This window comes from Pseudoclavibacter helvolus (genome assembly GCF_049707175.1).
In the GTDB taxonomy this organism is placed as follows: Bacteria; Actinomycetota; Actinomycetes; order Actinomycetales; family Microbacteriaceae; genus Pseudoclavibacter; species Pseudoclavibacter helvolus_A.
On sequence record NZ_JBNAFM010000012.1, the window covers coordinates 1 to 110,365 of the forward strand.

General features: G+C 67.2%; 111 protein-coding genes (1 of these 111 cut by a window edge). 64 read left to right on the forward strand and 47 right to left on the reverse strand.

Translation table 11 applies throughout. The annotated features are described in order from the left end of the window. Positions 1 to 2,951 precede the first annotated feature (2,951 nt). Positions 2,952 to 3,875 (forward strand): ParA family protein, encoded by a 924-nt coding sequence (locus ACPYN9_RS10795; protein WP_424466460.1) that lies wholly within the window; start codon positions 2,952 to 2,954, stop codon positions 3,873 to 3,875. A 117-nt stretch (positions 3,876 to 3,992) separates the two neighbouring features. Here ACPYN9_RS10795 and ACPYN9_RS10800 read toward each other — a convergent pair whose 3' ends face one another. Then, positions 3,993 to 4,400, reverse strand: a complete 408-nt coding sequence (locus tag ACPYN9_RS10800; RefSeq protein WP_424466659.1) for a hypothetical protein — start codon at positions 4,398 to 4,400, stop codon at positions 3,993 to 3,995. A gap of 19 nt (positions 4,401 to 4,419) precedes the next feature. Between ACPYN9_RS10800 and ACPYN9_RS10805 the strand changes: the two genes are divergently transcribed. Then, positions 4,420 to 5,364, forward strand: a complete 945-nt coding sequence (locus ACPYN9_RS10805; protein WP_424466653.1) for a ParB/RepB/Spo0J family partition protein — start codon at positions 4,420 to 4,422, stop codon at positions 5,362 to 5,364. Between the two features lie 215 nt (positions 5,365 to 5,579). Here ACPYN9_RS10805 and ACPYN9_RS10810 read toward each other — a convergent pair whose 3' ends face one another. The 7 genes from ACPYN9_RS10810 to ACPYN9_RS10840 form a co-directional block, all read right to left on the reverse strand. After that, complete coding sequence (locus ACPYN9_RS10810) at positions 5,580 to 6,542, reverse strand: D-alanine--D-alanine ligase family protein (protein WP_424466462.1); 963 nt, start codon at positions 6,540 to 6,542, stop codon at positions 5,580 to 5,582. A gap of 35 nt (positions 6,543 to 6,577) precedes the next feature. Beyond that, the gene (locus tag ACPYN9_RS10815; RefSeq protein ID WP_424466464.1) at positions 6,578 to 7,900 is read right to left on the reverse strand and encodes a PLP-dependent aminotransferase family protein; all 1,323 of its coding nucleotides are present in this window, start codon (positions 7,898 to 7,900) and stop codon (positions 6,578 to 6,580) included. A 105-nt stretch (positions 7,901 to 8,005) separates the two neighbouring features. After that, positions 8,006 to 8,491, reverse strand: a complete 486-nt coding sequence (ybaK, locus tag ACPYN9_RS10820) for a Cys-tRNA(Pro) deacylase (protein ID WP_424466466.1) — start codon at positions 8,489 to 8,491, stop codon at positions 8,006 to 8,008. Between the two features lie 23 nt (positions 8,492 to 8,514). Then, positions 8,515 to 8,838, reverse strand: coding sequence for a thioredoxin (gene trxA, locus ACPYN9_RS10825; RefSeq protein WP_104285239.1), 324 nt, complete (start codon positions 8,836 to 8,838; stop codon positions 8,515 to 8,517). 104 nt (positions 8,839 to 8,942) lie between these two features. Then, complete coding sequence (trxB, locus tag ACPYN9_RS10830) at positions 8,943 to 9,935, reverse strand: thioredoxin-disulfide reductase (RefSeq protein ID WP_424466468.1); 993 nt, start codon at positions 9,933 to 9,935, stop codon at positions 8,943 to 8,945. Positions 9,936 to 10,007: 72 nt separating this feature from the next. Beyond that, entirely contained in the window at positions 10,008 to 12,092 is a 2,085-nt protein-coding gene (gene murJ, locus ACPYN9_RS10835; protein WP_424466470.1) for a murein biosynthesis integral membrane protein MurJ, read from the reverse strand. A gap of 2 nt (positions 12,093 to 12,094) precedes the next feature. Then, positions 12,095 to 14,506, reverse strand: a complete 2,412-nt coding sequence (locus tag ACPYN9_RS10840) for a DUF6049 family protein (protein WP_424466472.1) — start codon at positions 14,504 to 14,506, stop codon at positions 12,095 to 12,097. Between the two features lie 92 nt (positions 14,507 to 14,598). Here ACPYN9_RS10840 and ACPYN9_RS10845 point away from each other — a divergent pair, with 92 nt between their 5' ends. Next, complete coding sequence (locus ACPYN9_RS10845; protein ID WP_424466474.1) at positions 14,599 to 16,029, forward strand: CCA tRNA nucleotidyltransferase; 1,431 nt, start codon at positions 14,599 to 14,601, stop codon at positions 16,027 to 16,029. Positions 16,030 to 16,098: 69 nt separating this feature from the next. On the opposite strand, the gene ACPYN9_RS10850 is transcribed toward ACPYN9_RS10845, so the two are convergent. Continuing rightward, positions 16,099 to 17,487, reverse strand: a complete 1,389-nt coding sequence (locus ACPYN9_RS10850; RefSeq protein ID WP_424466475.1) for a hypothetical protein — start codon at positions 17,485 to 17,487, stop codon at positions 16,099 to 16,101. A gap of 229 nt (positions 17,488 to 17,716) precedes the next feature. Between ACPYN9_RS10850 and rpsF the strand changes: the two genes are divergently transcribed. The 10 genes from rpsF (at position 17,717) to nhaA (ending at position 26,638) form a co-directional block, all read left to right on the forward strand. After that, entirely contained in the window at positions 17,717 to 18,106 is a 390-nt protein-coding gene (gene rpsF / locus ACPYN9_RS10855; protein WP_104285243.1) for a 30S ribosomal protein S6, read from the forward strand. A gap of 2 nt (positions 18,107 to 18,108) precedes the next feature. Further along, positions 18,109 to 18,690, forward strand: a complete 582-nt coding sequence (locus tag ACPYN9_RS10860) for a single-stranded DNA-binding protein (protein ID WP_424466477.1) — start codon at positions 18,109 to 18,111, stop codon at positions 18,688 to 18,690. Between the two features lie 38 nt (positions 18,691 to 18,728). Continuing rightward, positions 18,729 to 18,989: a 30S ribosomal protein S18 gene (rpsR, locus tag ACPYN9_RS10865; protein WP_068482210.1), complete on the forward strand. Its 261-nt coding sequence runs from the start codon at positions 18,729 to 18,731 to the stop codon at positions 18,987 to 18,989. Positions 18,990 to 19,001: 12 nt separating this feature from the next. Beyond that, entirely contained in the window at positions 19,002 to 19,454 is a 453-nt protein-coding gene (rplI, locus tag ACPYN9_RS10870; protein WP_424466480.1) for a 50S ribosomal protein L9, read from the forward strand. Between the two features lie 199 nt (positions 19,455 to 19,653). After that, the gene (gene mptB, locus ACPYN9_RS10875; RefSeq protein ID WP_424466482.1) at positions 19,654 to 21,222 is read left to right on the forward strand and encodes a polyprenol phosphomannose-dependent alpha 1,6 mannosyltransferase MptB; all 1,569 of its coding nucleotides are present in this window, start codon (positions 19,654 to 19,656) and stop codon (positions 21,220 to 21,222) included. A 357-nt stretch (positions 21,223 to 21,579) separates the two neighbouring features. After that, a complete protein-coding gene (dnaB, locus tag ACPYN9_RS10880; protein WP_424466483.1) occupies positions 21,580 to 22,965 on the forward strand; it encodes a replicative DNA helicase in 1,386 nt (461 codons plus the stop codon). Between the two features lie 152 nt (positions 22,966 to 23,117). After that, positions 23,118 to 23,360 carry a hypothetical protein gene (locus ACPYN9_RS10885; RefSeq protein ID WP_424466485.1) on the forward strand — a complete coding sequence of 81 codons (243 nt, stop codon included), beginning with the start codon at positions 23,118 to 23,120 and terminating at the stop codon, positions 23,358 to 23,360. Positions 23,361 to 23,413: 53 nt separating this feature from the next. Continuing rightward, on the forward strand, positions 23,414 to 23,893 hold the full coding sequence (locus tag ACPYN9_RS10890; protein WP_424466487.1) for a cupin domain-containing protein: 480 nt from the start codon (positions 23,414 to 23,416) through the stop codon (positions 23,891 to 23,893). Between the two features lie 10 nt (positions 23,894 to 23,903). Further along, positions 23,904 to 24,662 carry an alpha/beta hydrolase family protein gene (locus ACPYN9_RS10895; protein WP_424466489.1) on the forward strand — a complete coding sequence of 253 codons (759 nt, stop codon included), beginning with the start codon at positions 23,904 to 23,906 and terminating at the stop codon, positions 24,660 to 24,662. A 134-nt stretch (positions 24,663 to 24,796) separates the two neighbouring features. Next, a complete protein-coding gene (nhaA, locus tag ACPYN9_RS10900) occupies positions 24,797 to 26,638 on the forward strand; it encodes a Na+/H+ antiporter NhaA (protein ID WP_424466491.1) in 1,842 nt (613 codons plus the stop codon). 159 nt (positions 26,639 to 26,797) lie between these two features. Here the strand turns inward: nhaA and ACPYN9_RS10905 are convergent, their stop codons facing one another. Further along, positions 26,798 to 28,504, reverse strand: a complete 1,707-nt coding sequence (locus ACPYN9_RS10905; RefSeq protein ID WP_424466493.1) for an FAD-dependent oxidoreductase — start codon at positions 28,502 to 28,504, stop codon at positions 26,798 to 26,800. Between the two features lie 83 nt (positions 28,505 to 28,587). Between ACPYN9_RS10905 and ACPYN9_RS10910 the strand changes: the two genes are divergently transcribed. Next, positions 28,588 to 29,196 carry a YdeI/OmpD-associated family protein gene (locus ACPYN9_RS10910; RefSeq protein WP_424466495.1) on the forward strand — a complete coding sequence of 203 codons (609 nt, stop codon included), beginning with the start codon at positions 28,588 to 28,590 and terminating at the stop codon, positions 29,194 to 29,196. A 123-nt stretch (positions 29,197 to 29,319) separates the two neighbouring features. Here ACPYN9_RS10910 and ACPYN9_RS10915 read toward each other — a convergent pair whose 3' ends face one another. Both ACPYN9_RS10915 and ACPYN9_RS10920 read right to left on the reverse strand, forming a co-directional pair. Beyond that, positions 29,320 to 31,137, reverse strand: a complete 1,818-nt coding sequence (locus tag ACPYN9_RS10915) for an ABC1 kinase family protein (RefSeq protein ID WP_424466654.1) — start codon at positions 31,135 to 31,137, stop codon at positions 29,320 to 29,322. A gap of 47 nt (positions 31,138 to 31,184) precedes the next feature. Next, positions 31,185 to 31,724: a PadR family transcriptional regulator gene (locus ACPYN9_RS10920; RefSeq protein WP_424466496.1), complete on the reverse strand. Its 540-nt coding sequence runs from the start codon at positions 31,722 to 31,724 to the stop codon at positions 31,185 to 31,187. Positions 31,725 to 31,914: 190 nt separating this feature from the next. Here ACPYN9_RS10920 and ACPYN9_RS10925 point away from each other — a divergent pair, with 190 nt between their 5' ends. The 5 genes from ACPYN9_RS10925 (at position 31,915) to ACPYN9_RS10945 (ending at position 34,473) form a co-directional block, all read left to right on the forward strand. Continuing rightward, the gene (locus ACPYN9_RS10925) at positions 31,915 to 32,289 is read left to right on the forward strand and encodes a PadR family transcriptional regulator (RefSeq protein WP_424466497.1); all 375 of its coding nucleotides are present in this window, start codon (positions 31,915 to 31,917) and stop codon (positions 32,287 to 32,289) included. A 1-nt stretch (position 32,290) separates the two neighbouring features. Continuing rightward, complete coding sequence (locus tag ACPYN9_RS10930) at positions 32,291 to 32,653, forward strand: DUF1048 domain-containing protein (protein ID WP_424466499.1); 363 nt, start codon at positions 32,291 to 32,293, stop codon at positions 32,651 to 32,653. 2 nt (positions 32,654 to 32,655) lie between these two features. Continuing rightward, complete coding sequence (locus ACPYN9_RS10935) at positions 32,656 to 33,435, forward strand: ABC transporter ATP-binding protein (protein WP_424466500.1); 780 nt, start codon at positions 32,656 to 32,658, stop codon at positions 33,433 to 33,435. Continuing rightward, complete coding sequence (locus ACPYN9_RS10940) at positions 33,432 to 34,193, forward strand: ABC transporter permease (RefSeq protein ID WP_424466502.1); 762 nt, start codon at positions 33,432 to 33,434, stop codon at positions 34,191 to 34,193. The genes ACPYN9_RS10935 and ACPYN9_RS10940 overlap by 4 nt, the downstream gene beginning before the upstream one ends. 82 nt (positions 34,194 to 34,275) lie before the next feature. After that, positions 34,276 to 34,473, forward strand: coding sequence for a hypothetical protein (locus ACPYN9_RS10945; protein ID WP_424466504.1), 198 nt, complete (start codon positions 34,276 to 34,278; stop codon positions 34,471 to 34,473). 35 nt (positions 34,474 to 34,508) lie between these two features. Here ACPYN9_RS10945 and ACPYN9_RS10950 read toward each other — a convergent pair whose 3' ends face one another. Continuing rightward, positions 34,509 to 35,126 (reverse strand): TetR/AcrR family transcriptional regulator, encoded by a 618-nt coding sequence (locus ACPYN9_RS10950; RefSeq protein ID WP_424466506.1) that lies wholly within the window; start codon positions 35,124 to 35,126, stop codon positions 34,509 to 34,511. Positions 35,127 to 35,182: 56 nt separating this feature from the next. Here ACPYN9_RS10950 and ACPYN9_RS10955 point away from each other — a divergent pair, with 56 nt between their 5' ends. Beyond that, a complete protein-coding gene (locus tag ACPYN9_RS10955) occupies positions 35,183 to 35,908 on the forward strand; it encodes a CPBP family intramembrane glutamic endopeptidase (RefSeq protein ID WP_424466508.1) in 726 nt (241 codons plus the stop codon). 6 nt (positions 35,909 to 35,914) lie between these two features. On the opposite strand, the gene ACPYN9_RS10960 is transcribed toward ACPYN9_RS10955, so the two are convergent. After that, positions 35,915 to 36,631, reverse strand: coding sequence for a DUF1345 domain-containing protein (locus tag ACPYN9_RS10960; protein WP_424466510.1), 717 nt, complete (start codon positions 36,629 to 36,631; stop codon positions 35,915 to 35,917). Between the two features lie 204 nt (positions 36,632 to 36,835). Between ACPYN9_RS10960 and ACPYN9_RS10965 the strand changes: the two genes are divergently transcribed. Then, entirely contained in the window at positions 36,836 to 37,648 is an 813-nt protein-coding gene (locus tag ACPYN9_RS10965; protein WP_424466512.1) for a tyrosine-protein phosphatase, read from the forward strand. Here the strand turns inward: ACPYN9_RS10965 and ACPYN9_RS10970 are convergent. Beyond that, entirely contained in the window at positions 37,589 to 38,575 is a 987-nt protein-coding gene (locus ACPYN9_RS10970) for an EamA family transporter (protein ID WP_424466514.1), read from the reverse strand. The two genes, ACPYN9_RS10965 and ACPYN9_RS10970, sit on opposite strands and share 60 nt — an antisense overlap. Positions 38,576 to 38,696: 121 nt before the next feature. Here ACPYN9_RS10970 and ACPYN9_RS10975 point away from each other — a divergent pair, with 121 nt between their 5' ends. Continuing rightward, positions 38,697 to 39,590 carry a LysR substrate-binding domain-containing protein gene (locus ACPYN9_RS10975; protein WP_424466515.1) on the forward strand — a complete coding sequence of 298 codons (894 nt, stop codon included), beginning with the start codon at positions 38,697 to 38,699 and terminating at the stop codon, positions 39,588 to 39,590. Positions 39,591 to 39,774: 184 nt separating this feature from the next. Further along, entirely contained in the window at positions 39,775 to 40,446 is a 672-nt protein-coding gene (locus tag ACPYN9_RS10980; protein WP_424466516.1) for a DUF998 domain-containing protein, read from the forward strand. Here ACPYN9_RS10980 and ACPYN9_RS10985 read toward each other — a convergent pair. From ACPYN9_RS10985 to ACPYN9_RS10995, 3 genes are read right to left on the reverse strand one after another with little or no spacing between them, the layout of a single operon-like run. Next, complete coding sequence (locus tag ACPYN9_RS10985; RefSeq protein ID WP_424466518.1) at positions 40,409 to 41,044, reverse strand: endonuclease III domain-containing protein; 636 nt, start codon at positions 41,042 to 41,044, stop codon at positions 40,409 to 40,411. The two genes, ACPYN9_RS10980 and ACPYN9_RS10985, sit on opposite strands and share 38 nt — an antisense overlap. Before the next feature lie 6 nt (positions 41,045 to 41,050). Then, positions 41,051 to 41,653: a response regulator gene (locus ACPYN9_RS10990; RefSeq protein ID WP_424466519.1), complete on the reverse strand. Its 603-nt coding sequence runs from the start codon at positions 41,651 to 41,653 to the stop codon at positions 41,051 to 41,053. Further along, complete coding sequence (locus ACPYN9_RS10995) at positions 41,650 to 42,888, reverse strand: sensor histidine kinase (RefSeq protein ID WP_424466521.1); 1,239 nt, start codon at positions 42,886 to 42,888, stop codon at positions 41,650 to 41,652. The genes ACPYN9_RS10990 and ACPYN9_RS10995 overlap by 4 nt, the downstream gene beginning before the upstream one ends. Positions 42,889 to 43,079: 191 nt before the next feature. Here ACPYN9_RS10995 and ACPYN9_RS11000 point away from each other — a divergent pair, with 191 nt between their 5' ends. Continuing rightward, the gene (locus ACPYN9_RS11000; protein ID WP_424466523.1) at positions 43,080 to 43,574 is read left to right on the forward strand and encodes a small multidrug efflux protein; all 495 of its coding nucleotides are present in this window, start codon (positions 43,080 to 43,082) and stop codon (positions 43,572 to 43,574) included. 31 nt (positions 43,575 to 43,605) lie between these two features. Here ACPYN9_RS11000 and ACPYN9_RS11005 read toward each other — a convergent pair whose 3' ends face one another. Further along, positions 43,606 to 44,367: a formylglycine-generating enzyme family protein gene (locus ACPYN9_RS11005; RefSeq protein WP_424466524.1), complete on the reverse strand. Its 762-nt coding sequence runs from the start codon at positions 44,365 to 44,367 to the stop codon at positions 43,606 to 43,608. A gap of 64 nt (positions 44,368 to 44,431) precedes the next feature. On the opposite strand from ACPYN9_RS11005, the gene ACPYN9_RS11010 reads away from it, so the two are divergent. Next, complete coding sequence (locus ACPYN9_RS11010) at positions 44,432 to 45,307, forward strand: alpha/beta fold hydrolase (protein ID WP_424466526.1); 876 nt, start codon at positions 44,432 to 44,434, stop codon at positions 45,305 to 45,307. 4 nt (positions 45,308 to 45,311) lie between these two features. Here ACPYN9_RS11010 and ACPYN9_RS11015 read toward each other — a convergent pair whose 3' ends face one another. After that, positions 45,312 to 46,232, reverse strand: a complete 921-nt coding sequence (locus ACPYN9_RS11015; protein ID WP_424466528.1) for a LysR family transcriptional regulator — start codon at positions 46,230 to 46,232, stop codon at positions 45,312 to 45,314. Positions 46,233 to 46,468: 236 nt separating this feature from the next. Between ACPYN9_RS11015 and ACPYN9_RS11020 the strand changes: the two genes are divergently transcribed. The 5 genes from ACPYN9_RS11020 to ACPYN9_RS11040 all read left to right on the forward strand — a co-directional run bounded on the left by ACPYN9_RS11020 (position 46,469) and on the right by ACPYN9_RS11040 (position 50,839). Continuing rightward, positions 46,469 to 47,581: a PrpF domain-containing protein gene (locus ACPYN9_RS11020; protein WP_424466530.1), complete on the forward strand. Its 1,113-nt coding sequence runs from the start codon at positions 46,469 to 46,471 to the stop codon at positions 47,579 to 47,581. A gap of 66 nt (positions 47,582 to 47,647) precedes the next feature. After that, complete coding sequence (locus tag ACPYN9_RS11025) at positions 47,648 to 49,006, forward strand: SLC13 family permease (protein WP_424466532.1); 1,359 nt, start codon at positions 47,648 to 47,650, stop codon at positions 49,004 to 49,006. A gap of 301 nt (positions 49,007 to 49,307) precedes the next feature. Continuing rightward, complete coding sequence (locus ACPYN9_RS11030; RefSeq protein ID WP_424466655.1) at positions 49,308 to 49,601, forward strand: sigma factor; 294 nt, start codon at positions 49,308 to 49,310, stop codon at positions 49,599 to 49,601. A 175-nt stretch (positions 49,602 to 49,776) separates the two neighbouring features. Further along, the gene (locus ACPYN9_RS11035) at positions 49,777 to 50,430 is read left to right on the forward strand and encodes a hypothetical protein (protein WP_424466533.1); all 654 of its coding nucleotides are present in this window, start codon (positions 49,777 to 49,779) and stop codon (positions 50,428 to 50,430) included. Positions 50,431 to 50,437: 7 nt separating this feature from the next. Then, entirely contained in the window at positions 50,438 to 50,839 is a 402-nt protein-coding gene (locus ACPYN9_RS11040) for a hypothetical protein (protein WP_424466535.1), read from the forward strand. Between the two features lie 19 nt (positions 50,840 to 50,858). Here ACPYN9_RS11040 and purB read toward each other — a convergent pair whose 3' ends face one another. After that, positions 50,859 to 52,241, reverse strand: a complete 1,383-nt coding sequence (gene purB / locus ACPYN9_RS11045) for an adenylosuccinate lyase (protein ID WP_424466537.1) — start codon at positions 52,239 to 52,241, stop codon at positions 50,859 to 50,861. Continuing rightward, positions 52,238 to 52,792, reverse strand: coding sequence for a low molecular weight protein-tyrosine-phosphatase (locus tag ACPYN9_RS11050; RefSeq protein ID WP_424466539.1), 555 nt, complete (start codon positions 52,790 to 52,792; stop codon positions 52,238 to 52,240). Before ACPYN9_RS11050 ends, purB begins: the two co-directional genes overlap by 4 nt. Before the next feature lie 202 nt (positions 52,793 to 52,994). On the opposite strand from ACPYN9_RS11050, the gene ACPYN9_RS11055 reads away from it, so the two are divergent. Next, positions 52,995 to 53,348, forward strand: coding sequence for a hypothetical protein (locus ACPYN9_RS11055; protein ID WP_424466541.1), 354 nt, complete (start codon positions 52,995 to 52,997; stop codon positions 53,346 to 53,348). Then, complete coding sequence (locus ACPYN9_RS11060) at positions 53,345 to 54,790, forward strand: alpha/beta fold hydrolase (RefSeq protein ID WP_424466543.1); 1,446 nt, start codon at positions 53,345 to 53,347, stop codon at positions 54,788 to 54,790. The genes ACPYN9_RS11055 and ACPYN9_RS11060 overlap by 4 nt, the downstream gene beginning before the upstream one ends. A gap of 9 nt (positions 54,791 to 54,799) precedes the next feature. Here the strand turns inward: ACPYN9_RS11060 and ACPYN9_RS11065 are convergent, their stop codons facing one another. After that, positions 54,800 to 55,219 carry a phage holin family protein gene (locus ACPYN9_RS11065; protein WP_424466545.1) on the reverse strand — a complete coding sequence of 140 codons (420 nt, stop codon included), beginning with the start codon at positions 55,217 to 55,219 and terminating at the stop codon, positions 54,800 to 54,802. Between the two features lie 144 nt (positions 55,220 to 55,363). Between ACPYN9_RS11065 and ACPYN9_RS11070 the strand changes: the two genes are divergently transcribed. From ACPYN9_RS11070 to ACPYN9_RS11110, 9 genes are all read left to right on the forward strand, one after another. After that, positions 55,364 to 56,494, forward strand: a complete 1,131-nt coding sequence (locus tag ACPYN9_RS11070; protein WP_424466547.1) for a thiamine pyrophosphate-dependent dehydrogenase E1 component subunit alpha — start codon at positions 55,364 to 55,366, stop codon at positions 56,492 to 56,494. Next, positions 56,491 to 57,543 (forward strand): alpha-ketoacid dehydrogenase subunit beta, encoded by a 1,053-nt coding sequence (locus ACPYN9_RS11075; protein WP_424466549.1) that lies wholly within the window; start codon positions 56,491 to 56,493, stop codon positions 57,541 to 57,543. The genes ACPYN9_RS11070 and ACPYN9_RS11075 overlap by 4 nt, the downstream gene beginning before the upstream one ends. Before the next feature lie 34 nt (positions 57,544 to 57,577). Continuing rightward, complete coding sequence (locus ACPYN9_RS11080) at positions 57,578 to 59,011, forward strand: dihydrolipoamide acetyltransferase family protein (protein ID WP_424466551.1); 1,434 nt, start codon at positions 57,578 to 57,580, stop codon at positions 59,009 to 59,011. Positions 59,012 to 59,140: 129 nt separating this feature from the next. After that, positions 59,141 to 60,256, forward strand: coding sequence for a metal ABC transporter substrate-binding protein (locus ACPYN9_RS11085; RefSeq protein WP_424466553.1), 1,116 nt, complete (start codon positions 59,141 to 59,143; stop codon positions 60,254 to 60,256). Further along, the gene (locus ACPYN9_RS11090; RefSeq protein ID WP_424466555.1) at positions 60,253 to 61,062 is read left to right on the forward strand and encodes a metal ABC transporter ATP-binding protein; all 810 of its coding nucleotides are present in this window, start codon (positions 60,253 to 60,255) and stop codon (positions 61,060 to 61,062) included. Before ACPYN9_RS11085 ends, ACPYN9_RS11090 begins: the two co-directional genes overlap by 4 nt. Beyond that, complete coding sequence (locus ACPYN9_RS11095; protein ID WP_424466557.1) at positions 61,059 to 61,991, forward strand: metal ABC transporter permease; 933 nt, start codon at positions 61,059 to 61,061, stop codon at positions 61,989 to 61,991. The genes ACPYN9_RS11090 and ACPYN9_RS11095 overlap by 4 nt, the downstream gene beginning before the upstream one ends. Before the next feature lie 2 nt (positions 61,992 to 61,993). Next, a complete protein-coding gene (locus tag ACPYN9_RS11100; protein WP_424466559.1) occupies positions 61,994 to 62,830 on the forward strand; it encodes a metal ABC transporter permease in 837 nt (278 codons plus the stop codon). 1 nt (position 62,831) lies between these two features. After that, on the forward strand, positions 62,832 to 63,290 hold the full coding sequence (locus ACPYN9_RS11105) for a Fur family transcriptional regulator (RefSeq protein WP_424466561.1): 459 nt from the start codon (positions 62,832 to 62,834) through the stop codon (positions 63,288 to 63,290). A gap of 46 nt (positions 63,291 to 63,336) precedes the next feature. Further along, complete coding sequence (locus ACPYN9_RS11110) at positions 63,337 to 63,594, forward strand: hypothetical protein (RefSeq protein ID WP_424466563.1); 258 nt, start codon at positions 63,337 to 63,339, stop codon at positions 63,592 to 63,594. Here ACPYN9_RS11110 and ACPYN9_RS11115 read toward each other — a convergent pair. Further along, positions 63,563 to 64,387, reverse strand: coding sequence for a nitrilase-related carbon-nitrogen hydrolase (locus ACPYN9_RS11115; RefSeq protein WP_424466565.1), 825 nt, complete (start codon positions 64,385 to 64,387; stop codon positions 63,563 to 63,565). The genes ACPYN9_RS11110 and ACPYN9_RS11115 overlap by 32 nt on opposite strands. Positions 64,388 to 64,543: 156 nt before the next feature. Between ACPYN9_RS11115 and ACPYN9_RS11120 the strand changes: the two genes are divergently transcribed. From ACPYN9_RS11120 to ACPYN9_RS11140, 5 genes are read left to right on the forward strand one after another with little or no spacing between them, the layout of a single operon-like run. After that, entirely contained in the window at positions 64,544 to 64,717 is a 174-nt protein-coding gene (locus ACPYN9_RS11120; protein WP_424466567.1) for a hypothetical protein, read from the forward strand. Further along, positions 64,714 to 66,207: a purine-cytosine permease family protein gene (locus ACPYN9_RS11125; protein WP_424466569.1), complete on the forward strand. Its 1,494-nt coding sequence runs from the start codon at positions 64,714 to 64,716 to the stop codon at positions 66,205 to 66,207. Before ACPYN9_RS11120 ends, ACPYN9_RS11125 begins: the two co-directional genes overlap by 4 nt. After that, positions 66,204 to 67,301 (forward strand): alcohol dehydrogenase catalytic domain-containing protein, encoded by a 1,098-nt coding sequence (locus ACPYN9_RS11130; RefSeq protein ID WP_424466571.1) that lies wholly within the window; start codon positions 66,204 to 66,206, stop codon positions 67,299 to 67,301. The genes ACPYN9_RS11125 and ACPYN9_RS11130 overlap by 4 nt, the downstream gene beginning before the upstream one ends. A 50-nt stretch (positions 67,302 to 67,351) precedes the next feature. Continuing rightward, the gene (locus ACPYN9_RS11135; protein ID WP_424466573.1) at positions 67,352 to 68,005 is read left to right on the forward strand and encodes a TetR/AcrR family transcriptional regulator C-terminal domain-containing protein; all 654 of its coding nucleotides are present in this window, start codon (positions 67,352 to 67,354) and stop codon (positions 68,003 to 68,005) included. Then, the gene (locus ACPYN9_RS11140) at positions 67,998 to 68,831 is read left to right on the forward strand and encodes an SDR family NAD(P)-dependent oxidoreductase (protein ID WP_424466575.1); all 834 of its coding nucleotides are present in this window, start codon (positions 67,998 to 68,000) and stop codon (positions 68,829 to 68,831) included. Before ACPYN9_RS11135 ends, ACPYN9_RS11140 begins: the two co-directional genes overlap by 8 nt. A 22-nt stretch (positions 68,832 to 68,853) precedes the next feature. Here ACPYN9_RS11140 and murQ read toward each other — a convergent pair whose 3' ends face one another. Then, entirely contained in the window at positions 68,854 to 69,774 is a 921-nt protein-coding gene (gene murQ, locus ACPYN9_RS11145) for an N-acetylmuramic acid 6-phosphate etherase (RefSeq protein ID WP_424466656.1), read from the reverse strand. 138 nt (positions 69,775 to 69,912) lie between these two features. On the opposite strand from murQ, the gene ACPYN9_RS11150 reads away from it, so the two are divergent. Both ACPYN9_RS11150 and ACPYN9_RS11155 read left to right on the forward strand, forming a co-directional pair. Then, the gene (locus ACPYN9_RS11150; protein ID WP_424466577.1) at positions 69,913 to 70,794 is read left to right on the forward strand and encodes a MurR/RpiR family transcriptional regulator; all 882 of its coding nucleotides are present in this window, start codon (positions 69,913 to 69,915) and stop codon (positions 70,792 to 70,794) included. Positions 70,795 to 70,934: 140 nt separating this feature from the next. Beyond that, on the forward strand, positions 70,935 to 72,950 hold the full coding sequence (locus ACPYN9_RS11155) for a glucose PTS transporter subunit IIA (protein ID WP_424466578.1): 2,016 nt from the start codon (positions 70,935 to 70,937) through the stop codon (positions 72,948 to 72,950). An 18-nt stretch (positions 72,951 to 72,968) separates the two neighbouring features. Here ACPYN9_RS11155 and ACPYN9_RS11160 read toward each other — a convergent pair whose 3' ends face one another. Together ACPYN9_RS11160 and ACPYN9_RS11165 are read right to left on the reverse strand one after the other, a co-directional pair. Next, positions 72,969 to 73,292: a DMT family transporter gene (locus ACPYN9_RS11160; protein ID WP_424466580.1), complete on the reverse strand. Its 324-nt coding sequence runs from the start codon at positions 73,290 to 73,292 to the stop codon at positions 72,969 to 72,971. Then, a complete protein-coding gene (locus ACPYN9_RS11165; protein WP_424466582.1) occupies positions 73,292 to 73,678 on the reverse strand; it encodes a DMT family transporter in 387 nt (128 codons plus the stop codon). Before ACPYN9_RS11165 ends, ACPYN9_RS11160 begins: the two co-directional genes overlap by 1 nt. 138 nt (positions 73,679 to 73,816) lie before the next feature. Here ACPYN9_RS11165 and ACPYN9_RS11170 point away from each other — a divergent pair, with 138 nt between their 5' ends. Then, on the forward strand, positions 73,817 to 74,089 hold the full coding sequence (locus ACPYN9_RS11170) for a hypothetical protein (RefSeq protein ID WP_424466584.1): 273 nt from the start codon (positions 73,817 to 73,819) through the stop codon (positions 74,087 to 74,089). A 4-nt stretch (positions 74,090 to 74,093) separates the two neighbouring features. Here ACPYN9_RS11170 and ACPYN9_RS11175 read toward each other — a convergent pair whose 3' ends face one another. The 3 genes from ACPYN9_RS11175 to ACPYN9_RS11185 are packed head-to-tail and all read right to left on the reverse strand — an operon-like array spanning position 74,094 to position 76,083. After that, positions 74,094 to 74,795 (reverse strand): alpha/beta fold hydrolase, encoded by a 702-nt coding sequence (locus tag ACPYN9_RS11175; RefSeq protein WP_424466586.1) that lies wholly within the window; start codon positions 74,793 to 74,795, stop codon positions 74,094 to 74,096. A 52-nt stretch (positions 74,796 to 74,847) separates the two neighbouring features. Further along, positions 74,848 to 75,147: a hypothetical protein gene (locus ACPYN9_RS11180; protein WP_424466588.1), complete on the reverse strand. Its 300-nt coding sequence runs from the start codon at positions 75,145 to 75,147 to the stop codon at positions 74,848 to 74,850. A gap of 39 nt (positions 75,148 to 75,186) precedes the next feature. Then, positions 75,187 to 76,083, reverse strand: a complete 897-nt coding sequence (locus ACPYN9_RS11185; protein ID WP_424466590.1) for a helix-turn-helix transcriptional regulator — start codon at positions 76,081 to 76,083, stop codon at positions 75,187 to 75,189. Positions 76,084 to 76,185: 102 nt separating this feature from the next. Between ACPYN9_RS11185 and ACPYN9_RS11190 the strand changes: the two genes are divergently transcribed. After that, entirely contained in the window at positions 76,186 to 77,163 is a 978-nt protein-coding gene (locus tag ACPYN9_RS11190) for an aldo/keto reductase (RefSeq protein ID WP_424466591.1), read from the forward strand. Between the two features lie 115 nt (positions 77,164 to 77,278). Here ACPYN9_RS11190 and ACPYN9_RS11195 read toward each other — a convergent pair whose 3' ends face one another. The 3 genes from ACPYN9_RS11195 to ACPYN9_RS11205 form a co-directional block, all read right to left on the reverse strand. Continuing rightward, complete coding sequence (locus ACPYN9_RS11195) at positions 77,279 to 77,632, reverse strand: DUF2834 domain-containing protein (protein ID WP_424466593.1); 354 nt, start codon at positions 77,630 to 77,632, stop codon at positions 77,279 to 77,281. Between the two features lie 320 nt (positions 77,633 to 77,952). Then, positions 77,953 to 82,557 (reverse strand): hypothetical protein, encoded by a 4,605-nt coding sequence (locus tag ACPYN9_RS11200; RefSeq protein ID WP_424466595.1) that lies wholly within the window; start codon positions 82,555 to 82,557, stop codon positions 77,953 to 77,955. Positions 82,558 to 82,858: 301 nt separating this feature from the next. Further along, positions 82,859 to 84,355: a dicarboxylate/amino acid:cation symporter gene (locus tag ACPYN9_RS11205; protein ID WP_424466596.1), complete on the reverse strand. Its 1,497-nt coding sequence runs from the start codon at positions 84,353 to 84,355 to the stop codon at positions 82,859 to 82,861. 274 nt (positions 84,356 to 84,629) lie between these two features. Here ACPYN9_RS11205 and ACPYN9_RS11210 point away from each other — a divergent pair, with 274 nt between their 5' ends. Continuing rightward, positions 84,630 to 86,249: a DHA2 family efflux MFS transporter permease subunit gene (locus ACPYN9_RS11210; protein WP_424466598.1), complete on the forward strand. Its 1,620-nt coding sequence runs from the start codon at positions 84,630 to 84,632 to the stop codon at positions 86,247 to 86,249. On the opposite strand, the gene trmB is transcribed toward ACPYN9_RS11210, so the two are convergent. Further along, complete coding sequence (trmB, locus tag ACPYN9_RS11215; protein ID WP_424466601.1) at positions 86,227 to 86,967, reverse strand: tRNA (guanosine(46)-N7)-methyltransferase TrmB; 741 nt, start codon at positions 86,965 to 86,967, stop codon at positions 86,227 to 86,229. The genes ACPYN9_RS11210 and trmB overlap by 23 nt on opposite strands. Before the next feature lie 127 nt (positions 86,968 to 87,094). Between trmB and ACPYN9_RS11220 the strand changes: the two genes are divergently transcribed. Further along, positions 87,095 to 87,481, forward strand: a complete 387-nt coding sequence (locus tag ACPYN9_RS11220; RefSeq protein WP_424466603.1) for a hypothetical protein — start codon at positions 87,095 to 87,097, stop codon at positions 87,479 to 87,481. Positions 87,482 to 87,511: 30 nt separating this feature from the next. Here the strand turns inward: ACPYN9_RS11220 and ACPYN9_RS11225 are convergent, their stop codons facing one another. The 5 genes from ACPYN9_RS11225 to ACPYN9_RS11245 all read right to left on the reverse strand — a co-directional run bounded on the left by ACPYN9_RS11225 (position 87,512) and on the right by ACPYN9_RS11245 (position 92,553). Beyond that, a complete protein-coding gene (locus ACPYN9_RS11225) occupies positions 87,512 to 88,006 on the reverse strand; it encodes a MarR family winged helix-turn-helix transcriptional regulator (RefSeq protein WP_424466605.1) in 495 nt (164 codons plus the stop codon). A 138-nt stretch (positions 88,007 to 88,144) separates the two neighbouring features. Further along, a complete protein-coding gene (locus ACPYN9_RS11230) occupies positions 88,145 to 88,864 on the reverse strand; it encodes a response regulator (RefSeq protein ID WP_424466607.1) in 720 nt (239 codons plus the stop codon). Further along, complete coding sequence (locus tag ACPYN9_RS11235) at positions 88,861 to 90,210, reverse strand: sensor histidine kinase (protein WP_424466609.1); 1,350 nt, start codon at positions 90,208 to 90,210, stop codon at positions 88,861 to 88,863. Before ACPYN9_RS11235 ends, ACPYN9_RS11230 begins: the two co-directional genes overlap by 4 nt. A gap of 64 nt (positions 90,211 to 90,274) precedes the next feature. Beyond that, positions 90,275 to 91,741, reverse strand: coding sequence for a protein adenylyltransferase SelO (locus ACPYN9_RS11240; protein WP_424466611.1), 1,467 nt, complete (start codon positions 91,739 to 91,741; stop codon positions 90,275 to 90,277). A 59-nt stretch (positions 91,742 to 91,800) separates the two neighbouring features. Then, positions 91,801 to 92,553 (reverse strand): hypothetical protein, encoded by a 753-nt coding sequence (locus tag ACPYN9_RS11245; protein ID WP_424466613.1) that lies wholly within the window; start codon positions 92,551 to 92,553, stop codon positions 91,801 to 91,803. A gap of 155 nt (positions 92,554 to 92,708) precedes the next feature. On the opposite strand from ACPYN9_RS11245, the gene ACPYN9_RS11250 reads away from it, so the two are divergent. After that, positions 92,709 to 93,053 carry a hypothetical protein gene (locus ACPYN9_RS11250; protein ID WP_424466615.1) on the forward strand — a complete coding sequence of 115 codons (345 nt, stop codon included), beginning with the start codon at positions 92,709 to 92,711 and terminating at the stop codon, positions 93,051 to 93,053. A gap of 34 nt (positions 93,054 to 93,087) precedes the next feature. Here ACPYN9_RS11250 and ACPYN9_RS11255 read toward each other — a convergent pair whose 3' ends face one another. The 5 genes from ACPYN9_RS11255 to ACPYN9_RS11275 are packed head-to-tail and all read right to left on the reverse strand — an operon-like array spanning position 93,088 to position 96,741. Then, complete coding sequence (locus ACPYN9_RS11255) at positions 93,088 to 94,161, reverse strand: SIS domain-containing protein (protein ID WP_424466617.1); 1,074 nt, start codon at positions 94,159 to 94,161, stop codon at positions 93,088 to 93,090. A gap of 31 nt (positions 94,162 to 94,192) precedes the next feature. Continuing rightward, positions 94,193 to 95,077, reverse strand: a complete 885-nt coding sequence (locus ACPYN9_RS11260; RefSeq protein ID WP_424466618.1) for a PTS system mannose/fructose/sorbose family transporter subunit IID — start codon at positions 95,075 to 95,077, stop codon at positions 94,193 to 94,195. Next, entirely contained in the window at positions 95,067 to 95,846 is a 780-nt protein-coding gene (locus tag ACPYN9_RS11265) for a PTS mannose/fructose/sorbose/N-acetylgalactosamine transporter subunit IIC (RefSeq protein WP_424466620.1), read from the reverse strand. The genes ACPYN9_RS11260 and ACPYN9_RS11265 overlap by 11 nt, the downstream gene beginning before the upstream one ends. Next, positions 95,843 to 96,325, reverse strand: coding sequence for a PTS sugar transporter subunit IIB (locus ACPYN9_RS11270; RefSeq protein WP_424466622.1), 483 nt, complete (start codon positions 96,323 to 96,325; stop codon positions 95,843 to 95,845). The genes ACPYN9_RS11265 and ACPYN9_RS11270 overlap by 4 nt, the downstream gene beginning before the upstream one ends. Then, a complete protein-coding gene (locus tag ACPYN9_RS11275) occupies positions 96,325 to 96,741 on the reverse strand; it encodes a PTS sugar transporter subunit IIA (RefSeq protein ID WP_424466624.1) in 417 nt (138 codons plus the stop codon). The genes ACPYN9_RS11270 and ACPYN9_RS11275 overlap by 1 nt, the downstream gene beginning before the upstream one ends. 140 nt (positions 96,742 to 96,881) lie before the next feature. On the opposite strand from ACPYN9_RS11275, the gene ACPYN9_RS11280 reads away from it, so the two are divergent. Next, positions 96,882 to 97,670, forward strand: coding sequence for a GntR family transcriptional regulator (locus tag ACPYN9_RS11280; RefSeq protein WP_424466625.1), 789 nt, complete (start codon positions 96,882 to 96,884; stop codon positions 97,668 to 97,670). A 114-nt stretch (positions 97,671 to 97,784) separates the two neighbouring features. Further along, the gene (locus ACPYN9_RS11285) at positions 97,785 to 98,513 is read left to right on the forward strand and encodes a DUF554 domain-containing protein (protein ID WP_424466626.1); all 729 of its coding nucleotides are present in this window, start codon (positions 97,785 to 97,787) and stop codon (positions 98,511 to 98,513) included. Positions 98,514 to 98,518: 5 nt separating this feature from the next. Here the strand turns inward: ACPYN9_RS11285 and ACPYN9_RS11290 are convergent, their stop codons facing one another. Continuing rightward, positions 98,519 to 99,871, reverse strand: coding sequence for a carboxylesterase family protein (locus ACPYN9_RS11290; protein WP_424466627.1), 1,353 nt, complete (start codon positions 99,869 to 99,871; stop codon positions 98,519 to 98,521). Between the two features lie 195 nt (positions 99,872 to 100,066). Here ACPYN9_RS11290 and rpmB point away from each other — a divergent pair, with 195 nt between their 5' ends. From rpmB to ACPYN9_RS11320, 6 genes are all read left to right on the forward strand, one after another. Continuing rightward, positions 100,067 to 100,303: a 50S ribosomal protein L28 gene (gene rpmB / locus ACPYN9_RS11295; RefSeq protein ID WP_068483927.1), complete on the forward strand. Its 237-nt coding sequence runs from the start codon at positions 100,067 to 100,069 to the stop codon at positions 100,301 to 100,303. After that, positions 100,303 to 100,473: a 50S ribosomal protein L33 gene (gene rpmG / locus ACPYN9_RS11300; protein ID WP_068483925.1), complete on the forward strand. Its 171-nt coding sequence runs from the start codon at positions 100,303 to 100,305 to the stop codon at positions 100,471 to 100,473. The genes rpmB and rpmG overlap by 1 nt, the downstream gene beginning before the upstream one ends. A gap of 2 nt (positions 100,474 to 100,475) precedes the next feature. Next, a complete protein-coding gene (gene rpsN, locus ACPYN9_RS11305) occupies positions 100,476 to 100,781 on the forward strand; it encodes a 30S ribosomal protein S14 (RefSeq protein ID WP_068483923.1) in 306 nt (101 codons plus the stop codon). Between the two features lie 165 nt (positions 100,782 to 100,946). Next, positions 100,947 to 101,570 carry a hypothetical protein gene (locus ACPYN9_RS11310; protein ID WP_424466628.1) on the forward strand — a complete coding sequence of 208 codons (624 nt, stop codon included), beginning with the start codon at positions 100,947 to 100,949 and terminating at the stop codon, positions 101,568 to 101,570. Then, positions 101,570 to 101,806, forward strand: a complete 237-nt coding sequence (locus ACPYN9_RS11315) for a helix-turn-helix domain-containing protein (protein ID WP_424466629.1) — start codon at positions 101,570 to 101,572, stop codon at positions 101,804 to 101,806. Before ACPYN9_RS11310 ends, ACPYN9_RS11315 begins: the two co-directional genes overlap by 1 nt. Before the next feature lie 60 nt (positions 101,807 to 101,866). After that, complete coding sequence (locus ACPYN9_RS11320) at positions 101,867 to 103,585, forward strand: AMP-binding protein (RefSeq protein ID WP_424466630.1); 1,719 nt, start codon at positions 101,867 to 101,869, stop codon at positions 103,583 to 103,585. Positions 103,586 to 103,655: 70 nt separating this feature from the next. On the opposite strand, the gene ACPYN9_RS11325 is transcribed toward ACPYN9_RS11320, so the two are convergent. Both ACPYN9_RS11325 and ACPYN9_RS11330 read right to left on the reverse strand, forming a co-directional pair. After that, positions 103,656 to 104,678, reverse strand: a complete 1,023-nt coding sequence (locus tag ACPYN9_RS11325; protein ID WP_424466631.1) for a CNNM domain-containing protein — start codon at positions 104,676 to 104,678, stop codon at positions 103,656 to 103,658. Next, the gene (locus ACPYN9_RS11330; protein WP_424466632.1) at positions 104,675 to 106,114 is read right to left on the reverse strand and encodes a hemolysin family protein; all 1,440 of its coding nucleotides are present in this window, start codon (positions 106,112 to 106,114) and stop codon (positions 104,675 to 104,677) included. Before ACPYN9_RS11330 ends, ACPYN9_RS11325 begins: the two co-directional genes overlap by 4 nt. Positions 106,115 to 106,437: 323 nt before the next feature. On the opposite strand from ACPYN9_RS11330, the gene ACPYN9_RS11335 reads away from it, so the two are divergent. The 3 genes from ACPYN9_RS11335 to ACPYN9_RS11345 form a co-directional block, all read left to right on the forward strand. Further along, positions 106,438 to 106,725, forward strand: coding sequence for an HU family DNA-binding protein (locus tag ACPYN9_RS11335; protein ID WP_068483913.1), 288 nt, complete (start codon positions 106,438 to 106,440; stop codon positions 106,723 to 106,725). Between the two features lie 216 nt (positions 106,726 to 106,941). After that, entirely contained in the window at positions 106,942 to 109,113 is a 2,172-nt protein-coding gene (locus ACPYN9_RS11340) for a cytochrome c oxidase assembly protein (RefSeq protein ID WP_424466633.1), read from the forward strand. After that, positions 109,110 to 110,365, forward strand: partial view of an ATP-dependent DNA helicase gene (locus ACPYN9_RS11345; RefSeq protein WP_424466634.1) — the 5' portion only. Its footprint extends 31 nt past the window's final position; only the first 1,256 of its 1,287 coding nucleotides appear in the window; it begins with the start codon at positions 109,110 to 109,112; the stop codon falls past the right edge of the window. The genes ACPYN9_RS11340 and ACPYN9_RS11345 overlap by 4 nt, the downstream gene beginning before the upstream one ends.

Sequence of the window (110,365 nt, forward strand, 5' to 3'; positions counted from 1 at the left end):
CCACAGACCCCACACCGGGATCGGCGGCCAACGCCCCTCAGACCGTGTTCACAACCTCACGGGTCAATACAGCTAGATATCGAAATTGAATGCGCGTATTGGTTGCCCGGACCGACTGAGGTTCCACGTGAAACACCATCGATTCGCACCCGCCTTTGAGTAAACGCGATTGTCGCGCTGTGTGACTCGGTGCCGAGGGCCATGCGAGGAACCTCATTCAGGGCCACTAGGTAGGCCCTGATCGGATCGGTCGCAGCTACGACGAGTCGAGTGTGCAGCGCCTGGTGGAGTTCCCAGTGCTGGTTACTCGTTCAGCGGGTGATGCCGGACGCTGCGGCGCGAGCAAGACCGCGATCGATTCTCACCGACGACTAAGCAAGCATTGAACCTCTTCGAGACGCTGAGAGCGGAGGCCAAGCGGCTGCGATCTTGCGTGCTTGATACTCCGGCTCCGAAGTTCGTTGGCGTCACGAAATCGGCTTGTGCCCTGGGTGTGACCGCTCATCTCCCGCTACGCGTCTCGATGTTCTGAAGAACTGTGTTGCCTGGCGGTCGGTCTTTCCTGCGACCGTGTCTCGTTTCGCTGTGCACATAACCTAGTGCCCGTCGTTGCTTCTACTGCAGTGAGCTGATGGCTGTTGCGTCCAGCAATTGGTACTAGGTGCGACGGGTGCGCGTCGAGGGTCGAAGGACCGCAACTGAGTTGTCGTGCTCCGTCTTGATAGCCGTCGCTGTCTCTGTCGCTGCTGCTGTTGCCGCTGCTACCGCTGCTGCTGCTGCTGCTGCCGCTGCCGTCATGGTCGTGGTGGGAGTGCGCCCGCGGAATCGGTTGGTTCGTGCGGCCGAGGACCCGAGGCGTCCATATGCGCGGGCCGCTCCGTTGGAGGTGCAGGTGCTGTCGCGGAACTTGCAGGTGAGGTGAAACGGACGATCCTCAGCCCGGGCCTGGTGCGGCAATTAGATTAGAGTCGGCCTCGATTCTCGTTATGTTCGCGCGAAGTCGAATCGTCCGAGGTCGTTGTTTCACGTGAAACGAGACAGCTGATGACGACGTGCACCGACGCTGGGCGCATGACGACCTGAGTCGCGCCTGTACAAACCGAACGTGTCATCTTGTGCTTTCCGAATGCATTCGAACCGGGCTAATCGACAGGCTTCCAGGCCGCGCCCCCCAGGTACTCGAGACAAGAAACGGGTTGATGCTGTACGGAGTTGCGAGCAGCAAGACGCCTGGGGCTGGGGCGGGGGTAGGGACTGGGACAGAGAGAAGGGGTGGGACTGGAACTGGGACTGAGGCCGGGACTGGGACTGAGGCCGGGACTGGGACTGAGGCCGGGACTGGGACTGGGACTGGGACCGAGGACTGGGACTGGGGTCGAGACTGGAGTCGGGGCCGGGATAGGGGTTGGGACTCAGACAGGGACTGGGGTGGGACAGAGTCGGGGCTCCGGGAGCGTGGCGGGGGTTGTGGTCGTTGTCGACTGTTTCTGAGCTCTCGACTATGTCGAGACACCCGTACCCGTACCTGTGGCTCGGGGCGTGATCCTCGATGGTGCCTCTGGCTGTGCAAAGAGTGTCCTTTCATGAGTGATTGCCATCGGGAACTATCCCGACTACTCCCTCATGTGGGGTGACGGTGACGGTGACGGTGACGTCATCGTGCGATTCACGTGCCTGTGAAGGCTTCATGAGTGCGTGGTGATCCCTGCGATCGTGATGGACTGAGCGGGCGCGTCCGCGTGCATCCGTGTGTGCGTGTGTCTGGGTGTGCGAGTGCGTGTGTGTGCGGTTCTGGCAGAGCGTGAGTGTCCGGATGCGAACAGAGCGGCGGGGCGGGGCATTGAGGCGTCAAGAACGGAACGCGGCGGACATACTCATGTTGCGGCGCCGCTAATAGCAACGGACTCAACGATGCGAGTCCTGGGCGCAGGACGATGTGTGCGGGCAGCTGATGTAGGTGAGAGGTCCTCGCGGATGCCGAGGATCGGTCTCAGTAGTAAAGCGACGTCCTCTCCTCGGTGACCATCTGGTACGGAGCCACGTGGTGTTGAGCCACTTGGTGCGGAGACCGCATCTGTTGTCGCGGCCCCGGACTCGAGGATCTCCTTTTCGCAATGGAGGCAGCAGCGTTTCACGTGCAACTCCACGCGTGGGTGTGCGTGCGTGTGTGCGTGCGTGTGTGCGGGCAAGGCTCGGCTCCGTGGCGAGTGGGCGGCGTTCACCGTTCGCTCGCAGACGACTTGACCGGCAACGCCGCGGGACCTAGGAACGCCGCGGGGCCTAGGAACACCGGGGCCCAGGACCCGACCCCTGGGCGTGGATGATGTACGCCGACGAGGTGCGGTATCGGTGTACCCGCGCGAGCTGGCCGGCCGCACGACTGGAGGCATCCGCGATGGCGCCTTGGGACGAGAAGCTCGTGGCCTCGTGAGGTCTTACGGGTCGGTGACCAGACTGTAGCTGAGCCCTTGCTTCTCTTCACACCGCGAATTTTCCGCGGAGCGAGGGGAACGAACTCCTGCACCAGGAACCGATCGATCGTCAGTAGCCCGATCTACGCTCTTGAGCACAACCAAAAGCTGCACCCCGCTACCCGGTGGTGGTTTCACGTGAAACGTATAGCCCTTCATGCGTGATGGCGACCTCGTGCATGGACGCACTAAAACTGCGACAGTCCTCCCATCGGGCTCTGACACGCGTGTCCCCACGCGGCCACGTTTGCTGAAGCAGTACCCAATACCCATGCCTGTACCTCTTGCATGGCAATCCAGGGAAGAGCTGTAGTGCAGTAGCGCTAGACCAAACCCTGTGGCTGAGGTTGAGACCTGACACACGTTTCACGTGAAACGGCGCCACCGGAGCACACTGGCGATTCCACAACTCTGAGCGTCACCGCGTTTCCCGCTAGGAAGTGGGGCACAATTGAGACGTCTACTTGAGGGAGAGCATTCTTGAACGCTTCATCTGCCGGCGACGCCGCGACGCCATCAGCGTCTGGGCTCGACGATTCACCGCTCGCGACAGCACTGTCCGAGCTGAACCAGCGGAGGAAGAGACTGGGCAAGAAGGACGTTCCCCTCCCCAACCACACCCGCATCTTCACCATCTCCAATCAGAAGGGTGGGGTCGGCAAAACGACCACCGCTGTGAACCTCGCCGCAGCACTCGCAACGCTGGGTGCGCGCGTCCTGGTCATCGACTTGGACCCCCAAGGGAACGCCTCGACGGCTCTCGGCATCGAGCACCGGGGCAACACCGCAGGCACCTATGAAGCTCTGCTCGACGGCGAGCCCCTGAGTGAACTGATGCAGCAGTGCCCCGACATCGACACGCTGTGGTGCGTCCCAGCCACGCTCGACCTCGCGGGTGCCGAGATTGAACTCGTGAACCTCGACAAGCGGGACTACCGTCTCAGGCAAGCCATTGCGTCGCTCCTCGACGAAACAACCGGCACAGACGACGAACTTCACTACATCTTCATCGACTGCCCACCCTCCCTCGGGCTGCTCACCATCAACGCCTTCGTGGCCGCCCGGGAAGTCCTCATCCCCATCCAGTGCGAGTACTACGCGCTCGAAGGCCTCGGTCAGCTCATCTCGAACCTGAACCTCCTATCGCAGGACCTGAACCCACAGCTCCGGCTCACGACGATCCTGCTGACCATGTACGACGGACGCACGAACCTGTCCCAAGAAGTTGCCGCCGATGTCCGCGAGCACTTCCCCCAGGAGACGCTGAAGGTCGCGATACCGCGCACCGTCCGAATCTCCGAAGCCCCCAGTTTCGGCAAGACCATCATTTCGCACGAACCAACCTCGACCGGCGCGATCGCGTACCTCGAAGCGGCCGTCGAAATCGCCCAGCGAGGAGCATAAAACCATGGCAACCAAGAAACGCACCGGACTGGGACGAGGCATCGGAGCTCTCATCCCGACCTCCGACAGAGGCGCATCACGCCCATCAGACGTCTTCTTCGACAGCGAGACTCCCGCCTACCCCACGACTGCATCGGTCAACACCAATGCAAGGTCGAACGACGAAGCTGCCACCGACGCCGCGCCAGCCGCGAAGCCCCGCAGCACGGCGGCGGCATCAGAAACGAAGCCTGTGGCCGCGCCCGCAACACGCGCGAAGACCACGAGCGCACGAGCCACGGAAAGCAAGGCAACGGGCGCAACCAAGGCAACCGGGACCACCGGGGCCACGGGGACAAAGACGCCAGCAAGTGCCGCAAAAGCAGGAGCTGCGAAGACCACCGCGAGGAAGTCCCCGGCAACCAAGACGGCGAGCTCGTCTGCGACAGCAACAAAGAGCAGGGCCACAGCCGCCAAATCCGTTGCTGCCACCGCCACGGAGGCATCCGAGTCGACTGAATCGAAGAACATCGATTCAACGAGCACGGTCGAGGACACTCCTGAGCTGAGCGCAGCGACGCCGGACACCGGAAACACCGATGCAGCCGACGCTGCACGTGACGCTGCAGTCGACGGTGTCGTCGAATCGAACGCCGATGGACTCATCGAGATCCCCGGCGCCACGCTCCGCGCTCTCGACCCGAGCCGCATCGTGCCCAACGCGCACCAGCCCCGAACGGAATTCGACGAGGATGCGCTGCAGGAGCTCATCATCTCCGTTCGCGAGTTCGGTGTGCTGCAGCCGATCGTCGTTCGCCCGATCCCGTCCGATCACCCGCTGCGCGACGAGGCCGACTTCGAGCTCATCATGGGTGAGCGCCGCCTCCGGGCGACGAAGGCTGCCGGCCTGCCCAGCATCCCTGCCGTCATCCGGAACACGGAAGACGACGTCATGCTTCGTGACGCACTTCTCGAGAACCTGCACCGCAGTCAGCTCAACCCCCTGGAAGAGGCCTCGGCGTACCAGCAGCTGCTCAACGACTTCGGCATCACGCAGGAGGTGCTCGCCGAACGCATCGGCCGGTCCCGCCCGCAGATCAGCAACACCCTGCGCCTCCTGCGCCTCCCGCTCGAGGTTCAGCGTCGTGTCGCCGCCGGCGTCCTCTCCGCCGGCCACGCCCGCGCGATCCTCAGCGCCGGCGAGCCAGCCGCCATGCAGCAGCTCGCCGACAAGATCGTGAACGAAGACCTCAGCGTGCGCTCGGCAGAGGCCGCTGCTGCCAAGGCGAGCAGTGCCAAGGCAGACACGCAGGCCCCCGTCCACAAGGAACCACGCAGCGGTCTCACCGGCTACCTCGACGAGATCGGCGAGCAGCTCGGAGATCGCCTCAACACCCGCGTGAAGGTCACCCTGCGGCGCACCAAGGGCCAGATTGTCGTCGACTTCGCGTCGATCGCCGACCTGAACCGCATCCTCGAAGAGCTCGGCGAATCCGCGCCGGGCAAGTAACAGCGCGTCCATCTCACCGAGGCGCGGGCGTGCCCCGCCTCGGTGAGGGCCTGACGGCTTGAGGACTTCAGTCAGGCCACGCCCCTTTGCGGCCCTCAGCCTCTCAGCCCCTCAGATACGCCCCAGATGCCCGCAGATACGCCCGAAGCGGGTGGATGCGCCACTCGGCGCATCCACCCGCTTCGTCGTGCAGCGCTCGGTTAGCTGCGCGGTTGCTACTCCAGCGGCCCACGCGCTGCGGCGGCCGCCGCGAGCTGCGCGTAGATGGCACTGAGCTCGGAGTCGTCGGCTTCGATGCCGAGCGGCACGATTGACGTCTCCGTGAGGCCCGGGATCGGGTCGACTTCCAGGAACCACACGACCCCGGCATCGTCGATGATGAAGTCGGCGCGAGCGATGTCGGACAGTCCGATCGTGGCGACCGCACGCAGCGCCGCCTCGCTGACCCGCTCAGCCTCGTCGTCCGAGAGGCGCGCCGGAGCGTAGTACGTCGTCTCCCCGGCGTTGTAGCGGGCCTCGTAGTCGTACACGCCGTTGTTGGCCACCACCTCGACTGCGGGGAGCGCGAGCGGCTCGCCGTCAAGGTCGAGCACACCGACCATCACCTCGCGTCCTTCGACACGCTTCTCGATGATGACGGTGTCGTCGTACGTGAACGCCGTCACGAGTGCCTGGGGGAGCTCCTCGAACGTGGACACCGAAGAGACTCCCTGCGCAGAGCCACCCTCGACGGGCTTGACCACCGCGGGCAGCTCGATCCCGCGCGCGATGAGCCGCATGACCGCATCAGCCCCGAGTTCGCGGAACGTGCTGTTCTCCAGCACGATCGAGGGGGGAGTCGACAGGCCGGCACGCTTCGCGAGCGCCTTCGCGGTCGCTTTGTTCCACGCGAGGCGCGCCGAGGTGGGGCGAGAGCCGACGTAGGGGAAACGCGCCGCTCGCAACAGCGAGTACAGGGCACCGTTCTCGCCGCTCGACCCGTGGAGCAGCGGCCAGACGACGTCAGGCTTCGCTTCCTCCAGGTAGCCAAGCAGAGACGCGTCGGGCTCGCGGATCGTGACGTCGGCGCCCGCGCGGCTCAGCGCATCCGCAACCCGCCTGCCGGATCGCAGCGACACGTCTCGCTCGTGCGAGATGCCGCCGGAGAGGATGACGACGTGCAGGCCCTCGATGCTCAATGGGGTTCCCTTCGTAGGAGAGTCAGGTGCCGCGGTCAGGAGATGTTCGGCGGGGGCATGTTGACGCGGTCCTCGTCTGGACCCCGCCGAGCGGAGGTACCGAACGTCTCGACGAGGTCCAGCTCGCCGTTGATGACGTTCGCGAGGCGTCGCACGCCGAGCTTGATGCGCTCCGGCGTCGGGTAGCAGAACGAGAGCCGCATTTCGTGCCGGCCGCGTCCGTCGGCGAAGAACGCGGTGCCTGGCGTGTAGGCGACGAGCTCCTTTACGGCGCGCGGCAGCATCTGCTTCGAGTCGAGCTGCTCGGTGAGGCGCACCCACACGAAGAAGCCGCCGTCGGGCTTCGTCCAGCTGAGCTGCGGGAGGTGCTCGTGCAGGGCCTGGTCCATGGCGTCCCGACGCTCGCGGTACACGGCGCGGTAGCCCTCGATCTGCTGCTGCCAGTCGCTCTGCCGCAGGTATTCGGTGACCACCCACTGGTTAAACGTCGACGGCGACAAAATCGACGACTCGACGGCCAAGATGAGCTTCTCGCGGATCGCGTGCGGCGCGAGCGCCCACCCCACCCGGAGGCCGGGAGAGAGGATCTTGGAGAACGACCCGAGGTAGATGACGTTGTCGGCGTCCATGGATCGCAGCGCCGGGAGTCCGGGCTTGTCGAAGTACAGGAGCCCGTACGGGTTGTCTTCGAGGATCAGGATGTGCTCGCGCTTGCAGATCTCGAGCACCCGGATGCGCCGATCGAGGCTCATCGTCACGCCGGCGGGGTTGTTGTAGTTGGCGACCGTGTACAGGAACTTGATGGTCCTGCCCTCGGCGCGGAGCCGCGTGATCGTTTCCTCGAGGGCCTCCGGAATGAGGCCGTCGTCGTCGAGGGCGACGTGCGCGACGTCAGCCTGGTACGACTTGAACGTGCCGAGCGCGCCGACGTAGCTGGGCGCTTCGGCGAGCACCACGTCGCCCGGGTTCAGGAACAGCTTCGAGACGAGGTCGAGTGCGTGCTGCGACCCAGTGGTGGTGACGACGTCATCCGCCGACGCGTCGTCGATGCCCTCGAGGCTCATGACCTGCAGGATCTGCTCGCGCACCTCGGGGATGCCCTGCCCGCCGCCGTACTGCAGCGCCTGCGAGCCGTGCTCGCGCATCATGGTCGTGAAGGCGGAGTGGATGAGCTCCTCGGGCAGCGCCTGCACGAACGGCATGCCGCCGGCGAGGGAGACGACCTCAGGGCGGGAGGCGACGGCGAAGAGGGCTCGGACCTCGCTGGCGGCCAGACCGGCGGTGCGGTCGGCGTAGCTGGTGTACCACGGGTCAAGGTTTCGGCCTGTCTGCGGGCCGACGTCTCCTGGATGCGTCACGGGGTTCCTTCGCGAGAGTCGAAATCCCAGGATACGCCCGAGCGACGCGTCCCTTCGCGAACCGCATGCAGGAAGTGGACTGCTCGGTGCTCGGAGGAGGTCCGGTCAGCCGCGCGCGATCGGCGCCCGTGATCCGCCCGTGGCGACGAGAAGGGCGTCGGGTGCCACCTCGATGTCGAGTCCGCGTCGGCCGCCGGAGACGTAGATCGTGGGATGCGCGAACGCCGACTCGTCGAGGTACGTGGGCAGGCGCATCCGCTGCCCGAACGGGCTGATGCCGCCCCGCACATACCCTGTCTTCTTTTCGGCGAGGGCCGTGTCGGCGAGGGCGGCACGCTTGCACCCCGCTGCGTGGGCGAGCGCACGCAGGTCAAGGGAGCCGCTCACGGGGACCACGGCGACGGCGAGCTGCCTCTCGTCGAGCTGCACGACGAGCGTCTTGAAGACGCGCGTCTCATCGACGCCGAGCTTCTCGGCCGCTTCGGCGCCGAACGCAGAGACGCCGGGGTCGTGCACGTAGCTGTGAACCACGTGCTCGACCCCGGCTGCGTCGAGCGCTTTCGTCGCGGGCGTGATGGGTGCCCTCGCCATAGTTGCTTGACCTGACCTGCGACCTAGCCCAGGTAGTCGGCGAACTGCTTCTCGAGGGCCGCACGCGGGTAAGCGCCGACGACCTCCTTGACGACCTCGCCGTTTGAGAACAGCTTGAGGGCGGGGATGCTCGTGATGCGGAACTTCATGGCCAGGTCGGGCTCGTCATCGACGTTGACCTTGACGATGGAGAGGTTCTCGTGTGCTTCGCTCATCTGGTCGAGCACGGGCGCGACCTGACGGCATGGGCCGCACCAGGGGGCCCAGAAGTCGACGATGACGGGACCCTGGGCGTCTGCCACGATCTGGTCGAAGTTCGCCGTGGTGGCGACGATCGGTTCTGACATTGGTACCTCCGTTGGAGTTGTCGTGCTTCGTGGTGAATGGTGTTCGGTGCCGAGTGCCCGCCCGGATTGAGCGGATGCGCCCTGAGGCGCGGTGGGTCGGCCCGCTAGACGATGACGGTTTCGTTCTCGGTCACCGCGGCGGCGGCCTGGTCTTCGGACTCCTCCGCGATCGGCTCTGGGAGCGAGGCGAGGTACGCCTCGGCGTCGAGCGCAGCGACCGTGCCGGAGCCGGCGGCCGTGATGGCCTGACGGTAGTGCGGGTCGATAACATCGCCAGCAGCGAAGACGCCCGGGATGCTCGTGCGCGAGGAGCGCCCGTCGACCCAGATGGTGCCCTCTTCGGTGATGTCGAGGACGTCCTTGAAGAGGTCGATGCGCGGGTCGTTGCCAATCGCGACGAACACGCCGGTGACTGGCAGTTCGGAGCGCTCGTCGGTCTGCGTGTTGAGGACGCTGGCGGACTCGACGCTCGACTCGCCCGCGATGTCCTCGATACGCGAGTTGAGCATCCACTCAATCTTCGGGTTCTGCTCGGCGCGCTCGCGCATGATCACCGACGCGCGGAGGTTCTCGGAGCGGTGGATGATCGTGACCTTGCTCGCGAAGCGCGTCAGGAACGTCGCCTCTTCCATGGCCGAGTCGCCGCCGCCGACGACGGCGATGTGCTGGTCCTTGAAGAACGCGCCGTCGCAGGTGGCGCACCAGGAGACGCCACGGCCGGAGAGGCGCGTCTCCGCGTCGAGGCCGAGCTTCCGGTACGCGGAGCCCGTCGAGATGATGACGGTGCGCGCCTCGAAGTCGCCGCTGTACGACGTGGTGACCTTTTTGACGTCGCCGTCGAGGTCGACGGCGGTGACGTCGTCGTAGACGAGCTCGGCGCCGAAGCGCTCAGCCTGCGCCTGCATGCGCTCCATGAGGTCTGGGCCCAGGATGCCCTCGGGGAAGCCGGGGAAGTTCTCGACGTCGGTGGTGTTCATGAGCTCGCCGCCGACCTCGACACTCGAGGTGATGACTACGGGCTTCAGGCCGGCACGGGCTGCGTAGATCGCAGCCGTGTAGCCGGCAGGGCCGGAGCCGATGATGATGACGTTCCGCATGGGTCCTCCACACTTCTCGCAAGTCGCGGGAATCGCGGCTCGACATACAGGCAAACGCGTTGAGACTAGCGACTATTCCTTCGGACGAGGTGGTGAACCGCGCCCGTCGCCCGCATCGGTGTCGCCGCGGGCTTCGCGCGCGCGGCGCGCCTCCTCTTCACGGCGGGCGGCCAGCTCGATCACAGCTCGACGCTCTTCTTCGCGTCGCTCGCGGCGCGTGCGCGGAGGCTCCTGGCGTCCGACCTTCGGGATCTCGGTGGTCCGGGAATGCATGGGCAGGATGATGCCGGCGGTCGAGAGGTCCTCGGTTGCGCCGCCGAAGGCCCAGGATGCGGCGTTGACGCGCTCCTCGCGGAGCTCCTGCTCTTCGGTGTGGCGCCGCTCCTCGGCGGCGGGGTCCAGCTCCGCGTCCTCCGATGCGAGGTTCCAGGGGGTGGGTGCCGAGTCGTTGTCGGTGATCGTGACGGTGTCGGGGAAGGTCGCGAGGATGTCGTCGTCGAGTGCGTCCTCATCGCGGCGCGCAGCATCCGACGGGCCCGGGGTCTTGATGCCGAAGCGGGCGAGCACCGGACCGGCGAAGCCGCGGAACTCGGGCGACTTGAGCAGCCAGAGGAGCGGGAAGTAGAACAGCGCCATCACTCCGGCACCGATCGCACACGAGATGAGGGCCGGCAGCACGCCGGATCGCGGGAACCCGTCGTAGTCGAAGGTGCCGAGCAGGAACATGACGATCAGGGCCGGGATGGATGCGGCGACAGCCGCGATCGTGAAGCGGATGTACGAGCGCGAGATGTTCGCGAAGTCGAGCTGCCCCATCCGTCGCCGGAGGATGAACAACAGGATCGCGAGGCGCAGCGTCGACATGATCGACTGCATGAGCGCGAGCCCGACGACGATCAGCTCGAAGGGACCGATCGCGGCGAGGGCCATGCCGAAGATGTGCAGGGGGGCCGTAAAGAGGAAGACGTAGAACACGGTCTTCGTGTCTTCCAGTGCATAGAACGCGCGCTGCACGAGGAAGAGTCCGCTGAACGGGATGAGCCCGACGAGGAACGCGACGAGCGTCAGCGCGATGGAGTTGATGCCGGCGTCGGTCGACGCGAAGATGCGGGCGAACGGGACGGAGACGATGGCCAGCCCGAACCCCGAGAAGACAAGGAACATGCCGATGAGGCGTGACCCCTCGGAGAGGTCCTTGATGAAGTCCTTCGGCCTCCCGTCGCTGATCGCCGCGCTCATCCGGGTGAAGAACGCCGTGGCGATGGAGACGGCGATGACGGCGTGCGGGAGGGCGAAGATGAGGAATGCGTTCTGCATCGCGGCGATCGAGGCCGCACGGCCGAACGCGACGTTCGCGACGATCGTCTCGATGAGACCCGCGATCTGCATGATCACGAGCATCCCGAGCGTCCAGCCAGCGAGCTTGCCGACCTGGCCGAGGCCAGTGCCGCGGAACTGGAAGTCGAGGCCGAAGCGCAGGCCGGCCCGACGCCAGAAGAACAGCAGCACGATGGTCTGCATGGCGACGCCGAGCGTCGCGGTGCCGCCGAGCATCGCGATCATCGACGGGTCCCAGGAGGCGATGTCTCGATCCTGGCCGGTCGGGTCGGCCCCGAAGACCGCGCTGAAGAACACCAGGCCGGCGATACCGACGACGTTGTTGATGACCGGCGCCCACGCGAACGGCCCGAAAAGGCCGCGGGCGTTGAGGATCTCACCGAGCACGGCGTACATGCCGTAGAAGAAGATCTGCGGCATGCACCAGTAGGCGAACGCCACGAGCAGACCGAGCTGCTCCGAGCTCAAGCTCGCGCCATAGAGTGCGCCGATGATGGGGGCGCCGACCGTCGCGAGGATGGTGAGGCCGCCGAGCAGCACCATGGCGAGTGTGACGAGCCGGTTGACGTACAGCTGCCCGCCATCCTCGTGTCTCGCGGCCTTCACGACCTGCGGCACGATGACGGCGTTGAGCAGCCCGACCGAGATGATCGAGTAGATATTGCTCGGCAGCTGGTTGGCGCCGGCGAACGCGTCGGCGGAGACGCCGATGACGCCGATGGTCTGCGCGATGACGATGGCCTTCACGAAGCCCAGCACGCGCGACACCATGGTGCCGGATGCCAGGAGCGCGCTCGCCCGAGCGATGCCCTGAGCCATGCCTACTCCTTGGTGCTCTCGGTCGAGTCGACGGCGTCGACAGTGTCCGCGTCGGTGTCGGTGTCGGTGCCGTTGGTGTCCGTGCTCGTGTCCACCTCGGCTGTGTCACCGGATGCGTCGTCGAGCGTCGCACGACGGCGACGGATCGTGCGCACAAGGCCCGCGATGAACAGGACGGCGAGGCCGATGCTCGCGATCAGGATCGCGATGCTCTCCCACTCGGCCCGCACATCCAGCCGGATCTGCTTCGTCGAGGCGAGCGGCTCGCCCTCTGGCGTCATGACGTTGACGGTGACGTAGGTCGTGCCGTTCGCGATCGCCGTGATGGGGATGCCCACCCGAGCCATCGAGATCGGCTCGATCGCGAGCGCCACGGCGTCCCCGGTCTCTACGGCTCCCGTGGTCGGACGGAGCTCGACGAGCACCGTGACCTTGCGTCCCTCGACCGCGTTGGAGACGAACAGCGGCAGTTCGGTGTCGCGGCCGACGATGAGGGCCTCGGTCGTGTCGCCGAGCTGCACGGAGGACTCCGTGAAGGTCACATAGTCGCGGAGGCCGGCGGCCGCGACCTGCGCGTCTGCGGGCGACGTCGCCCACCCGGTCGCCAGTGCGCCAATCCCGGCCGTGCGCACTGGGTCGCTGTAGTCGAGCGGATCGTCGAAGATGGTCGAGATGGTCTGCGCTCGCTCGATCGTCTGCATGACGCTTGTCATCCTGTTGAACGCATCGGTGCCGACGCTGCCATCGATGAGCGAGGCCTCCCGTCGAGCGGTGTCGCCGTCGCCGGGGAAGGTGAGTGGTGTTGTGGATGCCCAGCTCAACTGGTCGAGGAAGCCCAGGGTCTGCGCAAGTCGCTCGCCGTCGAACTCGTCACGCGTCACCGTGCCCACCAGGGTGCGCGGCTCGTAGGGCAGCTCCCTGGTCACGACGGCCAGCAGCGTCGCGATGCGGGTTGCCGCTTCGTTCCACTCCTGGTCGGTCGTCGCGTGCACGGCGTCATCGATGGCGTCGTCGAGGGTCTTCTCGGCGATAACGGCGTTCCACCCCGCAACGGTCGCCTGCGCGCTCTCGGTGAAGTCGGCATCTGCGCTGATTCCGGCGTTTGTGTCGTCCAGGATGATTGTCTCCCCGCCCCAGCCGCGGAAGCGGTCGAGGTCTGTCGACTGCACGGTGCCCGCCTGCGGCCAGACCACCCCGCTCATCGTGTACGGGAAGCTGACGAGGCTCTCGGTCGTGGGCAGCGGCGGCGCCGTCGGCTCGGGCTCCTCCGTCGTCGTCGGGGTCGCGGTCGGGTCTTCGGACGAGGATGCGTCGGGTGCCTGGTCGCCGGTTTCGGTGTCGGGCTGGCCGTCCTCGGCAGGTGGGGTCGTCGTCGCGTCGGCAGTCTCAGTAGGCGTCGGCGTAGGCGAAGCGGTGTTTGTCGGGTCGGCGAAGTTGGCCGGGTCGATGTCGAAGTCGAAGTCGCTGATTTCGAGAGGCTGCTGCGCGCCCCACTGGGATTGCAGCGTGAGGCTCGCATCCGCGAACGGAAGCTCGAAGGTCTGGTTGTCGAGCGCGGTGAGCCGATCGAGCCAGCTGAGGGCCGACTCGGGTGCCGCAGAACCGAGGATTCGGATGGAGACGAGGATGCGCGGGTCGATGGCGACGGTTGCGTTCGGGCTCGCCTCGACGGCCGCCAGGATCTCGTTGAGCCTGCCGCCTGGTGCGGTCTCCTCGGCAAGCTTCTGGCTGCTGAGGAGCGGCTCATTGGCATCGACGAAGAGGCCCGACGTCACGGGGACGACGGTCGAGACGAGCGTCGGCTCGGCCGCCGCTGCCCCGTTGAGCACGATCGTCGACCGTGCCTGGGCCAGCGTCGTCTCATCGCTCGAGAGCGTCGCGGCCATGGCGCGAGGCCCGAAGTCGTCGGTCGCCTCGAAGGGGAGGCCTTCGGCCGGAACCGACACGCTTGTGGTCGCCGTCTCGCCGGGGGCGATAGCGGCCGACGCGAGACTCGCGACGACGTCGAGGCGCTCGACCGCAGCCTCGTTGCTCGAGGAGCTCCACGCATCCAGCGCGAACCTCGTGTCGATGGTCGACGCGCCGACCGCGAGCTCGAGCTGCGCCGGCACGAGCTCCGCTTCGGTCTTGTTGACGATCACGAGCTCGACGACCAGTGCTCCGCCCGGCTGGACGAGGCCTCCGTCGGCCGGTGCCGCGTAGATCGAGACCTGGCCGTCGGGAGCGTCAGAGATGGCCTGCGGCTGCTGGCTCGAGGCCCCGATCGTCACCGGGCTCGGCTGGCTCGAGGGTGCTGCTGACGCGCCACCGGTCACCCCGAGCGCCAGCAGCGACGCCAGGAGCGTCGCAGGGACAACCCGGCGTGCAACAGCACGCAGGAACCGTGGCACAGCTGCGCGCGGTGCGTGGTCCATGACCTCCATAGTAAGTACGGACGGGGAGGTGGGGAGCTGAACGCGCCCTCGGGGGCCCGCCGAGCATGCGCGGTGCCTCGTAGAATGAGCGGATGCAAAACGTGCAGTCCGCAATGGAACGCCTTCGTGGACTCGCGACCGCGTCCCCCGTCGCCGAGCTCGCCGCAGCCTTCGAGGCCGCAGGCTTCGAGCTCGCCCTCGTGGGCGGGCCGGTCCGCGATGCGTTCCTCGGCAGAGATGTCACCGACCTCGACTTCACGACGAACGCGCGTCCGGAGGAGATCCTGCGCATCGTCGCCCCCATCGCAGACGCGCACTGGGACATCGGCCGTGAGTTCGGCACGATCGGCGCCAGGTTCTCGGGGGAGACGGTCGAGATCACGACCTACCGCGCCGACAGCTACGACGGCACCTCCCGAAAGCCCGTGGTCGCCTTCGGCGACACGATCGAGGGAGACCTGCACCGCCGCGACTTCACCGTCAACGCATTGGCCCTGCAGCTGCCGGGCCTGAAGCTCGTCGATCCCTCCGATGGCATGAAGGACCTCATCGAGGGCACGCTGCGCACCCCCATCGAGGCCTCGGTCTCATTTGGGGACGACCCGCTCCGCATGCTCAGGGCTGTGCGCTTCACCTCGCAGCTTGGCTTCCAGCTCGACCGGGACTCCTTCGACGCCATCATCGAGCTCAGACGCCGTCTGCTCGACATCTCGGCCGAACGCGTGCGCGACGAGCTCGTGAAGCTGCTCAAGACCGACACGCCGCGCGATGGGCTCGAGCTGTTCGTCGAGACGGGCCTCGCCGAGCTTGTGCTCCCTGAGCTCCCGGCGCTGCAGCTCGAACGCGACGACGCGCACCGGCACAAAGACGTCTACGAGCACTCGATCACGGTGCTCGAGCAGGCCATCGGCATCGAGCGCGAGCGAAACCCGGGCGCCGACTCCGACCTCGTCCTGCGCCTCGCCGCCCTCCTCCACGACATCGGGAAGCCCAAGACCCGCCGCTTCGGAGAGGGCCGCAAGGTCACCTTCTACAACCACGACGTCGTCGGCGCGAAGCTCGCGCGCAAGCGCCTCTCCGCGCTGCGCTTCGACAACGACACGATCAAATCGGTTTCGCGCCTGGTCGAGCTGCACATGCGGGTCTTCAATTACGAAGGCGCCGGGTGGACCGACTCGGCGGTGCGCCGCTTTGCGCGCGACGCCGGCCCCGAACTGCAGCGGCTCCTCATCCTCATCCGCGCCGACATCACCACGCGCAACCAGCGCAAGTCAGACCGGCTGCTGTTCGCGATCGACGATCTCGAGCGGCGCATCCTCGAACTGCAGGAGAAAGAGGAACTCGACTCCGTCCGCCCGAGCCTCGACGGCGAGCAGATCATGGCGATCCTCGAGATCGCCCCCGGTCCGCTCGTCGGCAAGGCCTACAAACACCTGCTCGAGGTGCGCCTCGACGAGGGACCGCTCGAGCACGACGACGCGAAGCAGCGGCTCCTCGAATGGTGGGAGACGAACCGCCCGTAGCGGCACGGGCATCCATGCACACGAAAACGGCCCCCTCCGAAGAGGGGGCCGTTTCGTGTTGACGCCTGACTACTCCGCCATCGCGTACTGCGAAAGGTTGGAGTCGTAGCACGAGACGTAGCTGGAGCTGCTGGCCTCGACGATGACCGTGCCGTTGACCGTGAGCGTGCAGGACAGCTCGGACGTGTCGCTGTAGTCGCTGTGGCTGGCCGAGACGGAAGCCAGCGTGCCGTCGTAGCCGTACGAGGACTCGTACTTCATCGTCACGCTCTCCGACCACGGAACGGCCGTTGCCAGCGCTTCGGTGTCAACCTGGACGCGATCCGAGCCAGCAAGGTCGTTTTCGTAGCTGTACGTGATGTCGACCGGCGAAGTGCCGGTGCTGGTGATGGTCAGCTCAACCTCAAGCTCACCAGTCGACTCTTCAGACAGCTCGTCGATCTGGGTGGTCGCTTCGTTGCTGATGTCCTGAGCGATGCCCGCGGAGGTTCCGAGCGTGATGGCCCACCCGCCGAGGAGCGCAATGGCACCGAGCACCACGCCGATGATCGCCAGGAGCTTCTTCGTGTTGAAGCGCTTGACGACCAGGCCAGCAATGCCCAGGCCGATGGCGGCGAGCGCGAAGAGGATCGCAAAGAAGTAGCCAACGAAGGGAATGAGGCAGATCAGGAGCGCGACGGCTCCCACGATCGTGGCGATGAGGCCGAGGACGTTGAAGCCGCCCTGGCCCTTCGGCGCGTAGTTGCCGTACTGCTGCTGGCCGCCGCCTGCGCCACCCGCGACGCCATAGCCGGGGGCCGATCCATAGCCGGGAGCCGCGTTCGGGTCCTGCGGAGCCGAGCCGTGCGCGCTCGGGGCGGATGCGCCGTACGCGTTCGGCTCCTGGGGGGCCGAACCGTAGGCGTTCTGCGCCGGGGCGCCGTAGGCGTCGGGCGCAGGTGCGGAGCCGTAGGAGTTGGAGTTTGCGTCGCTGCCGTAGTTTCCGGCCGCGGAGTAGTCGGGCGTGCTGCCGTAGCTCGGGGCCGAGTAGTCGGTGCCCGACGCGGAAGGCGCCGTGTACGAGGTGTCACCCGAGTAGGAGCTCGCGCTCGGCGCCGAGTAGGAGGAGTCGCTCGACGAACCGTAGCCCGGCGTCGAGTACCCCGAGTTCGAGGACGACGCGCTTGGCACGCTGGAGCCGGAGTACGAGGACTGGCTGCCCTGGTAGCCAGACGCCGAGCCGGGAGCCTCGTAGGAGCCGCCAGGCGCGGTGTAGTTGCTCGGCGACTGGTAGTTGTCACCACTCGAGCCATAGCTGCTGCCCACGCCGTATCCACCCTGCTGGCCGCTCGCAGGCTGGTCGCCGAACGAGGCCTGCGGTGCCTGTGGTGCGGCAGGGTCGCCGTTCTGCTGTGCTGGGTTCTGCGGCACTGGTGCGTTCGGGTCGCGCTCGCCCGAGCCGCCTGTTGGATCGCTCATGATTCCCCTAGGTAGTGGTGCGTTTCAGCGGACCACTGGGGGCCGCCTGTTGTGCTGGAACGAGCATATTCGCTTGCGAGTAGGGGAGTTCTTCTAATTGGCTGGCATTTAGGAGCCGGAAGCGACTATGATGGCGAGGTTGTCTGTGCGATCAACTGCACAAGACACGCGCAATAACCCTCCTGCTGCAGATCGTCTGCAGCCGTTCTAGACCGAAGGAGGTGGGTTTATCGTGCATCAGTATGAGTTGATGGTGATCCTCGATCCAGAGATCGACGAGCGCACCGTAGCTCCGAGCCTCGATAAGTTCCTCAACGTCATTCGCAACGACGGTGGAACCATCGAGAAGACCGACATCTGGGGCCGTCGTCGCCTCGCCTACGAGATCAACAAGAAGAGCGAAGGCATCTACGCCGTCGTTGACTTCACGTCGACCTCGGCAACGGCGAACGAGCTCGACCGCCAGCTGAACCTGTCCGAAGCTGTCATGCGCACCAAGGTGCTCCGCGCAGAAGAGGCCATCGCTCGCGTCGCCTCCGAGGCGAAGCGCGACGAGGCTCGCAAGGCTGCCAAGGCCGCTGCTGCTGCAGCGAAGCCCGCGGCGACCACCGAGGCTTAGTCATGGCCGGCGACACGATCATCACCGTGGTGGGCAACCTCACGGCTGACCCCGAACTCCGCTACACGCAGAACGGGCTCGCAGTCGCGAACTTCACCATCGCATCCACCCCCCGCGTGTTCGACCGTCAGGCGAACGAGTGGAAGGACGGCGAGGCACTCTTCCTTCGGGCGAGCGTCTGGCGTGAATTCGCAGAGCATGTCGCCTCGAGTCTCTCCAAGGGCTCGCGAGTCATCGCGCAGGGTCGCCTCAAGCAGCGCTCCTACGAGACGAAGGAAGGCGAAAAGCGCACTTCCATCGAGCTCGAGATCGAAGAGATCGGGCCAAGCCTCCGCTACGCCACGGCTCAGCTCACCCGAACCTCCTCCGGCGGCGCCGGCGGACAGCAGGGTGGCGGTCAGGGCGGCTTCGGCGGTGGCCAGCAGCGCTCCTTCGGTGGCAACAGCGGTGGAAACGCCGGTGGGCGCCAGTCCGCTCCCGCGGACGAGCCGTGGGGACAGCCCGCGGGCCAGTCACGCGACAACGGCGCATCCGGCTGGGCGACGCCCGGCGCATCGAACGATTTTGACGAGCCCCCCTTCTAAAGGGCGCTCGCAAGCACACTCAACGAAAGAAGATCCCAATGGCTGGAAAGTCAAGCGGCGACCGCCGCAAGGGTGTACGCGGGAAGGGCGGCAAGCCCGCCGCTCCCGCGAAGCAGATCCGGGTCGGAGTCATCGACTACAAGGATGTCAACACCCTCCGCAAGTTCATCTCGGAGCGCGGAAAGATTCGCGCACGTCGCATCACCGGCGTCTCCGTCCAGGAGCAGCGCCTCATCGCACGTGCAGTCAAGAACGCACGTGAGATGGCGCTCCTGCCCTACGCCGGCTCTGGCCGCTAAGGAGTAGTCGACATGGCAAAGGTAATTCTTACGCACGAGGTCTCCGGCCTCGGTGCAGCCGGTGACGTCATCGAGGTCAAGAACGGGTACGCCCGCAACTACCTCGTCCCCAAGGGCTACGCAGTCAGCTGGTCCCGTGGCAGCGAGAAGCAGGTCGAGCAGATCCGTTCCGCTCGCGCCGCACGCGAACTCGCAACCCTCGAAGAGGCGAAGGCGCTCAAGGACAAGATCGAGTCCGCCCTCGTCAAGCTCTACGTGAAGTCGGGCGCAGAAGGCCGCCTCTTCGGCTCCGTTCGCGGCGCCGACGTCGCGACCGCCGTCGAAGCAGCTGGCCTCGGTCAGATCGACAAGCGCAAGGTCGAGTTCCCGAACCCGATCAAGAACACGGGCAACCACGAGGCGACCGTTCGCCTCCGTGAGGACCTCGTTGCGACCGTCAAGCTCCAGGTCATCGCGCAGCGATAACCAGCGGTTCCACTGGAACGGCCCCGGACACCACCGTGTCCGGGGCCGTTCTCGGTTCCGGAGCGCTCCCGGGTTCCCGGACGTCCGCGCCCCCGCCACAGGGCGGGTTCACGGCACTCACGGGCGTATCTGCGATCTGAGGCTATAAGGTCAGCGGAGGCCAGCATCCAGCCCACCCTCCCCTGATTGATTTCCGAACATGCCTCACCAATCTCATCGATCGACGATCGTGCGCGAGCCACGTCGATTTCCGGTGACGGTGAGCCCGACGATCCTTGGCCTCATCGGGTCGATCTGCATCCTGATCGGGTCGTTCGGTGCCGGGTGGATCGGCGATGGGCTTGGCCTGCGCGAGTGGTTCCCCATCGCGTTCTTCCGAAGCTCGCCGGACCTGACGCGACTCTGCACCATGCTGCTCATCGTCGGCGGCTTCCTGATGGTGATCGCCTGGTTGCGCTTCAGGTCGAGCGTTCGCGACACGGATGCCTCCCTGCGGCAGGTGCTCACAACCTCCGTCATCTGGGCTGTCCCGCTGCTCGTCTGCATTCCCGTCTTCAGCCGCGACATGTTCTCGTACGTGGCGGTGGGGCGCCTGATGGCGGCCGGTATCGACCCGTATCAGCACGGCGTCAACGAGCTCGCCGGCTGGTACTCGCTCGGCGTCGACCCCTTCTGGTCGAGCACGGAATCGCCGTACGGCCCCCTCTTCATCGCCGTCGCAGGCATCTTCTCGTGGCTCGGGGCCGAGATCCCCGAATACGCACTGTTCCTCAACCGCATCGCAGCGACCGCCGGCGCGGTGCTCATGGTCGTCGCGTTCCTCAAGATCGCGGCGCTCCGCGGACGCAACCGCGCCTTTGTCGCGTGGATGATCGCGGCGAACCCGCTCACGCTGCTGCTCTTCATCGCCTCGGGTCACAACGACGGTCTCATGCTCGCGGGCATGGGCTTCGGGCTCCTCGCGGCGCTCAAGGGTCACAGGCTTGTCGCGGTCATCTGGATCGCACTCGCGATTGCAATCAAGCCGATCGCGCTCATCGCCCTACCGATCGTGGCGCTCATCGGTCGTCCCAGCACGCTCCCCGTGTGGGACAGGGTGAAGAGCTGGGCTCTGCACGGCGCCGTCGCGATCGGCCTCGTGGGGGCTCTCGGCCTCGCCCTGGGTCTGGGGTTCGGGTGGGTCACGGCGCTCACCGTGCCGGGCGCGATTCAGCACTGGTACTCACCATTGACGCTCATGGTCGGCACCGTGCGCGGTCTGGCTGAACTGGTCACGCTCGACCCGTTTGTGTTCGAGGTCATCCTCAAGGTCATCGCCTTCTCGGTGGCGGGTCTCGTTGCCTCCTGGCTCGTGCTCACGAAGCGGCCCATCGACCCCTTGCTGCGCCTCGTGCTGTGCACGGCCGCGATCGTGGCTGCATCGACGGCGATCCATCCCTGGTACGTGATGTGGATCCTCCCGTTCGCGGCCGTCGCCGGGCCGTGGCGCAGGGGGCAGGAGCACCTCGCCGTGCTCGCGACGATCTTCTTCACCACGGTGACGCTCGCCGAGCCGACCGACTCGTTCTTCGAAGGCCCATACACGCGACTCGTCGTCGCGGCGATCACCGTGCTCTTCGCGCTGTCGGTGCTGGTGTGGTGGTGGCGGTCGAACAACGTCTCGGGACGCGCTGTGCTCATCGCGGTTCCGTTCGGACAGAAGCTGGTCGACAGGCTCAGCGCCCGGCGGCAACGGAAACTCGAGCAGCGGGCAGGCACCGCGCGGTAACCGCGGTTCCACACCCCAGCCTGTGGAAAACGCCCGGATAACCCTGGTTTGCATGGGGTCTGTGGCAGATGTTATGCACAGTGAGCGTGCAGACATTCAACCTTCAACAGATGCTTCACACCACTTGTGCACAGGGTGAATCGCACTAGAAAAGCCAGGTCAGAGGTGGTTTCCAGCGACCGCCCTACCAACTGGTCACCACGTTCTCCACACAGTTTCCACAAGTGGCACGGCGCGTCTCCACAGTTTCACACAGACTTATCCACAGGCGCGCCGATTTGGGTTCGCTCGGCGGGTGGGCGTGGGACTACTGTTGGGAAATCTCTCGCCAGCGTTCGAGCCAAGTCAGGAGCTCCCGTGTCCATCGCGCATCTCGGTTCGGCTTCCCAGGGCGAACGCGAATCGCACGACGGGGTCCGCACTCCTCCGCACGATCTGCTCGCTGAGCAGTCCGCACTCGGCGGCATGCTGTTGTCGAAGGATGCGGTTGCCGACGTCGTCGAGGCCGTCCGAGGCATCGACTTCTACGTGCCCAAGCACGAGATCATCTTCGACGCCGTCCACGCGCTCTACGCGGCGGGCGAGCCGACCGACGTCATCACCGTCACCGACCACCTCACGAAGTCGGGTGAGCTGTCGCGGGCCGGCGGTGCCGAGTACCTGCACACGCTGGCAGGCATTGTGCCGACCGCGGCCAACGCCGGTTACTACGCGGCGATCGTCTCCGAGCGTGCGGTGCTGCGCCGCCTCGTCGAGGCCGGCACACGCATCGTGCAGATGGGGTACCTCGCCGAGGGGGAGGTCGTCGACCTCGTCAACCAGGCGCAGGCCGAGATCTACGGTGTTACGGGAGCGGTCGAGAAGGAAGACTACGTCGTCCTCGCCGAGGCCATCCTCGAGGCGCAGAACGACATCGACGCCGCCCAGAACAAGTCGGGGGGCATGACGGGCGTCCCCACCGGGTTCGCTGATCTCGACCGCATCACCAACGGCTTCCACGGCGGCCAGCTCATCATCGTCGCCGCGCGACCCGGTCTCGGCAAGTCGACCGTGGCCCTCGACTTCGCGCGCTCCGCATCCATCACCCACGGGAAGCCTTCGATCTTCTTCAGCCTCGAAATGGGCAAGAGCGAGATCGCCATGCGCCTCATCTCCGCCGAGGCCAGCGTGCGCCTGCAGCACATGCGCGCGGGAGGCCTCACGCAAGAGGACCTCACCCAGATCGCGCGCACCCAGGGCGACATCTCCGACGCGCCGTTGTACATCGACGACAGCCCGAACATGACGCTCGTCGAGATCCGCGCCAAGTGCCGCAGGCTGAAGCAGAAGGTTGGGCTCAACCTCGTCGTTATCGACTACCTGCAGCTCATGACTAGCGGCAAGCGCGTCGAGAGCCGCCAGCAAGAAGTCTCCGAGTTCTCGCGTGCGCTCAAGCTGCTCGCGAAGGAGCTCGACGTGCCCGTCATCGCCCTGTCGCAGCTGAACCGTGGTCCGGAGCAGCGTGCCGACAAGCGACCCGCGGCGAGCGACCTCCGTGAGTCCGGCTCGCTCGAGCAGGACGCCGACATGATCATCCTGCTGCACCGTGAGGGCGCGTACGACCGAGAGAGCCCGCGAGGCGGCGAGGCCGACTTCATCCTCGCGAAGCACCGCAACGGACCGACCGACACCATCACCGTCACCTTCCAGGGGCACTTCTCGCGCTTCATGGACATGGCCCCGGGCTACGCCACGGGCCAGTAGGCGGATGCGCCGCGCCCGCGCCCGCGCCGCGAGCGAGTCGGGTTCATCCCTGCGGCTCTCGAGTTCAGTCTCACGGCCGAAGCGCCGCGGCTCCTGCGCGTCGTACCTTGAATGCAGCACCTCCTCCCGGTGACACAGACAAGGGGCACATCATGAACGCAGACGCCACGCAGCCGGCCAGCACGAAGCAGCAGCGGTCGGTACGCATCCTCACCATCGCCATGAGCGTGCTGCTGCTCGCAGTCCTCGTCATGCTGGTTGCCGGCGTCATGGCCAGCTCTGCGCCCATGATCATCGCCGGCAGCACCGGTTGCGCCGCGATCGCCACGGCCTGGACGACGGGCGTCCTCGCGATTCGCCAGCAGGCCAGCAAGGAGCGCGATGGCGGTCGCTGAGCCCGCGCAGCATCTGCCAGACTGAGCGCACCGACCCGAACTGGAGGAACCCAATGGCGAGTTCTGAAGAGATCATCCTGGGCGATCTGCCCGCAGGTATCGTCCGAGCAGACGAGGCCGTGGCCGGCCGTGTATGGAACGTGCTCGGCCACACCTACATCACGAAGGCCGAGAGCGCCTCGACCTACTCCTGGCTCTCACTCGACCCGGCCGGAACCGGGGTGCCGCCGCACGTGCACCCCACCCAGGACGAGTTCATTTACGTGTTCGAGGGGGTCTACACCCTGTACCTCGACGGTCAGTGGACCACGGCCGGTCCGGGCGACCTCGTGCAGATGCCGAAGGGTATTCCGCACGCCTACTACAACAAGCAGGACGAGGCGGCGAAGTCGCTCTTCTGGGTGAGCCCAGGCGGCAAGCTGGCCAACCTCTTCAGCCTGCTGCACAACGTCACCGACCCGGCCGAGGTCGTGCGTCTCTCGGCCCTGAACGGCGTCGACTTCCTGCCAGAGGGTGCCGTCGAAGGCGCGTGAGGCGACGCACGTGACGGATGCGGGCACGCCGGGCATGCCGGGCATGCCGACCGCGAGGCGCGAGAGTTACGGCTCGGACGCAGACCAGCACCTGACGTTCTGGGCGCCTCCCGGGCCCGTGCGCGGGCTCACGGTGCTCATCCACGGTGGGTACTGGCGGTCGCAGTTCACCGCCGAGCTCATGCTGCCCCTGGTGCCGGAGTTCACCCGACGCGGCTGGGCCGTGGCGAATCTCGAGTACCGGCGGGGCGACGATGGATGGTCGGCGACGCGCGAGGACCTCTCACGCGGCCTCTCGATGGCGCGCGGCGAGGCGTCCCAGTTGATGCCGGATGCGCGACTCGTGATCGTCGGGCACTCGGTCGGCGGGCAGCTCGCGCTGCTCGGCGGGGAGCCAGGCGACGCGGTTGTCGCGCTTGCGCCGGTCACTGACCTCGCGCGCGGCTACGAGGAGGGCAACGGGGACGGAGCAGTCGCGGAGTTTTTCCGCGCGGCACCCGCCCAAGCCCCAGAGGTCTACGCGTCGGCGTCACCCATCGAGCACTTGCCTCTGCGGGCGCGAGCGCTGCTTGTGCACGGCGCCGACGATGCCCGGGTGCCCGTCGAGCACACCCGGGCCTACGTGGCAGCCGCCAGGAACGCGGGCGCCGATGTCGAGCTCATCGAGCCCGCGAGCCTGGAACACCGCGCAGCAATCGCGCCCGATGCGCCGCACTGGCCAGACGTGCACGCCTGGCTCGACGCCTTCGCATCCGCTCGCCACAGCTGAGGCGGTCGACCTGGACGCAAGGAGGGATTGACAGGGCCTGCCTCACGACCCCGCGCGTCGCCGCCGGGACGTATGCTTTCCATCCGGCGCGAGCGGTCTGAGCACAGACCCCCGCCGACGTGGAGGGGGAGCTATTGGGCACGCAGAAACAGGATTGGGTGCGGCTCGTCGCAGACCGACTGCGCACCGAATCGGGCAGTGCTCTGCTACTCGTGGGCGTCGCGGTCTTCGCGCTGCTCTGGGCGAACTCGCCCTGGTCTGAGTCGTACGTGCATCTGTGGGAGACGCACGCCGCCGTCGGCATAGGTGACTTCAAGATCGACATGAGCCTGCACCACTGGGTGAACGACGGCTTCATGGTCATCTTCTTCTTCCTCATCGGGCTCGAGGTCAGGCAGGAACTCGCCGTCGGCTCGCTCCGCGACCGCCGTCAGGCGCTGGTGCCGATCGTCGCCGGTGTCGCGGGCGTCGTGCTGCCCGCCCTCATCTACCTCGCCATCGCCGGCCGTGCTGCCCCCGAGGCGTGGGGTGCTGTCATCGGCACTGACACCGCGTTCCTCCTCGGTGCGCTTGCGCTCGTCGGCCCCAGGATGTCGAGCCAGCTGCGCGTGTTCCTGCTGACCCTCACGGTCGTCGACGACTTCCTCGCTGTCTCGATCATCGGCATCGTCTACACCGAGTCTGTGCAGTGGATGCCGCTCGGCATCGCCGTCGTGTGCCTCGTGCTGCTGTTCCTCCTCGCCCGCGCCAACGAATGGCGAAGCACCCCCTACCTCGCGGTCATCGTCGTGCTGTGGGCTGCAACCCTGGCCTCGGGCGTGCATCCGTCGCTCGCGGGCATGGCAGCCGGCCTCCTCATTCCGGCCTCCGACCCCGAACGCGAGGATGTCGTGCGGGCAAAGAGACTCTTCCGCGACTTCACGCAGTCGCCCCGCGCCGACGCCGCCAGGAACGTGCGCCTCGGGCTCGCCAAGTCGATCTCTGTCAACGAGCGACTCCACGAGGTGCTGCTCAGCCCGGTCGCGCTGTTCATCGTGCCGATCTTCGCACTCGCCAACGCGGGCGTGGACCTGCGAGGCGGGATGCTCGGCGACGCGCTCACCTCGCCGGTCACGTGGGGTGTCGTTGCCGGACTCGTCCTCGGTAAGTTCGGGGGCATCGCGCTCGGCAGCTGGATCGCGGTTCGCGCCGGCCTCGGCTCGCTCCCGCAGGGTGTCGGCATGGGCAGCGTCTTCGGCGGCGCCGCGCTCAGCGGCATCGGCTTCACGATGTCGCTGCTCATCATCTCCCTGGCACTCGAGGGCGATGTCGCCGGCCAAGCCATCGTCGGCGTCTTCATCGCCATGGTGCTCTCGTGGGTCATCGGCTGGCTCACGTTCACCTTCGCGCGCGTGAAGCTGAACGAGACGAGTGCCGACCTTCCGACGACCCTCTCGCGCCCCGTCGACCCCGAGCGCGACCACATGCTCGGAGACCCGGACGCGCAGGTCACGATCGTCGAATACCTCGACTTCGAATGCCCCTTCTGCGCGCGCGCCACAGGCATGTGGCAGGACCTCGGCGAGCACTTCAAAGACGGGGGTGCGCGCTACGTCGTGCGCCACCTGCCCCTCGAGGACTACCACCCGCACGCCTTCCAAGCGGCGATCGCCGCCGAGGCCGCCGCCAACCAGGGCAAGTTCTGGGAGATGCACAACCTGCTCTTCGCCAACCAGGAACGTCTCGACGCGCAATACCTGCGCGGCTACGCCGAGGAACTCGGGCTCGACCTCGACCGTTTCGACGCCGACATGCTCGACGAGGCGCTGCCGCAGCGCATCCGCGACGACATGCAGAGCGCCCTCGACAGCGGTGCGCGCGGAACTCCGACGTTCTTCCTCGGCGAGACTCGACACAGTGGGGCGCACGACGCACGCACGCTCATCGCGACGATCGAGGCGCAGCGCAAGGAAGCCGCGATCCGCCGCCGCTCCTGACTCCCGGGCACCGTGCATCCACACGGGAAACGCACCTTCGTTCGCGAACGAAGGTGCGTTTCCCGTATGCCTGTGAGTGGTGAGCGGGGATGACTTGGGCGCGTAGCGATGACAGAGGCGAGCGGGGCCAGTGGGGCGAGCGGGGCGAGCCCGGTCTGGCTAGTTTGCGACGAACTCCTGTGCGCGCAAGGCGGCGAGGTGCGCGTGGATAAGCGGGAGCGAGGATGCGCCCTCGCCGCTTGCCGACGCGACGCGCTTCATCGAGCCTGACCTGACGTCGCCCGCGACGAAGACACCGGGGAGGGTCGTCTCGAGGTCCGCTGGAGGCATGCCATCCGTCCACGATTCCTTGGGAACGTCGCGGCCGGTGAGCACGAACCCGGCCTTGTCGAGCGCGATGCCCTCCGGCAGCCACGAGCAGTCGGGCTGAGCGCCGAGCATGCAGAAGAGCCCGCCGATCTCGAAGCGATGCTCCTCACCGGTCGTGCGGTCGCGGACCGACACCCACTCGAGGGCGGCCTGGCCACCGCCGTCCGCGATCTCGCTGTTTCCGGCCACCGACACGTTGGGCGTCGAGTCGAGCTCGCGGATCAGGTATTCGGACATCGACTCGCTCAGAGAGGCACGACGGATGAGGATGGTCACGTGTCTCGCGAACTTCGCGAGGTGCACGGCCGCCTGGCCGGCGGAGTTGCCGCCGCCGACGACGATGACGTCCTTGTCCTGCATCTCACGGGCCATGGAGGTCGCCGCGCCGTAGTAGACGCCGGCGCCCGTGTGCTCGTCGACCGAGTCGATGCCGAGGCGGCGGTACGCGACGCCCGTCGCGATGAGCACGGTCCGCGCGCGGAGCTCCGCGTCTCCGACCCGGACGCGGTAGCTGGGGACCCCGTCGAGGGTGCAGGGCTCGAGCGCGCTCACCGAGCGTCCCGTGTAGAACTTGGCACCGAAGCGTCCAGCCTGGATGCGTGAGCGCTGCGCGAGGCGCATGCCCGAAATGCCGCGCGGGAAGCCGAGGTAATTGCGGATCATGGAGCTCGACCCGGCCTGCCCGCCGATCGCATCCTGCTCGATGACCGAGGTGCTGAGCCCTTCCGAGGCGGCGTAGACGGCGGCGGCGAGGCCCGCTGGGCCGGCGCCGATGACCAGGACGTCGGAGACCTCTCCGTCGGGAACCGTGTCGAAGCGGGTTGAGATCAGCTCGTTGAGGCCGCTGGCCGTCGCCGCCGGGAAGTACGTGCCGTCGTACGATCGCGCGAGCGGTAGCGCGACGGGCTCCGTGGCTTCCGCGGTGGCGGCCGTGATGAGCGCCGCCCCCTCCGTGCTGTCGGGGGTGAGGATGCGGTTAGGGAACCCGAGGCGCTCGAGGAGGTCGCGGATGCGGCCGGCTTCCCGGTCGTGGGGCTCTGCGATGACATCGATGACGCTGACGGTGGGGCGGGCGACCGACCAGCCCCACTCCGAGAGTAGCTCGGTGACGATCGTGTGGAACTCCTCGTCGCGCTGGCCCATGGGGATTCCCGTGAAGGTGTCGATGTCGCGGCGGATGGTCGCCTCGCGGAGGTCGTCGAGGGAGGCCGCGTAGGTGCGGCCGGGCAGTGCAAGGACGAGGCGCCGTGCCGTCGGCGAGATCGACTGCGTGCGGCGCAGGAAGGTGGGGCCCGGTGTCTCGCCGACGACGACGTCGGAGACCACCATCGCGATCGCGGCGCCGTTCGAGGCGAGCCGCGCGAGCTCATCCAGTGCGCGCTGCGCATCGTTCGCCGTGACGATCGTGTAGTCGCGGTCGTATCTGGCACGGAACTCGGCTTCGATCTGCGCGAGGCGTTCATCTGCCGCGATGAGGATGATGGGCTGGTCGGTCATGAAATCAGGGTACTGACGGAGGCGCGTGATCGTGTGCGTTAACGGAATGCTCGTTCACTCGGACTCGGGCGTACCCTGTTCGTATGGCTGAGCAGAGAAGCGTCGAGGCCGCCGAGAGCGAGGTTCCCGACACGAGTGCCGTGCGCTTCTCGGGCGCGGTCATGGGCGTGCCGGTAGTCGGCGATGTGGACGGCGCTGAGCGACGGATCGTGCGACTCCCAGATGATGCGAGCCGGATGCTGCCCTCGCGCGGGCAGGTGGCGGTCGTCGGCTCGATTCGTGTCGGTTCGGACGGCGAACCGCTTCCCATCGAGGCAGTCATCGAGCCGGACGGGCTCCGAGGGCATTGGCTCGACGTCGGTGCCGTACTTGGGGCTCACGCGGAGATTGGCGAACACGTCGGCGTCGAGCTGCGACCGCGAGGCGACTGGCCCGAGCCGGAGGTGCCGGCGGACTTCGCCGCTGCGCTCGCGGATGCGCCCGAATCCGCGGAGACCTGGCGCGACATCACGCCGATGGCGCGGTGGGAGTGGGTGCGCTGGATCAACGCCACGCGCGTTGTGAAAACACGCGAGCGCCGCATCGAGGTGGGGCTCTCGAAGCTCGAGGCGGGTAAGCGTCGCCCTTGCTGCTTCGACCTCTCGTCGTGCACCGATCCGGAGCTCTCAAAGAGCGGCAAGCTCGCCGTCTGAGGCCTGTACCCGGCGTCTCGCGATGGGTTCCTCATCTCGGGATGGCTTGCAACCCATCCGGAGATGAGAAAGCCATCCCGAAACGGGTGTGGTCGAGCCGAGGTGACGTGCGCCCGCTCGGCCTTAGCGTCGCCGCCTGCCGAACGCGACGCTCACCGCGTGGAGGAGCGGGACGGCCGAGACGCTCATGAGCACGATGCCGAGCGGCGCGAGCTGGGGCAGCAGCAGCACCCCGGCGATGAGCAGTGCGGCGAACACGACCGCGGAGACGACACCGCGCAGCATCCGCTCAAGCGAGCGCATGTGGCGGTCGACGCTCGGCGTCTGCACCTTCAGCTGGCCTGCCTCGAGGCGCGTCGTGAGCGCATCCAGTCGACCCGGCAGCGTCACCGCGGTCGCGAGCGCCGAGACGGCCTGCTTCGCGACAGCCTGGATGGTGTTGCCACCTTCGTCGCGTGTGAGGGTGCGCGCGAACGGGTCGACCGCCTCCCACATATTGAAGTCCTTGTCGAGCGCCGAGGTAACGCCCGAGACGAGGGAGATGGCGCGGATGATGAGGAGGAAGTTCTCGGGGAGCTGGAACGGCATCTCCCGGATCGTGTCTCGGAAGCGGTCGGCGAAGTCGCCGAGCTCGGCGGGGTCGACGCGCTGCAGCTCGGCCACACCCATGCCGCCGAAGCGTCCGAAGAGCTCCGTCATGGCCTGCTCGAGCTCCATGGTGTCGCCGGCGGGCAGGAGCACGCCGACGCTGCGCATCGACTTCACGAGCCCCGGCCCGTCGCGCGACACGATCGCGAAGATGAGTTGTCGCAGGCTGGCGCGGAGGGTGTCGGAGATGACGCCCATCATGCCGAAGTCGATGTAGGTCAGCTCCCACGTGACGGGCGACGGCTGTGCGGTGCCGGCGTCGTCGTCAGCGCCGGTCAGCGCCGGAAGCCTCGGGGTCTCGAGCGGGGTCACGAAGATGTTTCCCGGATGCGGGTCCGCGTGGAAGAAGCCGGCGACGAACAGCTGCTGGAACGTCGCCCTCGCCAGCTCGTTGGCGACTTCGACGGGGTCGATGCCGGCGGCGCGAAGTGCGTCGACGTCGGTGATCTTGATGGCCGTGACATCGGAGAGAGTCAGGATGCGCGAGGCGGTGCGCTCCCAGACAACCTGCGCGGCGCCGACGCGAGGGTCAGTCTCGAAGTCGGCCGCGAAGCGCTCCGCGCTCGACCCCTCGTGGATGTAATCGATCTCCTCGAGGCTCGTCGCCGCGAACTCCTCGACGAGCGCAGGCGCATCGGCTCGCTTTGAGACCAGCTCGACGCGCTTGAGCAGCTGCCCGACCCGACGCAGCGCCCGCAGGTCGGTCGCGACGAGGTCCTCGATGCCCGGTCGCTGCACCTTCACAACAACGCGCGTGTACCCCGTCTCCTCCGCGAGGGCGGGGGTGAGTGTTGCACGGTGCGCCTGCCCGAACGAGGCCGCCGCGATGGGGGTCTCGTCGAAGCTGGCATAGGCCTGCCCGAGGGGCATCCCGAGCTCTGCCTCGGCCTGCGCGCGGATCGCGGGGAAGGCCACCGCGGGGACCTCATCCTGCAGCCCCTCGAGCTCAGCGGTGATCTCGGGCGGAAGCACATCCAGCCTCGACGAGAGAAACTGCCCGACCTTGATCATGAGCCCGCCGAGCTCCACCGCGAGGGCGTGGAAGCGTCGAGCGAGCCGCTGCATGCGGGCCGTGCGTCCCCGCTCCGAGAGCTTGCCGAGGCGGATGCGCGGCAGGAAGATCTCGAACCACCAGATCTGCACCATGGCTCGCTGCGCGAACCACACAATCCTGCGATACCTGGCACGACCATCCGCGGTGCTCGGCGCCTCGGCTTTGGTCGGGCGGCCGCTGACGCTCGCTGCCGCGGCGCGGAGCGAGGCTGCCGTCGTTACGGGTGCTGCCGCCGACATCTCCGCAGCGGCCCGCTCGTCGGTCAGGCCAGGGCCATCCGTCACGCTCAGTCCTCGGCGAGGATCGAGTACAGCTTGCGCCGCGTCTCGTCGAGCAGTGCCGCTGCGCGTTCGGCCTGGTCTGGAGTCGCGCTGCTCTGCACCTGCACAACTGCCTGCGCGAGCCGAGCGCCAGCCTTCGGCAGGGTCGCGGCACGCTCCGCACGGCGAGCGGCGGGCGACTCCCAGGGGAGGTCACCTGCCGAGGCGTCGACCGCAACGGCACGTCCTTCTTCGGTGAGGGCGTAGACCTTGCGCTCGCCGGAGACCTCCGGAACGACCAGGCCCTCGTCGGAGAGCAGCTGGAGCGTGGGGTAGACCGAACCGGGGCTCGGCTTCCAGGCCCCGCTCGTGCGAGCCTCGATGGCCTGGATGAGTTGGTAGCCGTGCTGCGGGCCCTCGAGCAGGGCGACGAGAAGTGCGGTTCGCACATCACCGCGGCCGGCGCGAGCCGCCGTCGGGCGTGACGCGAAGCTCTCGCGGATCTCATCGACGGCTTCGCGGAGGCCGAAGCCGAGTCCGCCGGGGGTGTGGTGCTGGGTGACCATGAGCATTCCTTTCAAAGGGGGACTGCCGATACCTGACGACACCCGACGATACATCGGTGAATGTCGCCGAAGCTGAGGATTTCTGCTGGCCTGGACGTAGGCTTCACGCACGGTTCTTGCTGTTGCTAAGTACCGGTACTCAGTGTTACTTTCTACTGGTAGTCATCGTTACTGAGTAGAGAGGGTGACCATGGGCAAACAGGCAACCGAGATGCTCAAAGGCACGCTCGAGGGCATCGTGCTCGCGATTCTCGCCAAACGCTCCGCGTACGGGTACGAGATCACGACCTGGCTCCGCGAGCAGGGCTTCGCCGACATCGCCGAGGGCACGGTCTATGCGCTCCTCGTGCGCATCGAGCAGAAGGGACTCGTCGACGTCGAGAAAGTCCCCTCCGAGAAGGGGCCGCCTCGAAAGGTCTACACGATCAACGCAGATGGCAGCGAGTATCTCGCCGAGTTCTGGCGCACCTGGGGGTTCCTCGCCGAACGCCTCGAGCAGCTCCGCGGCGCCACCGCCACCGGAGCATCCGCCGACACCGGCACAGCCAATGAAAGGGAAAACTGACATGACCGCCAAGTGGATCGAGGCCCTCACGGGCTCGCTCGAAGAGAAGAAGCAGTACAAGGAGGCGCAGGCTCGCCTCGACGCGCTGCCGGAACCGTACGCGAACGTCGCGAAAGCCATCCAGCGATACCTCATGTACTACAGCGGCATGACCGACGGCGGGCTCATGGTGCGGATGAACGTCGACCTCGCCGACCTCTGGGAGCGCGCGGCCGCCGACGGCACGCCCGTCCACGACATCGTCGGCAGCGACCCGGTCGACTTCGCCGAGACGTTCGGCCAGTCGTACGCAGGTAAGCAGTGGATCGACAAGGAACGCGCTCGTCTGGTGAAGGCCGTCGAGGACGCGGAGCGAGAGCAGTAGCCATGCCCGTCCAACCCGCCATCGTCGTCGATGGCATCACCAAGTCGTACGGCGACCTCGCCGTGCTGACCGGTGTCGACTTCGCGGTCGAGCGGGGGAGCATCTTCGCCCTCCTCGGCTCGAACGGCGCGGGCAAGACCACCCTGGTGCGCATCCTCTCGACCCTCCTGCGTGCCGACGGCGGCTCGGCATCCGTCGACGGCTTCAACGTCGTCACGCAGGGCGCACGCGTTCGGGCGGCCATCAGTCTCACCGGCCAGTTCGCGGCGGTGGATGAGGTGCTCACGGGACGCGAGAATCTCGCGCTGGTTGCGCGCCTGCGGCATGTCGGACGACCCAACGAGGTCGCGGATGCGCTGCTCGAGCGGTTCTCGCTCGCCGAGGCAGGTGGGCGGAGGGCCGGTACCTACTCGGGCGGCATGCGCCGCCGCCTCGACATCGCGATGAGCCTCATCGGCGACCCGTCGATCGTCTTCCTCGACGAGCCAACGACGGGCCTCGACCCGCAGGCTCGGCTCGACGTGTGGGCGGCAGTCCGCGAACTCGCCGCCTCGGGCACCACCGTGCTGCTCACGACCCAGTACCTCGACGAGGCGGAGCAGCTCGCCGACCACATCGCGATCCTCCACGAGGGCCGCATCATCGCGAACGGCACGCTCGCCGAGCTCAAGCGGCTGCTGCCGCCCGCGAAGGTCGAGTACGTCGAGAAGCAGCCGACGCTCGAGGAGATCTTCCTCACGGTTGTCGGCGACCAAAACCCGGAACGGAAGCTCGCATCATGACCACGCACTTCCTCGGCGACACCGCCGTGCTCACGGGGCGCTCGCTGCGCCACGTGCTGCGAAGCCCCGACACGATCGTGACGACGGCGGTCATGCCGATCGCCTTCCTGCTCATGTTCGTCTACGTCTTCGGTGGGGCCATCGACATCGGTGCCGGCGCGTACGTCGACTACCTGCTGCCCGGCATCCTGCTCATCACGGTCGCGTCCGGCGTCGCCTACACGGCGTACCGGCTCTTCCTCGACCTCAAGGGCGGCATCTTTGAGCGGTTCCAGTCGATGCCCATCGCGCGGTCGTCGGCGCTGTGGGCACACGTGCTCACCTCGCTCGTCGCAAACCTGGTCTCGGTGGCGGTCGTCGTCGGCGTCGCCTTCCTCATGGGCTTCAGGTCGAGCGCCGGTGTGCTCGAGTGGCTTGGCGTCGCCGGGATGCTCGTGCTCTTTACGCTCGCCCTCACCTGGATCGCCGTGCTCGCGGGGCTTTCGGCCAAGACCGTCGAGGGCGCCAGCGCGTTCTCGTATCCGCTCATCTTCCTGCCGTTCGTGAGCTCGGCGTTTGTGCCCACCGAGACGATGCCAGGGCCCGTGCGTTGGTTTGCCGAGCACCAGCCCGTGACGTCCATCGTCAACAGCATCCGCCAGCTGCTCGAGGGACAGCAGGTGACGGGGGACCTGTGGGTCGCGCTCGCCTGGTGCGCCGGCATTCTGCTCGCCGCCTACCTCGTCGCGAACGTGCTCTACTGGCGCAAGATCCGCTGAGGAGCGCCCTGACCGGGCTCTCGGGTTTCTCATCCGAGCATGCTGTTGGCTGGAGTGACCGACCCGACGTCAAGGAGGCCGCATGCGGATGACCGGAACCGTGCTGCTCGCCCTTGGGTTTCTCGCGCTCGCGGGGGCTCACCTGATCACCGACCCGACGGCCCTCGACGCGAACATCGGGGCTGGATTCCTCACCATCGTGGGCTTCGTGGCCGGCGGGGCTGGCCTCCTCGCGCTTGCAGTCGCGGGGCTGATGGGACTCCGGCGCCGGCGCGCGTAGCTCGGACACGGCGAGCTGTATGCCGGGTCACCCCGCTACTTCGCAACGACGGCGGCTTCCACGAAGTCGAGCAGGGCGGCCGCCATGGGCGCGAGCTCCAGGTTGCTGTCGGACGCCCAGCGCTCGAGCACGTCGTTCTTCGCGGCCGCGATGAGCTGCGCCACCTGGGTCGCGTCGAACGCGCGGAACTGTCCGGCGGCCTGCCCCTCTGAGAGCAGCTCGGCCAGCGCCTCGGTCTCGCCGGCGGCGACCTCGTCAAACGCCCGACCGAAGTCGGCCTCGCGGTGGTTATTGAGCACCTCCGCCATTGCAAGGAACTCGACGCGCCTCGGCGAGAAGAACTCGAGCTCGGCACTGATCTCCGCGCGGAGTCTCGCCGCGGGGGTGCGGGATGCGCCGCTTGCGGACGCGACGTGCTCGGCGCATCCCTGCAGCAGCCGCAGGGCAACCTGTCGCAGCAGCTGATCTTTGCTCGGGAAGTGGTAGGTGACGACGCCCTTGCTGACCCCGGCGCGCTCGGCGATGCGAGCGACGGATGCGCCCGCGTAGCCGAGCTCGGCGAGCACCTCGGCGGCAGCGCGCTCGATCTGTGCCCCGCGGGCCCGGCCGCCCGCCGTACCGCGCCCTCGGGGTGATCTGTCACTGTTGCTCATAGCTCTACTTTAGTACGATCGTACTAAAGTTGTGACGAGACGACGGGAGCCAGCGCATGAGCACGGCGCGACGGGATCGGCCGACCACCACGAGCCGGGTGAAACTCGTGTTCTTCACCCTCGTCATGCTGGGAGTGGCTGGCCTCCTGCTGCTCGCGTCGAGCGCGCCGCTGTTCTCGTTCACGCCGTTTGAGAGCGACGTTGTCAACGGAATGCTCAACTACCAGCTCAGCGCCCTCCCCGTCGTGGCGCTGGCGCTGGCGGCAACGTTCGTCTTCGCGAGGAAGACCAAGCTCGACTTCCTGCGCCCGCGCCGCATCGGCGAGATGCGACCGTTCCTGGGCGTCTCCCTCGGCACCAGGTGGGAGAAGGATGCGCTGCCCATCGCCCTCATCATGGCGGCCATCATCGGCGTCACCACCTACTTCCAGCTGCTGCCGGGCGGCTACACCTTCAACTGGGTCTACCTCGCGCTTGTCGTGCCCTTCGCGGCGGCCAACGCGTTCACTGAGGAGGCGATCTTCCGGCTGCCCTACGTGACCGTCGGCGCCGACCTCACGACCTCGCGCGTCTACGGCCTCGTCATGGGGGCGCTCGTGTTCGGCGTCATCCACTACTGGGGCGTCGCGCCGAACGGGCTGATCGGCGCCATCATGTCGGCGTGGCTCGGCTATTACCTCGCGAAGTCGATCCAGGAGACGCGGGGCTTCTTCTGGGCCTTCACGACCCACTTCCTGCTGAACCTGGTCGGCATGGTCTTCATCCTCAACCGCAGCGCGTGACGAGGGCTACCCGCTGACGAACAGCACCGTGATGAGCATCGCGATAATGACGGTGTTGAACGCGAACGACACGAGCGTGTGGCCGGTCACGAGGCGGCGGCTCCCGGGCAGGGTGAGCGAGACGTCCGAGGTCGAGAAGGTCGTCTGCACCTGCACGGCGAGGTACACGTAGTCCGAGAAGATGCGGCCGTGGTCGTCGCCCGGGTAGTCGAACCCGCCCGCCGCCGCATCGAACCTGGCGTAGTGCACGGCGTACGCGACCATCGTCACTGACCAGGAAGCGGCCACCACGAGCACGCTGAAGAGCACCGTCGTGGTTTCCGAGAGCAGGCCGGGCCACAGTGTGAACGTCAGCACGGCGCCGATCGCGATGATCGACCACTGCACGGCGATCGTCGGGCCCGTGCCAGAGATGACGGCCCCGATGCGACCGAAGCGACCCGCCGGGTTCGTCGCGAGCAGCACCTCCCGCAGACGCTCCGCATCCAGCCCCCGGAACACCCGCAGCGTGTGCACGAGGTACGCGAGCGAAGAAGCGGCAGAGAACGCGAAGGCGCTCAGCGCCACGAGGTCGCCCACCGGGTGCCAGCCGCGCACGAGCACGACGACAAGCACCGTGATCCACGCCGAGTTGAACCCGGCGATGCAGGCGATACCGAGGCGCACGATGTCGAAGCCCGCGCGGGGGATTCGCGGGCCGACAGCATCGGGGGACGACGACATGAGCCAACGATGCCACGTGCCCCCGCGACGCGCGAGTGCTTCTTGGCGCATGCATCCGCACGCTCCAGGCTCGTCGCCACCTGGCTCTGATCGGCCTCCCTCCGGGGTGCATCCATACGGGATATGCAGGTTCCCGGCGCAACGAAGGTGGTTCTCTCGTGTGGATGCGCGGGGCAGCGCCCTGCTCCGGCCTAGGCTGATCGCATGACGACGGCGACATCACTCGAGGGCACCTTCAACTTTCGTGACACCGGCGGCCTGCCGCTGGCATCCGGCGGCACGACCAACTCCGGCATCTTCTACAGGTCCGACGCGCTGGGTTCGCTCACCCCGAAGGGACTCGAGGAGCTCGCGGCCAGCGACATCGGCACCATCGTCGACTTCCGCACGCCGTCCGAACGTCAGATGGCGCCAGACCGGTTGCCCGTCAGTCGTCCCTTCAACGTCGTCGAGCTGCCGCTGCTCGAAGGCGCAGTGACCGGGCTGGTCCAGCAAGGGCTGCAGTCGACGGCGCAGGGCGGCGACCCTGAGGCCCGCGCGAAGGCCGTCGACGCTGTACTCGCGCAGATTCCGTCGCTCGGAGCTCTCTACGTCGACATGCTCCAGCACGGCGCCACGTCGTTCGCGCAGCTGGCGCGTCTCGTCGCGAACGCGACGGAAAACCCGCCGACGGCCGTGCTCGTCCATTGCACGGCGGGCAAAGATCGCACGGGCATCGGCTCGGCCCTGGTGCTCGACGCGGTGGGCGTCGAGCGCTCGGCGATCGTCGCCGACTACGCCTCGTCTGGCACAAATCTTTCCGGCGAGTGGGCTGAGCGCATGTACGGCATGGTCGCGCAGTACGGGCTTCCGCTCACTAATCAGATCAAGGACCTGGTGGCCGCCACGCCGCCTTCGGCGATCGAGCACGCGCTCGAGTGGGTGGATGCGCAGGGAGGCTCGGCAGCCTACCTCCAGTCAGGCGGGCTCACCGGTGCGGAGCTCGCTGCGCTGAAGGGGCGTCTCGCCGGCGCCTGAGGCCGCGGCCGGGGTCGCCGACGACGCGGCACCGGGGGCCTCTGGGGTGGCCGTCGCGGGCGCGGTTGCGCGCCCGGCTGATCGCTCGACACCGATGCCGGCGACGATGACCAGCACGAGCCCGACCGCGGGCAAGACGCCGGGCACCTGGTGCAGCAGGAGGAGCCCGATGACGAGTGCGACGGCGGGTTCGAGGCTCGTGAGCGTGCCGTAGGCAGCTGCCGTGATGCGGCGAAGCGCCTGGATCTCGAGCATGAACGGCACCGTCGGCAGCAGCACGGCGAGGCCCAGGCCGGCAAGTGCCGCCTCCCAGGTGAGGAGCGGAACGGTGGTCGGTGCCGCGATGATGCTCGCGATGACCGCGGCGACCGGGATCGACACGGCAAGGCCCCGCACGCCGCTGAGTTCGTCGCCCACGCGCTGCGTGCACAAGATGTACACGGCCCAGCACACCGCCGCCGCGAGTGCGAAGAGAACGCCGAGCGGATCGATGCTCCCCGTCCAGGGCTCGGTGAGGAAGACGACGCCAACCGCGGCGAGCAGCGGCCAGAGCAGTGCGCGGCCTCGGCTGCGCAGCACGGCGACCGCGAGGGGGCCGAGGAACTCGAGGGCTGCCGCGGTGCCGAGCGGGATGCGGTCGATCGCGAGCGTGAAGAGCAGCGTCATGCCCGCGGTCGCGGCCCCGAGTACGACGCACGCGAGGAGGCTGCTGCGCGTGAACCAGGCGCGGCGCGGGCGCACGATGACCAGCACGAGGGCCGCCGCGAAGACGAGGCGGATCCACCCGGTGCCGAGCGGTCCGAGCTGCTCGAACAGCCCTGTGCTGAGCGCGAGGCCGAGCTGCACGAACAGCATCGCGCCGATCGTCATGAGCGTGCCGGACCGTGCGGAGCCCCGGGATGCGGGTGCGAGCGTGGACGTCGTCATGGACTCAGGATGACGCTCGCCTGCGTCCGTGTCCACGCGAGATTCGCGAACACATTGTTCGTTGATAACGGACAATCGGGAGTGGGTCGCGACCGCGACTATGAACGTCGGAGGAGCACACATGGAGACTCGGCGGCTTGAGTACCTCGTGGACCTGGAGCGATTCGGCTCGATGCGGGCCGTCGCCGATCACCACCTGACGACGACGTCCGTCGTCTCGCAGCAGCTTGCCCTCCTCCAGCAGGAGCTCGGCGCCAGGCTGCTCGAGCGTGTCGGACGCGGGGTGCGGCTGACCGCCGCCGGCTCGCGGCTCGCGGCTCGCGCATCCGGGATCCTCGCGAGCCTCGACGAGGCGAAGCGCGACTTCGACCCAAGCGCAGAACCGCAGGGCACGCTGCGTGTGGCGGGTTTCGCGACCGCCGCCCGCGCCTTGTTTCCGATCATGCGGGAACTCGCCGCCTCGCACCCCGGCGTGCGGCTCGTGCTCGAGGAACAGGAGCCCGACGAGGCGTTCGCGCTCGTCGACGCCGGGCGTATCGACCTCGCCCTGGTCTACGACTACACGCTCGCGCCGCTGCGCATCCCGGCCGGCTACGAGCAGGTACGCCTGTGGCAGGGGGAGTGGGGCATCGGGGTGCCGGATCGGGTCGCGGCGCAGCTGCCGGGCGGGGGCTCCGAGGCGCTGCCGAACGTCGAGCTGATGCTCGCGCTGCGGGAGCAGGAGTGGATCGGGAACTCGAGGAACGACGCCGACGAGATCGCCATCGGGGTGCTCGCGTCGCTCGCCGACTACGAACCGAACGTCACCCACCAATCTGACGACCTTGGCCTCGTCGAGGACCTCATCGCCGCGGACTTCGGGGTCGGCATGCTGCCCCTGACCCGCGAGCAACGAGACAACGTGCGCATCGTGCGGATGCAGGACCCGCCCATGTTGCGCGCATCCGCCGCCTACCTGCGGGGCACGGCCGAGTGGCCGCTGCTGCGCCACGTCCTCGAGCGGCTCACGGCCTGACGCTGGTCGGCTCAGCTCGACTGCCGGCCCGCCCCTCGAGTTTCGGGATGGGTTCCTCATCTCAGGATGGCTTGCAACCCATCCGCAGATGAGGAACCCATCCCGAGACCGTCGGACGTCGGGCGTCGGACGTCGGACGTCGGGCGTCGGGTGCATCGCCAGGTGAGTGGGCTAGACAGCAAGCATGGCGATTCAAGGGCCTCACTTGCACCCAATGATCCTCATCGGTGCCATCGCCTGGATGGTGCAGCCCGGCTACGTGCTCATCGAGCTCATCGTGGCCGCGGCGTCGACGGTCCCGTACAGCTTTGGCGACCAGACAATCAGCGACCTCGGTGCCGTGACCTGCACGGAGATCGTGTACCCGGCCGGACCAGTATCGGTGTGCTCGCCGCTGCATCCGTTGCTCAACGGCAGCTTCGTCGTCTTCGGACTCCTCATCGCCGTCGGGGCCCTCTTCTTGCACAGAGCTCTGCCCCGCGGTCGCGCCATTCTGGCGGCGACGGTCATCTGGGTTGCAGTAGGTGTCAGCACCGTGGCGACGGGACTCGTACCGCTCGATGTCGACCTCGGTCTGCATTCGCTCGTGGCGCTGCCCTCGCTCGTGGGAGCGCCGATCGCGTTGGCATTCCTCGCGGTCGGGCTTTGGGCATCGAACCGGGCGCTGGCGGTGGGTTTGGCGAGTGCCGCCGCGGTTTCGCTCTTGGGCGCCGTCGTATTTCTCGCGACCGCGGCCAGTCGGGAGTGGGGTGGCGTGTGGGAGCGCCTCGGATTCTGGCCCACCTACTTGTGGCTGCCGGTCGTCGCGGGAGTGCTGCTTAGGTCACCTGCTCGTAGCGGTGGGTTCCGCGACTGACACGATTCCCGAACTCGTCGATGAGCGCGTGCAGCTCTTGGTGCTCGAGCAGGGTGAATCCTGCTCGAGCGCAGTCGGCGGTCCCGAGAGCGCGAAACTTCGTGTAGCCGTTCGGTGCTGGACTGCCGAGCGCCTCGTACAGACGCCGAGCGTAGGAGTCGGCGACGAAAACCGCGCGGTCGAAGGCGTAGAGCATGAGCACGTCCGCCGTCTCCGGGCCGATGCCGCGCAGGGCGAGGAGGGATGCGCGCAGCGCGGTGTCGTCGAGCTCGCTGTGGGACGACTCCTCCGGCCCGTGATCCAAGATCCAGCGTGCGAGGCGCTGCAATGCGGGACCCTTCGCCGTCATGAACCCGCTGGGAGTGATCAGCTGTGCGAGCAGGTGCGGGTCTGCGTCTGCGAGCTGTCGTGCGGTGAGCAGCCCGCGCCCGCGGAGCTGATCGATGCTGCGTGCGACGTTGCGCCAGCTCGTGTTCTGCACGAGTATCGCGCCGACCATCATCTCGACGCGCGTCTCTGCGGGCCACCAGCTCTGCGGGCCGATGCTCGCGAGCATCCGGTCGTACGCCTGCCTGAGGTCCACCTGCCGGTCGGCCATCTTGTGTCAGATCCAGCCGCGCTCGCGGGCGACGACGGTCGCCTGCTGCCGCGTCGCAACGGAGAGCTTGCCCAGCACCGACGACACGTGATTCCGCACGGTGCCGGGGGAGAGGTGCAGGGTGCGGGCGATCTGCGCAATCGTCTCGCCGCGCTGACCGGCGCGGAGCACGTCGAGCTCGCGGTCGGTGAGGGGGCTTCGCTCGTCGGCGAGCGCATCCGCCGCGATCTCCGGGTCGACGTACCGGCGGCCCGCCGCGACTCGACGGATGATGTCGGCGACCTCCTCCGCGCGGCGCGACTTGGGGATGAACCCCTCGACGCCCGCCGACAGTGCCCGGCGCAGCACACCCGGCCGAGCATGCCTCGTGACGACGATGCACCGGACGTCGGGGAGGCCCTGGAGGCGCTCGGCGACTTCCACCCCGTCGAGGCCGGGCATCTCGAGGTCGAGCAGGCAAATGTCGGGGTTCAGCCTGAGGGCTTCCTCGACCGCGGCGGTGCCGGTGCTGCACTCGGCGATCACCTCGAGGTCGTCCTCGAGGCGCAGCAGCGAGGCGAGCGCGGTGCGGATCATGTCCTCGTCGTCGGCGAGCAGCACCCGGATCATGCACGCTCCTTCAGGTGGGTCACGACGTCGCCCACCGCGATGGGCAGGCGGACCCGCACGGTGAAGCTTGTGCCATCGTTCCACGCCTCGACGTCGCCGCCGTTCGCGCGCAACCGCTCTCCCATCCCAGTGAGGCCGCTGCCCCAGGCGATCTCGGCACCCGACTCGGCGCCGGCGCGGCTGTCGGCGGCGTCGTTGACCATCCGGTACACCCACGAGCCGCCCTCCTGCGTGAGTTCGATCTGCGCGCGCGACCCGTCGCCGTGCTTGAGCACGTTGGTGACGCTCTCGCGCACGATCGGGCCGAGCACCTCGGCGGGGGCGGATGCGGCACCCGCTCCCACGTGCATCCGCACGTCGTGGCCGGCGGCGCGCAGCAGGTCGGCCGCGTTCTCGAGCTCGTCTGGGAGGGGGACTCCGCGGAAGCTCGTGGCGAGCGCGCGGGTGCCCGCGCGCGCCTCGTCGACGGCGCCGAGGGCTGACCGGATCTGCGCCGCGGCGGCCTCAGGGTCTTTCTCAAGGAGACGTTCGGCGAGCTCGAGCTGCAGGGCGATGACCTGCAGGTGATGGCCCTGCAGGTCGTGCACGTCGTTGGCGAGGCGGAGGCGCTCGCGGGTCGCAGCGAGCTGGCTCTCGGCGGCGCGCGCCCGGTCGAGCTCGAGCACGATCTCCCACCACCACAGCGAGAAGGCCGTCATCGCGGGGGTCATCAGCACGAAGAACGCGGGCGCAGCGAAGGCATCCGCGGGGACCCCACGATCCCCGAACGTCCTCGCCTCGAGGAACATGACGATCGCCACAACGACCGTCGCGCCGACAACCACGCGCCACCTGACCCCGGGGGTCCACGGGCGCACGGAGACCACGAACCCGAGCACGGCGACCGCGGCGAGGAACGACGAGGTGCCGATGCCCAGGCAGACCGCGCTGAGTGCCGCCACCCCGAGTCCCAGTAGGTGCAGGCGCGACGGACGATGCGTCTCGCCATCTCGGGCCGCGTGCACACTCGGCCGGTAGTCGAGGAGCAGCAGCAGGCCCGCGACGAGCCACGCGACCCCGCCCGCTGCCGTGAGCGGGAGGCGCCACGGCGTCTCCAGGTCAGGGGAGACCCACGCCCACAGCACCCAGAACAGCACCGCGAAGCCGACGAACACGAGCACGCCGACCGCCGTGTACCACCAGGTCGCGGTGACCCCGCGAGCCAGCGCGATCTGGCCGATGCGTGGAGTGCTCATCCTCCAACGGTAGGGCAGGGGCGGCCCCACGACCCGTGACATATGTCACGAACTGGCACGCGCATCCTCACGACTCCTGGTGACGCCGCGGCACTGCCGTGAGGCGTGCATCCCAGATGGAATGGAGTCATCACGGCAGCACCCCCGAATCGCTGTCCGACCCGCTTGACCCAACGCCCGAAAGGCACACCATGAACCCCATCGCAGAGCTCATCCTCGGCTTCCAGAACCTCATGGCGCAGCTGCCCGAGTGGCTGCAGCCGCTCATCGTCGCCCTCGCAGGTGCCGTGCCCTTCATCGAGGGCGAGGGCGCCGCGTCCATCGGCATCATCGGTGGCATCAACCCCGTCATCGCGGCGGTCGCCGGCGCGCTCGGCAACTTCATCGCCGTCGCAGCCGTCGTGTACCTCGGCGCCGGTATCCGGGCGCGCTTCGCGAAGTCGCCGGCGGATGCGAAGCCAAAGACCGCGAACCGCGAGAAGTTCCAGCGCGCGTTCAATCGCTACGGCGTCGCCGGCGTGAGCCTGCTCGGCCCGCTGCTGCTCCCCACCCACTTCACGGCTGCCGCGCTCGCGGGAAGCGGCATCTCGAAGGGTCGCGTGCTCGTCTGGCAGGCGGTCGCGATCGTGCTGTGGACGACCCTGCTCACCCTCTTCATCACGGGCGTCATCGCGTTCGCCGTCTGAGCCGACGAGCTCACCCACCTGCCACGACCGGTCAGCGCAGCGGGGTCCACCCGAACGGGGTGGGCCCCGTTGTCGTCGCGCGCTCCCGGTCGGCGCGCGCGGACCAGCCCTGGGCCGCATCCTCCGCGTCAAACCCGCCGCGGGCGACGCGGAACCCGACATCCTCGTGATGCATGCGGGGTGCGCCGCCGCGACGAACAGATGCGCGTACGCTCCACGTGTCGTCGGCGTAGCCACCGCCTCGGAACACCCGGTAGTCGTCGTAGCGTGCGGGGTCGAGCAGGTCCCAGCACCATTCCCACGTGTTTCCGAGGGTGTCGAACAGGCCGTTGAGGTTCGGGTGCTTGCCGCCGACGGGCTGCGGGCTGGTGACGCCGTCGAGGCTGGTCCAGGCGACATCGGCGAGCGGACCGTACTGGGCGGCCGTCGAGCCGGCGCGGCACGCGAGCTCCCATTCGGCTTCCGTGGGGAGCCGGATGCCGTCGGAGTCGACGTGCCAGGTGACCTGATCGCCGTCGTACGAGTACGCGGGGTCGAGCCCTTCCCATTCGGAGGCGGCGTTGCAGAAGCGGATGGCGCGCAGCCAGCTGACGTCGGTCGCGGGCCGGTCCGGGTGACTGTTCCCGTCGGCACGCGCCTCGCCGAGCAGCTCACCCAGCTGAGACTCAGTGACGGCGTACACGCCGAGTTCGAACGGCTCGAGGTCCACGCGCCTGCGCAGCTTGCGGCGCGCGTCGTGCAGCTCGACGGTGCCGGCTTCGATGGCCGCGAATTCGATGTCCACGGGGTTCATCCTCGCACCGGTGGCCGATGTTGGCCCCTGGCGTGTGGCCTGGGCAGCGTGAGAGCATGCCCCGGTGATCGACTCCCAGGCCTTCGTGACCACGCCCGATGGCAGGCGGCTGCGTACGTTCGCGGGCGGGCCCGTCGGCACTGGTGCGCTTGTCGTGCTCGAGGCAGGCCTCGGCGCGAGCGGTCTGTACTGGGGGCGCGTGCATCGGATGCTGGCGGAGCGCGTCCGGGTTGTCGCGTACGACCGCGCCGGGTACGGCGAGAGCGCACCGGATGCGGAGCCGCGCACGCTGGACAGGCTTGCCGATGACCTGGCCGCGGTGGTGGACGCGCAGAGCTTCTCGCGCCTCGTTCTCGTGGGGCACAGTTGGGGCGGGCCGATCATTCGCCGCCTCGCGGCTCGCAGGGTCGCCGCCGGCGAGGTGGTGGACGGGCTGGTGCTCGTCGACCAGAGCGACGAGCACGCGGCGCTCTACTTCCGCCCGTCCACGCGGCGTGTGTTCGCCGCATCGGCGGCCGTGCTTGAGCCTGCCGCCAGGTTCGGCGTGTTGCGTCGGCAGCTGCGGGGTCTCGTCGAAGGCATGGATGCGCGAGAGGCGAAGCGAGTGCTGGATGCGTCGACGACGCCTACCGCGGCTCGCGCGGCGGCCGCAGAACAGCGTCTCGTTGCGAGCGAGCTCGCAGGGCTCCGCTCCCGCCCGCCGCTGCTGGGCTTGACCCCGATTCGGGTCATCTCCGGCATGCTCGAGACACGCACCGATCGCACGCGGCTGCCGCTCATCGAGGCGCACCGCGCGACGGCCGCGAGGCATCCCGGGGCCGTGCACGTTCCGGCGAAGCAGTCCGGTCATCTCGTGCCGACCACCGAGCCGGAGCTCGTTGCAATGGAAGCGCTGAGCTTGCTCGATTTGGCCGGCGGGCCCGTTTTCGAGGCGGGGTGAGCACTCAGGAGGGGCGGTCGGCGAGGAGGTGCTCGCGCGCGACGTCCACGAGGATCTGATGCATCGCGTGCTCGCCTGGTGGGCGAACGCGATCGCTGCGGTGGGCGATCACGATGCGTCGTGACGGTGCCTCCTGCCCGAGGCTGACGATTCGGACGCCCGGCCGCGCGGACACAACGGCCGTTCTGGGGGCGAGCGCCACCCCGAGGGCAACGCTGACCATCGCCAGCGCCTCCTGGTAGTCGTTTGCTTCGAACGCGATCTTGGGTGAGAATCCGGCGCTCCGGCAGCTCCGCTCGAGCACCTCAGCTACCGGGTGACCGCTCTTGCGAACGATCCAGTCTTCGTGTCGCAGCATCGACATGTTCACGTGGCGCGTTCGGCCGAGCCGGTGGTCGTCGGAGACGACGAGCACGGTCGGGTCTTCGAGCAGTGGAGTCAGCGACAGGTCGGGTTCGTCGATGCGGTTCCACTCGTAGTCCCACAGCAGCGAGATGCCGATGCTGTTCTCCTGCAGTGATGCCACGAGCTCGTCGAACCGTGCGCTGTGCACCTCGAGCTGCACGTTGGGGTATTCGCGCCGGAAACGACTGATGGCCATGGGCATGAGGGTGGTGCCGACGGTCGGGAAGGTTCCGACTGACACGCGTCCGCGCTGGAGCCCCGCGAGCTCCTCCAACTCGGACTCCGCCGCGCGCATCCGCCGCAGCACGTATCTGGCGTGGCCCGCGAGCAGTGCCCCAGCCTCCGTCGCAATTACGCCGCGGGGTTGACGACGAACCAGCGGTTGCCCCACTTCCTGCTCGAGGCGCTGCAGTTGCTGCGAGAGGGCCGACACGGTGTAGCCGAGCGTCTTCGCCGCCGCGGTCACCGAGCCGCAATCGAGGATCATCACCAACATGGAGAGCCGACGGATGTCGTACATGAGCACCTCTTCCCTGAGGTGAGTGTACCGCCGGGGCACATTCCGCTGAACTCGCTGTAGCGATCGTTGAGGCACATCGAGGTCCATGAGACTCGTAAACGGAGATACCTCGAAATAAGTGCTGATCAAGCGCAGATACTGACATTTAAGCATTACTAAACCGCACTCCATTCTTTGTCGCTTTTCCTGTACTCGCATCCGGTCGAGCATTGGAGCTGACACAGAAGGAGGCTCCAATGGTGGAGATACCAGCAACGCTGATGCGGGGCGGAACCAGCAAATGCTGGGTGTTCTCGCGTGCAGACCTGGAGCAGGTCGGTGCCCCGATCGACGACGTACTCCTGCGCCTCTACGGGAGCCCGGACGAGCGTCAGATCGACGGCATTGGTGGCGGAACCTCGACGACGAGTAAGGCGGTCATCCTCTCGCCAAGCAGTCGCGCGGACGCGGACGTCGACTACTCGTTCGCGCAGGTTGGCCTGGCCGACGGGCGAGTCGACTGGTCGAGCAATTGCGGCAACTGCTCGGCCGCTATCGCGCCCTATGCCCTGCACGCGGGCTGGGTCGTGCCTCGCGGCGACCGCACGGCAGTGCGCATCTACAACACGAACACCGGTCAGACCATCGTCGCCGAGGTGCCAACCCCAGGGGGCTCCTTCAGTGAGGTGGGGGATGCGCGCATCGTGGGTGTCCCGCACGCAGGGCTCGAGGTGGTCCTGTGGTTCGTCGACCCGGCCGGACGCACGACCGGCAGCCTGCTGCCGTCAGGCACCCCGGCCGAAGAGATCGACGGCGTGCCGGTCACACTCATCGATGCGGGTGCGCCCGTTGTCGTGGTCGAGGCGTCTGGCCTCTCGCTGACCGGCCAGGAGACTCCGGCAGAAATTGACGCGCGACCCGATCTGCTCGCGCGCATCGATGCCATCCGCCGCGAGGGGGCTGTCCGGATGGGCCTGGCTGCGACCCCAGCCCAGGCCAGCAAGGCGGTACCGAAGTTCGCCATCGTCTCGCCGCCGAGCGCCGACGACCACAGCTTCGGCGTCACCATGATGTCGATGGGGAAGGCGCATCCAGCGCTCGCGATCACCGGGAGTGTCGCGCTCTCGCTCGCGGCCGCAGCGCCGGGCACCGTCGTGCATCGCGTCGCGAGCCCGAGCGTCGCCGAGTCGGTCTCGATGCGCACCCCGTCCGGCGTCATCAGCACCCGTCTCGGGCAGCACGGCGGGTCGCCCGCCGTCGGTATCGGTCGGTCCGCGCGCCGGCTCGCCGACGCCTCGCTTGCCCTCCCCATCGAGCAGCTGCCGAGCCACACGGCCGAGCTGTTCGAAGAACCCCTCCTCGTTTCATAATCAGAAGAGCCGCATCTCACTCCCGAGCGGGTGGGTGCGGCTTGCAACCCCCGTTGGGAGACAACGATGTCACCAGAACTCATCTCTATCCTGGCGCTGTTCGCGATGGTCGTCATCGCGACGCTACGCCCCGTCAACATCGGCATACTCGGCTTCATCGGGACGTTCCTCGTGGGTACGTTCGTCCTCGGCCTCAGCGAGAAGGACCTGCTCGCGGGCTTCCCCGCTGACCTCTTCCTCACGATCGTTGGAGTCACCTACCTGTTCGCGGTCGCGAAGCTGAACGGAACCGTCGACCTCATCGTCGACAACGGCGTGCGCATGGTCCGCGGCCGGACCGCGTTGGTGCCCTGGGTGCTCTTCGGAGTGGCGACCCTGCTGACGGCGATGGGAACATTCCCGCCGGCGGCGGTTGCGCTCGTCGCCCCTGTGGCGCTCAGCTTCGCCGCGAAGCACAACATGGATCCCCTGCCGGTGGGCATGACGGTCGTCTACGGAGCCCTCGCTGGCTCGCTCTCGCCCATCTCGGTGCTCGGCCTCCTGGTGAGCGGCATGGTCGGGGACACCCCCGGCTTCTCACCGACCGTGCTGTTCGGCACCGCGTTCGTCTACTCCACGCTGATCGCCATCCTGACCCAGCTGTTCTTCTCCTACAAGAAGCGCCTCTCGGGATCTCGCGACGCCGCGAAGTTCGACGGCATTTCTTCGGGCGGCGGCGGCAGCGTGCAGGGCCCCCGCGTTCCGGCGACCGGCAACATCTCCGTCGACACCGCGACGCAGGGTTCGACGATGACGCTCACGCAGACGCTCCAGGTTCCGCGGCTCCGTGCGACCCCGGCGCAGATCCTCACGCTGGTCGCGATCGTCTCGCTCGCGCTCGGCGCCATGATCTTCCACCTCGACATCGGAATCCTCGCGCTCGGCGCGGGCACGCTCATCGCCTTCATCGAGAAGAAGCACCTCAGTGCAGCCGTCGAGGGGATCAGCTGGTCGACGATCCTGCTCGTTGCCGGAATGATCACCTACATCAGCATCGTGGAGGAGGCGGGAGCCATCGAGTGGGTCGCCGCCGGTATCGGGAGCCTCGGCTCGCCCCTCATCGGCGTGCTCGTACTCTGCTTCATGGCGGGTGTCGTCTCCGCGTTCGCGTCTTCGACGGCGGTGATCGCCATCGCGATCCCGATGCTGATGCCGCTCATCGAGGGCAGCCCGGTCGCTGCCGGGATGGCGATCTCCGCGGTCGCCATTGCCGCGAAAGTCGTGGATGTGTCGCCGTTCTCGACAAACGGAGCCCTCGTGCTCGCGAACGCCCAGAATGTCGACCCATCGGCCTTCTACCAGCGCATCCTCCGGTACTCGGCAGTCATCGTTCTCATCGGGCCGCCGCTCGCCTGGGTGACGCTCGTCGTGCCGTTTTCGCTCTGACTGACTGACGGCGGCAGTGTTGCCGCGATCGACGGCCCTGGGGATGCTGGTACCAGCATCCCCAGGGTTGTCTCTGTTGCGCGACCCACTGGGGGTGCTTCGGAACCTTGGTTGTCAGGAGATTCCGGGACAGCGAAATAGAAATCTATGTAGGTTAACTAACTAAATGATCGGGGCTCGCAGCGGACTGCTCCGACTCGGCACGCAGACGAGGGGAGGGCACCATGTTGATGACGAGTCGATGTGCATCGCTTCGTCTGCGGGAACGAGGGGTGGCGCGATGAGCATCCTGAGCCCGACAATGCCGATCGCAGACGGGGTGCCAGATCCCGGGGATGAGCGACTCGACGCCGACTTCGCGCTCGTGGGGCGTGGTGACCGGGCGGCGCTTTCCCGCCTCTACGATGCGCTGAGCCCCGCAATGTACGCGCTGGCTCTTCGGATGTTGGATCGAGCGGACCACGCCCAAGAAGCAACGAGTGAGGCCTGGCTGACGATCTGGCAGAGCGCGCCGCGCCTCCCGCATGGAAACGCGCGGAAGACGATCCTTGCTGCGACTCTGCGGGCGGCAATTCGCTTGTCGGCTGCGGGGTAGCTGGCGGTCAGCGGGGGTATCGCTCAGGAGGCGGAGGTCACGCCAGTGAGCCGCCGGCCACCGCGTCACCCGGGCCCGACGAGAGCAACGTTGCAACACGGTGACGGCTGCCTCGGCCCGGGAACCGCGCATGAGCCCACTGGGTAGACTGGCCGCAGATCGTGAGGAGCGAACGATGACGATGCAAGTGGGGCCGACAGCAGTCCCGGAACGCCTGTGGATGTCGATGATCGCCCGCGCCCTCCCCGCGCTGATCATCGCCGCCGTCATCACCTTCTCCCAAGATCACTCGGCGCCGTTCGGATTCGTGACCTTCGGAGCCTTCGCGCTCGCCTCCGGCGTACTCATCGGATTCGAAGCCGTCGGTTTCAAAGACCACCCCGCCCGTGCCCTCACGTTCGTGCGCGCCATCATTTCCGCGCTCGCCGGCGGCTTCGCGCTCTTCATGGGCACGGCAGAGACCGAGCACGCGACTGCGGCCGCCTTCATCGCGACCGTCGCCACCTGGGCGCTCGTCACCGGCGCCCTCGAACTGGTCAGCGCCCGGGTCGGACGCGCCACCAAATTCTTCTCGCGTGAAGTGCTCATCACCGGCGCCGTCACGGTCCTCCTCGGGCTCCTCGTCGCGATCGTTCCTCCCGACCTGCGCGTCGACTACGGCGGGCTCGAGCAGGTCGAGGGCGCACTCACCGCATCCGTGCAGACCGTCGGCTACGTCGGCGCTTACCTCGCAGTGCTCGGCGTGCTGCTGGTCATCGAAGGCATCACCCTTCGCGGCATCCTCGCGGATGCGCCGGCCGTCAAGCCAGAACTCACCAAGAAAGTCTGATTCCCCAGTGACTCAACCCAAGCGCCGCGCGCTCATGAAGCCCTTCGAGCTGCTCGGCATCTCCGCCGTGATGGCTGGCTTCGTGCTGCTCATCCTGCTGCTCACCACGCAGGACTTCGTGCTCGGTCTCATCTTCGCCGGCGTCGCGTTCATCGTCGCGATCCTCGTGCTCGCGATGCTCGTGCTCTCCTACTCCCCGAACCCCGACACCGAGATCTACCTCGACCGGTTCGAGAACGCCGAGACCGGCGTCGCGCGCAGCGACGAGGGAGAGCAGAGTCGGTCAGCCGATGCGGCACCGGCTGACGCGAGCGACGCAGCACCTCCCACCGCACCCGCGGCGCCCGGAGAGACGGAAGAGGCCCCGCTCGACGAACCATCGTCGGACGAGGCCCCCACCACGAAGTAGCCGGAACTCGGCGGCGCGCCTACTTCAGGTAGTCGACGAGGCGCGACGAGGCGCCCGTGTAGCTGCCGGGCCTGAGCGCGAGGAGCGAGTCCTTCGCCTCCTGCCCGATGTCGAGGCCGGTCACAAACTCGACGAGCTCCGCCTTGCCGATACGACGGCCACGCGTCAGGTCCTTCAGCACGGCATAGGGGTCGGCGATGGATGAACGCCCCGCGACGATCTCGGCCCGGATGACCGTCTGGATCGCCTCCCCGAGCACCTCCCAGTTGCTGTCGAGCTCGTTCGCGAGCAGCTCCTCGTCGACAGCGATCTCGCGCAGGCCGCGAGTCACGTTGTCCAACGCCAGCAGCGAGTGGCCGAACGCGACGCCGATGTTGCGCTGTGCGCTGGAGTCCGTCAGGTCACGCTGCAGGCGGGAGGTGACGAGCGTCGAGCCGAGCGAATCGAGGAGCGCGCTCGAGATCTCGAGGTTCGCCTCCGCGTTCTCGAAGCGAATGGGGTTGATCTTGTGCGGCATCGTCGACGAGCCGGTCGCGCCCGCCTGAGGGATCTGGCGGAACACGCCGCGCGAGATGTACGTCCACACGTCGGTGCAGAAGTTGTGCAGGATGCGGTTGAAGCGAGACACGTCGGCGTACAGCTCCGCCTGCCAGTCGTGCGACTCGATCTGCGTCGTCAGCGGGTTCCACGCGAGGCCCAGGCCCGTGACGAACTCGTCGGCGAGCTGCTCCCAGCTCGTGTCGACGCTCGCCGCCTGGTGCGCAGCGAAGTTGCCCGTCGCACCGGCGAACTTGCCCAGGTACTCCGTGGCCTCGACGCGCTTCAACTGGCGGCGCAGGCGGTGCGCGAACACGGCCAGCTCCTTGCCGAGCGTCGTGGGCGTCGCTGGCTGGCCGTGCGTGAGCGACAGCAGCGGCACATCCCGCAGCTCGACGGCGAGCTCCGCGATGCGGTCGGCGAGTCCGGCCGCGGCGGGCAGCCAGACGTCGCTCACCGCGTCGCGGATCGTGATCGCGTACGAGAGGTTGTTGATGTCCTCGCTGGTGCACGCGAAGTGCGTGAGCTCGGCGAGCTCCGGGAGGCCGAGCTCGTCGAGGCGTGCGCGCACGTAGTACTCGACTGCCTTGACGTCGTGGCGCGTGCGCGCCTCCGTTTCGGCGAGCTCGTCGATGTCCTTCTGCCCGAAGTCGGTCACGACGGCGCGCAGTGCAGCGGCCTTCTCAGCGTCAATCTTGTGCGACCCGAACATCTCGCGGTCGGTGAGGAAGAGCAGCCACTCCACCTCGACGTGCACGCGGGCACGGTTGAGCGCGGCCTCAGAGAGGTGCTCGCCGAGGCCTTCGACGCTCTTGCGGTAGCGCGAGTCGAGGGGGCTCAGCATCTGGGGAGGGAGGGGGCTCATTGTGCTCCTTGGGATGAGGACGATCCGGCGCGCGCCGTCAGCGCAGCCCGGACGACCGGCTCGATCTGTCGAAGAAGCTCCTGGCACGCGCTGGTGATCATGTCGCGCACGTGGTCGAAGAGCTGATCGTTGCCATAGTACGGGTCTGGGACTTCCGTGATCCCGCCGGGAGGCGCGGGGTGGAAGGTGAGGAGGGGCTGCACGAGCGAGCGCTGCTCGTCGTCGGCGGCCCACGCCTTGAGGATGCGGCGCTGGCCGCGGTCGAACGTGATGATGAGGTCGAAGGTGTCGAACCAGTCGACCTCGAACTGCTTCGCGCGGTGGTTCTCAGCGGTGAAACCGGCTCGCTCGAGCGCGGACTGCGTGCGAGGGTCCGCTTTCTCTCCCACATGCCATTCGCCGGTTCCAGCGGAGGTGATGCTGACGGCGCTGCCGAGACCAGACTTCTCGACCAGGTCGCGGAAGATGACCTCCGCCATCGGGGAACGGCAGATGTTTCCCGTGCAGACGAAGATGATGCGAAAGACCGCGTCCTTGCTGAGTTTCGCCATGACGCCCATTGTCGCCCATCCGGGGGCCGCGCGTGCGACTGTTCACCCGTTCTTCTTGGATGTCGCACAGCTGAGCCCACTCCGATGCTGTTTCGCCTGTGGAACGCGGCCTGTCCACAGCTCGGTGCCTGGGCTCGCCGGTGACCCAGGCCGGGTCGGATGATCGGGGCATTCGACGGACGAGAGGACAGGACACCAGCGAATGCCAGAGCCCACGCCACACCTTCCCAGCGCGGCCCCCATCGTCGGCCCGACGCTGCCGATCATCGACGCCGCCAGGGTGCAGATGCTCCACGAACTCCAGTTCATCGCTCTCGATAACGCGCGTGCGCTGCATGCCTTCGACTCCGGCGCGCGCGACATCTGCGCGAGTCTCAGGCTGCTCGCCGACTCGGATGCCTGGAGCTCGCCCGCGCAACGGTGCCTCGCGACGGAAGCGCACCTCCTGGCCGACGCCATCTCGCTCGTCGCCACCGCCGCCGCGCTCGCGGAAGACGACTACCGCTCCGTGCACGCCAGCCTCGAGCTCGAGCTCGCGGGATTGAGCCGCCAGTGACCGGCGAGCTTGTCGTCGTCGGCCCGAACGACGTGCGCGCTATCGCTGCGAAGACCGAGGTCTTCGCGGCCGACTTCACCGCGCTGCGCTCGGTCCTCGCGGCGCAGGAATGGCTGCCTGCCTCCGCTTGGCTGAGCTCATCGGGACTGTCGTTCGCGGCCTCAGCGGCGCAGGCCGAGGTCGCCCACTTCGGCGGCGCGCCGCTCGAGGTGCAGCTCTCGTCGCTGAGCCAGCGCATCCAGCTCGCCGCCGAGCTCTATGAGCGAGCCGAGGCGCTTTCGCGAGCCGTCGTCGAGGCGGTGGGTGCCAGCGTTGCGAACTCACTCGGCCGCGCCCTGCCGCTCACCGTCGCGCTACTCGGACCAGCCGCGGGCGTCGCGGCCCTCGTCGCACTCGCCGCCGAGGCCCCGACGCTCAGCGATCCGCGCATCCAGGACCTCATTCGAGTCACCGTCGAAAATGCCGACGACTTCGCGCTCGGCCTCCTCGGGCTCCCTCCCGCACCGGGCGCTGATGGCGGCAGCCTCGTGTCGTGGGTGCTGGCAGGGGCAGGGGCGGTCGGCCTTCTCCCGAGTGACAGCTTCCGGGTGGAGCGCGCCGCCGATCCGCTCGTGGGGAGGGATGCGCCTCCCGCGGGCCTGCAGGAACTGGTCGCGGCGATTCCGCCGTCGGTCGACGGTGGGCCGCAGGTTCGTATCACGAGCTACGCGGATGCGGTCGGGAATCGGCTCTTCGAGGTCGCGGTCACGGGCACGTCAGATCTCGCGTACGGATCGACGGAGAACCCGTTTGACCTCGCTGGGAACCTCGCGGCGTACGCCGGCATCGACTCGCAGTCGGTCTCGGCGGTCCTCGCCGCAATGGAGCGCGCCGGCATCGAACCGGGGGACGCGGTCGTCTTTGCCGGTTATTCGCAGGGCGCACTCGTGGCTGCGGCCATCGCCGGAACGGGAAAGTTCGAGACGAGAGGACTCGTGTCGATCGGCGGTCCCATCGACGCCGAGCGGCTTCGAAGTCAGTTGCAGGAGCAGCAGGGCAGCTCGGGGAGAGCGGCACCGATCATCGAGATCCAGCACCGAGAGGACCCGATCGTCGGGCTCCAGGGGCTGGCGCCCGACGGCAGCGACTCGACGGTGGTGATCGCCGACGCAGACGCCGTCACCCCGCTTGACGGCGACCCTCTCGCCGCGCACTCCCAGGCGCGCTACCTCGAGACCGTCGGGCACGCTGACGCGAGCGGCGACCGAACACTCGACTCGGCGAAGGCAACCCTCTTGGAGGCGTATTCGGGGCACAGGCTCGAGGAGACGAACCTCTATACGGTCGAGCGGCTCGAGCCGCTCCCCGAAGTCACCGAGGCGATCGATGATCTCAACCAGCTGATCGAGGAGAAGTTCGCACCGATCACGAGCACGATCGAACCGGAGAACCTGAAGGTGTGACCGCTGAGGTCAGTCCTCGCGTCGGCGCCGGTCGCTCTTCAGCTTCGAATCTGCGCCGCGCACCCAGCCGCCAAGGATGGACGTGAGGATCGACATGATGAGCGCCGCGAGCACCGCCCACCAGAATCCTGACACCTCGATGCCGAATCCGATGCCCTCGCTGATGACCCCGACAAGCCAGAAGAGGAAGCCGTTCACGATGAACGAGATCAGCCCGAGCGTGAGGATGTAGAGCGGGAAGGCGACAACGCGGACGAATCCGCCGATCACGGCGTTGACGACACCCCAGATGAGCCCGAAGAGGGCAAGCGTGCCGATGACGCCCCACGTGGAGTCCTCGAAGGGAATCACCTGCACATGCGACTGCAAGATGAGGGTCACGACCCAGAGGGCGACGGCGTTGATGATGATGCTCAGGAGGGCTCGCATGCCTCCTATCCTCGTCCATCTCGTGCAGGGTCTGCCTGAAGTGTTGGAGGATTTCTCCTGAATGGTGATGGGGCAGAGAACTAGACTGGCGAAATCTCGGGCAACCGCATCCGGGATCGGAACAGCAGGAAGGCGCCACACGACGTGACTCCAGGCGACGAGACCGTGCAGATCCTCACTCCAGAGGGAGAGGTGAAGCCGACCAAGGCCGCCGAGCCCTTCCTGGAGCAGCTCGAGCTGCTCACCACCTCGGACTACCTGCGCGCGTACCGCGACATGAGCTACGTGCGGGCCTTCGACCGCGAGTCCACGATGCTCCAGCGTCAAGGTCAGCTCTCGCTGTACGTCCCCGCCGAGGGGCAGGAAGCAGCCCAGATCGGCTCCGCCTACGCCATGCGTCCGCAGGACACGGTGTTTCCGTCGTACCGCGAGCACGGCGTGGCCTTCGTTCGCGGCGTCGACCTCGTCGACGTGCTTCGGCTGCTGCGTGGGGTGACCCACAGCGGATGGTCGCCGGAAGGCCACGGCGTTCGCCCCTATACGCTCGTCATCGGCTCGCAGACCCTGCACGCCACCGGCTACGCGCTGGGCCAGAAGTTCGACGGCGCGACAGGCACGGGAGACCTCGAGAAGGATGAGGCGACGGTGGTCTACTTCGGAGACGGCGCCACCAGCCAGGGAGACACGAACGAGGCCTACGTCTTCGCCACCAGCTACCAGGTACCGCTGGTCTTCTTCCTCCAGAACAACCAGTGGGCGATCTCGGTGCCCGTCTCCGTGCAGGCCAACAACCCGCTCTACAAGCGTGCGGGTGGCTTCGGCATGCCGTCGACGCATATCGACGGCAACGACGTCATGGCGAGCTTCGCTGTGACGCGATCGCACCTCGAGCGTGCGCGTGCGGGCGGCGGCCCCGGGTTCATCGAGGCGGAGACGTACCGGATGGGCGCCCACACCACGACCGACGACCCCACGAAGTACCGCACGAAAGACGAGGAGGAGTCGTGGCGTCGCCGCGACCCCATCGCACGACTCGGTGCGTACCTGCGTGGGCAGGGCGTCGGTGAGGACTTCTTCGAGGGCGTCGATGAGGCTGCGAAGGACTACGCGGCAGACGTGCGCCGCAGCGTCTTCGAGATCGAAGAGCCGAGCAACGACTCCATGTTCGACCACGTGTACAGCGACGCGCATCCGCAGCTCGAAGAAGAGAAGCAGTGGTTGCGCCGATACGAGGCGTCTTTCGACGAGGCCGCGAACCAGGAGGCAACCCGATGACTGACGTCGCAACGAGCACCCCGACCCCAACCCCCGACAGCGCGGGGCAGGGTCACCAGGCGGATGCGCCCGAGACGGTCACTCTGCCGCTGGCGAAGGCCATCAACGCGGGGCTTCGCCGCGCGATGGAAGACGACGACAAGGTCGTCCAGCTTGGCGAGGACATCGGCACGCTGGGCGGCGTCTTCCGCGTCACCGAGCACCTGAAGCGCGACTTCGGCCCGAACCGCGTGCTCGACACGCCCCTCGCCGAGTCCGGCATCATCGGCACCGCGATCGGCCTCGCCATGCGCGGGTACCGGCCGGTATGCGAGATCCAGTTCGATGGGTTCATCTTCCCCGGCTTTGACCAGATCACGACGCAGCTGGCGAAGCTCACCAACCGCAACGAGGGCCGCCTGCAGATGCCGGTCGTCATCCGCGTGCCCTACGGCGGGCACATCGGCGCGGTCGAGCACCACCAGGAGAGCCCGGAGGCGTACTTCGCGCACACCGCCGGCCTCAGACTCATCTCTCCGTCGACGCCAAACGATGCGTACTGGATGATCCAGCAGGCCATCCAGAGCAACGATCCTGTCCTGTTTTTCGAGCCGAAGAGCAAGTACTGGCAGAAGGGCGAGGTCAGCCTCGGCGCGCCAGCGGTCGGGATGCACGCGAGCCGAGTGGCCCGCACGGGTACCGACGTGACGGTCGTCGCGCACGGCGCGATGACCGCGGTCGCGTTGCAGGCGGCTGCCGTCGCCGAGAGCGAAGGCGTGAGCATCGAAGTCGTCGACCTTCGCTCGCTGAGCCCCGTCGACTACGCGCCGATCGTCGAATCGGTGCGCAAGACGGGCCGCCTTGTCGTCGCGCAGGAGGCCCCGTCGAACGCCAGCATCGGCTCGGAGATCGCGGCAACCGTGCAGGAGCGCGTGTTCTTCTCGCTCGAGGCGCCCGTGCTTCGCGTCTCCGGCTTCAACGTGCCGTTCCCGCCAGCCAAGCTCGAGGCGAACTACCTGCCTGACGCCGACCGCATCCTCGAAGCCGTCGACCGTTCGCTCGAGTACTGATTTCAAGCCCGCACAGATAGAGGCAAGCACACCAATGAGCACCGAGAACTTCGAACTCCCCGACGTCGGGGAGGGACTCACCGAGGCCGAGATCGTGGCCTGGCACGTCAAGGCCGGCGACACGGTCGAGCTGAACCAGACCCTCTGCGAGATCGAGACGGCGAAGTCGGTCGTCGAGCTCCCGAGCCCCTTCGAGGGACGAGTCGTCGAGCTGTTCGCGAGCGAAGGCCAGACGGTCGACGTGGGCAAGCACATCCTTTCGATCGAGACCGCAGACTCGGTCAGCGACGCTGAGGCACCTGCTGCGACGCCGCCGACGCCCGCCGTTGACCTCGAGTTCGAGGCGGCGCAAGCGGATGCGGCTTCGACGGTGTCCGCAGAAGGCGGCGAGTCGGGTGCCAACGCGGTGCTCGTCGGGTACGGCCTCGGCGACGCGCCCACCACGCGCCGTCGTAAGAAGGCTGCGGCCCCGGCGCAGCCCACACGCCCCGCGCAGATCCCGGCCCCGGCTACCCCGTCGCATCGCCCAGCCGCCCAGGCCGCCCCCGTGCCGGCGGGAGGAGCGCACACCCAGGCTCGACCGGGTTCGGTGCCCGCCGCATCCGCTGCCCCGATCATCGCGAAGCCGCCGATCCGCAAGCTCGCCAAGGATTTGGGCGTCGACCTCGCGCAGGTGGAGCCCACCGGCCTCGCCGGTGAGACGACGCGAGACGACGTCATCCGCCACGCGCAGCAGGCGAGCGTCTTCAAGAACCTCGAGACGCCGATCTGGGGCGAGGTGCGCGAGGAGAAGCACCCCGTGAAGGGCGTGCGCAAGGCCACGGCGAACGCGATGGTGTCGTCGATGTTCACTGCCCCGCACGTGACACTCTTCACCGACGTCGACGCGACCCGCACCATGGAGTTCGTGAAGCGCCTCAAGGCCTCGCCCGACTTCGCGGGAGTCAAGGTCTCGCCGCTGCTCATCGTGGCGCGCGCCGTGATGTGGGCCATTCGCCGGAACCCGACCGTGAACGCGGCCTGGACCGACGAGGAGTACACGATCAAGCACTACGTGAACCTCGGCCTCGCAGCCGCCACTCCGCGGGGCCTGATCGTGCCGAACATCAAGGACGCACATGCGATGACGCTGCAACAGCTGGCGCAGGCCATCGAGCAGCTCACCTACCGGGCGCGCGACGGCAAGACGCCGCCGACCGAGATGCGTGACGGCACCTTCACGATCACCAACATCGGCGTGTTTGGCATGGACACGGGAACGCCCGTCATCAACCCGGGCGAGGTCGGAATCCTCGCGCTTGGCACGATCAAGCTCAAGCCGTGGGTGTTCGAAGACGAGGTGCGTCCACGCATGGTGACGACCCTGGGTGCGTCGTTCGACCACCGCCTCGTCGACGGTGATGTCGCAAGCCGCTTCCTCGCTGACGTGGCGACGATCGTTGAGGAACCCGCGCTGCTGCTCGACTGAGGTCTGCGGAGCCGCAGGGTTGTGGGGAAGTGCGGTTCCCGAGCGCGGGAAGTGCGATCTGCCACAACTCTTGCGGTGTCACAGTCCGCGCAATTGACATTGATTCTCAGTACGAATTACACTCCACTGGTGAACCTTCGCGCCCCCGCCCTCATCGCCCTCGCCGGACTCTCGACGCTCGCCCTCGCGGCCTGCTCAGGTCCGGCCGCCGGCCCCGACGCATCCGCTGCCCCAACCGCACAGGGCGAGGCGTTCACTGTCGTCGCGACAACCACGCAGGTCGCCGACTTCACACGCGAGCTCACCGACGGCCTGAACGTCGAGGTGACCCAGCTGCTGCAGCCGGGTATGAGCGCTCACAGCTTCGAGCCGACTCCGGCCGACCTCGTGGCGCTCGGCTCGGCCGACCTCGTCGTCTCGAGCGGCGCGGGACTCGAGGAGTGGCTCGACGCGGCCGTCTCGTCGAGCGGATACGCGGGCGAGGTGGTGGATGCGTCTGCCAGCGTGACCCTCTCTGGCAGCCACGAGCACGACCACGGTGACGAGGCGCACGGTGACGAGGCGCACTCGCACGCCGAGGGCGAAGAGCACAGCCATGAGGAGGGCGAGGAGCACTCGCACGCGGAGGAGACGACGGCGGCCGAGGGTGAAGACCACGAGCACGCTGAGGGCAACCCGCACACCTGGACGTCGCCGGCGAACGCGAAGCTCATGGCGGCTGAGATCGCGACGCACCTCGAGGAACTCCCTGGCATCGACGCAGCCGCCGTGCAGGCGAACGCCGACGCGTACGACGCTGAGCTGACGGAGCTCGACACGTGGATCGCCGCGAACGTCGACGCGGTACCCGAGGCGGAGCGCGTCGTTGTCACGAACCACGACGCCCTGCACTACTACCTCGAGCAGTACGGCATCACGTTCGTCGGCTCGATCATGCCGAGCTTTGATGACAGCGCCGAGCCGAGCGCGGCCGAGATCGACGCGCTCATCGCCGAGATCAAGGAACACAACGTCAAGGCGATCTTCACCGAGACGCAGCTCTCGCCGCAGAACGCCGAGACGATCGCCGCGCAGACCGGAGCGAAGGTCTTCTCCGGCGACAAGGCACTGGCGACGGATGCGCTCGGCGAGCCGGGCACCCCGACGGGCACGTATGTCGGCGCGACGGTGCACAATACTCAGATGATCATCGAATCCTGGGGCGCCACCGCGACCGACGTGCCTGAGGCGCTCGCGCAGCAGTGACGCATCCAGCCCCGCTCGTCTCGTACCGCGACGCCTCCATTGCCTATGGCAGGGAGGCGCCCGCGTTGACCGGTGTGTCGTTCGAGGTGGGGGAGGGCGACGCGGTGGCGCTGCTCGGCCCGAACGGGGCGGGCAAGTCGACCCTGCTGCAGTCGCTGCTCGGCCTGCTGCCGACGAGCGGTGTGGCCGAGGTGCTCGGTACGTCGCCGGGAGCGCGCGCATCCGACGTCGGCTACCTGCCGCAGTCGACGCATATCGATCCCGACTTTCCTGTCTCACTCCGTCAGGTCGTGATGATGGGCCGCTACCGGCGCATGGGGCTGTTCCGTTGGCCGAGCGCCGCTGACCGAGACGTAGTGCGTCGTGCGATCGAGACCGTCGGGCTGACGGACCTCGCGGGCGCGACGTTCGGTGAGCTTTCCGGCGGTCAGCGACAGCGCGGCCTGCTGGCGCGGGCACTCGCGACCGAGCCCAAGCTGATCCTGCTCGACGAACCCTTCAACGGTCTCGACCGCACGAACCGGGATGCGCTGATCGCGACCCTGCGTCGCCTCCGCGAGACCGGGGTCGGCATCGTCGTCTCGACGCACGACCTCGAGCTCGCGCACGAGGTGTGCTCGCACGTCCTACTGCTCAACGGGCGCCAGATCGCGGGCGGCCCCATCTCGGAGGCGCTGACGGATGCGGCGCTTGCGGCCGCTTTCTCCGGCACGTCTGCCGACACGGAGGCGCACGGCGGCGCCCACGGAACGCTCTGCGCGCCGGGTGGCGACGACGCCGAAGAGCACGAGCGGGCGCGGGTGTGACCGACCTCTCGATCTTGCTGCAGCTGCCGTTCGTGCAGAGCGCGGCCATCGCCATCATCGTGCTCGCCGTCGCGAGCGCGATCGTCGGCACTGCGCTCGCGCTGCGCGGCCTGGAGTTCTTGAGCGACGGGCTCGTGCATTCGGTGTTCCCCGGTGTGGTCATCGGCTTCATCGCGGCGGGCACCGACGGGGTGTATGTCGGTGCGGGCATCGCGGCGCTCATCGCGACGGTGGCGCTGACGATCGCGTCGGCGCGGGGCATCGGCTCTGACGCGACGATCGCCGTGGTCTTGGCGGGAGCCTTCTCGCTCGGCATCGTCATCGTCTCGCGCAGCGTCGACTATGCATCGGGACTCGAGCATCTGCTGTTCGGGCAGCTCCTCACGGTGTCGAGCACCGACATTGTCGCGATCTGCGTGCTCGGCGGCGCGGCGGTGCTGCTGGTGCTGGCCACGTGGAAGGAGCAGCTGCTCGTCTCGTTCGACCGCAAGCAGGCGCAAGCCTCGGGCATGCGGGTGCTCGCCTATGAGCTGGTGCTCAACGTCGCCATCGCCCTGGTTGTGGTCGCCGCGGCTCGGGCCGTCGGGAACCTGCTGGTGCTGGCGCTCCTCATTGTTCCCGTCGCGGTCGCGCGCCTCCTCGTGCGCCGAGTGTGGGCGATCGTCGCCGTCTCGCTGCTCGTCTCGGTCGGCTGCGGGCTGGTCGGCCTGTGGGCCGGGCTCTGGCTGTCGCTGGATGCGGGCATCCAGGCATCCCCGAGCGCCGTGCTGGTGCTGGTGCTGGTCGCGCTCTACCTGGTGGTGGTCGCCGTGACGCGGGTGGTGGCGTTCAGCTCCTCCGGTCGGCGCGCACGGGCGGCTGTGGTCGCCGCCGCGGTTGCACCGGGTGCCGAGGCGCCGGTGCGCACGAGCACCAAGGTGGTCTCCTGACCGTGGACTACTTCTCCCTCGCCCTGCTCACCGGCGCGCTCGTTGGGCTCCTCAGCGGCCTCGTTGGCGTGCTCGTGCTGCTTCGCCAGCGCGCGTTCTACACGGTGGCGCTCACGCACGCGACGTTCCCCGGCGGCGTCTTCGCGGCTGTCGCCGGCCTCAACATCGTGGTCGGCGCATCCATCTTCAGCCTGCTGCTCGTGGCCCTCATGGCCGCGCTGTCGCGTGTGCCGCGGCAGGGCAAGCAGGTCGCGGCCGGCATCATCTTGAGCTTCGGCTACGCGCTCGGCATGCTCTTCGCGTCGCTGAACCGTGGGCAGTCGGTGCGCGTCGACTCGTATCTGACGGGGTCGATTCTTGCCATGAACCCCACGAACGTCTGGCTGCTCGCCGGAGCGCTCGCCGTGGTGGTGGCCGTGTACGCGCTGTTCGGGAAGGAGCTGCTGTTCTCGAGCTTCGACGCCCGCGGCTTCCGAGCGGCGGGCTTCCGCGAGGGCACGTGGGATCTCGTGGCCCTCGCCCTCATCACTCTGACGGTTGTCGTGGCCATGCCCGCCATCGGGTCGATCCTCGCGATCGCGATGATCGCGGCCCCGGCCGCCGCGGCCAGGCTGCTCACGAAGCGCATTGGGTGGATGCTCGCCCTCTCGTGCGTCTTCGGCGGCACGGCCGCGGTTGTCGGCCTGCAGGTGTCCCGCTCCCTGTCGTTCGCCGCGGGTGGCTCGATGGCGCTGGCGGCCGTGGCCATCTTTGTCGTCGCGCTGCTCGCGAAGGGCGTCACGGGCCGGTTCGCGCAGGGCGTCTCGCGCCGCGCATCCACCCCCGGTATGGTCGGCTGATATGAGCGACGAGACGAACGGTGAAGGCGGGGCTACCGCGCCGACGCCCGCGGCCCCCGTCAAACGGAACACTCGGCAGCGCGAAGCGGTGCGTCGCGCTCTGGCGGAGTCATCGGAGTTCGTGAGCGCCCAGGTGCTGCACCAGCGGCTGTCGGCCGCGGGGGAGCGCATCGGGTTGGCGACCGTGTACCGCACGCTCGGTGCGCTCAGCGAGAGCGACGAGGCTGATTCGTTGCAGAACGCCGACGGCGAGGTCGTCTACCGCGCGTGCGAGATGGGCGAGCACCACCATCACCTGATCTGCCGCAACTGCGGGGCTGCGGTCGAGATCACGGCTGATCCCGTGGAGCAGTGGGCGTCGAGTGTCGCCGCCCAGCACGGGTACACGCAGGCGCGACACGTGGTCGACATCTTCGGCCTGTGCCCGAAGTGCACGGCCCTCGCTGAGGCGGCGTCGTAGCTCGACGTCGACGTGGGGTTCAGCCACGGTTCGTAAGGTGACGGGCATGAAGCCCGAGCGGGAAGCGCCCACACAGCAGGTAGCCGTCTGGTACTTCGTGGCGGCCACGTTCGTCTTCGCGGCGCCGGCGTTTGCCGGCGATGTGCCGGTCTGGGTTCGCGTGGGCTCGCTGGTCGTCGGGTTCGCCCTCGTCGTGGGCGGTGCGTTTCAGCTCGGGCGAGAGCTGGGCGGCCGCAGGAAGGCTCGCGAGGCCGACCGGGCCGAGGGGTGGGCTACGGACGAAGGTCGGTCAGGTACGAGTTGACGTTGCGCGCCTTCGCGACCTCGGACGAGGAGAACTCGGCGCTCAGCAGTTCGGTGTCGTCTCGGCTCGCGATGGCGAGGGTGTTGCCGTAGGGGCTCGCAATGGTGCTGAGTCCGGTGAAACCCGGGCCTGCGTGGTTGGCGTAGGCGATGTAGAGCCCGTTCTCGAGGGCGCGCACGGGCACCATGTGGGTCGAGATGACCTCGGCGTTGTAGGAGTGGCCCGGCTGGTCGCCGAGCACGTCGCCGGTTGCGGGCACCGCCGTCGGGATGAGCAGCGCCTCGGCTCCGGCGACCGCGGCCCGCCGCGCGATCTCCGGGAACTCGATGTCGTAGCAGATGGCGAGCGCCACCCTGAGTCCGGCGATCTCGACGACCTCGGCCGGTGCATCCCCGAGGTTGAAGACCTCCTGCTCCTCCCCGCCGAAGAGGTTCGACTTGCGGTACCGGGTGAGCTCGTTGCCGTCAGCCCCGAACAGTGAGGCCGAGATGAAGCGGCGTGCTGTGGTTGCGTTCGCGGCGAACCCGGCGGAGCGCTCGAGGGTGTGCTCGACGGTGGATGCGACGATCGCGATGCCGAGGTCGGCGGCGATCTGCGCGACGCGCTGCCGGATGGGGGAGCCATCGTCGCCCGCGACCTTCGCGGGCGCGTAGCCGGTGGCGAAGAGCTCGGGGGTGACGAGGATGTCGGCGCCCTCGCCTGCCGCGCGCTCCGCGAACGATCGCAGCACCTTGAGGTTGTCATCGACGGCACCGGGGGTGCCCTGTGCCTGCAGTACGGAAATCAGCGCCATTGCCAGCCTCGCCTTGTTGGGGGGTCTCGTTCGAGCGTCGCCCGAGCGTCGTCTCTGCCGAAAGTATCTCTTGACACGACCAGGGGTGCACCTGAAGATAGCCTAAACCGAAATTGATTCGGTTGATCTGGTTTCGACGACGAAGGCAGGAACCCCATGGACATGCGCGACCCGGAGATCACGGCAGATCTCGCGAGACGACTCGACACTATCGCGACCCTCGAAGTTGGCGACGCCGCACACGAACCGCTCAGCGGCCGTGACCTCGGTCTCTTCGCGCTGACCTGCATCGCGCTCGTCGCCGCCGGCGCGCTCGTGGTGATCCTGTGAGCGGCGGGGCCGAGCGCAAGCTCGAGGGCGCATCCGCTGACCTCGACCAGGCCGCGACCTTCGGCTCGCTGCCCCTCCTCAGGAAGGAGCGCATCTGGTCGGGGTGGGACTACAGCTGGGTGAACCTCAGCCTCGCCATCGCCACCTGGGCCTTCCTCGTCGGTGGCTCGACCGCGCTACTCGTCGGCTTCCAGGACGGCATCGCCGCCATGGTCATCGGCAACGCGATCGGGCTCGGCATCATGGTTCCCGCCGCGACTGCCGCGAGCGCGCGCTTCGGCGTCGAGCAGTACACGATCCTCCGCCCCGTCTTCGGGCTCATCGGAGTCGGCGTGCTCGTCTTCACCGTCATCCTCATCACCGAGATGGGATGGTCGTCGCTGCTCGCCATCATGGTCGGCCGCGCCGTCACCCAAGTCGCCAACGGCGCAGCGGGAACCGATTTCGGGTCCGGCAGCTTCCTGGTCACCGCGGTGGGGCTCGTCGCCATCGTCATCGCCTGGCTCATCCTCTCGCGAGGGCCCGTCACGATCGGCAAGCTCAACCGCTTCGTCGCCCCCGGTCTTGTGCTCGTGACCGTGTTCATGCTGTTCTTCCTCGTCGCCAACACGTCCTGGGACGCCCTGTTCTCCGCCGAACCGCTTGCCCCCTTCGAAGAGCCACAACTCAACTTCATGCTCGCGGTCGAGTTCAACGTCGCCGTCGGGTTCTCCTGGTACCCCGTCATGGGGTCGATGGCGCGCATGACCCGCTCGCCGAAAGCAGCACTCTGGCCCGCGTTCACGGGCCTCATCGTCGGAACGCTCGTCGCGCAGATCGTCGGCATGGCCGCGGCGTTGACGCTCGGCGACTCCGACCCGACGGTGTGGATGCTGCCGCTCGGCGGACCGATCCTCGGCGCGTTCATGCTGCTGTTCATCTCGTTCGCGAACATCACCAGCATGTCGTCGATCGTCTACTCGACGGTGCTCGCCATCAGGCAGGCGAGCGGCAACCTCCTCGGCCGCGTGCCCTGGCCGCTGCTGTGCGGGGCCTTCTTCGTGCTGCCGGCCATACTCACGTTCTTCCCCGACTTCATGTACCAGCAGTTCATGGTCTTCGTCACGATCTCGGGCGCGTTCCTCGCCGCGATGTGCGGCGCGATCCTCGCCGACTACTTCGTGCTGCGACGCCAGTGGGTGCGACTCGCAGACCTCTACAAGCTCAGGGGCGAGAGCGTCTACCACTTCACGGGCGGCGTCAACTGGGCGGGAATCGTCTCGGTCATCGTCGGCGCGGCCTTCTACCTGTGGATCTACAACCCGGTGACCCTCGAGACGCACCCGCTCTTCCTGCTGCTCACCGCATCCGCCCCCGCCACCGTGCTCGCGGGCGGCGTGTACCTGCTGCTCGCCCAGGTCCTCTACCGAGGCAGAGGCGTCGGCGCCTACTCCGACACCCCACAGTCCAGCGCACCCCCACGCACCACGATCCCCCGGAAAGAGGCATGACCATGCGCGCACAGGCCGCAGTCCACTTCGAAGGCAGCAGCGAGCTCGAGATCCGGGAAGTGGACGTCGCTGAGCCCGGACCCGGCACCGTCCTCGTGAAGCTCGGCGCGTCAGGGGTATGCGGCTCCGACCGGCACGTGCTCGACGGTGACTGGCAGCTGCCGTCGCCAACCGTCATGGGCCACGAGGGTGCGGGTGAGGTCGTCGCCATCGGCGACGGCGTCGTCGACGTCGAGCCCGGTGACCACGTGATCCTCAGCTGGTTCCACCCGTGCCGGCGATGCACGGCCTGCCTCAGCGGCCGCGCCTACGTCTGCACAGGAAGCCGCAGCGAGGAGTGCCTGCTACCCGACGGTTCGACGCCGCTGTCGCTCGACGGCGACCCCGTGTATCCGTACCTCACCGCCGGCACCATGAGCGAGTATGCCGTCGTGCCAGAATCGGCCGCGATCAAGGTGCCCAAGGAGGTGCCCTTCGACGTGGCGAGCCTCATCGGCTGCTCCATCGCCACGGGAGTCGGCACCGTCGTCAACGACGCCGCGGTCGGGGCGGGCGAATCGGCCGTGGTCGTCGGCGCGGGAGGGGTCGGCCTCAGCATCATCATGGGGCTGCAGCTCGTCGGCGCGAACCCGATCATCGCGATCGACCTCAACGAGGAGAAGCTCGAAGCGGCACGCGACCTCGGCGCCACCCACACGCTCGTGCCCGGGCCGGACCTCGCGGCTCAGGTCGCCGAGATCACCGGCGGCGGAGCCGAGTACGCGTTCGAGGCCATCGGCCGAGTGCAGACCATCGAATCGCTGCCAGGGCTCATCGCCCCTGGAGGCAGCGCCGTCATCGTCGGGCTGCCGCCAGCGGATGCGCCGGTTTCGTTCGACGCGCTTGCGCTCGCGGAGACCGGGAAGCGCCTCATCGGCACGAACTATGGCTCGACCGTGCCCGGCCGGGACTTCCCGAAGCTCGCCGCTCTCTACCTCGCCGGACGTCTGCCCGTCGACAAGCTGATCAGCGAACGCATCAAGCTGAACGAGGTGAACGAGGCGTTCGAGGCCATGCGAAGAGGCGAGCGCGCGAGAAGCGTCATAGTCTTCTGAGAACAAAGCTCGCGCAGATTGCTGTGCGCTGAGAACGAGGGAGTCTGATCATGGCACGACCGAGAATCCCGATCCTGTCTCCTGAGAAGATCTGCCTGGCCGCGCTGGAGCAGATCGACCGCAACGGAGACTTCTCGATCCCGGTGCTCGCGAAGGAGCTCGGGGTGAGCGCCTCGTCGATGTACCACCACGTGCACGGGCGGGCGGGCATCGTCAACGGCATCCGCTCGCTCATCAGCACGGAGCTGTCGCTGGCGATCGGCCTCGAAGATGCGAGCGACGAGGAACTCGCCGCCCTCGCCGCGATGAGCTGGCAGGACCAGGTGCGGCGGTGGTCGAAGGACTACACGATGGCGTTGGCGAAGCATCCGCTCGCCCTCCCGATCATGGTGCAGGAGCCCGTGAGTGACGAACAGACCCTCGAGGTGTACGAGGCCATCGCCATCACGTTCCGGTCGGTGGGCTTCACCGACGAGGAGGCCCTCGTTGCGATCGCCGTGCTCGAAGGTCTCACCTTCGGACGGGTGGTGGATGCGGCGTCGCCCTCGATTCCGTGGGCGGCGGACCCCGACGTGCATCCCGTGCTGCACGGGGTGACGACCTCGCTTGAGCCGTCGCGTCGCCTCGAGCGGGCGTTCGACTTCGGCCTCGAGGCGATTATCGCGAGCCTTGAACGGCTCCTGGAGGCGAAGGCTCGTGCCTGAGCCGCGCACGGTCGTGATCACCGGCGCTTCGGATGGCATCGGGGCGGCGGCCGCGCGGTCGCTCAGCGCGCAGGGATGGCGGGTCGTCGTGGTCGGCCGCAACCGAGCCAAGACCGAAGCCATCGCCGCTGAGGTCGGCGGTGAACGCTTCGTGGCCGACTTCTCGCGGCTCGACGAAGTTCGGCAGCTCGCCGCCGAGCTCGTGGCGCAGGTCGGCGCGATCGACGTGCTCGCCAACAACGCGGGCGGCATTTTCGGCGACCGCGCGCGAACGGTCGACGGGAACGAGCTCACGTTGCAGGTCAACCATCTCGCTCCGTTCCTGCTCACCAACCTCCTGCTCAGGCAGGTGCCGGTCGGCGCGGTCGTGAACACGGCGAGCATCGCCGCGCGCCTGATGGGTCGCATTGACCTCGACGACCTCCACAACGAAGCCCGGTTCAGTGCCAACAAGGCGTACGGCGACGCGAAGCTCGCGAACATCCTCTTCACGAAGGGCCTCCACCGCGGGTTCGCGGGCCGACCGGTCGCGAGCGTCGCCTTCCACCCCGGAGTCGTCGGCACCAACTTCTCCTCCGACTCGACCAGCCTCATGCGGCTGCTGTACCGCACGCCCCTCGCGAAGCTCTTCACGATCAGCGCCACTAAGGGCGGTGAGACCCTCGAGTGGTTCATCACCGGGCAGCCCGGCGTGACCTGGCAGGCGGGGGAGTACTACGACGAGCGCCACCACGCGACGAACGTGAACCCGCAGATCTTCGACGAGGACCTCATCGAGGGGTTCTGGGAGCGCAGTGCGGAACTGGCGGGGCTGGACGCCGCCTGACGTGGATCGACGACAGGCGTGATCAGTGCTCGGCGAGCTCGACCGCGCGTCGGACATCGCCACCGGCCTGGTCCAGCAGTGCGGCCGCCTCCGCCGCGTCGCGGTCGGCGAGCAGCATGACCACGGCTGTCTTGGCGTGGTCGGATGCGGCTGCGAGTGCCGCGTCGGCGGCAGGCCGTGCTGCCCCGGTGGCCTCGGCGACGATGCGCTGCGCACGATCGACCAGCTTGGCGTTTGACGGGCGCACGTCGACCATGAGGTTGCTGTAGGACTTGCCCCCGCGCACCATGCTCGCCGTCGACAGCATGTTGCACACGAGCTTCTGTGCCGTGCCCGCCTTGAGGCGTGTGGACCCTGTCAGCACCTCAGGGCCGGTGACGACCTCGATGGCGATGTCCGCCTCGGCGCTGATCGGCGCATTCGCGTTGCAGGCGATCGAGATGGTGGCGGCGCCGCGGTCTCGCGCCGCCCGGAGTCCGCCGATGACATACGGTGTGCGCCCGCTCGCTGCCAGACCCACGACCACGTCGCCTGCCTGCAGGCCGACCGCATCCAGCTCGCGGGCTGCGAGCTCAGGATCGTCTTCCGCGCCTTCCACCGCGCGGACAAACGCCTGCGTTCCGCCAGCCATGACGCCGAGGACATCTTCGGGTGCGGTTCCGAAGGTGGGTGGGCACTCGACCGCGTCGAGGAGCCCGATGCGGCCGCTTGTCCCTGCGCCGAGGTAGATCAGCCTGCCACCCGTGCGCCTGGCGGCGGTGATGAGGTCAGCTGCCCGCGCGATGGTGGGGAGTGCGTGGCGCACCGCACCGGCGACCGTCGCGTCCTCGTCGTTCATGAGCGCCAGGATCCGCTCGGTGTCGAGGGTGTCGAGCTCCATGGTGCGCGGGTTTCGTCCCTCAGTGGAGAGGGCCGCGAGCGTTGAGATCTCGTCGTTGGACATGCGCATCTCCCATCCTCGGCTCGCCACCGTGCGCGCCTGAGTTATGAAAGTACACGATCTACATCCGGTAAGTAAATAAACTTCGCGCACGCCGCCTGGTCGCTCCTCGCTACGCTGGCACCGGAAAGCAGGTGGAATGTGGGCAGAGATGGTGCAGAGGCGAGTTCGCGCACGGTACTGGTCGAGCTTCGGGCGCTGCTGCCCTCGCTCCGGCCCTCAGAGCGGCGCATCGCCGAGGCGCTTCTCGCCGACCCGGAGGGCTTCGCCACCCGGTCGATGACCGAGATTGCCGACCTGGCGCGCACGTCGACCACCACGGTCGTTCGCTTCACGAGGCGGGCCGGCTACTCACGGTTCCGTGATCTGCGACACGACCTCACCGAGCAGAATCTCCGCGAGCGGCTCACGTCCGACATCGGCTCGGCTCCGGCGACGGATATCTCGCCCGGCGACTCGCTGGCCGAGGTTGTCGCGAAGATCGCGCGGAACGAGACGCTCTCGATCGCAGACACGGCGGAGGTGCTCGATCTCGAGGCGTTGGCGGAGGTAGTTGCAGCCATCGCGGGAGCGGCCCGAACTGACATCCACGGGATTGGGGCGAGTTCGGTGGTCGGTGTCGACCTGCAGCGCAAGCTCTCGCGCATCGGTCGCGTTGCCCTGGAGTGGCCGGAAGCACACGCCGCCTGGACCGCCGCGGCCGTGCTCGACGAACGTGCCGTCGCGCTCGCCATCTCGCATTCGGGTGAGACTGCCGGCGTCGTTGAGTTCCTCCGTATCGCTAAGACGACTGGGGCCACGACCATCGCGATCACGAACCACGAGCGGTCGCCGCTCGCTGAACTCGCCGACATCGTCCTCCGGACGGCCGCGCGCGAGACGCCGTTGCGGTCGGCCGCGCTCGGCAGTCGCATCGCGCAGCTCATGGTCGTCGACTGCGTCTTTACCGGCGTCGCGCAGGCCGACTACGAGAACTCGGTCGCCGCCATCGAGAAGACGCACCGCGCGGTCTCTCGCGGCTGAGGCGACCTCGACCGGTGGCGCACCCGGGCGTGCTCCGCCAGCAGCGGTTCAAAGGCCCAGGGGAAATTTTTTACCCATTCCGATGACATCCTGGTACTGTTCTTCAGAATTCGAGCAACGTCGCGAGAAAAAGGATGCCCATGAGTGCCAACGAAGAACTCGCCAGCGAGCTGCTGCGGCACCTCGGCGGCCCCGGCAATGTCGCGGGAGTCGAGAACTGCATGACCCGAATGAGGGTGACGCCCGTCGATCGCAGCCTGATCGACGAACGCGCCATCAGATCGCTGCCAGGTGTGCTGGGGGTCGTGGACGACGACACCTACCAAGTGGTGCTCGGGCCGGGCAAGGTCACGAAGGTGACGGATGCGTTCCGTCGCGAGCTCGAAGACGCCGGTGCCTCCGCGGGAGACGCTGAGGCGCTCGCGGCGCGGGGCGCGGCCATCAAGTCAGCTCAGAAGCAGCGCAACAACACGCCCTTCAAGAACTTCATCCGCAAGATCGCGAACATCTTCGTGCCGCTGATCCCGGCGCTGATCGGAGCCGGCATCGTCGCCGCTGTCCGCGGCCTCCTCGTGAACTGGGTCACGGTCGGGACAGCGCCGGAGTTCGTCGAGGCCGTCGTGCCGGCGCTCACCGTCATCGGCTCCGCGTTCTTCGCGTTCCTCCCCATCTTCGCGGGCATCAACGCCGCGAAGGAGTTCGGAGGCACTCCCGCGCTGGGTGGCGCAGTGGCCGCAATCATCGTCTTCGCGGGCATCACCGACGTGCAGTACAGCCTTCCGGTCCTCGGCGACATCGTGCTGGCTCCCGGCCAAGGCGGCGTGATCGGCGCGATCTTCGCGGCCGGCCTGTGCGCGTGGCTCGAGCGGACCCTGCGCGGGAAGATCCCGGATGCGATCGACATCCTGGTCACGCCGACGCTCGCGCTCCTCATCTCAGGCCTCGCCACGATCTTCGTGTTCATGTTCGTCGCGGGCAACATCGCGACCGCAATCGGCACGGGTGCGATCTGGCTCCTCGATAACTCAGGCCTGCTCGCCGGCTTCGTGCTCGGCGGTCTCTTCCTGCCACTCGTGATGCTTGGGCTCCACCAGGCGCTCATCCCCATCCACGCGACCCTGATCGAACAGGTGGGCTTCACGCCGCTGCTCACGATCCTCGCGATGGCGGGAGCGGGCCAGGTGGGCGCTGCGTTGGCGATCTACTTCAAGCTCAAGCGGAACACGTCGCTGCGCACCACGATCAAGGGCGCGTTGCCGGTCGGCATCCTGGGCGTGGGCGAGCCGCTGATCTACGCAGTAACCCTGCCTCTCGGACGGCCCTTCCTCACCGCCTGCCTCGGCGGCGCAGTCGGCGGTGCTGTCGCCGGCGCCTTCAACCAGTTCGCGGGCGCCTTCGGGGCGACAGCGATCGGGCCATCCGGATGGGCGTTGCTACCGCTGCTGCAGAGCGACAACGGACAGGGCTACGCGATTCTCGCCTACGTCGTCGGGTTGATCGCCGGATACGTCGCGGGCTTCCTCATCACGTTCTTCTGGGGCTTCACGCCCGCCCTACTCGCCGAGCACAACGCCGACGAGGACGAGTACGGCGCAGCCACCCGTCAGGGTGCGGATGCTCCTGCCGCAGCGGCGGCCGCAAGCGGGCCGGTGCAGGGCGCCGGCTCCGAAATGCGGGCAAGCGCCGGCCAGCGCATCGACATCCTCGCGCCGGTCGAAGGACGGGTGATCAACCTCTCCGAGGTCGAGGACCAGGCATTCGCCGCAGGCACGATGGGGGACGGCTTCGCCGTTGAGCCGGTGTCCGGTGACTTCCGCAGCCCCGTCTCCGGCACCATCACGGCGCTGTTCCCGACCGGGCACGCGTTCGGCGTGACGACGCCCGAGGGGCTCGAGGTACTCGTCCACATCGGCCTCGGGACCGTGGACCTGCACGGCGAGGGGTTCGAGCTCCATCGAGCCGAGGGCGACCTGGTTGAGGCGGGAGACCTCGTCGTAGCCGTCGACCTCGATGCGGTGCGCGGTCGGGTTCGCTCGCTGGCCACCCCGGTGGTGGTGCTCAACGGCGGCGCGTTTCAGATCGTCGAGCGCCGTACCAACGGTGGGGCGCCGCTTACCGTGCAGGCAGTCGGCGCGAGCAGCTCCGTGGGCCGCTGACGAGGAGGGCGCCGGCGTTCAGTGCTGACCGCCCACCTCCACGAGCAGCACGCCGGCACCGATGAGGGCAATCCCGGCTGCCATCATCCACGTGAACGGCTCCTTGAAGAGGTAGTGGCTGAGTACGGCGGTGAGCGCGACGCCGACCGCGGCCCAGATGCCGTAGGCCACGCCGAGCGGAACGCCCTGCGCGAGGGTCAGCGACAGCAGCGTGAATGCGGTCACGTAGCCGACGACGACAGGCAGGTACCAGAGGCGGCTGCCGTCGACGGTCTTACGCAGCGACAGGGTGCCCCCGACTTCCGAGACGATCGCGCCCGCGAGGAAGAGCCAGCCGAGCATCAGGCGGACACCTCGCCGGGGCCGGGAGCCTGCGCGTCGTCCCTTGCCCGGGCTGCGCGGTCGTGTGCCCGCTGGGATCCCAGCTCGACGAGCAGCACGCCGCCGATGATGAGCACCATACCGAGCCCCATGAGGGCGGTGAGCGGTTCGGCGAAGAGGGCGGCGGAAAGCAGCGCCGTCAACGCGACACCGAGGGCACCCCAGATGCCGTAGGCGACGCCCAGCGGAAGTCCGGCGCGTAGCACGAGGGCGAGGAACGCGAACGACGCCGCGTACCCGGTGACGACGACCACGTACAGGGCGGGCGCATCCAGTGCACCCTTGAGTGAGAGTGACGCGGTGACCTCGCACGAGATCGCCGCGGCCAGCAGCAGCCATTTCCGCATGCGCGGATTCTCGCAGGTTCGAGTGGCGCGCGGGGCGCCCGACCCTGGCACTTACCCTGCTCCTCTCGCGCTTCGGTACGGTGTTCGGAGCCGAGCGCGGACCATTGGGTGACGACGAGGCGAGGACGGGGAGGCATCGTGGACGAGACGAACGGCAGAAGGTTCGAGAGCCTGCCCGAACGGGTGGACCCGCGTGAATACTCGATGGACGTTCCGGCGTCCGATCCCGCAAGCGTGCTCGAGCAGCTTCCGCCGGCCGGATCGCCCGAGCTGATCGCGGCGACGCAACTCGCTCAGGCTTCCAGCAGTCTTGGTGCTCGACGACGTCCGCAGCTGCGCATCGGCCTGACGGTGCTCGCGGCCGTCGTCGGTGGTGTCGCGCTGCTCGCTGTCGTGCAGATCTTCCTCTAGGCCGTCAGTGTCCGTCCGTCACCGCGTCCAGGACGGCAGCCGCGAGTTCGTCCGGCTTCGTGAGCTGCGGCCAGTGGCCGGTCGGGAGTTCGAGGATGCGCACCGAGCGGGCGCGGGCCAGCTCGGCGACGTAGGGGTGCCCGCCCTCCATGAACTGCCTGAGGAGCGGTTCGGGCATGGTGTTCGTGATGACCACGGCTGGCACGTCGTACCGGCGTTCGTTGCTGAGGCGCTGCTGCTCGGTTGCGACCCCGGCGGGCTCAGGGACGGCGATTGCTTCGAAGCGCTGCCAGAGCTCGTCGGTCATGTCGGTGAGCTCCGCCTGCTCGAATACGCTGCGGTCGGGCAGCGGAACGGCCCCACCGGACGCCTCGAAGCTGTCGTTGATCACGCCGCCGTCGGCGAGCGGACCCGAGTCGACGTACAGGACCTTCGTGACGCGGTCGGGGCGCGCATCCACCACCCCGTAGGCAATTGCGCCGCCGCCGCTGTGGCCGACCAGCACCACCTCGCCCTCCAGGGAGTCGACGAGCGCGGTCACGGTGTCGATGTGCGTGCGGAGGCCGACGCCTGCCGTGTCTTCGCCTGGCCCCTTGCCGGGGAGGGTCACGGGATGCACGGTGTGGCCCGCCGCCTCGAGCACGCGGGTGACGGGTGCCCATGAGTCGCCGGTGAGCCAGAAGCCGGGGATGAGGATGATGTTCATGCGCTGAAGCTACCTACGGCCACCGACATTTTCGCGAGCGCCCGGTGCAGAATCACTCGCCGTTCACGTAGACATTCGCCGACAGGGCGGTGCTGCCCTCGACGGGCGCGGCAAGCCAGATGTTCGTGCCCTCGTGCTCGCCGACCCACCGCACCGACTCGAGGTCGGCCCACTCGAGGGCATAGTCAGGAAGCTCCGCGGGGAGCTCTTTCTCGTTGACGGCGGTCGCATCGAGATCCGCGAAGGTCACGTCCCGCGGACCCGAGCCTTCCGGGGTCGACGCGCAACCCGCGAGGGCCGCGGGAAGAAGAATCGCGGCGGCAACGGCCGACAGCCTCGTCAGGTGCTTCATGGCCGAATCCTGGCACAAGTGCGTTCGTCGGGGAACACGTCAACGCTCAGCCACTCGCTCCGATTCGTCGACGTCTGTGGTGTCCGGATGCGTCGCCGCCCAGTTCGACAGCAACTGGAGGCGCTCGTGGGATGCGCTGCCCGGTTCCGCCGAGAACACGAGCATGAGCAGCCCCCGGTCTGAAGACAGGTCCATGCTCTGGTAGCTGAGGTCGAGGTCTCCGACGACGGGGTGGTGCACGCTCTTCAGCCCATCGCGGTGCTCGCGAACGTCGTGCGAGCCCCAGAGTTTCCGGAACACGTCGCTGCGGGTGGACAGTTCGCCGACCAGGTCGCTGAGCGCCCGGTCGTAGGGCGAGCGTCCTGCCGCGGCTCGGAGGATCGCGACGATCTGCCTCGTGTTGCTCTCCCAGTCTTGGTAGAAGCTCTGCGAGCGCTTGTCGAGGAACACGAAGCGGGCCGCGTTGACGGGCGGGCGTGCATCTTCGAACATGGGCGCAAACAGGGCCCGGCCGAGCGCGTTGGTCGCGATCGCGTCGAGGCGCGCGTTCTGGATGAAGACGGGCACCGTCGACATGGCGTCGATCGTCTGCCGCATGGCGGGACTGAGCTGCTGCTTCCTGGTTCGGGTGCGCCGCTGGGGGTGGGCGCCGGCGCTCGCGGTCTTGATGAGCGCGAGGAGATGCTCGTGCTCGGCGTCGTCGAGCTGCAGCGCACGGCTGACGCCGTCGATCACCGCCTCCGAAACGCCGGCTGCGTTGCCACGTTCGAGGCGCTTGTAGTACTCGGCGCTCATGCCGGCAAGCAGCGCGACTTCCTCACGACGAAGCCCAGGAACGCGGCGGCGACCGCCGAAGTCGGGCAGCCCAGCCTGCTGCGGCTTGAGCCTCGCCCGACGAGAGGTCAGGAACTCGCCGATGTCCTCCTGGATGTCCATGCCAGCGACGATACGCCGCACCACCGACGTCACAGGGGCCCTGTCAGTGCACCTCACACCAGGGCCGCGCTGTCCCGAGCGGATGCGGATTGACTCGTTTTCATGAAGCACATCACTCTCGGAGGCCTCGAGGTCTCCCGCATCGGGCTCGGCGCCATGACCATGGCCGGCACCTACACGAGCGAGGGCGCGCTCGACCACTCGGAGTCGATCGCGACGATCCACCGAGCCCTCGATCTCGGCGTGACCCACATCGACACGGCCGAGATCTACGGTCCGTTCCTCAGCGAGGAGATCGTCGGCGAGGCGCTCAAGGGGCGCCGCGACCAGGTCAAGATCGCGACCAAATTTGGTCTCTACTCGCACGCGAACCAGCGGCCCGGCGTCGACAGCAGCCCGGAGAACATCCGCGCCGCCGTCGAAGGCTCGCTGCGCCGACTCGGCACCGACCACATCGACCTCTACTACCAGCACCGAGTCGACCGGAACACTCCCATCGAGGACACGGCGGGCGCCATCGCCGAGCTCGTCGCTGAGGGCAAGGTGCTGCACTTCGGGCTGTCGGAGGCGTCTCCCGAGACGATCCGCCGGGCGCACGCCGTGCATCCGGTCTCCGCCCTGCAGACCGAGTACTCGCTCTGGACACGCGATGTGGAGGCCGAGATCCTGCCGCTCCTGCGCGAGCTGGGCATCGGCTTCATCCCATACTCTCCGCTGGGGCACGGCCTCCTGACGGGACAGATCCGTTCGGTTGCCGACTTCGCCGAAGACGACTGGCGCAAGACGAACCCGCGGTTCACGGGCGAGAACTTCCAGCGCAACCTGCGCATCGTCGACGAGGTCCGGGCGATCGGCGAGGAGATCGGCGCGACCCCGGCGCAGACGGCGCTCGCTTGGATCCTCACTCGCGGCGACGACATCGCCCCCATCCCGGGCACGCGTCGCGTGAGTCGCGTTGAGGAGAACACCGCCGCCGACGCGGTTGTGCTCACCGAGTCGCAGATCGCCCGCCTCGACGCGCTTGAGCCCGCGGCCGGCGCTCGGCACGACGACGCGAACATGGCCTCCATCGACCGCTGACCGCCAGGGTCTTCAGCATGCATCCACACGGGAAACGTTGGTTCCCAGCGCTGGGAACCTGCTTCTCCCGTGTGGATGCACCGGGTCGGCGGCGCTGAGCAGGGCGGCCTCGGGGCTATTCGGAGGAAGGGTGCTGGGCTTCCCTGCGCGCCGCGAGGTGTCGCTCTCGCATCGCGAGGAACAGCGGCAGGGCGAACGCGAATGCGACCCCGAAACAGAGGATGTAGACCCACAGTCGCCGCATCCCCTGGCGGCGACCCTCGACGATGATGAACACCGCCCCGACCGTCGCGGCCACGAGCACGTCGATGACGATCGAGGTGACGGCGGGCCCGCTGCCGAAGTAGTCGCCGATGAACGCGCTTCCCTCCATGCCGGCGATGACGTTGAACGTCCACGTCGCGGCCCCGCCGAGCACGGCCAGGACGAGGTAGAAGATCGCCAGGGGAGTCCAGGTGGATGCGCGCATGCGGCAAGGGTCGCACGCCCGGCCAACAAGACCTACGGCGACGTCCCCGGACGTTTGGATAGGTTGCTCGTTCTGTACTAGCTCTTTCAAGTCGGCGAAGGACTTCGTGTCCAGAAGTTTGGAACGCAGCTTTGCCACTGCGCGTTATCACCGTTACCGGTTCGGCTCATGTCCTGCCAGGAAGTCGCCGACCGGAATCCAGGGGCTCCCTACATCGATGTTGTCAAGGATCACGATTCCTTCGCGGAGCCGGAGTGCCGGTGGAATACTCAAGCCGTAGTTATCGCACTCGTGCACGGTTTTTTACTGCTTCCTTGGTCCTACAAGCGCTCCGATTCTGCAATGGCTTCACCGACACCGTAGACGCCGGTTTTCAGGAGTTCGTCAAGGATGTCGAGCAATGATGCACGATAATTCTTGTCGCGAGACTGTGCCAATCCGCGGACTACGAGCTCACTGATGTAGTGGGCGTCGCCAGCAGCCCCCGTTCGAATATCAGCCGCTTCGCTGCCAAATACTGAGATGAACCGTTTCGATGCCTTCAGCACGAGGTCGTCGACCTTGTCCGGCGCGTTCTGAAGGGTTATGAACAGCTGTGGCGTGGCGTGTGAATAGGCTGGCGACGCGATCAGTGTCGCGAGCAGATCAGCAAATGGTCGAAGCTGATGATTGCGAAGATGCGGAGCAATTTCGGCGGCCGCCTCACGCACGACTTGGTCTCCGTCATACATCAACATCTTGAGGGTTTCGGACGCAAGAGTTGTGTTCGAAGTTTGATCAATGCGCCTAGTGCATACCTCAGCTACCCCCTTACGGGTCATGGAATCGCCCTCCAATGCCAGTACGAGCAAGGAGGGCTCATTCCACTCGAGTGCCGCAAACGCAGCGAGGGCTCCTCCGGCTTCCCGGGCCTCGGGGTCTTGGGAGAGTAGCATTCTGCGAATAACCGGTGTAATGACTCCCGGGTCGACGTTGCCGATGTAAACCATCAGGTGTTGCACCATAGGTGATGCCAAAATTTGGTCGTCGGCCTCAATGAGCTTTCTGAAAGCAGACACTGCTTCCGGCCGTGCATGACGAAGCGCAGCCGACAGCGTGTGCGCCACGGTTGACCTCACGAAAAGTACTGGGTCACTCGCGAACGTATCGAGATGCGGTCGAAGCAGTGCCGTGCGCGCGCCTTGCACGTCATGTACCAGCAAATCCCCGAGCGCCTCCGCGAGGCTGCCTCGCGCTGTGTTGATGGCATTCGTGTGCATGTCGGATGCCCTAATTCGGTCACTATCACCGATTGAGATAATGGGTGAGTCGTCTCGAGGGTCTCGCGACTCCAGGGCACGCGTGAGGAGAACCTCGACGAGTTCAAGCGGCACAAGGTGGTAGTACTGTCGGAGGGCGTTCCCCAGCCAGCGATCAACGTCTTCGTGCCCGAGCAGAGCTAGATGTCGCACCGAATCGAAGATCAACGGAGCAATTTCATCTGAGGCCCGCGCATCGGCGAAGCCCATCAGTAGAGCGTCAGCAAATGCGGAGTTGGATTCGAGCGTTATTTTGAGCGCGAAGATGGCGAAGCGTTTCGGGTCCCTCTTGGCTTGCTCGCGTAAAACGTGTGACAGTTCGCGTGCCCCGCCCGTGAGGTCTTGCCAGTTCGTTTGATCGTCGTTGTACTTTGCCATGGCTCCTAGCCACTGGCTGTCAGACATCTTCAGAGCAGCCTCGTGTTCGATTGGAGATCCAATGAAGCCGCTGGTTCCGGGGCGAGGTTTCGCAAGCGCGCCTTCACTGAACTTGCGGCGATACTCGCCCAATCTTCGTGCACCTGCGGGAGTTAGTCGGTGTTCTTCAAGGGCTGACACGAACTTGAAAGCCGAAAGTCCGAAGGTGAGTCGATCCTCGTGAGTATTGCGCAAATCGCGGAAGGCTCTTTCGAGTTCCTCGTGAACTGCGTCAGTCAAGAGCGGTGCAATCGCGTTTAGCAGCTCGCGGGCTTCCCACTCCGAATCCGGCACGTGGCCGTGTTCGATTCGATTTGCTTCTTCGAGCAGAAGCTCGGCAGCGGAGTTTGCGAAGGCCGCGTTTCCAACCGCCATGGCGCGATAGAGCAAGAACCGTGCCGCCGCATGTGGATCTTTGGCGAGTTGGTCAAGCAGCGGACGAGCGTCGTCTGGCGCGATTGCGACGAGCGTTTCCAAAGCACGGGCAGATGCGGCAAAGAGCGCCATATCAAGGACTGAGTCGGGGCGCTCGTCGAGCTCGAACCGCGCCCAGAAGTGCCGATCGTTGGTTCGTCGGTTGGGTCGGGCTTCATAGGCGGAGGCTGCCATCACCCGGCACAGGTATGGGATGACTGCTTGCGCGAAGGCAAGGGGTTCAAGTTCGGCAGCATCCTTGACCAGCTTAGTCGCGCTGTACTCCCGCAGACTGAGCAGAGCTACTTTGCCGCTCTCGTCCAGCACGAATGCGCTGGGGTGCTCAATAAACCGAGCTTCTATGAGTTCGATAGCCCAGAGTGGCTGCTGCTTCGCAAGATCGTGGACTCCGAGCCACAGCCCGTGATCCACCGCATCGAACTCACCGGCGCGGACTGCTCCAAGTACTAGATCGAATAACTTGCGACTTTGGTGCAGGTCAGAGTGTCGAGCGATCCGGCGCAGCCAGATGGGATATTCGGGCGCGTTTCGGCGAGCCCCGAGTAGCTCTGCCACCTCGTCCGGCAAATCTCTGACCGCGTTGACCATGAGATCGAGGGATCGCTGGCGCAGTGTTGGTTCGCCGGCATCGAGCCAAACTGAGATGTTGCCGTTCTCGAGAAATCTTGCGAACCATGCAACACTTCGGACGTGCCGCCAAATCTCCTCCTCTTGTCCCGGCTGCATAGCTGCCAGGTCGAAGATTGCCTCCGCGTCCTCGCTGGTGGGCTCGTTGAGGTTCGCCAGCACCGCCCAAACCGTCTCCTTGATGTGGAAGCGCACCTGATCGCTTGTCAGTACAGCTAGCGCTTCTGTCCTAAAGCGTGTGGGCTCTCGCTCGTACAGATGCTGCAGGATCTGTCGAACCTGGCCTCGGCGAAATAGCTCTTGTTCGTCCCGTAGTAAGAAGTCGGTCAATGATTCGGACCGCGACACCCACTGGCGCGCGAAGGCGTAGTCGAAGAACGTCTCGTGGAAGAACGCGATTCGGTCGCCGTCACGGGAGAGAACGTGCTCAGAAACCAGCACGTTCGCATCCTCGATGAGTTCGTCCTGATCCAATGTCTCGACGGGCACCGACAAGGTCTGTCGATCACTCGCAGCGTTCGCTACTCGACTCAGTACTTCGCTGAATCGGATACTCGCACGCTTAGCGCGGGCCATTTGGCGCTTGCGCTCCCAGTACGCCTCGAACAAGGAACCCCGGGACTGGAACGCAAGCGCGTTGTCTTGGGCCGCGATTGAGTGCAGGAGCACGAGGTGCATGGGCGTCTGCAGGATCGATCTTTGTGAGGAACTCAATTTCGTCGCGTTGAGTCCCATCGCTGTCACTGCCGTGTCGACGGCTTCGCCGGTGAGTAGGTTGACTGAGACCTTCACTGTGTCGTCTCGATCTGTGAGCGAGCGGATCCGATGGTCATTGTTGATGTCGAACTCGCGGCACGCCAGGACGACCCTTAGGTTCCCGACAGTCAAGACCTCGCGAATGAGATCCATTACGACGTCGAAGCTCGCGGGTATGCGACCGGACGCCAGACTGACGGCATCTAGTTGGTCGATCACCATGTAACCCGCGCAATCATCCGAGGCAACGGCGAGCACCACGGACGGGGACGTCTCGAGGCCGAGTTGTCGACCGAGCTCCCTGGTCGAGGCGAAAGATTCCATACGGTCGAGGCGGAGCGCCAGCACGTGCGCACCTGAAGCTTCGAGATTTTCGACGGTCTGTTCCAGCACGGAACTCTTGCCGCCTCCCGCGGTTCCAGACACGATGGCGATCCGATGGTTGTCGAGCGCTTCGATAGTCCTGGCGGACTCATCTCGCTCGATGCGCGGGTCGAGCAGCTCACGCTGGACGGAGTCGCGCCAACTATCAGTGACTGCGTGAAGCTGTTCACCCGCACTTCGTCGTGAGTCGGATCTGCGTGGGTAGATGTCTCTATCTGAAAGGAGCTCTAGGAGCGTGGTGCGCGTTAGTCGACGGCCTAAGTTATCAAGCAAGATGTCACCAGTCGCTAGCGCAATCATTGAACCAGGGGCGCCGCTCATCTGGAGCTCAGCCAACATCGCATTCGTCCGCACGATCTCGGCTTCGTCCTGGACTGAAAACCACGTTCCTCGCAGCGTTTCCCAGGTGGCCTGTGGATGGCCCAGCACGCCCGCGAGTTGATCGAAGACAGCGCGCAGTTCTGTTGTCAGCCAGGACTGCGTGAAGGTGGCAAGGTCATCCGACCTGCGTGCTCTATCTGCCAGCTCCTGGAGGGGTCGACATGGCACGAGTGAGACGAAGTGGAGCTCACGCCCGGCCTTCACGTGCAAGGCAGCAGCCTCGAGAACCTTTAGGTCCGTCAAGATCTTGACCGACCAGCTATTGCTGTTGCCGTTCTGACGCTTCAATTGATGAACTTCCACAGAAGAGCCAGTCGCAAAAGTGAACTCGGCGCCCTGACCGAGGTTGACGTCCACTTCCTCAAGTGTTAAAGATTCACCCCGATCGCCAAGGCACAAGAGTGCATGACGGATAGCCCATCCAAGTTCATACCTGTTGCCGATCTTGTCTGCTTCTCCGCCCGGCCTTGGAGTCACATGTACTCCCTGCGGCAGGTGTCGCACCGCAATGCCCTCGCATCCACGAACATGCGCGCATTTGTTCGCGAATGTGACACTCGCCGGGTGTTCAGGTTTATCTGAAGAAGTCTCATGATCTCCTATGTTGCAATCGACTCCTGCTGCCACGAAACTACACTTCACCGGCCGTGAATCGACCATCCGAGCGTCAGAAGGGCCGACTGGGAAGCGGGAGTTCGGCAACCAGCTTCTCACTAATCCTTTGGAGCTAGTTCTTGCTGCGGCATCTGGGTTGCGCACGCGTTTGGCGCACAGACAAGAGGCAAGTCGCCATGGATGCTGGTCTCGAGACCTCGAAGGGTGAGCGCTGGCTCTCGGCATCTTCTGCCTGATCGTCGAAACGGGCGCTTGCTCCCGAATCCCCGCGAGGGGTTCCGAGGGCGAGCGCCCGTTTTTGTGTTGCGTGGCTTTAGCTGCGGCGTTCCGCGTCCTGCAGCGTGGCGCCTTCGAACGCGTCCTGTTCGCGGTCGGACTCGGAGGCGGTGGAGCGCTTGATGCTCTCCTCCACTTCCTCGTCGGTCTCGTCGGAGAAGGCGACGTCGCCGCGGGGCGCGTTGTAGAGCTTCTCGTTGAGGATGCCCTCGCGCTTCGCGACGATCATTGGCACGAGCGCCTGGCCGGCGACGTTCGTCGCGGTGCGGCCCATGTCGAGGATCGGGTCGATGGCGAGCAGCAGGCCGACGCCCTCGAGGGGCAGGCCGAGGGTCGACAGGGTCAGCGTGAGCATGACGGTCGCGCCGGTTGTTCCGGCAGTCGCGGCCGAGCCGACCACGGAGACGATCACGATCAGGATGTACTGCATGATCGACAGTTCGATGTTGAAGAACTGGGCGACAAAAATCGCGGCGATGGCCGGGTAGATCGCGGCGCATCCATCCATCTTCGTGGTCGCGCCGAAGGGCACGGCGAAGGATGCGTACTCGCGGGGCACGCCGAGGTTGCGCTCGGTCACGCGCTGCGTGAGGGGGAGCGTGCCGATGGATGAGCGGCTCACGAACGCGAGCTGCACGGCCGGCCACACGCCGGAGAAGAAGCGGCCGATCGACAGGCCGTGGGCCTTCACGAGGATCGGATACACGACGAACAGCACGAGGGCGAGGCCGATGTAGATGGCGACGGCGAACCAGGCGAGGCTCGTGAGCTTCTCCCAGCCGTAGTTGACGACGGCGCTCGCGATGAGGCCGAGTGTGCCGAGCGGGGCGATGCGGATGATCCACCAGAGGACCTTCTGGATGACCGCGAGGGCGGACGCCGTGAACTCGAGGAACGGCTCGGCGCGCTTGCCGAGGCGCAGCGCGGCGATACCGATGACAACTGCGATGACGATGACCTGCAGCACGTTGAACGCGATGGTCGAGTTCACATCGCCGGTGTCTGCGTCGACGCGTGAGCGCACGCCCATGCCGAGGAAGTTCTGCGGAACGAGCCCGGTGAGGAAGTTCCACCAGGTCCCGACCGAGGAGGGTTCGCCGGTTTCGAGCTGCGACTGGTCGACGCGGTTGCCCGGCTGGATGGTGACGCCGAGCACGATGCCGATGGTCACCGCGATGAGCGCGGTGATGCCGAACCACAGCAGCGTCTGGCCAGCGAGCCTTGCAGCGTTGGTCACGAGGCGCAGCTGCGCGATGCTCGAGATGACGGCGGTCAGGATGAGGGGCACAACGGCGGCCGTCAGGATGGTGACGTACGAGCTGCCGATCGTCGCGAGCGTTGCCGCGAGCCCGTTGGGGTTGCCCTCGGCGTCATCGCCGAGGTTGCGGGCGACGAGCCCGAGCACGACGCCGAGCACGAGGGCGGCAAGGATCTGGAACCCGAACGACGTGAGGAGCTTGCGCGCGCGGCTCTTGGGGCGCGGCGTCACCTCGGCTTCGGATGTTCCTGCGGTTGTGGGGGTGTTGGCCGACATGGAAGATCTCCCGATGCGATTTCTCATTTCGCGGGATATTCCGCGAACTGAGCGAGGCTACGCCTGACGATCGGGCGTGTCACGGGTGTGACGGTTCATGACGTGCAACAAATTGTGCGCCTCGGGAGGTCATGCGTCGTCAGCCGGGAATGTGTGCGGGCTGTGTGTTGGTGCCCGGGTGAGCGAAAGTAATTAAACGATCTAGCCAAATCGCCGAAATGAGGCGTAGCCTCTGCTCGTTCGTTACGTTCCCCGTTCGAGATTCTGGAGCATCATGGCTGAGTCAGCGCGCCGACGTTGGGTTGGGTTGGTCTTCATCAGCGTCGCGGTGGCGCTCATCATCGTCGATTCGACGATCGTGAACGTCGCCGTGCCGTCGATCGTCACGGAACTCGGCATCACGTCGACCGAGGTGCAGTGGGTGCAAGAGGCCTACACGCTCGTTTTCGCGTCGCTACTCCTGCTCTTCGGCAGCCTCGCCGACCGCGTCGGCCGTCGCAGGCTGATGCTCATCGGTGTCGTCATCTTCGCGCTCTCCTCGGTCGCTGCAGCGCTCGCACCGACTGGTGGCCTGCTCATCCTCGCCCGCCTCGTGCAGGGCATCGGCGGGGCCATGATCCTCCCGACCACGCTCTCGCTCATTAACGCCACCTTCCGGGGTCGCGAGCGCGGCATCGCCTTCGCCGTGTGGGGGTCGACGATCGGAGGCATGGCCGCGGTCGGGCCGCTGCTGGGCGGCTGGCTCACCACTGAGTTCTCGTGGCGCTGGGCCTTCGGTATCAACGTCCCGCTTGGCCTCATCATCGTCGTCGGGGTCCTGCTCTTCGTGAACGAGTCGCGCGAACCTGCGCAGCAGCGCCTCGACCTCCTCGGCGCGGCCCTGTCGGTGCTCACGTTCGGCGCCCTGGTCTTCGGGCTGATCGAGGGGCGCACGTACGGCTGGTGGGCGGTCGACGAAACGTTCACGATCGGGGCGTTCGAATGGCCGCTGCCGATCTCGCCCGTGCCAGTGGCGTTCGCGATCGCGGCCGTGTCGCTCATCGCCTTCATCGTTCGAGGAGTGCAGCGGACCCGCCGGGGCAAGTCATCGCTGCTTGAGTTCTCGCTCTTCCGCATCTCGTCCTTCCGGAACGGGAACATCGCGGCCCTCGTCGTCGCGCTCGGTGAGTTCGGCATCATCCTGTCGCTGCCCCTGTGGCTGCAGTTCGTGCTCGGCTTCGACGCGCTGCAGACCGGCTTCATTCTCCTGGCCCTCGCCGCGGGATCGTTCGTCGCCAGCGGCTTCGCCGGCGCGAGCAGTGGCAAGGTCAGCGCGGTGGTGGTCGTGCGCGTCGGCATCCTCGCCGAGATCATCGGCATCGCGTGGGCGGGCTCCATCATCGCTCCGGACGCGCAGTGGGGGTGGCTCATCCCCGCCCTGTTCGTCTACGGCTTCGGCGTGGGGCTCGCGACCGCGCAGCTCACGGGCGTCGTGCTGCAGGATGTGCCGGTCGAGCTGTCGGGGCAGGGGTCCGGCACGCAGTCCACGTCCCGCCAGGTCGGCTCGGCGCTGGGCGTCGCCATTCTCGGCACGATCCTCTTCACGACGACGGGCGCATCCCTCGCCGCGTCGCTCGACGACGCGCAGGTGCCCGCCGGGCAGCGTGACCAGCTGGTCTCCGCGGTTGTCGACTCGGCAGGCGGCGCCATCGCCGGCCTCGGCGAGAACCCCGCGACGGCCGAGTTCGCTGACGACGCGAAGGCGGCCCTCTCCGACGGCACTCGGGCCTCGGCGTTCACTGCGGCGGCGTTCCTTGCGCTCGGCCTGGGCGCGACGCTCCGGCTGGGCTCGGGCAAGCCCGAGGAAGAGCCCGTCGACGAGTCGAAGGAAGCTACTCCGCCGTCACGTAGCTGAGGTCGTGGATGCGCCGCCCGGCCTTCGCGGCCTTGCGTTCGAACACGGTGAGGGTGCGTCCGTCGAAGCGGGGCGCCCACTCGCCCGGATGCTCGCTCGTGAACTCGGGCGCCGCATCCAGCACCTCGCGCATCTGAAACGCGTAGTCCTCCCAGTCGGTCGCGAGCCGCACGCGGCCCGCGGGGCGCAGCGACCGCGCGGCGACAGCGCTGAAGCCGTCGCGCACGAGGCGACGCTTCGTGTGCTTCGCCTTGTGCCACGGGTCGGGGAAGAAGATCCACAGCTCCTCGACGCTCCCGGCCGGCAGCATGTGCTCGAGCACCTCGACCGCGTTCGCCTCGACGAGGCGAACATTCGACAGCCCTGCGTCCTCGATCCTGCGCAGGGTCCGTGCGAGGCCGGCGACGAACACCTCGACGGCGAGGAAGTTCCACTCCGGATGCTCGGTGGCCGCCGCGACGACAGCCTCGCCAGTGCCCGAACCGATCTCGACGATCAGCGGCGCATCCCGTCCGAACAGCTCGGCGGGGTCGACCCGGAACGTCGGGTTCACCGAGAAGTCGAGGTCTGCCCGCTCGACGTCGACCAGGTACTTCGGGCCGAGCGTGTCCCAGGAGGTCTGCTGGCCGTCAGTGAGGCGGCCGCTTCGCCGGGAGAACGAGAAGATCGGACGATGCGAAGGGTGCTGCGTGGGGGCGGCGGTTTCTGCGTCTGACACCTCACAAACCTAGGCGATGCGCGCACCATTACGACAAACTGTGCCGGTCAGGCAAGAGTGTCCGGCAAAGCTGCCGGAATGAGGGATGCTGGGTGCAAGAAGCCGTCACCCCGGTCGGAGGTTCAGGATGCCGTATCGCAGCAAGGAAGTGCTCGAGTCGTGGGCTCGCGAGTTCGAGAGCCTTGGCTACGCAGAACCCGGGGTCGTGCACGTGATCGCCCAGGACGGCGACGAAGGGCAGGACACGGGCCTCGTCCGAGTGCAGCTCTCGCACGCCCCGACCGAGCTGTACCTGCAACCGGGCACCCGTGACAGCCCGAAGTGGTCGGTCACCATGGAGCCCCGCGAGCACACGCTGCAGCTGTCCGCGGCGGGAGTCCACGCGCTGGCGCAGGAGCTGGCGGTCGTCTCGGCGCTGTGCACGTTCCTGCAGGCCAAGTCGATTGTGCTGGTGGCCGAGCTGCACGCGAACGGCCAGGCCGCTCCGGTCGCGGCCGAACAGGCCAGCGTCTAGCGCTCTTTCACGCGGTCGGGTGTTACCGACTCAGCGCTCCGTCGCGCCCATCGCGTGCGCGAGCAGGTCGGCGAGGAGGCTGAGCAGCTCGGGCTCGGCTTCCGCGGCGATCGCGGCCTCGACGGTCCGGTCGAACTCCGTGAGCCGGTTCCACGGTTCCGTTGTGAGATCGACGGTGACGGTGAGGAGGCTCGCGCGCCGATCCGTCGGGTCCGTGTCCCGGTGGATCGCGCCCCGTTCGATGAGGCGGTCGCAGAGCGTGGAGACCCCCGCCGACGTCAGGCCGAGGTGCGCGCGAAGGGCGCTGGGACGCGCCCCCGGGTTCTGCTGCAGGTAGGCGAGCGCGCGCGCATCCATCTCGCCGATACCGAGCGAACGCCGCGCCTCGTTCTGCGATGCCTGCCGAGCTTCAGCGAACGCGGTGAGGGCGGTGCTAAGGCGCGCTGCAGCGCTCGGTCCGGTCTCCGGCAGCGCACCGGATGCGTCGCTCGGGTCCCTGCGGTCACCGGATGGAACGTTCGCCATGGCAGCGCTCCCCTCCGTCTCGTCGGTGCCGCCAAGAGTACACGCAGGGGTGTGGCTCGGCCCGGGGCCGCATCGTTTCCAACTCGTGGCTGGCGCGATTCGTTCGCGGGCTGACGTGGCTTGTGCCGTGGCCTGTGCTCAGGCGCGCTCCGCGGCGTCCCACTCGAGCGCGAGCAACGCGAGCTGCACCCGGTTCGTGACGTGCAGTTTCGCGAACAGACTCGCCAGATGCGTCTTGACCGTGGCCTGGCTGACGTAGAGAGCAGCCGCGATCTCGGCGTTGGTCATGCCCTGCGCCACGTACCGCGCGATCTCGCGCTCACGGCCGGTCACGCTCTCGAGGCGGGGATCGGCCACTGGCGTGGTCTGGCTCCGCTCGGGTTCGCCGGTGCGTTGCTGCACCCCGGCGTCGCGGACACCTCCGCTCGCCGCTGCCCTGACGAGCCGGTCGAGAGCGCTCGGCGAGAACGTGGCTCGTCCCTGGGCGGCGTCGAGGACAGCGCCGACGATGTCCTCCGGCGGCGCATCTTTCAGCAGGAACGAGACCGCCCCCGCTCGCAGCGCGTCCAGCAGGAACTCCTCGGTGTCGAACGCCGTGAGCATGACGACCTTCGCCCGCGCGCCGCCGTCCGTGAGTCGCTGCACGGCGTCGATGCCGGTGAGCCCCGGCATGCGCACGTCCATGAGGATCACGTCGGGGTCGTGCTCGTCGGCAAGCCGGAGCGCCGCCTCGCCGTCGGTGCCCTCGCCGACGACGCGAATGCCCTTGGTGCCGTCGATGAGCAGGCGCAGACCCACGCGGATGCCGACTTCGTCGTCGACGATGAGCACCCGGATGGCGGCAGACTCTGTGGTCACCACGGCAGCCTCACTTCTACGACGAACTCGTGCTGCGCGGCTTCGACCGTCAACGAGCCGCCGACGAGGCCGACGCGCTCGCGAGCGCCGATGAGCCCATAGCCGGTCCCGAGCGCCGGAATCTCACGTGCCTCATGGGCGTTCGCAACGGTGACGCGGAGCTGCGCGTCACCGTCTGCGTCAGTGCCTGTCGCTGCGCCAGGGGCGTCGCCCGCGAGATCGACGCGCACCTCGGCGCTCGGCGCGTGCTTGCCCGCGTTGACGAGCAGCTCGGCGAGCGTGCGATGCAGGGCGCGGATGCGCTCCTCGGTCAGTCTCGCAAGGTCGTCGGGCCCGATCGCGTGCCAGGTCACCAACGGCGGCTGCCGCGTCGGCGCGCCCGTCTCGAGGAGCGAGCGGAGGGCTTGGAGGTCGGGGAGCGGCGCGTCGCCTCGATCGCCGCTCTTCGGCTCTCGCATTCCCTGCAGCACCTCGCGCAGACGCGCATTCGCTCGCGCCGCCGACTCGCGCACGGTGGCCGCGGTCTCCCGCACGAGCTCGGGCGACAGGTCGCTGCGATACGCGAGAGCCCCAGCCTGCGTCGCCACCACCGCAAGGTCGTGCGAGATGGAGTCATGCATGTCGCGCGCGATCGCCGCCCGCTCCTCGGCGCGGGCGCGCTCGAGATCGGAGGCGCGGCTCTGTGCGAGCGCTGCGCGCTCTCGCTCGGCGGATGCGGCCTGCGCGCGCAGCGAGGTGATCAGGGCGGCGCGCGTGCCCCGCGAGCGCCCGAAGAGCAACGCGATGACCGTCGACAGCGCGACGACGATGATGAAGAAGAACGGGGCCTCCATCGGCGGGCGGCCGGAGACGCTCGTCTCGAACCAGTTCCAGAGGATGCCCCCGGCGACCACAACGCAGACGACCAGCGCATCCAAGGGCAGGGAACGTCGCGCTCCGAGCCGCATGACCGCGATGAGCCACGCCGGGAACGCCAGCGAGCTGGTCAGGCCGAGCGCGACGATCCACAGGTTGCCCGCGCGAGAGCCGCGAACCGGCCCTATGGCGATGCTTGCTCCGAGTCCGATGACGAGGTTCACGGCGAGGAACGCGAAGAACGCGGCGGACTCTGAATCGGTTGCCGGGTCCTCCAACTGGGCGGCCAACGTGAGGATGAACACCAGCGCCCCCGCGACCAAGGAGCCGAGCGAGACCGCGACCGCCCGCATCCACGGCCGCCATCGGCGACGCTCGACTGGGCCCTCCGCCGACCGGCGATCGCTCTCGGTGACCAGGTCACCCTGCAGCGAGCCGTCGAACGCCAGTTCGTCCACGAGGGGCGAGGCCTTCGATGTCTGCGCGGTCATGGCACGAGTCTAAGAAGACGCACCGACATTCAGATCGCCCGTTCGGTTGAGCCTGTTCCGATCCTCAGGTGCCGCAGAACGTCTGGTAGCTCCCGAACTCCGGCGGTGCGCCTTCCGCGAAGCGCTCCAGCCCTGGCCGCTCGGCGTAGGGAGCTGTGACCGCGCCGAGCAGCTCGCCGAAAGGGCCCAAATCGTCGCGCTCCGCGGCCGCGAGTGCTTCCTCGACCAGGTGGTTCCGTGGAATGTAGACCGGGTTGACCGTGTCCATCGCAGTGGCGTCGGGGGCGAGCCGCAGCCACGTCTGGCTCCAGGTGCGCAACGCGGGGGCTGCCTCGCCGACGACATCGAGCGCCGCAGCCCGCGAGCCGCGAGCGACGGCGCTGAGGGCTCGGAACGTCGCCGTGTAGTCGGCGCCGCCGCGCTGCATGATCGCCAGCAGTTCGCCGATGTGCCGCTCCGCCGTCTCGGCGTCGACCTCGTCGGCAAGTCCCAGCTTCCGCCGCATGCCGGCAGTCCAGGCGCGCTGGTAGGTGGGCCCGATCGCCGAGAGGGACCGCTCCGCGAGGGCGATCGCCTCCGTCTCGTCCGCGTGGAACAGGGGGAGGAGCGCCTCCGCGAACCTGGCGAGGTTCCACCCGGCCGCGTGCGGTTGATTGCGGAACGCGTAGCGCCCCTGGACGTCGATCGAGCTGAACACCGCATCGGGGTCGAACGCGTCGAGGAACGCGCACGGACCATAGTCGATCGTCTCGCCCGAAATCGTCATGTTGTCGGTGTTCATGACCCCGTGCACGAAACCCACGAGCATCCACTGCGCCACCAGTTCGGCCTGCGCGGTGACGACGCGCTCGAAGAACGCCAGGTAGGGGTTCTCCGCGTCGGAGGCGGAGGGGTGATGGCGAGCGATGGCGTGATCGGCGAGGCGTCGCAGCAATTCCACGTCGCCGGTGGCCCTGGCGAACTGGAACGAGCCCACGCGCAGATGGCTGCTCGCGACACGCGTGAGCACCGCGCCAGGAAGCACGTCGTCCCGCTGCACCAGGCGTCCGGTCGTGACGACCGCGAGCGACCTCGTCGTCGGAATGCCGAGCGCATGCATCGCCTCACTCACGAGGAACTCTCGCAGCATCGGGCCGAGCACCGCACGCCCGTCGCCGCCGCGAGCGTACGGCGTGCGCCCCGAACCTTTCAGATGGACATCTCGCAGCTCGCCGCGAGCATCCGCCACCTCCCCCAGCAGCAGCGCACGCCCATCACCGAGGCGCGGCGAATACTGGCCGAACTGATGGCCCGCGTACGCCTGCGCCACCGGGGAGGCACCTGCCGGAAGCGTCGCCCCGAGCAGCAGTGAGACGCCCTCGGGAGTGCGGAGGAAGTCGGCATCGAAGCCGAGGTCAGCGGCGAGCCGCTCGTTGAGCACGACAAGTCGCGGAGCGGGAGCCGCCTCCGACTGCCACGGGGAACCGAGCTCGGGAAACTCCCGCGCGAAGCGGTTCTGGAAGGTGACACCCGCGTGCGTGGTCGCAGTCATGCGGGCCAGCGTAGGCCCGTTGTCGGTGCGTCCCGTGGGAGGTGGACCGCGGCCGACGACTAGTCGAGCGGTTCGAACTCGAAGACACCGGCCGGCGCGGTCGCGAGCAGCCGCTGGCGGTAGGCGTCGCTGAACAATGCCTCGTCGACCCCCAGGATGACGCGGTTGCGCTCGACATCCATGCGCACCGAGGTCAAGCCCTCATCGTTGCTCGTCCACAGCGCCATGACGGCGAGCTCCGCCTGGCAGAGCGTCGCGTACGAGAAGTCGACGAACTCGGCAGAGAACGACGCGCCCTCCGACTCGATCGCGGCGGCAGCGGCCTCCACCTCGGGCGACGCATCCCGCAACCCGCGCCATGTCGCCGCAGCGTCACCCCCGCCGTCTTGAGCGCCGACGACCGACACACGGACCGTGCCGCGAGGCCCAGTGCCCTCCGCGACATCGACGTTGTCGAAGCCGCCCACCTGGTCGCGCAGGAGGAACAGCAGTTCCTGCTCGTTCGCCGCGATTCGAGTGTAGAGATCTGACGATGTCTTCCCGCCTGGCAGGTCGACCCACCTCGCCTGCTGTGTGAGGCACTGCGTCATCTGCACCTCGACCGGCTGCCGCGTCATCTCCACCAGCGGGATGCCCTCGAGCGAGGACTGCGACGGCTGCCCTTCCGATGCCACCTCGCTCGCGTCCGCAGCGATCGACGACGAAGTGGGGGTGGGCTGCGGGGCGCTCGCGGGATCCTGCTGGGCGCATCCCGCGAGCAGCACGAGCGCGGCGCAGACGAGTGAGGTCGTAGCGAGGTGGCGGTGGGGCATGCACCGACTCTAGGAAGGCGACGGCACGCATCCGGTCACAGAACGATACCGACGCGCACCGTGCGCATCACGATTCGGAATCGGCTCCTGGCCCCGCGGGCACCGCCGCGGCTACGTTCAGAGCATCGCGTCCGCACGCCGACCCGGGAGACCTCATGATCCTGACCTTCCAGTTCCAGCCCGTCGACGACCTCGACGCGGCCGTGCAGCACTACCTCGACCTCGGCTGGGAGGAGGCGTGGCGGGAAGGCGAGCACACCGTGTCGCTGCAGATGCCCGAGCTCGAGATCGAGCTGATGCTCGACGACGAGCCAGGGTGGGGACCCGGCGGGCCCATGTACTTCGTCGACGACGTGGATGCGTGGCGCGTCGACCACCCGACCCTCACCACCGGTGAGCCACGCGACATTCCCGGCGGGAGAGTGGTCGAGGTCACCGCTCCGGGCCACACCTACTACGTCTTCTCGGTGGAGGAAGTCGGAGGCTCCAACGAGGGGTGACCTCGGCATCTGATCACCCCTCGTGCAAGGACATTTATCCCGCGACTTTGGTTCGCATGGCCGAGCGGAAGTCGGGGAACGCCGGTTCGATGAGGTCTATGTTTCGCGATGCCGACATGCGATACGCGAGCACCTGGTAGGGAAGGATCATCAAGAGTGGGGAGATTTCTTCGGCGATCTGCACGTCGAGAGCCAGTTCCTGCTCTCTGCCCGTGCTGGTCCCTGAGGTCACGATGTGGACGTGGTCGCAATGGCCCGAAGCGAAGTCCGCGAACTGCCGGAGCCGCTCAGCTGAAGTGGTTCCGCGCACCTCGGTGAGGAAGAGGGTGTACTCGGGGCGCAGCTCGAACAGCGGCCCGTGCATGTACGCCTCGAGTTCCATCCCCTGGACAGGAACACGAACCGTCTCGATGATCTTCGTCTCAGCTTCCACCGCGGTGCCGACATTCGGTCCGAAGCCGAGCACAGAGATTCGGGTTGCCGCTTCGAGCTCCTTCCGGTGCTCTTCGTAGTACCGCTCAGCGCGATCAATGACGGCGCCTGTCGATGCCACGGCTGCGACGATGCCGGGCCGGCCGAGCGCCTCCCGAACCGTTCGCTCTCCGTGCTCCGCAAGTCGAACCGACATGAGGAGCAGGGTGAGGACAGTCGCGCTGACACCCTTCGTCGAGTAGCGCACGGCCTCGTCACCGCAACCGATGTCGAGGCGGCAGTCACCGAGCGCCGCGAGCGGGCTCCGGGTGTCAGCCGTCACGATCAGGATGGGCGCTGCGACTCGGAGTCGGGCCGCCTTCACGGCGTCGATGGTTGAAGAGCTCGTCCCGCGTTGCGAGACCGCGACGACCAGGTCGAAGTCGTTGTCCAGGCTCTCGTATTCGGAGTAGGTGAACGGCTCGACGACCTTCGTCAGGATTCCGGCGACCACCTCGAGGTGCCGCTCGACTGCGTGCACGGCATTGAGGGAGGATCCCGTCGCCAGGATGAGGATGCGTCGCAGCTGGCGTTGTTCGAGGAGGTGGTCGAGCTCCGCAAAGTTCGCGGCCTCGTTGGCGAGGATCTGCTCGCAGCTGAGGGGTTGTTCGTTGATGCAGTCCAGCATCGTTGTCATGGTGTGATTCCTTCGGGTTGTCAGTCAGGGATTATGGCGCGGTGCCCAGCACGCCGGTGAGCGCGCCGAGAAGGCCGACGGCGAAGATGGCGAGCAGGACCCAGGTCGTCTTCCATCCCTTGCCGAGGAGCCAGTACACGAGCCAGAACGCGCCGAGGCCGAGAATGCCCGGCATGATGCCGTCGAGCACGTCCGTCTGGATCGAGCTGACCCCCTCGCCGACTTCGAATTGCAGCGGCACGTACACCGAGACCATGGAGGCCGTGAGTCCGCCGATGACCATGAGACCCACGATGCCGGCCCCGTAGGTGAGGCTCGACATGGCGTCGCTGCCGGAGATGCGCTGCAGCAGCTTGGTGCCGAACTTGTATCCGGATCGCAGGTACAGGTAGGACAGCAGCTGCACGGGGAGGTTGAAGCCGAGGAGGAAGATGATCGGTCCGAGGATGTTTCCCGCCATCGCGAGCGAGACGCCGATGCCGGTGACCAGGAGCCGGATGGTGCCCCAGTAGAGGGAATCGCCGATCCCCGCGAGGGGACCCATGAGTGCGGCCTTGACACTGTTCGCCGTGGAAGGTGCGAGGGTCGGATCTTGGCTGAGCTGCTCCTCGACTGCGGTGGAGACTCCCACGATCGCGCCGGCCACGTACGGGGTGGTGTTGAAGAACTCGAGGTGCTTTTTCAGAGCCCCGGCCTGGTCGGTCTCCTTCTCGTAGAGCGCCCTGACGGCGGGGATCATGGAGTAGGCGAACCCGAGGCCCTGCTGGCGCTCGTAGTTGAATGACGCCTCGATGCTCAGGGCCCTCAGGTACATGCGGTTCAGCACGGCGGTGGTGATCCTGCCCGTCTGCGTCGTCGGTGCCTCTGGGCCCGACTCTGCGAGGCGGGGGTCGGATGCTGCGGTGTCAGAAGTCATCGTCTGCTCCGTTCATGGCGAGTGCTGGCTGCTGTGCGCTGTTGCGGCGGCGTTCCGCGTCGACGAGGACCCAGGCGATCATTGCCGCCCCCGCGGCGAGCCCCACGATCGGGATGCCTCCGTACGTGACGAGCAGGAAGCCGATGAAGAAGAACGGCATGACTCTCTTGTTGATGAGCATCCGGCCGAGGAGCGCGAAACCAAGGGCCGGGAGGATTCCCGTGGCGACTTGGAGTCCCACCGTGACCGGTTCGGGGATGGCCGCGACGAGTGCCCCGATGGCTTCGCTGCCAACCGCGTAGGAGATGCCGACCACGGATGCGAGCCAGAAGATCCAGAGGAACCCGGACAGGATGTGCATGGCGCTGACGCCACGGATCGAGCCTCGGTCGACATACGTGTCGGCCCGGTGGAGGAGCGCCGGGGCGACGAAGACGAAGTGCAGGTTCTTCACGATGAGTCCGAGGGCGGCGATCGGGAATGCGAGTACGAGCGCCGTCTCCGGTCCTGCCCCGGCGTTGATCGCAAGGGCTGTTGCCAGCATCCCGCCGGTGAGGATCTCCGGGGGCATCGCGCCGCCGACGGTGAAGAGGCCGATGAACGCGAGCTCAAGGGTCGCTCCGATCGCCATGCCGGTGACCGGGTCGCCCAGGATGAACCCGACGACGGTTCCCGTGACGATGGGGCGGATGGCGAGGTTGCGTCCTAGGAAGAGGTCGATGAGCCCGAGCGCCAGCGCGGCGATGAAGAGTGTGAGCGCGGTGATCATGCGGGGGCGCTCCCGTTGGCGGCGAGCGGCACCTTGCGATCCGTGGCGACTGCTCGTGCCTCCACCTCGATGCCCCGGGTGGTGAGTGCGCGAAGCCCCTCGAGCTCATCGTCGGTGAGGTTGACGGTGTTGGTGAGGGGCGTCGTTCCCTCGAGTCGCTTCGTGCCGCCGAGGTTGATGTGCTGCACATCGGGGCAGCCGTCGGCGAGGCGGATAGCGTCCGTCACGTTGTCGGTCAGGATCAGCAGTCGGTAACTGTCTGTCTTGCCGGAGTTGATGGCCTCGATCGAGTCGGCGACCGTTTTGATGACGAGCTTGACATCGGCGGGCTTCGCGAGCTTGAGCGTGCTCTTGCGCAGTTCGTCTGACGGCACGCTGTCGTTGGCGATGAGGATGGCGGTCGGGTCCAGGGTTCGCACCCACGACATGACCACTTGACCGTGGATGAGCCGGTGGTCGACTCGGAGCAGTTGAATCATCAGAAGTCGTCTTCCTGATCGGAGTGGGGGAGAGGCAAGACCGTCACGGCGGCACGGGCGCGATCCATCAGTGCCGCGTCGATGGCACCGTCCGCGCTGACAGGCTGGGTCGTCAGCAGTTCGAGAACGAGCGACAGGGTCATGCCGGTGATCTGATGAACGCGGTTGTCGTGCTGATATTCGAGAAGCGTGTTGCTGACGCTGCCCCCGAGGAGGTCGCTCACCAGGATGAGGGTGTCGGCGTCCCCCAGTTCGTCGAGCAGGGCGTCGACGTGGTGGCGGATGGCATTCACATCACCGGAGTAGGAGGGCAGGGCGCGCAGGTCGTCCCTTTCTCCGAGGATGAGGGTTGCGGCGCTGCGCATGCCGGGCGCGATGTCACCATGGCCGGCGAGTGCTACGAGTTGTTTTGTCATGCATTGGTCCTTTCCGTATGCATGATTGGTCTTTCTTGGTCGGTTGAGCTGCCTCGGAGTTTAGGCAGGCGCGGACTCTTCACGGAATGGCCTGGCGCACTTCGTGCCAATTGGAATGCTTTGGTCTATAGTGTGCTGGCATGGAAGACCTCGAGCGGACCACACAACGGGCGACCACGGCTACAGTGCCCGCTTCCCTGCTCGCGCGGGCCGTCGCGGGGCGTCTCTTGGAGTACATCCGATCGCAGGAGATGGCCCCTTCTGGGCGCCTGCCACCAGAGCGGGTGCTCAGCGAGCAGTTCGAGGTGAGCCGCTCGACACTGCGCAAAGCGCTCAGCCTCCTCGCGGCACAGGGCGATGTCGCGCCCGCCCCGCAGTCGGGTTGGTTCGTCACGAACGTTCCGTACGGTCCGCCCCCGCGTCAGTTGCTCAGCTTCACGGAGATGGCCAGACGCCGCGGTCTTTCGGTGCAGACGCAGGTCACACACCAGCTGACGCGCTTCGCGAGCCACGAGGAGCGCCAGCGGCTGCAACCGCGCGACTCCGACCGTGTCCTGGAGCTCGAACGCGTTCGTCTCCTGGAGGGCGAGCCGATCTGTGTCGAACGATCAGTCATAGCGCTGTGGTTGACGCCGGGCCTCGACGAGGAGTCCTTCGTCGATCGCTCCCTCTATGAGCTCATGAGCAACCATGGCGCGACACCATCACGCAGCGACTTCATCGTCTCGGCCGCGCTCGCGGGAAGTATTGCTGCCGCGCTCGGCGTCGATGCGAGCGATCCGGTGCTCGTCGGCGAAGAGCTGAGCTACAACCAACACGGAGCGCCCCTGCACTTGAGTACTTCGAATTACCGCGCCAGCGCGTACCGGTTCCAGGCGACCTTGACGGCGGCGCGGGCGAGTTCTCGAGGGACGCATCCGCCACCGTAAGTTGCAGGTGCTGCGGCGCGGCCGCCAACCCAACTGTGCTGCGATATCGGTCCGTCCGGTCAGCCTTGATCTTCTGGGTCCGCGACCCGGTCGCGGCGGCGACATAATCGGAGCGTGATCATCGGGTCAGGGACGTTGGTGAACGTCGCCCTCATCCTCGTCGGCGGGTTGCTCGGCATGCTCCTCGGCGACCGCCTCACGGAGCGGACCAAGGCAACCGTGACCGCGGTTCTCGGCCTGTTCGTGATCGTGCTCGGGGGCATGAGCGTCGTCGATATGGGGTCCGAGGCGCTCGCGGACGCCGCAGGCCCCTTCGCGATGATCGTCATCCTGCTCTCGCTCGTGTTCGGCGCGCTGTTCGGGTCGTGGATGCGCATCGAGGACCGTCTCGAGAGCGCCGCAGCCTGGGTGCGCGGGCGCCTCACCAGCGAATCCGACGGCGACAACCGCTTCGTCGACGGGATGGTCACCGCGACGCTCCTCTTCTGCGTCGGACCGCTCGCGATCCTGGGCCCCATCTCCGACGGCCTCGGCCTTGGTGCCGAGCAGCTGTATGTCAAGGCGGTACTCGACGGATTCGCGGCGATGGCGTTCGCGTCGACGTTCGGGAAGGGCGTGCTCTTCGCCGCAGTCCCCGTGGGCATCCTGCAGGGCGCGTTTACGCTCGTCGGGTTCCTGGCGGGAGACGTCTTCAGCGACGCGCAGATCGACGGCCTGTCCGCGGTCGGCGGGCTCATCCTCATCGCGCTCGGCGTGCGGCTCGTTCCGCTCCGCGCGATTCCGGTCGGAGACCTGCTGCCAGCGCTGGTCATCGCCCCGGTCGCGCTCGCGTTCTTGGGCTGAGGTCGTCAGCGCCTGCGTGCCCCGCGCCGGCGGAACCGCACCACCCCGCGGATGCTGTCGGTCGCCGCGGGCAGGGAGCCCCGCGCGAAGTCGGCCCAGACGGCGCGCATCCGCTTGCCTTCGCGGTCGATCTCCGCCCAGCTCGCACCCCGCACGAGGGGAGCCTTGGCCCAGGTCTCCTGGCTGCCGAAGAGCAGTGGCAGGTCGATCATGTGGGAAGCGCCCCACACGTTGTGCGGTGCCTTCCAGCTCACGATGTACGTGGATGCGCGCCCGCCGGCCCGCACGTGGCGCCGTACGAGCCTGGCCGCGTCGCGTGTGTAGACCAGCCAGGTCAGCGCGCGCATGACGAGCCCGGTAAGCGGCCGCCCGACGATCGGCAGCTCGCGCATCCGCTTCGTCACGGGAATGCGCGGCACGAACAGGAGCGCCTCCTCGGTCGTCCAGCCGACGAGCAGCTCGATCGAGCCTGCGTTCGCAGCACGTGCCGCGAGCACTCCGGCGGTGTCCGGCAGCGGATGCTGGCCGTGCTGCGGACTGAACGACATCGCGCCCTGCAGGCCATACTCGGCCGCCACATGGAGCGCAGCCGCCTGCGCCCGCACCACGTCGGCGACTGCCGAATCCGGGGTGAGGGCGGCGGTGGCGTCGAGCATCCTGCCCTGCATCTCCTCGCGGCCGCCCGCGACGTTCAGCGGGGCGCTCTGGATGATCGCCCGCCGGAAGAGGGTCGGCGCTTCCGGGAGGGCCAGGAGTTGCGCGATCGCGTGGGCGCCCGCCGACTGCCCGTACGCCGTCACCTGGTCGGGGTCGCCGCCGAACGCCGCGATGTTGCGCTGCACCCACCGGAACGCCTCGATGATGTCGAGCAGCCCCAGGTTCGCGGGTCTCGCATCCGTGCCCCCGAGGAAGCCGAAGAGGCCGAGACGGAAGGTCACGTTCACGGCCACCACGCGCTGCTCCGCGACCAGCGGGGCTGGGTCCATGACCGGCGCGTCTCCCGCTGCTGAGACGTACGAGCCGCCGTGGATCCAGACCATCACCGGCAATCGCTCGTTGCGCTCGAGGTCGGCGGGGAGTGTGATCGACAGGTGCTGGCAGCGCTCGTCGACGCCGAGGTCGCCGATGCCGCTCCCGAGCACCTCCTCGAGTACCGGCATCGGCGGCTGCGGGCACGCGGGCGACCAGCTCGTCGCCTCGAAGACCTGCGCGTGATCTGGTGCGGGAACCGGCGGCTCGAACCTGTTGGCGTCGGCGTAGCGGATGCCCGTGGCGCGTACGAGCCGGGCACCAGGCCACTCCTGTGTCCACCCCCGAATCGGACCGCAGGGAGGGAAGAACGTGGAGGAGGAGGCCATGCTCGAGTGTGGCACTCTGCCGCGCACACACTCTGGTTTCAGGCTTGCGCTCTCTCGGGCGTGTCGCCTAAGCTCGATCCTTGGTGCGTCGGGGTTCCCCTCCGGCGCGACCGTGTTGGTGTGCAACCGCCATCGACGCAGACAAGAGATCTTGGGCGGGGCCTTCTGGTTCCCGCGGTATCTACGGAGGAAACAATGGCAGCAGTGTGCCAGGTGACCGGGGCGGTTCCCGGATTCGGTCACAACATCTCGCACTCGCACCGACGGACCAACCGTCGGTTCGACCCGAACATCCAGAAGAAGAAGTACTTCGTGCCTTCCATGAAGCGCACGATCACGCTGACGCTTTCGGCGAAGGGCATCAAGGTCATCGACGCACGCGGCATCGAGTCCGTCGTCGCTGAGCTTCGTGCGAAGGGAGTCAAGTTCTAATGGCGAAGAAGAGCCAGGACGTTCGTCCGATCATCAAGCTCCGCTCCACCGCTGGAACGGGCTACACGTACGTGACGAAGAAGAACCGTCGCAACACGCCTGACCGCCTCGTGCTCAAGAAGTACGACCCGGTCATCCGCAAGCACGTCGAATTCCGAGAGGAGCGCTAAACATGGCCAAGAAGAGCAAGATCGCCAAGAACGAGCAGCGCAAGGTCATCGTCGAGCGCTACGCGGAACGCCGCGCAGAGCTCAAGAAGGCGCTTGTCGACCCGAACGGCACCGACGAGTCGCGCGAGGCAGCTCGCGTCGGCCTGCAGAAGCTTCCCCGCAACGCTTCGCCGGTCCGCGTTCGCAACCGCGACAGCATCGACGGACGCCCCCGCGGCCACGTCTCGAAGTTCGGCATCTCGCGTGTCCGCTTCCGCGACATGGCGCACCGCGGTGAGCTGCCAGGCATCACGAAGTCGAGCTGGTAGGCACCAGCCCGCCAGCACTGGCGTCGAGCTTTCCCGAAACCCCCGAGCGTTCTCGCTCGGGGGTTTCGTGTCTCCGCATCACCGCGCCCTTAGGGCCCGGGGGGTTGCGCATCCGGCCATATCGTTTATCGTTATGCATATCGAGAAACGATATGGAGGATGACCATGAACGCACGACAGAACGCGGCAGGCATCGACCGCGAAGCGAAAGAACTCGGATACCTCTGGCCCCTCGGCATCGCCGCAGCAGGGCTCGTGGTCCTCAAGCCGCTCGAGAACCTCGTCGGCTACTTCGTCGACGGCAGCGTCAGGGTCAACGCGTCGTTCGAGGGGGCGGCTGTCTCGCTGCCCGCCCCGGTCGGAGCCGACATTCCCCTCCAGGGCGCCTCGACGATGCTCGTCGCCGGCGACCTCCTTCCAACGGGAGCACTGGTGCTGCTGCTCATCGGGCAGGCCATCGGCGCCCTCCTCAGCGTGGCCGCGGTCTGCGTGCTCTTCTTCTTCGTGAGAAACCTCGCGAAGGGCGACTTCTTCGGCCGCAAGAGCATCCGCCTCCTCGACTGGTCGTCGGGCCTGGTGGTCATGGCGCTCGCAGCCCCCGGCTTCTTCGAACTGCTCGGCACGAACTGGACCATCGCGAAGCTCGGGTGGGACGGTGCGGATGCGCCGGAGCCGACGATCCTGGATCAGACGTGGACCTTCCTGCTCATCCTCGTGATCTTGCTCGTCGTGAACCTCATCATGCGCCGCGGCGCCCGCCTTCAGCTCGATCAGGAAGGGCTCGTCTGATGACGCCCGACCCCCTCGAAGAGCCGCACTACATCGTGTGTCACCTCGGCGAGATCATGGCCAGGCGCGGCATCACGCTCGTGGAGCTGTCGGAGCGCGTTGGCATCAGCGTCGTCAACCTGTCCGTGCTGAAGAACAACCGCGCGAAGGCCGTGCGCTTCGAGACGCTCGCCCGGCTCTGTGCCGTGCTCGAATGCAAGCCGGGCGAACTGCTCGACTACCTGCCACCGCGCTGATTCCGGGGCAACGCCCACGGCGGCGGCGGAATGTCGGCGGCGTGCATGAGAATGGCACGCATGTCAGATGTTCGAGGCGTAGAGGCCTTCCGCAACGCACGTGACCAGCTGCTCGCCCTTCGCACGGATGCGGAACGCGCGCGCCTGGAGTTCGATTGGCCCGACGTCGGCGACAGCTTCAACTGGGCACTCGACTGGTTCGACGACATCGCGGCAGACAACCCGCGCACTGCGCTCTGGATCGTGGAAGACGACGGCAGTGAGGCGAAGTACAGCTTCGACGACCTGAGGCTCCGCTCGAACCGGGTCGCGAACTGGCTGGCCGAGCAGGGCATCCGCCGCGGCGACGTCATCATGCTCATGCTCGGCAACCGCCGGGAACTGTGGGAGGCGATGCTCGGGGCGTTGAAGCTCGGTGCCGTCATTCTCCCCACCTCGGTGGTGCTCGGGCCGCACGATCTCGACGATCGCGTCGAGCGAGCACGGGTGCGCCTCGTTATCGCCGAGGAGGCCGACGCGGTGAAGTTCGACAACGTCCTCGGCAGCTACCGCATCGTGCAGGTCGGCGCCGGCCTCGAGGGGGCTGCGCGCGAGGCATGGCTCGACTTCAACGACATCTACGATGCCCCTGACACCCCGGTCGAGAAGCAGACCTCCAGCGACGACGCCGCGCTCATCTACTTCACCTCAGGTACGACGAGCCACCCGAAGATCGTCGTCCACTCGCACCGCTCCTACCCGGTTGGCCACCTGTCCACGATGTACTGGATCGGCGTCGAACCGGGAGGCGTGCACCTCGCCATCAGCGCCGCAGGCTGGGGCAAGCACGCCTGGAGCAGCTTCTTCGCGCCCTGGAACGCCGAGGCGACGGTCTTTGTCGTCAACTACCAGCGCTTCGACGCAGCCCTGCTGCTCGAGCAGCTCGACCGGGCAGGCGCGACTTCGTTCTGCGCCCCGCCCACCGTGTGGCGCATCCTGGTGCAGCACGGCAGAACGCCGAGGCCGGGCGCCATGCGCGAGCTGCTGTCTGCCGGCGAGCCGCTCAACCCCGAGGTCATCGCGCGCATCCACGACTGGTGGGGTCTCGAGATCCGCGACGGCTACGGCCAGACCGAGACGACGGCGCTCATTGCGAATGCGCCGGGCTCCGTCATCAAGCCAGGTGCCATGGGGCATCCGCTGCCAGGCATGAACGTCGTGCTGCTCGACCCGGTCACTGGCTCCGAGGGGGACGAGGGCGAGATCTGCCTCGACATGCGCGGCGAACGGCCGTTGAACCTCATGACCGAGTACCTCGGCTCGCCGGCCGCAACCGACAACGCCGTGCGCGACGGCTTCTTCCACACTGGCGACGTCGCGGTCCGCGACGAAAGCGGATGCATCACCTTCGTCGGGCGCACCGACGACGTGTTCAAGTCGTCGGACTTCAAGGTGTCGCCGTTCGAGGTCGAGAGCATCCTCCTCGAACACGACGCCGTCGCCGAAGCTGGGGTGGTCGGCGCACCGGATGCGACGAAGCTCAACATCACCAAGGCGTACGTCACGCTCGCCGCAGGCTGGGAGGCGAACCGGCAGACCGCGCTGGAGGTGCTGCGGCACGCACGGGCAGCCATGCCGCCGTACATGCGCGTCCGTCGGCTCGAGTTCTTCGAGCTCCCCAAGACCGCGTCGGGGAAGATCCGACGCGTCGAGCTGCGAAACCGCGAGATCGAAGCCGAGGGCGCACGCCTCGAGGGGGAGTGGCGCGACGACGACTTCCCTGAAATCAAGCGCCGGTAACGCCGAACGGCCCTCGAGTTCCGAGCCTTGAGAGGAACGGAGCACGAGGGCCGCGAGGCGGACCTGGGCCTTAGCGAGCGATCAGCGTCGCCTCACTCGAACCTGGCAGCATCTCGCGCAGCAGATCGTCGAGGGTGACGACGCCGACAAGGCGGTCGTCCTTGACGACGGTGGCGATCTGCACGCGTGCGCGGCGCATGCCCGCAAGCGTGTCGTGTGCCGACTGCTCCGGAGTGACGACGAACGCGCGTCGCGCGATGGCCGAGACCGGCGTGTCCGAGGGCACGGCGAGCGTGTCTCGAACGTGCGCGACCTGCGACTGCACGCCGGATCCGACGAGGATACGCAGGTGGCCGGACGAGGCGGCAACGGCCTGCACGTCAGCCACCGACGCGGTCGACGGAACCGAGGTCGGAACGCGATCGGTGCGGACGATGTCGCCAACGGTGAGCGTGCTCAGTGCGATCGCGCGGGCAATCGGCTCCGAGTACTGCTCCTCGAGCGTTCCCGCCGCCTTGGAGTGCGCGACGAGCTCACGGATCGTATCCGCATCCTGCCCGCCCGCTGCCGCCTTCTCGACGGGCTCCACTCCTGACGCCTTCACGAGGCGGTTCGCGATGTGGTTGATCCACAGCAGGAACGGGCGCAACGGCCAGGTGAGTGCTCGCGCCGCGATTCCCGTCGCCTTCGCCGCAGTCTCCGGATGCGCGATCGCCCACGACTTCGGGGCCATCTCGCCGATCACGAGGTGCAGGAACGTCACGACGATGAGGGCGAGCATGAAGGCGATGATGTCCGCGAGCACGTAGGGCAGACCCCATGCCTCGAAGACCGGTGACAGGGCGTAGTCGATGGCGGGCTTCGTGACGGCACCCAGCAGGAAGGTGCAGGCGGTGATGCCGAGCTGCGCGAACGCGAGCATCACGGTCAGCTCGTTCAGGCCACGAAGCGCTGCCCTCGCTGAGGCACTCGTCTCCGCTTCCTCCTCGAGACGGTGCCGGCGGGCAGCGAGCAGCGCGAACTCGACGATGACGAAGAAGGCGCTCGCGACGATCAGGGCCGTCGTGATGATCGTGACCATCCACCAGCTCATCGGGCGACCTCCTCAGTGTGGGCTGAAACCGGCACGGCAGGCGCCGTCCCGTCGATCTGCGGAGCCTCGTCGGACGAGTCGTCGTCGAGGTCGCGCTCGCGAAGGTGCACGATGAGCTGCGAGGGCACGCGCCGCGCGACTTCCGCGACCTCTACGTCGAGCCAGCGCTCGATGTGCAGGTCCTGGATGGTCTCGCTGGGCTTTTCGGGGAGGTCGATGCGCAGCGTGGTGCCCACCTCGGGCAGATCGCCGTACTCGTGGATGACCAGCCCGGCGATCGTCTCGGCGATCTCCGTCGGCAGATCGTGGCCGATGAGGCGCTCGACCTCGTCGAGGTGCACGTCTCCCGGCAGCGTCCACTGGTCGTCGCCCAGGCTCGTGATCTCGTTGACCTCCAGGTCGTGCTCGTCGGAGATTTCGCCGATGACTTCCTCGGTGAGGTCCTCGATCGTGAGGATCCCGTCGAAGTTGCCGTATTCGTCGACGACGCAGGCGAGCTCGTTGCGGGTCTGACGCATCCTGTCGAGCGCGACAGGGAGCAGCATCGTGGTCGGCAGCACGACAGCCTCGCGCATGATGCTCGTCACCGGGGCATCAGCGTCCGGGTTGCTCTGGAGCAGGTCGATGAGCTCGACCACGCCGACAGGGTTGTCCTCGTCACTGATCACGGGGTACCTGGTGTGGCCGGCCGCCATGAGCTCGCGCACCTCACGGATCGTGGTGTCGGGTGAGATCGAGTCGATCTGCGATCGCGGCACCATGGCGTGCTCGACGTCGCGCTGCGGGAAGTCGAGAATGCGGTCGATGATCATCGACAGGTCGTCGGGCAGGTCGCCGCTCGCTCGCGACTCCTCGATGAGCGCTTCGAGATCACGCGCAGTGGCGCTCTCGTCGACGTCCTCGAGGGGTTCGATGCGCAGCAGTCGCAGAAGTGCGTTCGCAGCGATATCGAAGACCGAGATGAGCCAGCCGAACGCGAGCAGGTAGAGCCGCGTCGGCACGGCCAGGGCCCTGGCCAGTGGTTCTGGGCTGGCGATGGCGAGGTTCTTCGGGTACAGCTCGCCGAAGATCATCGTGACGATGGTCGCGAGGAGCAGTGCTCCGACGGTGCCGATCGTGACCGAGATCGCGGGGTCGATACCGACGCCGCCGAGCAGCGTTCCGATCGATTCGCCGATAAGTGGTTCCGCGACGTACCCGATGAGCAGGCCCGTGACGGTAATGCCGAGCTGCGCGCCGGACAGCATGAACGAGGTGCGCTTCGTGATCGCGAGCACCCGCTTCGCTTTCGCGTCGCCCTTCTCGGCGAGCGCCGTCATCCTCGAGCGGTCGACGGACATGTAGGCGAACTCTTGTGCGACGAAGAATCCGCACGCGGCGATGATCGCCAGGGTCAAGAGGATGCCCAACAGCAGTGTCAGGACGGCCTCTAGCATTCGTGGTCACCCCCTCGATACGCGAGGGGGTTGGGAGAGTGACCCTCCTGGTCGGAGGATGTCGAGTGTTTACTCACTTGCTTCTTTCTCGTAGGTGATGGTGAGGCATTACAGGATAGAGGACCATGGTTTCTGGGGCATGAGAGCGCGGTTTTGCCGGGAATTGGGTGGCAAGTCTCGGCGTGTCAGGCGAATCTGCATGCCGGAGGCCCCGCTTTTGGTAGGTTGACGAAGGTCCTGCCGCGGAATCCCGCGGAACTGCAGGACTTCTGAAACCAAAATGCTGCACTCGCAAGGGCGGGGCCGCGTCCTAAGGAGGACATATGGCAGACAAGACTGTGAACAAGACCGAACTCGTTGCCGCGATCGCCACTGAGACCGGCCAGAGCCAGGCTGTTGTTGGAAGCGTCCTCGACGCACTCTTCAGCGAGCTCGCCTCGAACGTTGCCAAGGGCACCAAGGTCACGATCCCGGGCTGGCTCTCCGTTGAGCAGACCGCTCGTGCCGCACGCACCGGCCGCAACCCTCAGACGGGTGAAGCCATCCAGATCGCCGCTTCGAAGGGCGTCAAGATCTCGGCTGGCTCGAAGCTCAAGGCTGCAGCTAAGTAGTCGCTCGCGCCTGAATGCACGCGGGGTCGCTTCCACTCGGAAGCGGCCCCGCGTTCGCGTGTGCTGAGGTTCGTTCTCCGGCCGGGGCGTGCGTTCGCCGGCTGCCGGGCTGGGGCCGGTTCCCGAGACCCGGGTGGCGGCCGGGTGGCGGTCGGCGCGCATCCGCCTGTGGATGACGGGGCCGCCGCGCCGGTGACGATCTACACTTGATGCATCATGCCTACGCCCCTCGTCCCCGGTTCAGCAGACGAGGCGACGACGGCGGTCTCGGCCGATTCCGCGAGCAAGGCCGACCGTCTTCGCGCGGCTGCCGACTCCTGGTCTCTGCACACCAAGCGCACCATCGTGCTTGGCCCTGCGCTGTTCCTCCTGGCGGCACTCGCGGCCGTGGTGTGGGGGCTCGCCTACGGTGGGGGCGCGACGCCGCTCATCGTTTCAGACCCTGGGCCCATCGTCATGTGGGGCGTCCCCATCGCCCGTCTGGTGCTCAATCTCTCCGCGTCGGTGACGATCGGCGCGCTTGTGCTCGCGGCGTGGGCCGCGAGCCGCAAGCAGCCCGAGTTCGAGCGCGCCATGACCATCGCTTCGTCTGGCGCGGCCGCCTGGGTCATCTCGACGGTCGCCGCCGCGTTTCTCACGTACCTGCAGATCTCCAACGCCGCGTTCTCGCTGGACGCCGCGTTCGGGCAGGGGCTGCTCTTCTTCTTCACCTCGTTGGAGCTCGGTCAGGCCTGGGTGCTGGCGATCGGCATGGTGCTGCTGCTCTCGATCGTGGTGTTCGCGAGCCGCAGCCCGTGGATGGTCGGGCTCTCGGCCGCGTTCTCGTTCTTCTGCCTGTGGCCGCTCGGCGCACAGGGGCACGCTGCCGGAGCGGCGAACCACGAGACCGTCGTCGGCGGCATCACCCTGCACTACATGGGGGCGGCGCTCTGGCTCGGAGGTCTGCTGGTTCTCGCGATCCTCGCTCCGCGGCTCCCCGATGTTCGCCGTCTTGCCGTGCTCGAGCGCTACTCCTCGCTCGCGCTCGTCGCGTTCATCGTGGTCGCCGCATCCGGCGTCGTCGCGAGCGTCGCCAACATCGGCTCGTTTGCTGAACTGGCCACGCCCTATGGGGTCATCGTCATCGTGAAGGCACTCGTGCTGGTCGCGCTCGGCTTCATCGGGTGGGCGCAACGGCGGGGACTCATCAACCGGATGCGCGCGGCCGTCGAACGCGGCGCATCCACTCGCAAGCCGTTGGTCTGGCTGATCTCACTGGAACTCGCGTTTATGGGGATTGCCTCGGGTGCCGCCGCCGCGCTTGGCCGCACGCCCTCGCCGGTCACCGAGGTCACGGCGGATCAGCTCGCGTCGCCGACTCCGGCACAGCTGCTCACCGGCGAGCTGCTTCCTCCCGAGTTCGAGCCGTTCCGGCTACTGACCGAGTGGCGTCTGGACCCGATGTGGACGACGCTGTGCCTCTTCGGGCTGTTCTTCTACATCGCGGGGGTCTTGCGGTTGCGACGTCGCGGCGACGACTGGCCGCTGGGTCGCACGATCTCGTTTGTCATCGGCGTCCTCATCCTGCTCTACCTCGTCAACGGCTCGCTCATCGTCTACGGCAAGTTCGTCTTCAGCTTCCACATGACGCAGCACATGTTCCTCACCATGCTGGTGCCGATCATGTTCGTGCTCTCGGCACCCATGACGTTGCTGCTGCGAGCGGTGCATCCGCGCCACGACGGCAGCCTGGGCACCCGCGAGTGGGCGCTGAAGTTCGTGCACTCGAAGTGGGCGAAGTTCTTCTCGCACCCCATCGTCTCTGCGGTGGTGTTCGCGGGATCGCTGCTCGTCTTCTACTACACGCCGTTGTTCCGGTGGGCTGTCACCGACCACGTCGGGCACATGTGGATGATCGCCGACTTCCTCATCGTCGGCTACCTGTTCGCGAATGCGCTCATCGGCATCGACCCGATCGGCACGCGCGCGCCGTACCCGATGCGCCTCATCGCGCTGGTGCTGGTCATGACGTTCCACGCGTTCTTCGGCCTCAGCATCATGAGCGGCACCGGGCTGCTGCTCGCCGACTGGTACGGGGCGATGGGCAGGCCGTGGGGTGCGGATGCGATCACCGATCAGCAGATCGGGGGCGCCATCGCGTGGGGTGTTGGAGAGGTGCCGACGGTGATTCTCGCCATGCTGGTGGCCTACTCGTGGTCTCGTTCCGACGATAGGGAGGCGAAGCGGCGCGACCGCAAGGCTGACCGTGACGGGGACGCGGAGCTCGAGGCCTACAACGCGCAGCTCGCGCAAATGGCGGAGCGCACGGCGGCGCTGGAGAAGCGCAAGCAGGAGCGCAGGGAGCAGCAGGAGACGCAGCGACAGCAGGAACAGGGGGCGAAGCAGTGACGATCGTCCTCACTCCTGAGCAGCAGGGGGTCTTCGACGCCATCGAGCACACCCGCGATCACCTGTTCGTGACTGGCCGCGCTGGCACGGGTAAGTCGACACTGCTCAATCACCTTGCGTGGCACACCTCCAAGCAGCTGGTGATCGCCGCCCCGACGGGCGTCGCGGCGCTCAACGTCGGCGGCCAGACCATCCATTCGCTGTTCAAGCTCCCGATCGGTGTGATCGGGGATGCGCCCATCGAGCAGAACGGTGATGTTCGGAAGCTGCTGAACAAGATCGACACGTTGGTCATCGACGAGGTGTCGATGGTCAGCGCCGATCTGATGGATGCGATGGATCGCTCGCTGCGTCAGGCGCGGCAGCGGAAGAACGAAGCGTTCGGTGGCGTGCAGATCGTCATGTTCGGCGACCCGTTCCAGTTGGCGCCGGTGCCGCCGTCCGACCCTGACGAGCGCGCGTACTTCCGGGACCATTACCGCTCGCTGTGGTTTTTCGACGCGAAGGTGTGGCAGGAAGCGGAGCTGCGCATCCACGCGCTCCGCGAGATCCACCGGCAGCACGAGGATGAGTTCAAGAACATTCTGACGGCGGTCCGGTACGGGCAGGTCACGGCCGACATGGCGAATCGTCTCAATTCGGTCGGGGCCAGGCCGGCACCGCTCGACGGAACGATCACGCTCGCGTCACGCAATGCGCAGGTGTCGCGCATCAACGCACAGAACCTCGAGCGGCTGCCGGGTGCCTCCATGACCGCGAACGCCGACATCTCCGGCGAGTTCGGCGGCCGGAACTTCCCCGCCGACGAGCGCCTGGACCTGAAGGTCGGCGCGCAGGTCATGTTCCTTCGCAACGATTCCGACGGGCGCTGGGTGAACGGCTCCATCGGGGAGGTGACGCGCATCGACAAGACCGTCTACGTCGAGATCGATGGCGACGAGCACGAGGTTGAGCCCCTGGTGTGGGAGAAGCTGAAGTACTCGTACTCTCCGGATACGCGCGAGCTGTCGCGCGACGTCGTGGGGGAGTTCACGCAGTTCCCACTGCGGCTCGCCTGGGCGGTCACGATCCACAAGTCGCAAGGCAAGACCTACGATCGCGCGGTCGTCGATCTGGGTTCGCGCGCCTTCTCACCCGGGCAGACCTACGTCGCGCTCTCGCGCATCCGTGCCCTCGATGGGCTGCACCTGTCGCGCCCGCTGCAGCCGAACGACATCTTCGTCGATGAGAACGTGCTGCGGTTCATGAAGTC

What these genes read in the sequence shown, in the direction of transcription:
- ybaK (WP_424466466.1), bottom strand. Translation starts at nt 8,491, where the DNA reads ATGGCGAGGGCACCCATCACGCCCGCGACGAAAGCGCTCGACGCAGCC.
- trxA (WP_104285239.1), bottom strand. Translation starts at nt 8,838, where the DNA reads ATGTCAGAACCGATCGTCGCCACCACGGCGAACTTCGACCAGATCGTG.
- trxB (WP_424466468.1), bottom strand. Translation starts at nt 9,935, where the DNA reads ATGCGGAACGTCATCATCATCGGCTCCGGCCCTGCCGGCTACACGGCT.
- murJ (WP_424466470.1), bottom strand. Translation starts at nt 12,092, where the DNA reads ATGGCTCAGGGCATCGCTCGGGCGAGCGCGCTCCTGGCATCCGGCACC.
- ACPYN9_RS10840 (WP_424466472.1), bottom strand. Translation starts at nt 14,506, where the DNA reads ATGGACCACGCACCGCGCGCAGCTGTGCCACGGTTCCTGCGTGCTGTT.
- ACPYN9_RS10845 (WP_424466474.1), top strand. Translation starts at nt 14,599, where the DNA reads ATGCAAAACGTGCAGTCCGCAATGGAACGCCTTCGTGGACTCGCGACC.
- ACPYN9_RS10850 (WP_424466475.1), bottom strand. Translation starts at nt 17,487, where the DNA reads ATGAGCGATCCAACAGGCGGCTCGGGCGAGCGCGACCCGAACGCACCA.
- ACPYN9_RS10860 (WP_424466477.1), top strand. Translation starts at nt 18,109, where the DNA reads ATGGCCGGCGACACGATCATCACCGTGGTGGGCAACCTCACGGCTGAC.
- rpsR (WP_068482210.1), top strand. Translation starts at nt 18,729, where the DNA reads ATGGCTGGAAAGTCAAGCGGCGACCGCCGCAAGGGTGTACGCGGGAAG.
- rplI (WP_424466480.1), top strand. Translation starts at nt 19,002, where the DNA reads ATGGCAAAGGTAATTCTTACGCACGAGGTCTCCGGCCTCGGTGCAGCC.
- mptB (WP_424466482.1), top strand. Translation starts at nt 19,654, where the DNA reads ATGCCTCACCAATCTCATCGATCGACGATCGTGCGCGAGCCACGTCGA.
- ACPYN9_RS10885 (WP_424466485.1), top strand. Translation starts at nt 23,118, where the DNA reads ATGAACGCAGACGCCACGCAGCCGGCCAGCACGAAGCAGCAGCGGTCG.
- ACPYN9_RS10890 (WP_424466487.1), top strand. Translation starts at nt 23,414, where the DNA reads ATGGCGAGTTCTGAAGAGATCATCCTGGGCGATCTGCCCGCAGGTATC.
- ACPYN9_RS10905 (WP_424466493.1), bottom strand. Translation starts at nt 28,504, where the DNA reads ATGACCGACCAGCCCATCATCCTCATCGCGGCAGATGAACGCCTCGCG.
- ACPYN9_RS10910 (WP_424466495.1), top strand. Translation starts at nt 28,588, where the DNA reads ATGGCTGAGCAGAGAAGCGTCGAGGCCGCCGAGAGCGAGGTTCCCGAC.
- ACPYN9_RS10915 (WP_424466654.1), bottom strand. Translation starts at nt 31,137, where the DNA reads ATGTCGGCGGCAGCACCCGTAACGACGGCAGCCTCGCTCCGCGCCGCG.
- ACPYN9_RS10920 (WP_424466496.1), bottom strand. Translation starts at nt 31,724, where the DNA reads ATGGTCACCCAGCACCACACCCCCGGCGGACTCGGCTTCGGCCTCCGC.
- ACPYN9_RS10925 (WP_424466497.1), top strand. Translation starts at nt 31,915, where the DNA reads ATGGGCAAACAGGCAACCGAGATGCTCAAAGGCACGCTCGAGGGCATC.
- ACPYN9_RS10930 (WP_424466499.1), top strand. Translation starts at nt 32,291, where the DNA reads ATGACCGCCAAGTGGATCGAGGCCCTCACGGGCTCGCTCGAAGAGAAG.
- ACPYN9_RS10935 (WP_424466500.1), top strand. Translation starts at nt 32,656, where the DNA reads ATGCCCGTCCAACCCGCCATCGTCGTCGATGGCATCACCAAGTCGTAC.
- ACPYN9_RS10940 (WP_424466502.1), top strand. Translation starts at nt 33,432, where the DNA reads ATGACCACGCACTTCCTCGGCGACACCGCCGTGCTCACGGGGCGCTCG.
- ACPYN9_RS10945 (WP_424466504.1), top strand. Translation starts at nt 34,276, where the DNA reads ATGCGGATGACCGGAACCGTGCTGCTCGCCCTTGGGTTTCTCGCGCTC.
- ACPYN9_RS10950 (WP_424466506.1), bottom strand. Translation starts at nt 35,126, where the DNA reads ATGAGCAACAGTGACAGATCACCCCGAGGGCGCGGTACGGCGGGCGGC.
- ACPYN9_RS10955 (WP_424466508.1), top strand. Translation starts at nt 35,183, where the DNA reads ATGAGCACGGCGCGACGGGATCGGCCGACCACCACGAGCCGGGTGAAA.
- ACPYN9_RS10960 (WP_424466510.1), bottom strand. Translation starts at nt 36,631, where the DNA reads ATGTCGTCGTCCCCCGATGCTGTCGGCCCGCGAATCCCCCGCGCGGGC.
- ACPYN9_RS10965 (WP_424466512.1), top strand. Translation starts at nt 36,836, where the DNA reads ATGACGACGGCGACATCACTCGAGGGCACCTTCAACTTTCGTGACACC.
- ACPYN9_RS10970 (WP_424466514.1), bottom strand. Translation starts at nt 38,575, where the DNA reads ATGACGACGTCCACGCTCGCACCCGCATCCCGGGGCTCCGCACGGTCC.
- ACPYN9_RS10975 (WP_424466515.1), top strand. Translation starts at nt 38,697, where the DNA reads ATGGAGACTCGGCGGCTTGAGTACCTCGTGGACCTGGAGCGATTCGGC.
- ACPYN9_RS10980 (WP_424466516.1), top strand. Translation starts at nt 39,775, where the DNA reads ATGGCGATTCAAGGGCCTCACTTGCACCCAATGATCCTCATCGGTGCC.
- ACPYN9_RS10985 (WP_424466518.1), bottom strand. Translation starts at nt 41,044, where the DNA reads ATGGCCGACCGGCAGGTGGACCTCAGGCAGGCGTACGACCGGATGCTC.
- ACPYN9_RS10990 (WP_424466519.1), bottom strand. Translation starts at nt 41,653, where the DNA reads ATGATCCGGGTGCTGCTCGCCGACGACGAGGACATGATCCGCACCGCG.
- ACPYN9_RS10995 (WP_424466521.1), bottom strand. Translation starts at nt 42,888, where the DNA reads ATGAGCACTCCACGCATCGGCCAGATCGCGCTGGCTCGCGGGGTCACC.
- ACPYN9_RS11000 (WP_424466523.1), top strand. Translation starts at nt 43,080, where the DNA reads ATGAACCCCATCGCAGAGCTCATCCTCGGCTTCCAGAACCTCATGGCG.
- ACPYN9_RS11005 (WP_424466524.1), bottom strand. Translation starts at nt 44,367, where the DNA reads ATGAACCCCGTGGACATCGAATTCGCGGCCATCGAAGCCGGCACCGTC.
- ACPYN9_RS11015 (WP_424466528.1), bottom strand. Translation starts at nt 46,232, where the DNA reads ATGTACGACATCCGTCGGCTCTCCATGTTGGTGATGATCCTCGATTGC.
- ACPYN9_RS11020 (WP_424466530.1), top strand. Translation starts at nt 46,469, where the DNA reads ATGGTGGAGATACCAGCAACGCTGATGCGGGGCGGAACCAGCAAATGC.
- ACPYN9_RS11025 (WP_424466532.1), top strand. Translation starts at nt 47,648, where the DNA reads ATGTCACCAGAACTCATCTCTATCCTGGCGCTGTTCGCGATGGTCGTC.
- ACPYN9_RS11030 (WP_424466655.1), top strand. Translation starts at nt 49,308, where the DNA reads ATGCCGATCGCAGACGGGGTGCCAGATCCCGGGGATGAGCGACTCGAC.
- ACPYN9_RS11035 (WP_424466533.1), top strand. Translation starts at nt 49,777, where the DNA reads ATGACGATGCAAGTGGGGCCGACAGCAGTCCCGGAACGCCTGTGGATG.
- purB (WP_424466537.1), bottom strand. Translation starts at nt 52,241, where the DNA reads ATGAGCCCCCTCCCTCCCCAGATGCTGAGCCCCCTCGACTCGCGCTAC.
- ACPYN9_RS11050 (WP_424466539.1), bottom strand. Translation starts at nt 52,792, where the DNA reads ATGGCGAAACTCAGCAAGGACGCGGTCTTTCGCATCATCTTCGTCTGC.
- ACPYN9_RS11055 (WP_424466541.1), top strand. Translation starts at nt 52,995, where the DNA reads ATGCCAGAGCCCACGCCACACCTTCCCAGCGCGGCCCCCATCGTCGGC.
- ACPYN9_RS11065 (WP_424466545.1), bottom strand. Translation starts at nt 55,219, where the DNA reads ATGCGAGCCCTCCTGAGCATCATCATCAACGCCGTCGCCCTCTGGGTC.
- ACPYN9_RS11075 (WP_424466549.1), top strand. Translation starts at nt 56,491, where the DNA reads ATGACTGACGTCGCAACGAGCACCCCGACCCCAACCCCCGACAGCGCG.
- ACPYN9_RS11080 (WP_424466551.1), top strand. Translation starts at nt 57,578, where the DNA reads ATGAGCACCGAGAACTTCGAACTCCCCGACGTCGGGGAGGGACTCACC.
- ACPYN9_RS11105 (WP_424466561.1), top strand. Translation starts at nt 62,832, where the DNA reads ATGAGCGACGAGACGAACGGTGAAGGCGGGGCTACCGCGCCGACGCCC.
- ACPYN9_RS11110 (WP_424466563.1), top strand. Translation starts at nt 63,337, where the DNA reads ATGAAGCCCGAGCGGGAAGCGCCCACACAGCAGGTAGCCGTCTGGTAC.
- ACPYN9_RS11115 (WP_424466565.1), bottom strand. Translation starts at nt 64,387, where the DNA reads ATGGCGCTGATTTCCGTACTGCAGGCACAGGGCACCCCCGGTGCCGTC.
- ACPYN9_RS11120 (WP_424466567.1), top strand. Translation starts at nt 64,544, where the DNA reads ATGGACATGCGCGACCCGGAGATCACGGCAGATCTCGCGAGACGACTC.
- ACPYN9_RS11130 (WP_424466571.1), top strand. Translation starts at nt 66,204, where the DNA reads ATGACCATGCGCGCACAGGCCGCAGTCCACTTCGAAGGCAGCAGCGAG.
- ACPYN9_RS11135 (WP_424466573.1), top strand. Translation starts at nt 67,352, where the DNA reads ATGGCACGACCGAGAATCCCGATCCTGTCTCCTGAGAAGATCTGCCTG.
- murQ (WP_424466656.1), bottom strand. Translation starts at nt 69,774, where the DNA reads ATGTCCAACGACGAGATCTCAACGCTCGCGGCCCTCTCCACTGAGGGA.
- ACPYN9_RS11155 (WP_424466578.1), top strand. Translation starts at nt 70,935, where the DNA reads ATGAGTGCCAACGAAGAACTCGCCAGCGAGCTGCTGCGGCACCTCGGC.
- ACPYN9_RS11160 (WP_424466580.1), bottom strand. Translation starts at nt 73,292, where the DNA reads ATGCTCGGCTGGCTCTTCCTCGCGGGCGCGATCGTCTCGGAAGTCGGG.
- ACPYN9_RS11165 (WP_424466582.1), bottom strand. Translation starts at nt 73,678, where the DNA reads ATGCGGAAATGGCTGCTGCTGGCCGCGGCGATCTCGTGCGAGGTCACC.
- ACPYN9_RS11175 (WP_424466586.1), bottom strand. Translation starts at nt 74,795, where the DNA reads ATGAACATCATCCTCATCCCCGGCTTCTGGCTCACCGGCGACTCATGG.
- ACPYN9_RS11180 (WP_424466588.1), bottom strand. Translation starts at nt 75,147, where the DNA reads ATGAAGCACCTGACGAGGCTGTCGGCCGTTGCCGCCGCGATTCTTCTT.
- ACPYN9_RS11185 (WP_424466590.1), bottom strand. Translation starts at nt 76,083, where the DNA reads ATGGACATCCAGGAGGACATCGGCGAGTTCCTGACCTCTCGTCGGGCG.
- ACPYN9_RS11190 (WP_424466591.1), top strand. Translation starts at nt 76,186, where the DNA reads ATGAAGCACATCACTCTCGGAGGCCTCGAGGTCTCCCGCATCGGGCTC.
- ACPYN9_RS11195 (WP_424466593.1), bottom strand. Translation starts at nt 77,632, where the DNA reads ATGCGCGCATCCACCTGGACTCCCCTGGCGATCTTCTACCTCGTCCTG.
- ACPYN9_RS11205 (WP_424466596.1), bottom strand. Translation starts at nt 84,355, where the DNA reads ATGTCGGCCAACACCCCCACAACCGCAGGAACATCCGAAGCCGAGGTG.
- ACPYN9_RS11210 (WP_424466598.1), top strand. Translation starts at nt 84,630, where the DNA reads ATGGCTGAGTCAGCGCGCCGACGTTGGGTTGGGTTGGTCTTCATCAGC.
- ACPYN9_RS11220 (WP_424466603.1), top strand. Translation starts at nt 87,095, where the DNA reads ATGCCGTATCGCAGCAAGGAAGTGCTCGAGTCGTGGGCTCGCGAGTTC.
- ACPYN9_RS11225 (WP_424466605.1), bottom strand. Translation starts at nt 88,006, where the DNA reads ATGGCGAACGTTCCATCCGGTGACCGCAGGGACCCGAGCGACGCATCC.
- ACPYN9_RS11235 (WP_424466609.1), bottom strand. Translation starts at nt 90,210, where the DNA reads ATGACCGCGCAGACATCGAAGGCCTCGCCCCTCGTGGACGAACTGGCG.
- ACPYN9_RS11240 (WP_424466611.1), bottom strand. Translation starts at nt 91,741, where the DNA reads ATGACTGCGACCACGCACGCGGGTGTCACCTTCCAGAACCGCTTCGCG.
- ACPYN9_RS11245 (WP_424466613.1), bottom strand. Translation starts at nt 92,553, where the DNA reads ATGCCCCACCGCCACCTCGCTACGACCTCACTCGTCTGCGCCGCGCTC.
- ACPYN9_RS11250 (WP_424466615.1), top strand. Translation starts at nt 92,709, where the DNA reads ATGATCCTGACCTTCCAGTTCCAGCCCGTCGACGACCTCGACGCGGCC.
- ACPYN9_RS11255 (WP_424466617.1), bottom strand. Translation starts at nt 94,161, where the DNA reads ATGACAACGATGCTGGACTGCATCAACGAACAACCCCTCAGCTGCGAG.
- ACPYN9_RS11260 (WP_424466618.1), bottom strand. Translation starts at nt 95,077, where the DNA reads ATGACTTCTGACACCGCAGCATCCGACCCCCGCCTCGCAGAGTCGGGC.
- ACPYN9_RS11265 (WP_424466620.1), bottom strand. Translation starts at nt 95,846, where the DNA reads ATGATCACCGCGCTCACACTCTTCATCGCCGCGCTGGCGCTCGGGCTC.
- ACPYN9_RS11270 (WP_424466622.1), bottom strand. Translation starts at nt 96,325, where the DNA reads ATGATTCAACTGCTCCGAGTCGACCACCGGCTCATCCACGGTCAAGTG.
- ACPYN9_RS11275 (WP_424466624.1), bottom strand. Translation starts at nt 96,741, where the DNA reads ATGACAAAACAACTCGTAGCACTCGCCGGCCATGGTGACATCGCGCCC.
- ACPYN9_RS11280 (WP_424466625.1), top strand. Translation starts at nt 96,882, where the DNA reads ATGGAAGACCTCGAGCGGACCACACAACGGGCGACCACGGCTACAGTG.
- ACPYN9_RS11290 (WP_424466627.1), bottom strand. Translation starts at nt 99,871, where the DNA reads ATGGCCTCCTCCTCCACGTTCTTCCCTCCCTGCGGTCCGATTCGGGGG.
- rpmB (WP_068483927.1), top strand. Translation starts at nt 100,067, where the DNA reads ATGGCAGCAGTGTGCCAGGTGACCGGGGCGGTTCCCGGATTCGGTCAC.
- rpmG (WP_068483925.1), top strand. Translation starts at nt 100,303, where the DNA reads ATGGCGAAGAAGAGCCAGGACGTTCGTCCGATCATCAAGCTCCGCTCC.
- rpsN (WP_068483923.1), top strand. Translation starts at nt 100,476, where the DNA reads ATGGCCAAGAAGAGCAAGATCGCCAAGAACGAGCAGCGCAAGGTCATC.
- ACPYN9_RS11310 (WP_424466628.1), top strand. Translation starts at nt 100,947, where the DNA reads ATGAACGCACGACAGAACGCGGCAGGCATCGACCGCGAAGCGAAAGAA.
- ACPYN9_RS11315 (WP_424466629.1), top strand. Translation starts at nt 101,570, where the DNA reads ATGACGCCCGACCCCCTCGAAGAGCCGCACTACATCGTGTGTCACCTC.
- ACPYN9_RS11320 (WP_424466630.1), top strand. Translation starts at nt 101,867, where the DNA reads ATGTCAGATGTTCGAGGCGTAGAGGCCTTCCGCAACGCACGTGACCAG.
- ACPYN9_RS11325 (WP_424466631.1), bottom strand. Translation starts at nt 104,678, where the DNA reads ATGAGCTGGTGGATGGTCACGATCATCACGACGGCCCTGATCGTCGCG.
- ACPYN9_RS11330 (WP_424466632.1), bottom strand. Translation starts at nt 106,114, where the DNA reads ATGCTAGAGGCCGTCCTGACACTGCTGTTGGGCATCCTCTTGACCCTG.
- ACPYN9_RS11335 (WP_068483913.1), top strand. Translation starts at nt 106,438, where the DNA reads ATGGCAGACAAGACTGTGAACAAGACCGAACTCGTTGCCGCGATCGCC.
- ACPYN9_RS11340 (WP_424466633.1), top strand. Translation starts at nt 106,942, where the DNA reads ATGCCTACGCCCCTCGTCCCCGGTTCAGCAGACGAGGCGACGACGGCG.